Source organism: Pseudomonas sp. NA-150, from assembly GCF_044336365.1.
In the GTDB taxonomy this organism is placed as follows: Bacteria; Pseudomonadota; Gammaproteobacteria; order Pseudomonadales; family Pseudomonadaceae; genus Aquipseudomonas.
In genome coordinates this window covers 3,751,442-3,866,784 of sequence record NZ_CP172305.1, presented here as the reverse complement: position 1 = coordinate 3,866,784, position 115,343 = coordinate 3,751,442, and the positions used below count along the sequence as shown (strand labels likewise).

91 protein-coding genes, 2 tRNA genes and 4 pseudogenes (2 of these 97 running past the window's edge) are annotated in these 115,343 nt (G+C 58.2%); 49 read left to right on the top strand and 48 right to left on the bottom strand.

Going from position 1 to position 115,343, the window contains the following annotated elements:
- The 7 genes and pseudogenes from ACF0H7_RS18340 to ACF0H7_RS18310 form a co-directional block, all read left to right on the top strand.
- On the top strand, window positions 1-721 hold the 3' end of the coding sequence (locus ACF0H7_RS18340) for an MdtB/MuxB family multidrug efflux RND transporter permease subunit (RefSeq protein WP_397448315.1). It extends 2,384 nt beyond the left edge of the window; the window shows 721 of its 3,105 coding nt (coding positions 2,385-3,105); its start codon lies beyond the left edge, outside the window; its stop codon occupies window positions 719-721.
- Complete coding sequence (locus ACF0H7_RS18335) at window positions 718-3,825, top strand: efflux RND transporter permease subunit (RefSeq protein WP_397448314.1); 3,108 nt, start codon at window positions 718-720, stop codon at window positions 3,823-3,825. Before ACF0H7_RS18340 ends, ACF0H7_RS18335 begins: the two co-directional genes overlap by 4 nt.
- A complete protein-coding gene (locus ACF0H7_RS18330) occupies window positions 3,822-5,291 on the top strand; it encodes an efflux transporter outer membrane subunit (protein ID WP_397448313.1) in 1,470 nt (489 codons plus the stop codon). The genes ACF0H7_RS18335 and ACF0H7_RS18330 overlap by 4 nt, the downstream gene beginning before the upstream one ends.
- Before the next feature lie 125 nt (window positions 5,292-5,416).
- The gene (locus tag ACF0H7_RS18325; protein ID WP_397448312.1) at window positions 5,417-7,513 is read left to right on the top strand and encodes a putative bifunctional diguanylate cyclase/phosphodiesterase; all 2,097 of its coding nucleotides are present in this window, start codon (window positions 5,417-5,419) and stop codon (window positions 7,511-7,513) included.
- A 72-nt stretch (window positions 7,514-7,585) separates the two neighbouring features.
- Window positions 7,586-7,888 (top strand): annotated as a pseudogene (locus ACF0H7_RS18320) (type II toxin-antitoxin system HigB family toxin).
- Window positions 7,888-8,247, top strand: coding sequence for a type II toxin-antitoxin system HigA family antitoxin (locus ACF0H7_RS18315; RefSeq protein ID WP_397448311.1), 360 nt, complete (start codon window positions 7,888-7,890; stop codon window positions 8,245-8,247). The pseudogene ACF0H7_RS18320 and the gene ACF0H7_RS18315 overlap by 1 nt, the downstream one beginning before the upstream one ends.
- Before the next feature lie 70 nt (window positions 8,248-8,317).
- Window positions 8,318-9,064: an SDR family oxidoreductase gene (locus tag ACF0H7_RS18310; protein WP_397448310.1), complete on the top strand. Its 747-nt coding sequence runs from the start codon at window positions 8,318-8,320 to the stop codon at window positions 9,062-9,064.
- Window position 9,065: 1 nt separating this feature from the next.
- Here the strand turns inward: ACF0H7_RS18310 and mapR are convergent, their stop codons facing one another.
- A complete protein-coding gene (gene mapR / locus ACF0H7_RS18305) occupies window positions 9,066-10,475 on the bottom strand; it encodes a GntR family transcriptional regulator MpaR (RefSeq protein ID WP_397448309.1) in 1,410 nt (469 codons plus the stop codon).
- 54 nt (window positions 10,476-10,529) lie between these two features.
- Window positions 10,530-11,942 (bottom strand): cytochrome c oxidase accessory protein CcoG, encoded by a 1,413-nt coding sequence (ccoG, locus tag ACF0H7_RS18300; RefSeq protein ID WP_397448308.1) that lies wholly within the window; start codon window positions 11,940-11,942, stop codon window positions 10,530-10,532.
- A gap of 220 nt (window positions 11,943-12,162) precedes the next feature.
- On the opposite strand from ccoG, the gene ACF0H7_RS18295 reads away from it, so the two are divergent.
- Window positions 12,163-12,528 (top strand): hypothetical protein, encoded by a 366-nt coding sequence (locus ACF0H7_RS18295; RefSeq protein WP_397448307.1) that lies wholly within the window; start codon window positions 12,163-12,165, stop codon window positions 12,526-12,528.
- A gap of 124 nt (window positions 12,529-12,652) precedes the next feature.
- Here the strand turns inward: ACF0H7_RS18295 and ACF0H7_RS18290 are convergent, their stop codons facing one another.
- Window positions 12,653-12,829: a hypothetical protein gene (locus tag ACF0H7_RS18290; RefSeq protein ID WP_397448306.1), complete on the bottom strand. Its 177-nt coding sequence runs from the start codon at window positions 12,827-12,829 to the stop codon at window positions 12,653-12,655.
- 287 nt (window positions 12,830-13,116) lie between these two features.
- Between ACF0H7_RS18290 and ACF0H7_RS18285 the strand changes: the two genes are divergently transcribed.
- From ACF0H7_RS18285 to glgB, 3 genes are read left to right on the top strand one after another with little or no spacing between them, the layout of a single operon-like run.
- Window positions 13,117-15,147 (top strand): alpha-1,4-glucan--maltose-1-phosphate maltosyltransferase, encoded by a 2,031-nt coding sequence (locus tag ACF0H7_RS18285; RefSeq protein ID WP_397448305.1) that lies wholly within the window; start codon window positions 13,117-13,119, stop codon window positions 15,145-15,147.
- Window positions 15,148-15,162: 15 nt separating this feature from the next.
- Window positions 15,163-18,489 carry a maltose alpha-D-glucosyltransferase gene (treS, locus tag ACF0H7_RS18280; protein ID WP_397448304.1) on the top strand — a complete coding sequence of 1,109 codons (3,327 nt, stop codon included), beginning with the start codon at window positions 15,163-15,165 and terminating at the stop codon, window positions 18,487-18,489.
- Window positions 18,486-20,723, top strand: a complete 2,238-nt coding sequence (glgB, locus tag ACF0H7_RS18275; protein WP_397448303.1) for a 1,4-alpha-glucan branching protein GlgB — start codon at window positions 18,486-18,488, stop codon at window positions 20,721-20,723. The genes treS and glgB overlap by 4 nt, the downstream gene beginning before the upstream one ends.
- A 231-nt stretch (window positions 20,724-20,954) precedes the next feature.
- On the opposite strand, the gene ACF0H7_RS18270 is transcribed toward glgB, so the two are convergent.
- The 5 genes and pseudogenes from ACF0H7_RS18270 to ACF0H7_RS18250 all read right to left on the bottom strand — a co-directional run bounded on the left by ACF0H7_RS18270 (window position 20,955) and on the right by ACF0H7_RS18250 (window position 27,963).
- Window positions 20,955-23,714, bottom strand: a complete 2,760-nt coding sequence (locus ACF0H7_RS18270; protein ID WP_397448302.1) for an autotransporter outer membrane beta-barrel domain-containing protein — start codon at window positions 23,712-23,714, stop codon at window positions 20,955-20,957.
- Window positions 23,715-23,929: 215 nt separating this feature from the next.
- Complete coding sequence (locus ACF0H7_RS18265; RefSeq protein ID WP_397448301.1) at window positions 23,930-25,132, bottom strand: MFS transporter; 1,203 nt, start codon at window positions 25,130-25,132, stop codon at window positions 23,930-23,932.
- 252 nt (window positions 25,133-25,384) lie between these two features.
- Window positions 25,385-26,974, bottom strand: coding sequence for an ABC-F family ATPase (locus ACF0H7_RS18260; protein ID WP_397448300.1), 1,590 nt, complete (start codon window positions 26,972-26,974; stop codon window positions 25,385-25,387).
- Between the two features lie 20 nt (window positions 26,975-26,994).
- Window positions 26,995-27,216: pseudogene (locus ACF0H7_RS18255) on the bottom strand (hypothetical protein); the annotation flags it as partial.
- Between the two features lie 75 nt (window positions 27,217-27,291).
- Window positions 27,292-27,963, bottom strand: coding sequence for a histidine phosphatase family protein (locus tag ACF0H7_RS18250; protein ID WP_397448299.1), 672 nt, complete (start codon window positions 27,961-27,963; stop codon window positions 27,292-27,294).
- A 428-nt stretch (window positions 27,964-28,391) separates the two neighbouring features.
- Here ACF0H7_RS18250 and ACF0H7_RS18245 point away from each other — a divergent pair, with 428 nt between their 5' ends.
- The 8 genes from ACF0H7_RS18245 to ACF0H7_RS18210 all read left to right on the top strand — a co-directional run bounded on the left by ACF0H7_RS18245 (window position 28,392) and on the right by ACF0H7_RS18210 (window position 35,531).
- Window positions 28,392-29,351 carry a glycosyltransferase gene (locus ACF0H7_RS18245; protein ID WP_397448298.1) on the top strand — a complete coding sequence of 320 codons (960 nt, stop codon included), beginning with the start codon at window positions 28,392-28,394 and terminating at the stop codon, window positions 29,349-29,351.
- Window positions 29,348-30,475, top strand: coding sequence for an NAD(P)/FAD-dependent oxidoreductase (locus ACF0H7_RS18240; RefSeq protein ID WP_397448297.1), 1,128 nt, complete (start codon window positions 29,348-29,350; stop codon window positions 30,473-30,475). Before ACF0H7_RS18245 ends, ACF0H7_RS18240 begins: the two co-directional genes overlap by 4 nt.
- A gap of 91 nt (window positions 30,476-30,566) precedes the next feature.
- The gene (locus ACF0H7_RS18235; RefSeq protein WP_397448296.1) at window positions 30,567-31,949 is read left to right on the top strand and encodes a hypothetical protein; all 1,383 of its coding nucleotides are present in this window, start codon (window positions 30,567-30,569) and stop codon (window positions 31,947-31,949) included.
- Window positions 31,939-32,742 carry a pyridine nucleotide transhydrogenase gene (locus ACF0H7_RS18230; RefSeq protein ID WP_397448295.1) on the top strand — a complete coding sequence of 268 codons (804 nt, stop codon included), beginning with the start codon at window positions 31,939-31,941 and terminating at the stop codon, window positions 32,740-32,742. Before ACF0H7_RS18235 ends, ACF0H7_RS18230 begins: the two co-directional genes overlap by 11 nt.
- The gene (locus tag ACF0H7_RS18225) at window positions 32,739-33,575 is read left to right on the top strand and encodes a sugar phosphate isomerase/epimerase family protein (protein WP_397448294.1); all 837 of its coding nucleotides are present in this window, start codon (window positions 32,739-32,741) and stop codon (window positions 33,573-33,575) included. Before ACF0H7_RS18230 ends, ACF0H7_RS18225 begins: the two co-directional genes overlap by 4 nt.
- On the top strand, window positions 33,572-33,928 hold the full coding sequence (locus ACF0H7_RS18220) for an EamA family transporter (RefSeq protein ID WP_397448293.1): 357 nt from the start codon (window positions 33,572-33,574) through the stop codon (window positions 33,926-33,928). Before ACF0H7_RS18225 ends, ACF0H7_RS18220 begins: the two co-directional genes overlap by 4 nt.
- 10 nt (window positions 33,929-33,938) lie before the next feature.
- A complete protein-coding gene (locus tag ACF0H7_RS18215; protein WP_397448292.1) occupies window positions 33,939-34,736 on the top strand; it encodes a glycosyltransferase family 2 protein in 798 nt (265 codons plus the stop codon).
- Between the two features lie 120 nt (window positions 34,737-34,856).
- Complete coding sequence (locus ACF0H7_RS18210) at window positions 34,857-35,531, top strand: response regulator transcription factor (protein WP_397448291.1); 675 nt, start codon at window positions 34,857-34,859, stop codon at window positions 35,529-35,531.
- A gap of 307 nt (window positions 35,532-35,838) precedes the next feature.
- On the opposite strand, the gene ACF0H7_RS18205 is transcribed toward ACF0H7_RS18210, so the two are convergent.
- From ACF0H7_RS18205 to ACF0H7_RS18135, 15 genes are all read right to left on the bottom strand, one after another.
- Window positions 35,839-37,293, bottom strand: coding sequence for an ArnT family glycosyltransferase (locus ACF0H7_RS18205; protein WP_397448290.1), 1,455 nt, complete (start codon window positions 37,291-37,293; stop codon window positions 35,839-35,841).
- A gap of 42 nt (window positions 37,294-37,335) precedes the next feature.
- Window positions 37,336-37,935: a histidine phosphatase family protein gene (locus ACF0H7_RS18200; protein WP_397448289.1), complete on the bottom strand. Its 600-nt coding sequence runs from the start codon at window positions 37,933-37,935 to the stop codon at window positions 37,336-37,338.
- A gap of 367 nt (window positions 37,936-38,302) precedes the next feature.
- Window positions 38,303-39,778: a family 16 glycosylhydrolase gene (locus tag ACF0H7_RS18195; protein WP_397448288.1), complete on the bottom strand. Its 1,476-nt coding sequence runs from the start codon at window positions 39,776-39,778 to the stop codon at window positions 38,303-38,305.
- A 76-nt stretch (window positions 39,779-39,854) separates the two neighbouring features.
- Window positions 39,855-41,273, bottom strand: coding sequence for an oligosaccharide flippase family protein (locus ACF0H7_RS18190; RefSeq protein ID WP_397448287.1), 1,419 nt, complete (start codon window positions 41,271-41,273; stop codon window positions 39,855-39,857).
- A 31-nt stretch (window positions 41,274-41,304) separates the two neighbouring features.
- A complete protein-coding gene (locus ACF0H7_RS18185; protein ID WP_397448286.1) occupies window positions 41,305-42,240 on the bottom strand; it encodes a glycosyltransferase family 2 protein in 936 nt (311 codons plus the stop codon).
- Window positions 42,234-43,550 (bottom strand): O-antigen ligase family protein, encoded by a 1,317-nt coding sequence (locus tag ACF0H7_RS18180; RefSeq protein WP_397448285.1) that lies wholly within the window; start codon window positions 43,548-43,550, stop codon window positions 42,234-42,236. Before ACF0H7_RS18180 ends, ACF0H7_RS18185 begins: the two co-directional genes overlap by 7 nt.
- A complete protein-coding gene (locus ACF0H7_RS18175; protein ID WP_397448284.1) occupies window positions 43,547-44,659 on the bottom strand; it encodes a glycosyltransferase in 1,113 nt (370 codons plus the stop codon). Before ACF0H7_RS18175 ends, ACF0H7_RS18180 begins: the two co-directional genes overlap by 4 nt.
- Window positions 44,656-45,729 carry a glycosyltransferase gene (locus ACF0H7_RS18170; RefSeq protein WP_397453939.1) on the bottom strand — a complete coding sequence of 358 codons (1,074 nt, stop codon included), beginning with the start codon at window positions 45,727-45,729 and terminating at the stop codon, window positions 44,656-44,658. Before ACF0H7_RS18170 ends, ACF0H7_RS18175 begins: the two co-directional genes overlap by 4 nt.
- Window positions 45,611-46,456, bottom strand: a complete 846-nt coding sequence (locus ACF0H7_RS18165) for a WecB/TagA/CpsF family glycosyltransferase (RefSeq protein WP_397448283.1) — start codon at window positions 46,454-46,456, stop codon at window positions 45,611-45,613. Before ACF0H7_RS18165 ends, ACF0H7_RS18170 begins: the two co-directional genes overlap by 119 nt.
- Window positions 46,453-47,811 (bottom strand): UDP-glucose dehydrogenase family protein, encoded by a 1,359-nt coding sequence (locus ACF0H7_RS18160; protein ID WP_397448282.1) that lies wholly within the window; start codon window positions 47,809-47,811, stop codon window positions 46,453-46,455. Before ACF0H7_RS18160 ends, ACF0H7_RS18165 begins: the two co-directional genes overlap by 4 nt.
- A gap of 48 nt (window positions 47,812-47,859) precedes the next feature.
- Entirely contained in the window at window positions 47,860-49,251 is a 1,392-nt protein-coding gene (locus ACF0H7_RS18155) for an undecaprenyl-phosphate glucose phosphotransferase (RefSeq protein ID WP_397448281.1), read from the bottom strand.
- Between the two features lie 62 nt (window positions 49,252-49,313).
- Window positions 49,314-51,629 carry a GumC family protein gene (locus ACF0H7_RS18150; protein ID WP_397453938.1) on the bottom strand — a complete coding sequence of 772 codons (2,316 nt, stop codon included), beginning with the start codon at window positions 51,627-51,629 and terminating at the stop codon, window positions 49,314-49,316.
- A gap of 2 nt (window positions 51,630-51,631) precedes the next feature.
- The gene (locus ACF0H7_RS18145; RefSeq protein ID WP_397448280.1) at window positions 51,632-52,165 is read right to left on the bottom strand and encodes a polysaccharide biosynthesis/export family protein; all 534 of its coding nucleotides are present in this window, start codon (window positions 52,163-52,165) and stop codon (window positions 51,632-51,634) included.
- A 12-nt stretch (window positions 52,166-52,177) separates the two neighbouring features.
- Complete coding sequence (locus ACF0H7_RS18140; RefSeq protein ID WP_397448279.1) at window positions 52,178-53,338, bottom strand: outer membrane beta-barrel protein; 1,161 nt, start codon at window positions 53,336-53,338, stop codon at window positions 52,178-52,180.
- 75 nt (window positions 53,339-53,413) lie between these two features.
- The gene (locus ACF0H7_RS18135; protein ID WP_397448278.1) at window positions 53,414-54,439 is read right to left on the bottom strand and encodes an IS630 family transposase; all 1,026 of its coding nucleotides are present in this window, start codon (window positions 54,437-54,439) and stop codon (window positions 53,414-53,416) included.
- A gap of 787 nt (window positions 54,440-55,226) precedes the next feature.
- Between ACF0H7_RS18135 and ACF0H7_RS18130 the strand changes: the two genes are divergently transcribed.
- Window positions 55,227-55,427 (top strand): hypothetical protein, encoded by a 201-nt coding sequence (locus ACF0H7_RS18130; RefSeq protein WP_397448277.1) that lies wholly within the window; start codon window positions 55,227-55,229, stop codon window positions 55,425-55,427.
- 49 nt (window positions 55,428-55,476) lie between these two features.
- Here ACF0H7_RS18130 and ACF0H7_RS18125 read toward each other — a convergent pair whose 3' ends face one another.
- The 3 genes from ACF0H7_RS18125 to ACF0H7_RS18115 all read right to left on the bottom strand — a co-directional run bounded on the left by ACF0H7_RS18125 (window position 55,477) and on the right by ACF0H7_RS18115 (window position 59,805).
- Window positions 55,477-57,408, bottom strand: coding sequence for an LTA synthase family protein (locus ACF0H7_RS18125; protein WP_397448276.1), 1,932 nt, complete (start codon window positions 57,406-57,408; stop codon window positions 55,477-55,479).
- Between the two features lie 374 nt (window positions 57,409-57,782).
- Complete coding sequence (locus ACF0H7_RS18120; RefSeq protein WP_397448275.1) at window positions 57,783-59,135, bottom strand: sensor histidine kinase; 1,353 nt, start codon at window positions 59,133-59,135, stop codon at window positions 57,783-57,785.
- Window positions 59,113-59,805 (bottom strand): response regulator transcription factor, encoded by a 693-nt coding sequence (locus tag ACF0H7_RS18115; protein ID WP_397453937.1) that lies wholly within the window; start codon window positions 59,803-59,805, stop codon window positions 59,113-59,115. Before ACF0H7_RS18115 ends, ACF0H7_RS18120 begins: the two co-directional genes overlap by 23 nt.
- Window positions 59,806-59,947: 142 nt before the next feature.
- Between ACF0H7_RS18115 and ACF0H7_RS18110 the strand changes: the two genes are divergently transcribed.
- From ACF0H7_RS18110 to ACF0H7_RS18055, 12 genes are all read left to right on the top strand, one after another.
- Window positions 59,948-60,628: a response regulator transcription factor gene (locus ACF0H7_RS18110; protein WP_397448274.1), complete on the top strand. Its 681-nt coding sequence runs from the start codon at window positions 59,948-59,950 to the stop codon at window positions 60,626-60,628.
- A gap of 261 nt (window positions 60,629-60,889) precedes the next feature.
- Window positions 60,890-62,308, top strand: a complete 1,419-nt coding sequence (locus ACF0H7_RS18105; protein ID WP_397448273.1) for an efflux transporter outer membrane subunit — start codon at window positions 60,890-60,892, stop codon at window positions 62,306-62,308.
- A complete protein-coding gene (locus tag ACF0H7_RS18100; protein ID WP_397448272.1) occupies window positions 62,305-63,492 on the top strand; it encodes an efflux RND transporter periplasmic adaptor subunit in 1,188 nt (395 codons plus the stop codon). Before ACF0H7_RS18105 ends, ACF0H7_RS18100 begins: the two co-directional genes overlap by 4 nt.
- Window positions 63,489-66,572 (top strand): efflux RND transporter permease subunit, encoded by a 3,084-nt coding sequence (locus ACF0H7_RS18095; RefSeq protein WP_397448271.1) that lies wholly within the window; start codon window positions 63,489-63,491, stop codon window positions 66,570-66,572. The genes ACF0H7_RS18100 and ACF0H7_RS18095 overlap by 4 nt, the downstream gene beginning before the upstream one ends.
- A 396-nt stretch (window positions 66,573-66,968) precedes the next feature.
- Window positions 66,969-67,817, top strand: a complete 849-nt coding sequence (locus ACF0H7_RS18090; protein WP_397448270.1) for a transporter substrate-binding domain-containing protein — start codon at window positions 66,969-66,971, stop codon at window positions 67,815-67,817.
- A 52-nt stretch (window positions 67,818-67,869) separates the two neighbouring features.
- Window positions 67,870-68,532: an amino acid ABC transporter permease gene (locus ACF0H7_RS18085; RefSeq protein WP_397448269.1), complete on the top strand. Its 663-nt coding sequence runs from the start codon at window positions 67,870-67,872 to the stop codon at window positions 68,530-68,532.
- A 10-nt stretch (window positions 68,533-68,542) separates the two neighbouring features.
- Window positions 68,543-69,205, top strand: a complete 663-nt coding sequence (locus ACF0H7_RS18080; protein ID WP_397448268.1) for an amino acid ABC transporter permease — start codon at window positions 68,543-68,545, stop codon at window positions 69,203-69,205.
- On the top strand, window positions 69,202-69,990 hold the full coding sequence (locus ACF0H7_RS18075; RefSeq protein ID WP_397448267.1) for an amino acid ABC transporter ATP-binding protein: 789 nt from the start codon (window positions 69,202-69,204) through the stop codon (window positions 69,988-69,990). The genes ACF0H7_RS18080 and ACF0H7_RS18075 overlap by 4 nt, the downstream gene beginning before the upstream one ends.
- Window positions 69,991-70,032: 42 nt before the next feature.
- A complete protein-coding gene (locus ACF0H7_RS18070) occupies window positions 70,033-70,425 on the top strand; it encodes a RidA family protein (RefSeq protein ID WP_397448266.1) in 393 nt (130 codons plus the stop codon).
- A 172-nt stretch (window positions 70,426-70,597) separates the two neighbouring features.
- On the top strand, window positions 70,598-71,362 hold the full coding sequence (locus tag ACF0H7_RS18065) for an IclR family transcriptional regulator (RefSeq protein ID WP_397448265.1): 765 nt from the start codon (window positions 70,598-70,600) through the stop codon (window positions 71,360-71,362).
- Window positions 71,363-71,396: 34 nt separating this feature from the next.
- Entirely contained in the window at window positions 71,397-72,602 is a 1,206-nt protein-coding gene (locus tag ACF0H7_RS18060) for an amino acid deaminase (RefSeq protein ID WP_397448264.1), read from the top strand.
- 20 nt (window positions 72,603-72,622) lie between these two features.
- Window positions 72,623-73,561 carry a sugar kinase gene (locus ACF0H7_RS18055; RefSeq protein WP_397448263.1) on the top strand — a complete coding sequence of 313 codons (939 nt, stop codon included), beginning with the start codon at window positions 72,623-72,625 and terminating at the stop codon, window positions 73,559-73,561.
- 108 nt (window positions 73,562-73,669) lie between these two features.
- On the opposite strand, the gene ACF0H7_RS18050 is transcribed toward ACF0H7_RS18055, so the two are convergent.
- A complete protein-coding gene (locus tag ACF0H7_RS18050) occupies window positions 73,670-73,945 on the bottom strand; it encodes a peptidylprolyl isomerase (RefSeq protein WP_397448262.1) in 276 nt (91 codons plus the stop codon).
- A 143-nt stretch (window positions 73,946-74,088) separates the two neighbouring features.
- Between ACF0H7_RS18050 and ACF0H7_RS18045 the strand changes: the two are divergent.
- Window positions 74,089-75,253: pseudogene (locus ACF0H7_RS18045) on the top strand (PilT/PilU family type 4a pilus ATPase).
- A gap of 6 nt (window positions 75,254-75,259) precedes the next feature.
- On the opposite strand, the gene ACF0H7_RS18040 reads toward ACF0H7_RS18045, so the two are convergent.
- From ACF0H7_RS18040 to ACF0H7_RS17990, 11 genes are all read right to left on the bottom strand, one after another.
- Entirely contained in the window at window positions 75,260-77,215 is a 1,956-nt protein-coding gene (locus ACF0H7_RS18040) for an acetoacetate--CoA ligase (RefSeq protein WP_397448261.1), read from the bottom strand.
- A 20-nt stretch (window positions 77,216-77,235) separates the two neighbouring features.
- Complete coding sequence (locus tag ACF0H7_RS18035; protein ID WP_397448260.1) at window positions 77,236-78,021, bottom strand: 3-hydroxybutyrate dehydrogenase; 786 nt, start codon at window positions 78,019-78,021, stop codon at window positions 77,236-77,238.
- Window positions 78,022-78,031: 10 nt separating this feature from the next.
- Window positions 78,032-79,423 (bottom strand): GntP family permease, encoded by a 1,392-nt coding sequence (locus ACF0H7_RS18030; protein WP_397448259.1) that lies wholly within the window; start codon window positions 79,421-79,423, stop codon window positions 78,032-78,034.
- A gap of 262 nt (window positions 79,424-79,685) precedes the next feature.
- Window positions 79,686-81,098, bottom strand: coding sequence for a sigma-54 interaction domain-containing protein (locus ACF0H7_RS18025; RefSeq protein ID WP_397448258.1), 1,413 nt, complete (start codon window positions 81,096-81,098; stop codon window positions 79,686-79,688).
- 111 nt (window positions 81,099-81,209) lie between these two features.
- Complete coding sequence (locus ACF0H7_RS18020) at window positions 81,210-82,817, bottom strand: ABC transporter ATP-binding protein (protein WP_397448257.1); 1,608 nt, start codon at window positions 82,815-82,817, stop codon at window positions 81,210-81,212.
- Window positions 82,795-83,817, bottom strand: a complete 1,023-nt coding sequence (locus tag ACF0H7_RS18015; protein WP_397448256.1) for an ABC transporter permease — start codon at window positions 83,815-83,817, stop codon at window positions 82,795-82,797. Before ACF0H7_RS18015 ends, ACF0H7_RS18020 begins: the two co-directional genes overlap by 23 nt.
- Window positions 83,817-84,887 carry a microcin C ABC transporter permease YejB gene (locus ACF0H7_RS18010; protein WP_397448255.1) on the bottom strand — a complete coding sequence of 357 codons (1,071 nt, stop codon included), beginning with the start codon at window positions 84,885-84,887 and terminating at the stop codon, window positions 83,817-83,819. Before ACF0H7_RS18010 ends, ACF0H7_RS18015 begins: the two co-directional genes overlap by 1 nt.
- Window positions 84,888-86,756 (bottom strand): extracellular solute-binding protein, encoded by a 1,869-nt coding sequence (locus ACF0H7_RS18005; RefSeq protein ID WP_397448254.1) that lies wholly within the window; start codon window positions 86,754-86,756, stop codon window positions 84,888-84,890.
- Between the two features lie 285 nt (window positions 86,757-87,041).
- Window positions 87,042-87,323, bottom strand: coding sequence for a peptidylprolyl isomerase (locus ACF0H7_RS18000; protein WP_397448253.1), 282 nt, complete (start codon window positions 87,321-87,323; stop codon window positions 87,042-87,044).
- A 72-nt stretch (window positions 87,324-87,395) separates the two neighbouring features.
- Window positions 87,396-88,481, bottom strand: coding sequence for a 3-deoxy-7-phosphoheptulonate synthase (locus tag ACF0H7_RS17995; protein ID WP_397448252.1), 1,086 nt, complete (start codon window positions 88,479-88,481; stop codon window positions 87,396-87,398).
- A gap of 336 nt (window positions 88,482-88,817) precedes the next feature.
- Window positions 88,818-88,964 carry a hypothetical protein gene (locus ACF0H7_RS17990; protein ID WP_397448251.1) on the bottom strand — a complete coding sequence of 49 codons (147 nt, stop codon included), beginning with the start codon at window positions 88,962-88,964 and terminating at the stop codon, window positions 88,818-88,820.
- A 197-nt stretch (window positions 88,965-89,161) separates the two neighbouring features.
- Between ACF0H7_RS17990 and ACF0H7_RS17985 the strand changes: the two genes are divergently transcribed.
- Window positions 89,162-89,596 carry a GNAT family N-acetyltransferase gene (locus tag ACF0H7_RS17985; RefSeq protein WP_397448250.1) on the top strand — a complete coding sequence of 145 codons (435 nt, stop codon included), beginning with the start codon at window positions 89,162-89,164 and terminating at the stop codon, window positions 89,594-89,596.
- A 32-nt stretch (window positions 89,597-89,628) separates the two neighbouring features.
- On the opposite strand, the gene ACF0H7_RS17980 is transcribed toward ACF0H7_RS17985, so the two are convergent.
- Window positions 89,629-89,862, bottom strand: coding sequence for a DNA-binding protein (locus ACF0H7_RS17980; RefSeq protein WP_397448249.1), 234 nt, complete (start codon window positions 89,860-89,862; stop codon window positions 89,629-89,631).
- Window positions 89,863-89,942: 80 nt separating this feature from the next.
- Here ACF0H7_RS17980 and ACF0H7_RS17975 point away from each other — a divergent pair, with 80 nt between their 5' ends.
- From ACF0H7_RS17975 to ACF0H7_RS17930, 10 genes and pseudogenes are all read left to right on the top strand, one after another.
- Complete coding sequence (locus ACF0H7_RS17975) at window positions 89,943-90,296, top strand: helix-turn-helix domain-containing protein (RefSeq protein ID WP_397448248.1); 354 nt, start codon at window positions 89,943-89,945, stop codon at window positions 90,294-90,296.
- Window positions 90,297-90,494: 198 nt separating this feature from the next.
- Window positions 90,495-91,139, top strand: coding sequence for a UvrY/SirA/GacA family response regulator transcription factor (gene uvrY / locus ACF0H7_RS17970; RefSeq protein WP_397448247.1), 645 nt, complete (start codon window positions 90,495-90,497; stop codon window positions 91,137-91,139).
- Window position 91,140: 1 nt separating this feature from the next.
- Complete coding sequence (uvrC, locus tag ACF0H7_RS17965; RefSeq protein ID WP_397453935.1) at window positions 91,141-92,964, top strand: excinuclease ABC subunit UvrC; 1,824 nt, start codon at window positions 91,141-91,143, stop codon at window positions 92,962-92,964.
- A gap of 32 nt (window positions 92,965-92,996) precedes the next feature.
- Complete coding sequence (gene pgsA, locus ACF0H7_RS17960; protein ID WP_397448246.1) at window positions 92,997-93,557, top strand: CDP-diacylglycerol--glycerol-3-phosphate 3-phosphatidyltransferase; 561 nt, start codon at window positions 92,997-92,999, stop codon at window positions 93,555-93,557.
- Between the two features lie 60 nt (window positions 93,558-93,617).
- Window positions 93,618-93,693, top strand: a tRNA-Gly gene (locus tag ACF0H7_RS17955).
- A 45-nt stretch (window positions 93,694-93,738) separates the two neighbouring features.
- A tRNA-Cys gene (locus tag ACF0H7_RS17950) sits at window positions 93,739-93,812 on the top strand.
- A 228-nt stretch (window positions 93,813-94,040) separates the two neighbouring features.
- Window positions 94,041-95,084, top strand: a complete 1,044-nt coding sequence (locus ACF0H7_RS17945; RefSeq protein WP_397448245.1) for a hypothetical protein — start codon at window positions 94,041-94,043, stop codon at window positions 95,082-95,084.
- A 265-nt stretch (window positions 95,085-95,349) separates the two neighbouring features.
- Window positions 95,350-95,517: a hypothetical protein gene (locus ACF0H7_RS17940; RefSeq protein ID WP_397448244.1), complete on the top strand. Its 168-nt coding sequence runs from the start codon at window positions 95,350-95,352 to the stop codon at window positions 95,515-95,517.
- 627 nt (window positions 95,518-96,144) lie between these two features.
- Window positions 96,145-96,915 (top strand): annotated as a pseudogene (locus ACF0H7_RS17935) (MCP four helix bundle domain-containing protein); the annotation flags it as partial.
- Window positions 96,892-97,770, top strand: coding sequence for a methyl-accepting chemotaxis protein (locus tag ACF0H7_RS17930; protein ID WP_397453934.1), 879 nt, complete (start codon window positions 96,892-96,894; stop codon window positions 97,768-97,770). The pseudogene ACF0H7_RS17935 and the gene ACF0H7_RS17930, both read left to right, overlap by 24 nt.
- Window positions 97,771-97,969: 199 nt before the next feature.
- Here the strand turns inward: ACF0H7_RS17930 and ACF0H7_RS17925 are convergent, their stop codons facing one another.
- The 4 genes from ACF0H7_RS17925 to ACF0H7_RS17910 form a co-directional block, all read right to left on the bottom strand.
- Complete coding sequence (locus tag ACF0H7_RS17925; RefSeq protein WP_397448243.1) at window positions 97,970-98,464, bottom strand: EF-hand domain-containing protein; 495 nt, start codon at window positions 98,462-98,464, stop codon at window positions 97,970-97,972.
- A gap of 215 nt (window positions 98,465-98,679) precedes the next feature.
- Window positions 98,680-100,128 carry a catalase gene (locus tag ACF0H7_RS17920; RefSeq protein WP_397448242.1) on the bottom strand — a complete coding sequence of 483 codons (1,449 nt, stop codon included), beginning with the start codon at window positions 100,126-100,128 and terminating at the stop codon, window positions 98,680-98,682.
- Window positions 100,125-100,664 (bottom strand): hypothetical protein, encoded by a 540-nt coding sequence (locus tag ACF0H7_RS17915; RefSeq protein ID WP_397448241.1) that lies wholly within the window; start codon window positions 100,662-100,664, stop codon window positions 100,125-100,127. The genes ACF0H7_RS17920 and ACF0H7_RS17915 overlap by 4 nt, the downstream gene beginning before the upstream one ends.
- 166 nt (window positions 100,665-100,830) lie before the next feature.
- Entirely contained in the window at window positions 100,831-102,117 is a 1,287-nt protein-coding gene (locus ACF0H7_RS17910; RefSeq protein WP_397448240.1) for an MFS transporter, read from the bottom strand.
- Window positions 102,118-102,478: 361 nt separating this feature from the next.
- Between ACF0H7_RS17910 and ACF0H7_RS17905 the strand changes: the two genes are divergently transcribed.
- A complete protein-coding gene (locus ACF0H7_RS17905; RefSeq protein ID WP_397448239.1) occupies window positions 102,479-103,219 on the top strand; it encodes an SDR family NAD(P)-dependent oxidoreductase in 741 nt (246 codons plus the stop codon).
- A gap of 58 nt (window positions 103,220-103,277) precedes the next feature.
- On the opposite strand, the gene ACF0H7_RS17900 is transcribed toward ACF0H7_RS17905, so the two are convergent.
- The gene (locus ACF0H7_RS17900) at window positions 103,278-103,790 is read right to left on the bottom strand and encodes a winged helix-turn-helix transcriptional regulator (protein ID WP_397448238.1); all 513 of its coding nucleotides are present in this window, start codon (window positions 103,788-103,790) and stop codon (window positions 103,278-103,280) included.
- A gap of 287 nt (window positions 103,791-104,077) precedes the next feature.
- Between ACF0H7_RS17900 and ACF0H7_RS17895 the strand changes: the two genes are divergently transcribed.
- A complete protein-coding gene (locus tag ACF0H7_RS17895; protein ID WP_397448237.1) occupies window positions 104,078-105,742 on the top strand; it encodes an FAD-dependent oxidoreductase in 1,665 nt (554 codons plus the stop codon).
- A gap of 265 nt (window positions 105,743-106,007) precedes the next feature.
- Window positions 106,008-106,529, top strand: a complete 522-nt coding sequence (locus ACF0H7_RS17890; protein ID WP_397448236.1) for a winged helix-turn-helix transcriptional regulator — start codon at window positions 106,008-106,010, stop codon at window positions 106,527-106,529.
- Between the two features lie 314 nt (window positions 106,530-106,843).
- Here ACF0H7_RS17890 and ACF0H7_RS17885 read toward each other — a convergent pair whose 3' ends face one another.
- The gene (locus ACF0H7_RS17885; protein ID WP_397448235.1) at window positions 106,844-107,740 is read right to left on the bottom strand and encodes a LysR family transcriptional regulator; all 897 of its coding nucleotides are present in this window, start codon (window positions 107,738-107,740) and stop codon (window positions 106,844-106,846) included.
- A 761-nt stretch (window positions 107,741-108,501) separates the two neighbouring features.
- On the opposite strand from ACF0H7_RS17885, the gene ACF0H7_RS17880 reads away from it, so the two are divergent.
- Complete coding sequence (locus ACF0H7_RS17880) at window positions 108,502-109,185, top strand: LysR substrate-binding domain-containing protein (protein ID WP_397448234.1); 684 nt, start codon at window positions 108,502-108,504, stop codon at window positions 109,183-109,185.
- A 109-nt stretch (window positions 109,186-109,294) separates the two neighbouring features.
- Window positions 109,295-110,302 carry an alpha/beta hydrolase gene (locus ACF0H7_RS17875; RefSeq protein WP_397448233.1) on the top strand — a complete coding sequence of 336 codons (1,008 nt, stop codon included), beginning with the start codon at window positions 109,295-109,297 and terminating at the stop codon, window positions 110,300-110,302.
- Window positions 110,303-110,322: 20 nt separating this feature from the next.
- Here ACF0H7_RS17875 and ACF0H7_RS17870 read toward each other — a convergent pair whose 3' ends face one another.
- The 3 genes from ACF0H7_RS17870 to ACF0H7_RS17860 all read right to left on the bottom strand — a co-directional run.
- Entirely contained in the window at window positions 110,323-113,088 is a 2,766-nt protein-coding gene (locus tag ACF0H7_RS17870; protein ID WP_397448232.1) for an ATP-binding protein, read from the bottom strand.
- Window positions 113,089-113,375: 287 nt separating this feature from the next.
- On the bottom strand, window positions 113,376-114,986 hold the full coding sequence (locus tag ACF0H7_RS17865) for a Na+/H+ antiporter (protein WP_397448231.1): 1,611 nt from the start codon (window positions 114,984-114,986) through the stop codon (window positions 113,376-113,378).
- Between the two features lie 171 nt (window positions 114,987-115,157).
- Window positions 115,158-115,343 carry the 3' portion of a type B 50S ribosomal protein L31 gene (locus ACF0H7_RS17860; RefSeq protein WP_397448230.1) on the bottom strand. 78 nt of this gene lie beyond the right edge of the window, so 186 of the gene's 264 nt are visible here — the last part of the coding sequence; its start codon lies off the right edge, out of view; it ends in the stop codon at window positions 115,158-115,160.

The window sequence follows — 115,343 nt, the reverse complement described above, 5'->3', positions numbered from 1 at the left end:
GCAATTGGCCATCGCTCACATCGGCCAGTTCCCGGCGGTGATGATGTCGTTCAACCTGGCGCCGGGGGTGGCGCTGGGCAAAGCGGTGGAGGTCATTAATCAGGTGCAGAAAGACATCGGCATGCCGATCGGCGTGCAGTCGCAATTCCAGGGCGCGGCCCAGGCATTCGAGGCATCGTTGTCGAGCACCTTGCTGCTGATTCTGGCGGCCGTGGTGACCATGTACATCGTGCTGGGGGTGCTGTACGAAAGTTACATCCACCCGATCACCATTCTCTCGACCTTGCCGTCGGCGGCGGTGGGCGCGTTGCTGGCGCTGCTGCTCAGCGGCAATGATCTGGGGATGATCGCGATCATCGGCATCATCCTGTTGATCGGCATCGTCAAGAAGAACGCGATCATGATGATCGACTTCGCCCTGGACGCCGAGCGTAACCGTGGCATCGACCCGGAAACCGCGATCTACGAGGCCGCGCTGCTGCGCTTTCGACCGATTCTGATGACCACTCTGGCGGCGTTGTTCGGCGCCGTGCCATTGATGCTGGCCACCGGCTCGGGCGCTGAGTTGCGTCAGCCGCTGGGTCTGGTGATGGTCGGCGGGCTGATGCTCAGTCAGGTCCTGACCCTGTTCACCACCCCGGTGATTTACCTGTATTTCGACCGCCTTGGGCGGCGTTGGGGACCGAAACCGGCAGCGGCGCTGGAGCAGGCTGAGGTATGAACCTGTCCGGACCCTTCATCCGCCGGCCGGTAGCGACCATGCTGCTGAGTCTGGCAATCATTTTGCTGGGCTGGGTCAGCTTTAATTTGCTGCCGGTGTCGCCGCTGCCGAACATGGACTTCCCGGTGATCGTGGTCTCGGCCAGCCTGCCGGGCGCCAGCCCTGAGGTCATGGCCTCCAGTGTGGCCACACCGCTGGAACGCTCGCTGGGGACCATCGCCGGGGTCAACACCATGAGCAGTCGCTCCAGCCAGGGCTCGACCCGGATCATCCTGCAGTTCGACCTGGATCGCGACATCAACGGCGCCGCGCGGGAAGTCCAGGCGGCGATCAACGCCTCGCGGGACCTGCTGCCCAGCGGTATGCGCAGCATGCCGACCTACAAGAAGGTCAACCCGTCCCAGGCGCCGGTGATGGTCTTGTCGCTGACCTCGGACGTACTGGAAAAAGGTCAGCTGTACGACCTGGCCTCGACCATCCTCGCGCAAAGCCTGTCGCAGGTGAGCGGCGTCGGTGAAGTGCAGATTGGCGGTAGCTCGCTGCCGGCGGTGCGGATCGAGTTGCAGCCGCAATTGCTCGAGCAATACGGTGTGGCGCTGGATGACGTGCGCACCACGATTGCCGCCGCCAACGTGCGCAAACCCAAGGGTTCGCTGGAAGATGCCGAGCACAACTGGCAGATCCAGGCCAACGATCAGTTGCAGAAAGCCAAGGATTACGGCCCGCTGATCATTCGCTATCAAAACGGCGCGGCGCTGCGCCTGAGCCACGTGGCGAAAGTCAGCGACGCCGTGGAAGACCGTTACAACGCCGGCTTCTTCAACGACGACAAGGCCGTGCTGTTGGTGATCAACCGTCAGGCCGGCGCCAACATCATCGAGACCGTGGCGCAGATCAAGGCGCAACTGCCGGCCTTGCAAGCGGTGCTGCCGGCCAGCGTCAAACTGAGCCTGGCGATGGACCGCTCGCCGGTGATCAAGGCCACCCTGCATGAAGCCGAGATGACCCTGATCATCGCCGTGGCGCTGGTGATCCTGGTGGTGTTCTTCTTCCTCGGCAACTTCCGTGCGTCATTGATTCCGACCCTGGCGGTGCCGGTGTCGCTGGTGGGCACCTTCGCCGTCATGTACCTCTGGGGCTTCTCGCTGAACAACCTGTCGCTGATGGCGCTGATTCTCGCTACCGGCCTGGTGGTGGACGACGCCATCGTGGTGCTGGAGAACATCTCCCGGCACATCGACAAGGGCGTGCCACCGATGAAGGCGGCGTACCTGGGGGCTCAGGAAGTGGGTTTCACCCTGTTGTCGATGAACGTGTCGCTGGTGGCAGTGTTCCTCTCGATCCTGTTCATGGGCGGTATCATTTCCAGCCTGTTTCGTGAGTTTTCCATCACCCTCGCGGCGTCGATCGTGGTCTCGCTGGTGGTCTCGCTGACCTTGACCCCGATGCTCTGCGCGCGTTGGCTCAAGCCTCATGATCCGGCGAAGGAAAGCGCCTTGCAGCGTTGGAGCCGCACGCTCAACGATCGCATGGTCGCCGGCTATGACCGCAGCCTGGGCTTTATCCTGCGCCATCGCGGCCTGACCCTGTTGAGCCTGCTACTGACCATCGGCGTCAATATCGCGCTGTACGTGGTGGTGCCGAAAACCTTCATGCCGCAACAGGACACCGGGCAGTTGCTCGGTTTCGTTCGCGGCGACGACGGCCTGTCGTTCTCGGTCATGCAGCCGAAGATGGAAACCTTCCGCCGTGCAGTGCTGGCGGACCCTGCGGTGGACAGTGTCGCCGGCTTTATCGGTGGCTCCAACGGCACCAATAACGCCACCATCATCGTGCGCCTGAAACCGATCAGCGAGCGCAATCTGGCGGCCGATAAAGTCATCGAGCGCCTGCGCAAGAACATGCCGCAAGTCGCCGGCGCCCGGCTGTTCTTGATGGCCGACCAGGATTTGCAGTTTGGCGGTGGTCGCGAACAGACCACTTCGCAGTACCAGTACATTCTGGAAAGCGGCGACTTGGGCGCGTTGCGTCTGTGGTACCCGAAAGTACTCGAAGCGCTGAAAGCGTTGCCGGAATTGACGGCCATCGACGGCCGTGAAGGGCGGGGCGCGCAGCAGGTCACGCTGCAGGTGGACCGCGACATGGCCAAACGTCTGGGCGTCGACATGAACATGGTGACGGCGGTGTTGAACAACGCCTACAGCCAGCGGCAGATCTCCACCATTTATGCGCCGCTCAACCAGTACGAAGTGGTGATGGAGGTGGATCCCAAGTACGCCCAGGACCCAGTGACGCTGAATCAGGTCCAGATCATCACCTCAACCGGGGCGCGGATTCCGCTGTCGAGCATTGCCCGCTATGACCGCAGCCTGCAGGACGACCGGGTGACCCATGACGGGCAATTTGCCTCCGAGACTATCTCATTCGACCTGGCCGACGGTTACACCCTCGAGCAGGCGACGGCAGCAGTGGAACACGCGGTGGCCAAGGTCGGTCTGCCTTCTGACGTCATCGCCAAAATGGCCGGTACTGCCGACGCATTTGCCGCAGCACAAAAGACGCAGCCGCTGATGATCCTTGGCGCGCTGGTGGTGGTGTATTTGGTGCTGGGCATCCTCTATGAGAGCTACATCCATCCGCTGACCATTCTCTCCACCTTGCCCTCTGCCGGGGTCGGGGCGTTGCTGACCATCTACCTGCTGGGCGGGCAATTCAGCCTGATTTCGCTGCTCGGTCTGTTCCTGTTGATCGGCGTGGTGAAGAAGAACGCGATTCTGATGATCGACCTTGCGCTGCAACTGGAGCGTGAGTTGGGCATGAGCCCGCTGGAGTCGATTCGCAGCGCCTGCCTGCAACGGCTACGGCCGATCCTGATGACCACCCTCGCAGCGATCCTCGGCGCATTGCCGTTGTTGCTGAGCAACGCCGAAGGGGCAGAGATGCGCCATCCGTTGGGCCAGACCATCATTGGCGGCCTGGTCTTCAGCCAGATCCTGACCCTTTACACCACTCCGGTGGTCTACCTCTATCTCGACGGCCTGCGTCACCGCTTCAATAAGTGGCGTGGCGTGCGCACCGATGCCGCTCTGGAAACTCCGTTATGACCGATCACCTGCACCTCAATCCCGTTTTTCGCCGCCCCGCGCGCTGGCTTGGCATGGGGCTTTGTGCTGTGTTGCTCAGTGCCTGCGCGGTGGGTCCCGATTACAAAAAGCCCGACGTCACCACCCCGGCGCAGTTCAAGCAAGCCGCCGGCTGGCGTCAGGCCGCGCCCAACGATGCGCTGGCGCGCGGCGCGTGGTGGGAGCTGTATGGCGATCCGCAGTTGAATGCGTTGGTCGAGACGCTCAACACTTCGAACCAGACTGTCGCCCAGTTCGAAGCGCAATATCGTCAGGCCCAGGCGTTGGTCAGCAGTGCACGGGGCGCGTTCTTCCCGACGGTGGGTCTGAGTGCCAGTAAAACTCGCTCCAGTCAGGGGACCGGCAGTAGCAGCTCGAGTTCGACCAACTTCAACGCCGGGATCCGCGATACGTTGAACACGCAATTGAATGTCAGTTGGGAAGCGGATATCTGGGGTAAATTGCGCCGTGGGCTGGAAGCCGACCAAGGTAGTGCGCAGGCCAGCTTTGCCGACCTGGCGAACATTCGCCTGAGCCAGCAATCGTTGTTGGTGCAGAACTACCTGCAATTGCGGGTGATCGACGAGCAGAAACGCTTGCTGGAAGCCACGGTCGAGGCCTATCAGCGCTCGTTGACTATGACCCAGAACCAGTACAAACACGGGGTCTCGGGCAAAGATGCCGTGGCCCAGGCACAGACTCAACTGAAAACCACGCAGGGCGACCTGATCGACTTGATCTGGCAGCGTGCACAGTTTGAAAACGCGATTGCCGTGCTGATGGGCAAGGCCCCGGCGGACTTCAATCTGGCGGCCACCACGACTATTCCTGCGTTGCCGCAGATCCCCGTGCAAGTGCCGTCGCAACTGTTGGAGCGACGTCCGGATATCGCGGCGGCAGAGCGTTCGGTGATGGCCGCCAACGCCAATATCGGCGTGGCCAAAGCCGCGTACTATCCGGACCTGACCCTGAGCATGAGCGGCGGTTACAGCAGTTCCACGTTCAGTAACTGGATCAGCCTGCCAAACCGCTTTTGGTCAGTGGGGCCACAATTGGCGACCACCCTGTTCGACGGTGGCCAGCGCTCGGCTGAAGTCGACCGCACAGAGGCGGTGTATGACCAGACTGTCGCGCAATACCGGCAGACCGTGCTCAACGGCTTTCAGGAGGTGGAAAACTTTCTGGTTCAGTTGAAAGTCTACGAAGACGAAGCGGTCGTTCGCGCCCAGGCACTGGACTCGGCCCGTGAGTCCCTGCGCTTGACCAACAACCAGTACAAGGCCGGGTTGATCGCCTACCTGGACGTCGTCACCACCCAGACCACGGCGCTGAGCAACGAACGAAGCGTGCTGACCTTGTTGCAGAGCCGGCTGGTGGCCAGTGTGCAATTGATCGCGGCCATGGGCGGTGGCTGGGATGCACAAACGGCGTTGAATGCACAGAACTAAGGGGGAGAAAATAAAACAGCTGTTTTAAGTTAATCCCCCTGAGACATTCTGTATAACTTGGGTACAATCTGCGTCTTTTGCCTTGGCAAGAATGTTTATGATCCGCCAAGGTCACGAGACGTCGTATGCTAATTGGCAGTTACACCCCTTCACTGGTTCTGATTTCCATTTTCGTCGCGATCCTGGCGTCGTATACCGCCCTTGATTTGACCGGGCGTATAGCGACGGCGGTCGGGCGTGCGGTGTATGTGTGGATCGGCGGCGGGGCGCTGGCGATGGGTGTTGGCATCTGGTCCATGCACTTCATCGGCATGCTGGCGTTCCACCTGCCCATCGAACTGGGCTACGACATACCGATCACCTTGTTGTCGCTGTTGATCGCGATGCTGTCCTCCGGGTTTGCCCTGTGGCTGGTCAGTCAGCCCAAACTTCCCGTCCTGCAATTGGTCTTCGGCGCCTTGATCATGGGTGCCGGCATCAGCGCCATGCATTACTGCGGCATGGCCGCGCTGCGGATGCAACCGGCCATTGAATACGACCCGATCCTGCTCATCTGTTCGCTGGTCATCGCGGTGAGTGCTTCGGCCGCTGCGTTGTTGATCGCGTTTCGTCTGCGTCGACAAACGCCTTATGTGCGGTTGGTCCGGGCCGGGGCGGCGGTGATCATGGGGATGGCGATTGTCGGCATGCACTACACCGGCATGGCGGCGGCCAACTTTGCCGATGGCAGCTTTTGCGGCGCGGCGGGCAACGGTTTGAAGGTCGATGGCCTGGATAAACTGGTACTGGTCACCAGCCTTGCGGTGCTGACCATTGCCTTGTTGACCTCGATTCTCGACGCGCGCCTGGAAGCGCGCACCGCCGAGCTGTCCAACTCCTTGAGCGTGGCCAACCGCGAGCTGACCCAACTGGCCCTGCACGACACCCTGACCAGCTTGCCGAATCGTGTGCTACTGGCTGATCGAATTGAGCAGGCGATGCGCAAGGTCGACCAGCAAGGTGGCTGTTTCGCCCTGTTGTTCATGGACCTCGATGGCTTCAAGCCGGTCAATGACGCCTTTGGCCATCATATGGGCGATCAGTTGCTGCGTCAGGTGGCGGTGCGCCTGCGCGAAGATCTCGACAGTCATAGCACCCTGGCGAGAATCGGCGGCGATGAGTTCGTGTTATTGGTCGAACTCGACAGCCTGGACGATGCCCCCCCGCTGGCGGCACGTCAGGTGGCGTTGGTCGCCCAGCCGTTCACCGTTGCCGACCACGGACTGCAAGTCTCCGCGAGTATCGGCATCGCCTTGTACCCCGGCAACGGTCAGACCCAGCACGAGCTATTGATGAACGCTGACGCGGCGATGTACCACGCCAAGGGTGCGGGCAAGAATGGCTACAGCTTCTTCGATGCGTCGATGAACACCAACGCGCGCAATCAATTGCAACTGCTGCAGGACCTGCGCCTGGCCCTCAAGAACAATCAGTTCTGCCTGTTCTACCAGCCGAAATTCGACGCGGGCACCGGCTTGCCAATCGGCGCCGAAGCCTTGCTGCGCTGGCACCATCCGGAGCAGGGGTTGTTGCTGCCCGACAAGTTCATCGGCCTGGCGGAAAAAACCGGGCTGATCATCGCCATCGGTGACTGGGTGCTCAATGAAGCCTGCCGGCAGATGCACCTCTGGTACGAACAGGGCTACACCCATTGGCGCATTGCGGTGAACCTGTCGGCATTGCAGTTCTGTCATGCCGGACTGGTCAGCAGCGTGGCAGAGGCCCTGGAAACACATAACCTGCCGGCCAATAGCCTGACCCTGGAAATCACCGAAACCACGGCCATGAGCGATGCCGACGCGAGCATGACCGTGCTGCAACAACTCTCGGAAATGGGCGTCGACCTGTCCATCGACGACTTCGGCACCGGCTACTCCAGCCTGATGTATCTCAAGCGCCTGCCCGCTAACGAGCTGAAGATCGACCGCGGCTTCGTCCGCGACCTGGAGCACGACAGCGACGACGCCGCGATCGTCTCCGCCATCGTCGCCCTCGGCCAGGCCTTGGGTCTACGCATCGTTGCCGAAGGCGTCGAAACCAACACCCAGCAGAACTTCCTGACCAAGCTCGGCTGTAACTCGTTGCAGGGCTTCCTGCTGGGGCATCCGTTGCCGGCAGAGCGCTTCATGGCGGATATCACCGCGGCTGAACGGCAGGTTGGCGAAGAGAAAAGTTACAGCTGAATGGGGGGATGGGTTTGTCTTGTGACGTGATGCGCGTTAATATCTCCCAAATTGGGAGATTTAGGTGATCCAGTGAGGATAATAGCAAAAGGGACGTTGCGCGCTTTCTGGGAAAGCAGTCCGGCATACACCGACGCGACTACCCCACTGAGCGAGTGGTTCAGGCATATGGAAAAGTCTGTTTACCGTACTCCTCAAGAAATCAAACATGAACTGAGAACAGCCAGCGTCCTGAAAAGTGGGAGGGTGGTGTTCAATATCGCCGGAAATAAGTAACGGGTGATTCTGGCGATCGACTACGAACGACAATTAGGTTTTGTGCGATTCGTCGGCACGCACAGCCAATACGACCTGATTAACGCGGAGACCATTTAATGGACATTAAACCGATCAGGAATGATGAAGATCTGGCGCAAGCATTGGTGCGGCTGGACGCAATTTGGGGGGCCGAGGTGGGATCTCCTGAAGGTGACGAGCTAGAAATTCTCGCAATGCTGATCGAGAAATACGAAGACGAGCATTACCCCATGCCATTGTCTGATCCCATTGAAGCGATCAAGTTTCGCATGGATCAACAAGGCCTGACGCCTCGGGACCTGGAACCTTTCATCGGCCCCAGTGGACGTGTTTCCGAAGTATTGAATCACAAACGCCCGCTAAGCCTGCGCATGATCAAACGGTTGCACGAGGGCCTGCACATTCCCTACAAAAGTCTATTGGCAGATATCCTGTGATTCCGGGGTTTTCTCCCACCCCGACCCTGCGCTAGGCTAACCTTCTCAGATACGGGTCGGAAGTTTATCCATGGAAAAAGTCCTTCTTATCACTGGCAGTTCTCGGGGCATTGGTGCGGCGACGGCGTTGCTGGCAGCCCGTGAGGGTTATCGGATTTGCATCAACTACCAGTCCGACCATGAAGCGGCGGAGCGGATCTGCGACCAGATTCGCGAACTGGGCGCGCAGGTGATCGCAGTGCAGGCCGATGCCAGCGATGAGGATCAGGTGATTGCGCTGTTTGCCCGGATTGATGCCGAGCTGGGGCCGGTGACGGCGCTGGTCAACAACGCCGGGACCGTCGCGCAGGCATCGCGGCTCGAGGAGATGTCCGAGATTCGTTTGCTGCGGATGATGAAAACCAATGTCGTCGGGCCGATGTTGTGCGCCAAGCACGCGCTGTTGCGCATGTCGCCACGCCACGGTGGCAAGGGTGGCAGCATCGTCAATGTGTCGTCGGTGGCGGCTCGCCTCGGTTCTCCGGGCGAATACGTCGACTACGCGGCGTCCAAGGGCGCCCTGGACACCTTCACCATCGGCCTGGCGCGGGAAGTGGCAGGCGAGGGGATTCGGGTCAATGCGGTTCGCCCGGGTTATATCTTTACCGATTTTCACGTGTTGAGCGGCGATCCGCAGCGGGTCAACAAGCTGGAACCAGGCATTCCCATGGGCCGTGGCGGTGTCGCTGAAGAGGTGGCGGAGGCCATCGTCTGGTTGCTCTCGGACAAAGCCAGCTATGCCACCGGGACTTTCATCGATCTCGGCGGCGGCCGTTGATTCAGAACGAGCGAATAATCTTGCCCAAGGTCTCCATGGCCTTTTCTGAAGCCTCGCTCCACGGGCTGCCGTAGTTGAGGCGGATGCAGTTGCGAAAGCGCTGAGTCGGGGAAAAGATCGGTCCGGGGGCGATGCTGATGCCTTGAGCCAGGGCCATCTGGAACAGCTTCAACGAGTCCATCTGCTCGGGCAATTCCAGCCACAGGAAATAACCGCCGGCCGGCTGGCTGACCCGGGTCTGCGCCGGGAAGTAGCGGGCGATGGCGCTGAGCATGGCGCTTTGCTGTTCTTCCAGCGCATAGCGCAAGCGGCGCAGGTGGCGATCGTAGCCGCCGTGTTGCAGGTAATCGGCAATCGCCGCCTGCGCGGGCATCGAGGCACAGAGCGATGTCATCAGCTTCAGTCGCTCTACCTTCTGCGCAAAGCGGCCGGCCGCGACCCAGCCGATGCGATAACCCGGCGCCAGGCTCTTGGCAAACGAACCGCAGTGCATCACCAGCCCTTCGCTGTCGAACGCCTTGGCCGGTTTCGGCGCTTGCGGGCTGTAGTACAACTCGGCGTAGACGTCGTCCTCGATCAGCGGCACCTGGTGCTCGCGCAACAGCTCCACCAACTGACGTTTTCTCGCCTCGGGCATGGTTGCGCCCATCGGGTTCTGAAAGTTGGTCATGCACCAGACGGCCTTGATCGGATGCTTTTCCAGGGTCTGCGCCAGTACCTCGAGATCGATGCCGTCACGCGGGTGCACGGGTATTTCGATAGCCTTGAGCTTGAGCCGCTCCAGGACTTGCAAGCTGGCGTAGAACGCCGGTGCCTCGATCGCCACGAGGTCACCGGGCTCGGTCACGGCTTGCAGGCACAGGTTCAGTGCTTCCAGAGCGCCGTTGGTGATGAGTAACTCTTCCATGGGCAACATCAAGCCGCCGACCATATAGCGCAGGGCGATCTGCCGCCGCAATTGCGGGTTACCCGGCGACAAATCGGTGACTACCATTCGCGGGTCCATGTCCCGGGTGGCGCTGGCCAGCGAGCGCGCGAGGCGTTGCAGCGGGAACAATTCCGGGCTGGGGAACGCCGAACCAAACGGCACGGTGTTGGGGTCTTTGATCGAGTCGAGGACCGAGAACACCAGGGCGCTGACATCGACTTCGGTCGACTCGTTGACCTGACGGCTGATCTCCGGTTCGGAAAACTGCCGTTGCGCATTGTTGTTGACGAAGTAGCCCGAGCGCGGCCGGGCGCGAATCAGCCCTCGGCGCTCCAACAGGTAATAGGCCTGAAACACCGTGGACGGGCTGACGCCGTAGGTCTGGCTGGCATAACGCACCGACGGCACGCGCTGGCCGGGGCCGAGCACCCCGGAGCGGATCAGTTCAGCGATATCGTCGGCAAACTTCTCGTAACGTTTCATCGGTTTTCGCTGACTCTCTCGGCTGCAGGCAAGGTGTAGGGCAGGGTAAACGGTTCAGCGATTGAGTGGGGCGACGAAACGACTTTTCGCCACACTGCGTACCTCGGGATGAGCAATGTCCAGCACTTCGAACGCGATACTTTGCGAACTGCTGTCCGGGTGTTCGGCGAGCATGGCCACGGAAACTGGCAGGTCGATGATTTCCCCGGCGGCGAGGCTGACCTCGGTTTTACCCTGCAACTGGAAGCTGGCACCGTCCACCAGCGCCAGGTGATACCGCTGGCGCTGCTGGGTTTTGTTGATGATTTTCAGACTGTAGATGTTCTCGATCTGGCCCACGCTGTTTTCCCGAAACAGGCCGCGATCTTTGCTCACGTCCAGCGACACCATCGGACGTTCTACCAACGCCAGCACCAGTGCGCCGATCATCACCGCCAAGACGGCGGTGTAGCCGATCAGACGCGGGCGCAGCAGATGGGTCTTGCCCCCTTGTAGCTGGCGTTCCGAGGTATAGCCGACCAGGCCGCGCTCGTAGCCCATTTTGTCCATGATCGAGTCGCAGGCGTCGATGCAGGCCGCGCAACCGATGCACTCCATCTGCAGGCCATCACGAATGTCGATCCCGGTCGGGCAGACCTGCACGCACATCTGGCAATCGATGCAGTCGCCCAGGCCCACGGCAGCCGGTGCCACATCGCGTTTGCGCGGGCCACGGTTTTCGCCACGGGCGGCGTCGTAGGAGACGGTGAGGGTGTCCTTGTCGAACATCACGCTCTGAAACCGTGCATACGGACACATGTGCATGCACACGGCTTCGCGCAGCCAGCCGGCGTTGATGTAGGTCGCGCCAGCAAAAAACAGCACCCAAAACAGACTGACGCCGCCCATTTGCAAGGTCAGCAATTCGACCGCCAGCGGACGGATCGGCGTGAAGTAGCCGACAAACGTCAGGCTGGTGATCAGGCTGATGGCCAGCCACAAGGTGTGCTTGGCCGAACGCCGCGCCAGCTTGTTCAGGCCCCAGGGCGCGGCGTCCAGTTTGATCCGCTGATTGCGCTCGCCCTCGGTGATTTTCTCGACCCACATGAAGATCCAGGTCCATGAGCTTTGCGGGCAGGTGTAACCGCACCACACGCGACCGGCAAACACGGTGATCGCAAACAGGCCGAAGGCGCAGATGATCAGGATCGCAGACAGCAGAATGAAATCCTGCGGCCAGAACGTCGCGCCAAAAACATGGAATTTACTGTCGGCCAAATCCCATAACACCGCCTGACGGTCGCCCCAGTCCAGCCACACCGTGCCGAAGAACAACAAAAACAATACGCCCGCGCCACTGATCCTCAGGTTACGGAACAGCCCGGTGAAACTGCGGGTAAACACCATGTTGTCGCTGGACTTGACCTTCACCTTGGCTGTGAAAGGCGCGACGGGTTCAATGATCTGGACAGGGATACGTTCGCTCATGGTCGGATCTCATCAGCCTCTATCAGGCCAATGCACTATGGGCGCGCAACTGTTTGCATAACAGGCTCAGGTCTTTCAATAAAAAGCGGATCAGATGCGCTTTTGTCCCAGTGAAGTGCTGGGTTTTCGCGGGCTATCCGAACGAGAGGATTCGAATAGGTAGGGCTGGTACACGCGGTGTGTTGGCCGTTAAAAAGGGATTGGCCGACAGGAGTGCCCGATGAAAAACTTGATTGAAGTGACGCTGTTTCTGACGTCGATGCTGGCCCAGGCCGAGACGGGTGTGGCGGATCGGTATGTCAGGGCGGTGATCGAGCGCGATGGCGCGGTGGTGGAAGAACAGGGGGATTGGCTGTTGGACCTGGAGGTCGAAGCCAAGGCGCTGACGTTGGTGATCAAACCCGATGTATTCCAGGCGCAGCCTCGTTGCGTGCTGGGTCGGCAGCGACCGGAAGCGTTAATCGTCGACTATTTTCTGCGCACGACTGCAGCAATGGATGGCATCAGCACACCGGGGAAAATCGTGATCAGAAGGCGTGCGCTAGATGACCTGCTGTGGTTTCCGATCACGGTGACGTGTTATTAGGCCAGTTCCCATTGGTCCCTGTAGGAGCTGCCGAAGGCTGCGATGGGTTCTAAGTCGTGGCAACTGCTTCGCAGTCGATCGCAGCCTTCGGCAGCTCCTACAGGTGATGTGGTCATCAATCCATCTATTCAGACAAATCCTCACACAGCACCGCGGGCGGCTCCTGGCTGGGTGGATCGCCCTTGGGTGGCTCGATCACTGGCGGCATGGTGTCCGGTGGTTCTTTCTCCGGCTTTGGCACGGGCAGTGCAGGATCGTCGATCATTGGGTCAGGCGTTTCAGCGGGGATAGGGATGTTCATCACGTCACCTCCAGGTCCATCGGCTTCGGGTTACTTTCTTACGATGTCTGCCACGTTGGACAGTGGTACTCGGCAAATGACTCCGGCGTTTGACCGACCCCGGTCTAAGCTGATTCACGCAACCAAATCCTTTTGAACTTTCCCCACCGGCCCGTGCTCGGAAACTCTAGGCACCTGAGGGGGAGGGACGGTGCAGGACCGGGTTCGCCCGTTTTCAAATTGAATCGTCCCACCACGGAATTTTTGCTGACGTGCGTCTTTTATAGGGGCGTGAGGAGTAAAGCTCGATGAATGTGACCGCTGATCAGCCATACGGCCCGGATTCCCTGGCCAGTGATGTCCCGCACCAGACGCAGCCTTTAACCCTGACCCACGCCCTGCAATTGCCGCGCATCGTGATTGAAAACACCATGCCGGTGATCGAGGGTGGCTTGTTCGCGGCCAAGGCCATCGTTGGCCAGCCGGTCGAAGTCACCAGCAAGGTGTTCGCCGATGGCCATGACCAGCTCGCGGTGGTGATTAGCTGGCGTGCGGTGGATGAAGAGGATTGGCACAGCGTGCCGATGCAGGCGTTGGTAAACGACAGTTGGCGCGGCGAGTTCACTCCGGCGTCGGTCAGTCGTTATCTGTTCCGGCTGGAAGCCTGGATCGATCAGTTCGCCAGTTATGGTTACGAACTGCGCAAAAAGTATGAAGCGGGTGTGCCCATCGGCCTGGAGTTGGAGGAGGGTCGCATTCACCTGGCGCAGGCGGCGGAGCGTCATCAGGGCGCCATCAAAGATCAGCTCAACAGTGTGCTGGCGCAATTCGGCCAGCGTGATACCGAAGGTCAGGTGGCGCTGTTGCTCAGCGCTGAAACCGTGGCGCTGATGGCCAGGGCGGAGAATCGCGCCTACCTGAGTCGCAGTATCGATTTCCCCTTGGACGTCGAGCGCCAACGCGCGCAGTTCGCCAGTTGGTATGAGTTGTTCCCGCGCTCGGTCACTAACGACCCTGCCCGCCACGGCACCTTCAATGATGTGTTGGGCCGGTTGCCGATGATCCATGACATGGGCTTCGACGTGCTGTACTTCCCGCCGATTCACCCCATCGGTCGTGCCTTCCGCAAAGGGCCTAACAACTCGCTGGAAGCCGGCCCCGATGATCCGGGCAGCCCGTATGCCATCGGCAGCGCTGAAGGCGGCCATGACGCGATTCACCCGCAGTTGGGCTCGCGTGAGGAGTTCCGCAATCTGGTGAAAGCGGCGGCGATTCACGGGCTGGAAATCGCCCTGGACTTTGCCATCCAGTGCTCGCAAGACCACCCATGGCTCAAGGAACATCCGGGCTGGTTCTCCTGGCGCCCGGACGGCACGATCCGTTATGCGGAAAACCCGCCGAAGAAGTATCAGGACATCGTCAACGTCGACTTCTACGCCGGCGATGCGATTCCCAGCTTGTGGCTGGAGTTGCGCGACGTGGTGCTGGGCTGGGTGCACGAGGGGGTGAAAATCTTCCGCGTCGACAACCCACACACCAAGCCGCTGCCGTTCTGGCAATGGATGATTGCCGATATCCGCAGTCAGCACCCCGATGTGATGTTCCTCGCCGAGGCCTTTACCAAACCGGCGATGATGGCGCGTTTGGGCAAGGTCGGTTATTCGCAGAGCTACACCTACTTCACCTGGCGCAACACCAAGGCCGAGCTGGCGGAATACTTTTCACAGCTGAATCAGCCACCGTGGCGCGATTGCTACCGGCCGAATTTTTTCGTCAATACGCCGGACATCAACCCGTTCTTTCTGCACGAATCGGGACGCGCCGGGTTTCTGATCCGCGCAGTGCTGGCGACCATGGGCTCGGGCTTGTGGGGCATGTATTCCGGTTTCGAGTTATGCGAAGCGGCACCGATTCCGGGCAAGGAAGAGTACCTGGATTCAGAGAAGTACGAGATTCGTCCGCGAGACTACAGCGCGCCGGGCAATATCATCGCCGAGATCGCTCAACTGAACCGCATTCGTCGGCAGAACCCGGCGTTGCAGACTCACCTTGGCCTGAGCATTTACACGGCGTGGAACGACAACATCCTGTACTTCGGCAAACGCAGTGCCGATGGCAGCAACTTTATTTTGGTCGCGGTCAGCCTCGACCCGTTTAACGCTCAGGAAGCGCATTTCGAACTGCCGCTGTGGGAAATGGGCCTGCCGGACGACGCCGCGACGTCGGGTGAAGACCTGATGACCGGCCATCGTTGGACCTGGTATGGCAAGCAGCAGTGGATGCGCATCGAACCTTGGCATCAACCCTTTGGCATTTGGCGTATCCAGGCCTCGAATTAAAAGGATTGTATGACGATGGCGAAGAAACCCAAGCAAGCAGCCTTTATTGAAGACCCGCTCTGGTACAAGGACGCGGTCATCTATCAGGTTCACGTTAAGTCTTTTTTTGATTCAAATAACGATGGGATCGGTGATTTTACCGGCTTGATCACCAAGCTGGATTACATTGCCGAGCTGGGCGTCAACACCATCTGGCTGCTGCCGTTCTACCCCTCGCCGCGTCGTGATGATGGCTATGACATCGCCGATTATCGTGGCGTGCACAGCGACTACGGGACGATGGCCGACGCGAAAAAATTCATCGCCGAAGCGCATGCTCGTGGCCTGCGGGTGATCACTGAGTTGGTCATCAACCACACCTCCGACCAGCACCCCTGGTTCCAGAAAGCCCGCACCTCCAAGCGCGGTTCCAAGGCGCGGGACTTCTATGTGTGGTCCGACAGTGACCAAAAATACGACGGCACCCGGATCATTTTTCTCGACACCGAGAAGTCCAACTGGACCTGGGACCCGGTGGCCGGTCAGTACTTCTGGCACCGTTTTTACTCGCACCAGCCAGACCTGAATTTCGATAACCCGGCCGTGCTGGAGGCGGTGCTTGAAGTCATGCGTTATTGGCTGGACATGGGTATCGACGGCCTGCGGCTGGATGCTATTCCCTACCTGATCGAGCGCGACGGCACCAATAACGAAAACCTCGCCGAGACTCACCAGGTCTTGAAGAAGATTCGCGCCGAGATCGATGCTCATTACCCGGATCGCATGTTGCTGGCCGAGGCCAATCAGTGGCCGGAAGACACGCAGCTGTATTTCGGCGACACCAAGGGCCAGGACGGCGATGAATGCCATATGGCGTTCCACTTCCCGCTGATGCCGCGGATGTACATGGCCGTGGCGCAGGAAGACCGTTTCCCGATTACCGATATCCTGCGCCAGACCCCGGAAATTCCGGCGAATTGCCAGTGGGCGATTTTCCTGCGCAACCACGATGAACTGACCCTGGAAATGGTCACCGACCGTGAGCGCGATTACCTGTGGAATTATTACGCCGCCGATCGCCGCGCCAGAATCAATCTGGGCATCCGTCGCCGCCTGGCGCCGTTGCTGCAGCGGGATCGGCGCCGCGTCGAATTATTGAACAGCATGCTGCTGTCGATGCCGGGCACGCCGACCCTGTATTACGGCGATGAAATCGGCATGGGCGACAACATTTATCTCGGTGATCGCGATGGCGTGCGCACGCCAATGCAGTGGTCCATCGACCGCAACGGTGGTTTCTCGCGGGCAGATCCGGCGAGCCTGGTGCTGCCGCCGATCATGGACCCGTTGTACGGCTACCTGTCGGTCAACGTCGAAACCCAACACAACGACCCGCATTCATTGCTGAACTGGACGCGGCGAATGTTGGGCGTGCGCAGGCAGCAAAAAGCCTTCGGGCGCGGCACCTTGAAAATGCTTTCGCCGAGCAATCGGCGGATCCTGGCCTACACCCGTGAATACAGCGGCGCAGACGGCAAGACAGAGATCATCTTGTGCGTGGCCAACGTCTCCAGCGCGGCACAAGCGGCGGAGCTGGAGCTGTCGGCGTATGTCGGCATGGTGCCGGTGGAAATGCTCGGCGGCAGCGCGTTTCCGCCCATCGGTCAGTTGACGTATTTGCTAACGTTGCCGCCTTATGGCTTTTATTGGTTCCTGCTGGCGGCGGAAAACCAGATGCCGAGCTGGCACGTCGAGCCGGCGCAAAGCATGCCGGACTTTCCGACAATGGTCCTGAAAAAACGTCTCGAGGAGCTGCTGGACGAGCCGCTGCGCAGCACCATGGAAGACACCTCGTTGGCGGTGTACCTGCCGAAGCGGCGTTGGTTCGCCGGTAAGGACCAGGCCATCGATGAGGTCAAAATCGCCTACGCTGTTCGCTTCGGTGATGCACAACATCCGGTGCTGCTGACTGAAATCGAGGTCAAGGCCGGTGAGCATCAGGGCCGTTATCAATTGCCGTTCGGCATACTGGCCGAAGGTGACATGAGCAGTGCCTTACCGCAGCAATTGGCCCTGGCTCGGGTGCGCCGCGCGCATCAGGTCGGGCTGATCACGGACGCCTTTACCCTGGAAACCTTTATCCGTGCGGTGGTGCAAGGGATGCTCGCCGACACCCTTTTGCCGTGCAGCGAAGGCGAGGTGCGTTTCGAGCACACGCCGGAGATTCTCCCGCTGGGCCTGAACAACGACTCTAATGTGCGTTACCTGTCAGCCGAGCAATCCAACAGTTCGGTGGTGGTCGGTGGCAGTCTGGTGCTGAAAATGATTCGCCGGGTCAGCGCCGGCATTCACCCGGAACTGGAAATGGGCGCCTACCTGACCGCGGCCGGCTTCAAGTACATCTCGCCCTTGCTCGGCTCGGTGGTACGGGTCGACACCGCCGGCGAACCGAGTCTGTTGATGATCGCCCAAGGCTACCTGAGCAATCAGGGCGACGCCTGGGAGTGGACACAGAACAACCTGGAACGCGCGGTGCGAGACGAACTGTCCCACGGTCGTTCGGACATCGATCAGCACTTCAACGCCTTGCTCGAGCTGTCGGATTTTTCGGCGCTGTTGGGGCAGCGGCTGGGCGAGATGCACCAAATACTGGCAGCGCCGACCGACAACCTGGAGTTCGCTGTGGAGCACACCACGGTCACGGACAGTCAACACTCCGCCAAAAGCGTCGTGGCGCAAATGGAGCAGGCGCTGGAGTTGCTGGAACAGAACAAGGCCAGCCTGGAGCCTGTTGATCAGCAGTTGGTCAGTGAGCTGCTGAAACAGCGTAAGCAGGTGATGGCACACATTCAGGCGCTGGCGAAACGCTCGGTGGGCGGCCTGCGTCTGCGGGTGCATGGCGATCTACACTTGGGTCAGGTGCTGGTGGTCAAGGGCGATGCCTATTTGATCGACTTTGAAGGCGAACCGGCACGGCCATTGATCGAGCGACGGGCCAAGCACAGTCCGTTCAAGGACGTCAGCGGCGTGCTGCGCTCTTTTGACTATGCGGCGGCCATGGCAGTGCGCAATGCCCAGAGCGTGGACGTTTCCGTGGAGGCGGTGAACGCGCGGCATCAGGTGGCAGAGACGTATCTGACTCAGGCCCGCGAGGCCTTTATCAACGGCTATCGCACTGCGGCCAAGGACTTGGCCCATGCCTGGAAAGACGATGCAGGTGAAAGTGCCGCACTCGAATTATTCACCTTGGAAAAAACCGCTTATGAAGTAGTCTACGAAGCAAGGAACCGCCCCAACTGGTTGGCCGTACCTTTGCAAGGCTTGCGTGGACTGCTGACTTTATCTGACGGAGAAACAAAATGAATGCACCCAAGGAATACGGCAGGGGCGACACAGGATTGCTGCCCGGTGCGGCTGATATGGACGCGTTGATCCGCGCAGAACACCACGACCCGTTCTCGATGTTGGGCCCTCACGGCGATGGTGCCGGCGGCCAGATCATTCGCGCTTACCTGCCTGACGCGCTGAGCGTTAAGGTGTTGTCGCGCGAAGACGAACAGGAACTCGGCACGCTGGAGATGAGTGATGTGCCGGGCTTTTTCGCCGGGCATTTTTCCACCGAGCAGCCCTATTTGCTCAAAGTCAGTTGGGCGGGTGGCGAGCAAATCACCGAAGACCCTTACAGTTTTGGCCAGTTGCTGGGCGAGATGGATTTATACCTGTTTGCCGAAGGTAACCATCGAGACCTGAGCAGCGCGTTGGGCGCACAGCTGGTCAACGTCGACGGCATCGACGGCGTGCGTTTTGCGGTGTGGGCACCCAATGCGCGGCGGGTGTCGGTGGTCGGTGGTTTCAACAACTGGGATGGCCGTCGGCACCCGATGCGCGCGCGTTATCCGTCCGGCGTGTGGGAAGTGTTCGTGCCGCGCCTGACGCCCGGCGAAGCCTACAAATATGAAATTCTCGGCAAGGACGGCATCTTGCCGCTCAAGGCCGACCCGGTGGCGCTGGCCACGCAGATGCCGCCGGAAACTGCGTCGGTGGTGGCCAAACCTTTGCAGTTCGACTGGCAGGACGGCGACTGGATGACCCATCGCGGCGGCCGGCATGCGATGACCGCACCGCTGTCGATTTATGAACTGCACGCTGGCTCCTGGCAGTACGTGGTCAGCGACGATCCTGACGTTCCACCTCGCCAGTGCACCTGGCACGAACTGGCGGAACGGCTGATTCCGTATATCAAGGAAACGGGCTTCACCCATATCGAGTTGATGCCGATCATGGAGCACCCGTTCGGTGGTTCGTGGGGCTATCAGCCGTTGTCCCAATTCGCGCCCACCGCGCGCTATGGCTCGCCGGAAGATTTTGCGGCCTTCATCAACGCCTGCCACCAGGCTGAAATTGGCGTGATTCTCGATTGGGTGCCGGCGCATTTCCCGACAGACACCCATGGTCTGGCGCAATTCGACGGCACCGCGCTTTACGAATACGGCAACCCGCAGGAAGGCTTTCACCAGGATTGGGACACCCTGATCTATAACCTCGGCCGAACTGAAGTACACGGCTTCATGCTGGCGTCGGCGCTGCACTGGCTCAAGCATTTCCACGTCGACGGCCTGCGGGTGGATGCGGTGGCCTCGATGTTGTATCGCGATTATTCGCGCAAGGCCGGGGAGTGGGTGCCCAACCGTCACGGTGGACGCGAGAACCTTGAGGCCATCGACTTTTTGCGTCACCTGAGTGACGTGGTCAATCTGGAGTCGCCGGGGGCAATGATCATTGCCGAAGAGTCCACGGCCTGGCCAGGCGTAACCCAAGGCACACAGCAAGGCGGGCTCGGCTTCAACTTCAAGTGGAACATGGGTTGGATGCACGACACCTTGCACTATATCGAGCAAGACCCGATTCATCGTGCCCATCACCACAACGAGCTGAGCTTCGGCCTGGTCTATGCCTGGTCCGAACGCTTCATCTTGCCGATCTCCCACGATGAAGTGGTGCACGGCAAGCATTCGCTGATCGACAAAATGCCCGGCGACCGCTGGCAGAAGTTTGCCAACTTGCGGGCTTACCTGTCGTTCATGTGGACCCATCCTGGCAAGAAGTTGCTGTTCATGGGCTGTGAGTTCGGCCAGTGGCGCGAGTGGAACCACGACGAGCAGCTGGACTGGTACCTGCTGCAATACGCCGAGCACATCGGCGTGAAGAAGCTGGTCAGCGACCTGAACCGGATCTACCGCGAAGAACCGGCGCTGCACGAGCAGGATTGCGTGCCGCAAGGCTTCCAGTGGGTGATTGGCGATGATGCAGCCAACAGCGTGTTTGCCTACCTGCGCTGGAGCAAGGAAGGCGAGCCGTTGCTGATCGTGGCCAACCTGACACCCGTGCCGCGTGAGGCCTACCGCATCGGCGTGCCGTTTCCCGGGCAGTGGACTGAATTGTTGAATAGCGATGCGGCAATGTATGCCGGTTCCAATCTGGGCAACGGCGGGGAAGTCAACGCCGAAGCGATCAAGAGCCACGGCATGCCGGCTTCGGTGTCGCTGGTATTGCCGCCGTTGGCGCTGTTGATTCTCAAGCCTGAGCCGGAGAAGTAATCCCTTCAGCTTTCTTGTTGGCTGACAAAGGACTTCGCCAGCAAGTTGGCTCCCACAGTGATTTGTGGTTGGACAAAAAAATCTACGGTTCGCCCTCAATTTTGTAGGAGCTGCCGCAGGCTGCGATAAGGTCGAAACGACCTTCGCGATGGCGATTGTTCGCAGCCTGCGGCAGCTCCTACAGGGATTGAGTGTTGCCTGACGCGGTCTGGCAGGCCAGCCCGCTTAACCTCACCAACTCAGTCTGATCCCCACATTCCCCGCCACGCCCCGCAGCTGATTGCTGTCCAGGTTACTGCTGTAGTCGGTACTCAGGTAAACACTGACCCCTTTGCTCACCGTGGCCACGACACCGATGCCCAGGTCGGCGCTGGTGGCGCTGTGCTCGGTCTTGATCGAGTCGGCATGGGCAAAAATCACGCTGTCGGAACCGCCGAAGTTGCGCCACAGGTTACTGCGCACATAGGGTTCGATCGGCAGGCCGGCGACGATGTAATGGCCTGCGAGGCGCACCCCGAGGCGTCCGCTGTTGGAAGCCTGCGAATGAAATGACACCTCGGAGATCCCGTCGTTCTGGCTGTCGAGGTGCACCCGTTGATTGATCAGCTGTGCTTGCGGTTCGACCGTCCAGTGGGGCGAAACCGGCAGCGGATAACCCGCTTCCAGGGACAGGCTGACGACATGACCGTTGGTGTCGATCTTGATGCCTCGGTCTGAACGGCTATAGCCATCCAGACGGGTGCCCATCGCCACCGCGTCGAGGTACCAGCCGGTGGGATCGGTCAACGTCCAGTAGGCGCCCAGGCTGTCACCTTCGATGTTCAGCGTGCCGCTGCGGCGATCGTGGAAACCTTCGGCAAAGCCCTGCACATCGCCGCGCAACTGACTGTGACCGATGAACACCCCGACGCGCTGCAGGCGGCCGCCGCGGGTGGGCGAGGCGTACAGATCATTGCCCACCTGAAACCCCTTCAGCGTCGCATCGAGGCTTGGGTCGACCGTGCCGGACCAACTCTGCTTGAAGTCATTGCCATACAGTCGACCCCAGCCCGCAGGCGCCAGACCCGATTCATTGAGCAAGCTTTGCGCGCCCTGACGATCATGGAATGTGCCCAGCGCCGCCAGTGAAAGAACCGCAGCGGAGGGCGCCACCACGGCGTAGTTGGGCACCTCCAGTCGATACAAGGGAATCGGCGCGGTCCCCGGTACGGCGACCGGCAGCGGCGGGGTACCGATGGCTGCAACCGGCGGGGTGGCGGCGGGTTGCACCAGAACCGCCGCTTGGGCATTGGTGGTTGGCGTTTGCGGCGTTACCGCGGGTGTCGCTGGCGGCGTTGCGGGCGGCGGCGTTTGCGCGGGTGTCGCTGGCGGTGTTGCGGGCGGCGGCGTGACCGGGGGTGTCGCTGGTGGCGTCGTGACCGGTGGTGTGGCAGGCGGTGAAGCGGGCGGTTCGGCAGTGACCACCGGCTCCGCCAGGGCTAAGAGTGGCACCGCAGCCACGGGCACCGCGACCACGGCAGAGCGCAGGTACCAACTGTTCTCCGAGCCTGCCGTTACCCCGCCTTTGAACAGGTAGTACTGATAAGCACCGGCGGACACCGAGTGCTTCAACGAGAAGGCTGCATTATCACTGGTCGCACCATTGCTGGCCTGCACCACTTGGATACCGTTCTGTTGCGTCAGACCGCCGGCGCCGCCCAGATTGCTGACGTCGATTTGGGTGGTGCCGCCCAGGGTGCCACGGTCCACCACCAGTCTGTCACTCGGCGCGGTGTCGTTGCCCACCACCGATTGCACCCGCAATTGGCCGTTATTGCCCTGGTAATTACCATGCAGGGTCAGGGTGTCGGTCGCGACCGCACTGGCCGAGGTCAGGTCAATGGTGCCAGCGTTGTTCAGGGTGGCCAGTCGGGTGCTGGTAAACGGGCTGATGCTGCCTTGGGTGGAGGTCAGTGCACTGCTGCCATCGACGTTGAACACCCCGGTAGCGGTTACGCTGTCGCCGAGGACGAAGTTGCCGGCGGCCAGGTCGAAGCGCGAACCGTTGCTCAGGTTGACCGTTTCCCAATTGACGTAGCGCCCCGGCGTGGCTGAACTGGAGGCGTCGAACGTCAGGCTATCAATGCCGGGGCCGCCGTCGAGGCTTGGGGTGGTGCTGATAATGCTTTCGTTGAGATTGCGCAGGATGGCGGTGTCGTTATCGTCGGCCATCAAAATCGCCGATTTGATAATGCCGCCGTTCACCCAGAGAAAGGTGTCATTGCCGGAGCCCATGCGTACTTCCCCGTCCACTTCGCCACCGCTGATCGTGACGCTGTCATCCCCTCCACTGACGCTGATATTGCCGCCGATGATGCCGCCAGAGACGGTGATGGTGTCCTTGGCGAAGCCCGTCACCAGATTGCCGATAATCCGCCCGCCGGACATGTTGAAGATGTTGTTGTCGAGCTTCATGTCCACTCGACCAATGGTGCCGCCGGTCACGGTGGCCACATCGCCATCTTCGAAAGCCCCGATGATGGTGCCGCCGGTCATGAGGAAGTTATCCCGGCCATCGCCTTGGGACAGGGATTGGATCGTTCCGCCGGTCATGATGAAGTTGTCGATGCCGCTACCTTGCAGGACGGCGCCGGTGACCGTGCCCGCATTGATTTCAAAGGTGTTGGCGCCATCGCCCATGTTCACCGCACCAACGAAGCGCCCGGAGTTCATCACTATGTGGTCGGCACCGGGGCCGAAGGTCACCGCGCCGTTTATGGTGCCGGTACCTTGGGCGGGAAAGGTCAGGGTGTTATTGCCCTGCAAGTCGGTGAACGGCCCACTGCTGCCACTGTCGCAGGTCAGTGAGTCGTTTCCGGGCGTGGCAATTAACGAACATGCCGCGTGCACTTGAGGCGTCAACGACATTAACAACAAAGCACAGAGGGCGTAATAACACGCTAGAGGGCAGTTCTTTTTACAAACGTCCGTGCTGGCCCATGACAATGTCATGATCGCTCTCCCTGAGCGTGTGACTCAGGGGGCAGGTTAACGACGAGATATTTGCCAGCGGGCCACGTATGGAGATAGTCAGAGGCCGTTGATTAATACTGAACCTGGCTTCTAACCGCACTGAGATATTGCCTCTCAGTTACTCATTAGCTAAGTCCGGATAGTCTGTACCGTCAAGTAAATGGCCGGTTGGTTGGGTTTTCAGCCTGGACGCATCAACGCCTGGCCCGCCGAGCCAGCCAAAGTGTCAACGACAACCCGGCCAGTGACAGCAGCGCCGCATAGAAGAAAATCCACGCATAGCCCAGCCCCAGTGCGATGCTGCCCATTACCGGTCCGGCAATCGCCAGCGCCAAATCAAAGAACACGGCATAAGCACTCAACCCGGCGCCGCGACTGCTGTTCGGTACCTGTTTGATCGCCTCGACCCCCAGCGCCGGGTACACCAGCGACAGGCCGAAACCGGTCAGGCCCGCGCCGATCAGGGCGATTTCGGTGGTGGGCGAGAGCCACAACAACACCAGCCCCAGGGTTTCAATCGCCATGCAGCTGATGGCCGAGGTAAAGCCGCCAAAACGGCTGATCGCATTGATAAAGATCAACCGCGACAGGATAAAGCAGACGCCGAACACCGTCAGGCAATACGCCGCGCCATGCCAGCCGCGGCTCAGGTAGAACAGGGTGATGAAGGTGGTCAGGGTGCCGTAACCGATGGAGGCCAGGGTCAGGCTCAAACCATAGGGTGCGACTGTGCCGAACACCGACCAGAACGGCAGGCGTTCGCCACGAATCACTGGTACCGAGGGCTTGTTGCGAATCAGCAGCAGCGCCAGCGACGCGGTGATGGCCAGGGTAATCCCCAGGCTGTCGAAGCCCAGCTGATCGATCATCACCACACCGACTGGCGCGCCAATCGCAATCGCGCCGTAGGAGGCAATGCCATTCCAGGAAATCGCCCGCGCCGTATGCTCCGTACCGACCTGGCCGATGCACCAACTGATGGTGCCGACGCCAATCAGTCCTTGGGCCACGCCAAGAAAGATCCGGGCAATGATCAGGATCACCAGGCTCGTCACGGGCAGGCTGACCAGGAGCGTCGCCAGCAACGTCAGCACGCCACTGAGCGCAATGCCGGACAACCCGTAGATGATCGCGCGCTTGGTGCCAATCCCGTCCGCCATGCGCCCGGCCAGTGGGCGACTGAGCAGAGTGGCCAGGTACTGCGAGCCGATGGTCACACCGGCGACCACCGCGCTGAAACCCAACTGATCGTGGACATACCCCGGAATCACCGCAATCGGCAGACCGATGCAGAGAAAGGCGATGAAGGTATAAAACACGATAGAGACGATTTGCAGGGTGACAGCCAGGGAGCTGGCGGGCGGGGCGGGAAGCGGGGGCGTTTGGGCGGCAGACATGGGCTCGTTCGCTGGCGGGCGGTTAGAGTGCGTCATGATGGCCTGAGCAGCGGATAAAAGAAAGCAGGCTAACGATTGCGTTAAGCCAGGCGCCGATAATTTGTGGGAGCGGGCTTGCCCGCGATTGGTCTGTTGCGGTTTGTCTGGTACACCGTCATCGCGGCGATCCGACGAGCCCGCTCTTTCAAAAACTATGGAAAAAGCCCCGTCACTGGGACAGGGCTTTTTGTATTGCAGACAGCAACCGCTAAATCAGAACACCACGCCCTGGCTACGCAGGTAGTCGTCGTAGGTGCCGCTGAAGTCGACCACACCGCTCGGGCTCAGCTCGATGATGCGGGTGGCCAGCGACGATACGAACTCACGGTCGTGGCTGACGAAGATCAGCGTGCCAGGGTAGTTCTCCAGTGCGAGGTTCAATGCCTCGATGGATTCCATGTCCAAGTGGTTGGTCGGTTCGTCCATGATCAGCACGTTTGGCTTTTGCAGGATCAGCTTGCCGAACAGCATGCGACCTTGTTCACCACCGGAGATCACCTTCACCGACTTCAGAATCTCGTCGTTGGAGAACAGCATGCGGCCCAGGGTGCCACGCACCATTTGCTCGCCACCTTGGGTCCAGCGACCCATCCACTCGAACAGGTTGGCTTCTTCTTCGAAGTCCGACGCGTGATCTTGGGCGTAGTAGCCCAGCTCGGCAGCGTCGGTCCATTTGACGGTCCCGGCGTCCGGCGTCAGTTCGTTGACCAGCGTACGCAGCAGGGTGGTTTTGCCGATACCGTTCGGGCCGATGATCGCCACGCGCTCGCCAGCTTCAACCACGAAACTGAAGTCCTTGAACAGCGGTTTGCCGTCGAAGCCTTTGGCCATGCGCTCGACGATGACCGCCTGACGGTGCAGCTTTTTGGTTTGCTCGAAGCGGATGAACGGGCTGACGCGGCTCGAAGGCTTGACCTCGGCCAGCTGGATCTTGTCGATCTGCTTGGCACGGGAAGTGGCCTGCTTGGCTTTCGAGGCGTTGGCCGAGAAGCGGCTGACGAACGACTGCAGCTCGTTGATCTGTGCTTTCTTCTTGGCGTTGTCCGACAGCAGTTGCTCGCGGGACTGGGTCGCCACGGTCATGTACTCGTCGTAGTTGCCCGGGAACAGACGCAGCTCGCCGTAATCCAGGTCGGCCATGTGTGTACAGACACTGTTCAGGAAGTGTCTATCGTGGGAGATGATGATCATCAGGCTGTTGCGCTGGGTCAGGATGTTTTCCAGCCAGCGGATGGTGTTGATGTCCAGGTGGTTGGTCGGTTCGTCGAGCAACAGCACTTCTGGATCGGAGAACAGTGCCTGCGCCAGCAACACGCGCAGTTTCCAGCCTGGCGACACTTCGCTCATCGGGCCGAAATGCTGTTCGATGCCGATACCCAGGCCCAGCAGCAGCTCACCGGCGCGGGATTCGGCGGTGTAGCCGTCCATTTCAGCGAACTCGGTTTCCAGCTCGGCCACGGCCATGCCGTCGGCTTCGGTCATTTCTGGCAGCGAATAGATACGATCGCGCTCGGCCTTGACCTTCCACAGCTCTTCGTGACCCATGATCACGGTGTCGATCACGGTGAATTCTTCGTAGGCGAACTGGTCCTGGCGCAATTTACCCAGACGCACGTTCGGCTCCAGCATCACCTGGCCACCCGACGACTCAAGATCGCCACCGAGAATCTTCATAAAGGTGGACTTGCCGCAACCGTTGGCGCCGATCAGGCCGTAACGGTTACCGCCGGCAAACTTGACCGAGACATTCTCGAACAGGGGTTTGGCGCCAAATTGCATGGTGATGTTAGCTGTGGAGATCAATTACCTTACCTTTCAATAGCTTAGGATTGACTGGATTCCGCGGGTGCCCTGTTGGGTACCCAAAATAGAGCAGAGTTCTGCTCGTGCCAGTCAGAGCTTGAGTTGACCCAGCGCGCATAGGTTGACAGCAACATGTGGACGCTGGGGCCAAGCTGCTGAGAGAAGAATGCGGGATTCATGCCGGACATTGCGCGCATTGTCGCATAGGTGCGACGACAGTTGTATGGCAGGCGACAGCGGATTTGTCGGCCAGCCAACGGCAACTCGGGGGCAGGGGCGCGCATTAGCGTAGCTATTCATACTGAATGGTTGGGTGGCTACGGCTTTTTATCCAACGTCGACTGCCAGTCCGCAGCATTAAGGTAGCCCATCGCCTCGGGTTTGCCGGTGTGGCCGAGGTTGATGAACAGCGAACTGGCGTACTCGCTCGTCCCCGCATGGGGATAGCCCAAGGCTTTTTCCATTCGGTCGATACAGTCGCCGTGGGTGATCAGCACCAGATTACGGTGCGGGGCCTTGTGCGTGATGACATCCTGCAGCATGGAGTGGTCGCAATACATCAACCAGTCTCGCTGGGGAATGGCTTTGCCGAACATGGCGTAGGCGGTTTGCGCAGTGCGTTGCAACGGGCTGGTCAGCAGGTCGGTTTTGGTCAAGCCAAGGGTGGTTAGCGCTTTGCCGGTCTCGATCGCCGTTTCGCTGCCGATGCGAGTGATGCCGTCGCTCGGGCCCAGGCACGGATGGGTGGAGTGGCTGCAGGTTTCCGCATGTCGCACGAGCACCACGACATTGCCGATGTCCCACTGGGTATAGACCCCGGCGGTGGTCATGTTGTCGCCTTTGGCCAGGTCCGGCAGTGACCCCGGCCATCCGTTCAGACTCAGGGCCAAGATCAACAGTGCGGCGACTGTGGCGATCAGCAGGAGGGTGCTCAACCCGGGACTGTCGTGCTTCCCTGAAGACCCGTATGCAGCAGCGAGGTCGGTCATGGTATTTACCGTGTTGGCCTGTCGAAATGACCACCTATCGCCCAGCAACGGAGCCATTTGAGCACACAGGCTAAAGTGGACTGGGTCAAGGCGTCGTCAAAAGGAGGTGAAAAAATCAGTATTGACTGACAATGGCGGTGAACAGGCGCGGGTACTCATCGATATTGCAAATTGGATCCAAAAAATCACAGTGTAAGGGACGTGTAAACAGTGGGAACTACCGAGCAAAGCGGAAGGTCTTCAGTCTATCTTATGGAGGAGTAGGGCGCGGTTGTTGCACCCACCTTACACATTTCATGTCATCAGGCTTACCAGCAGTCGCTCGATGGGTACAGGGTTATTAAGAGGCTTTTTAAATGCCATTCTTCCCATGTTTCCTGTCTGTTGTATGTGTGATCAGAAATCAATCGGCCCGGCTTGAAAGCATTGTGGCGGATGCAACATTCGTCATTGCCGAGTTGGTCAGTGATTATGAGTTTATCGTGGTTGACAACGCCTCGAGTGACGACAGTATTGCCGTGCTTAAACGCCTGACCGATGAACAAGGGTTTGCCAATTTACAAGTGTATGCCTTGACCAAGGAAGTCGACGTCGACACCGCCTCTTGGGTGGGTTTGGAAAGTGCCTTGGGTGACGTGGTCGCAGTGATTGATCCGTTACGCGATGATATTCGCTTTCTGCCGAAGATGCTCGGTCAGGCCATGGGTGGCGCGGACGTGGTGTTTGTCTGTAATAAGACCCAGCCGGTACAGCCCCGTATATACCACATGGCGTTTCTTATCTTTCATCGGCTGTACCAATGGTTCAATGGCATTCATCTGGTTAAACAGGCGCCACCTTATCGCGTAGTGAACAAGAAGGTGATTAATTTCATTCTTCAACATCCTCGACCGGCGATGGCCTATCGGCACTTGCCGGCGACCGGTGGTTTCATCCGCGCTTACCTGAGTTACTACTATACGCCGCCGCCGCTGATAGGGGCTTCTACCGGCCTGTGGGAAAGTATTGATCGTGGGGTGCGCTTATTGATCTCCACCACCCCTGCACCGATGCGACTGGTCACCGCGCTCTCGTTATTCGGTGCCGGAATAAACCTGTTGTATTGCGTGTATGTGGTCGCTATCGGTATCTTCAAAACAGATGTAGCGCCCGGTTGGATCAGCCTTTCATTGCAACAGTCGGGTATGTTTTTTCTGATCTCCCTGGTACTGCTGGTACTGGGTGAATACATATCAAACATGGTCAGTTTGTCCAGTGAGGGCCCTCTGTATCATGTGGCCCAAGAGTTCACCAGCGTGCGCATGACACGCCTGGACAAGTTGAATGTAGAGGAGGTGTCGTCGACCGCAGCGCCAGAGAGCGTTTCGGTCAACGGAGACGCCTCGTGACGGCGTCGCCGGCGCCGGATTACGACGCCGTGATTATCGGCGGCGGATTTTACGGTTGCGCCATCGCTATTCATCTGGCCCGACAGCGACAGTTGAAACGCGTGGTGCTGATCGAACGCGAGCCGGGGTTATTGATGCGCGCCTCGTATAACAATCAGGCGCGGGTGCATAACGGTTATCACTACCCGCGCAGCTTTACCACGGCTTATCGCAGTCGGGTCAATGTCCCCAGGTTCCTGCAGGATTGGCCTGAAGCGATCAGGCGAGACTTCACCAAGCTGTACGCGATTGCCCGCCATAACTCAAAAGTCACCGCTAAACAGTTCGAGCGTTTTTGCCGTGACATCGGTGCGGCGGTGCAGAGTGCGCCCGCCGGGCTGCGGCTGTTGTTTGAGCCGAAGTTGATCGAGGGCGTATTTGTCGTCGACGAGTACGCGTTCGACAGTACCCAACTGGCGAGCTGGGCGGAGCGCGAACTGACGGCGAGCGGGGTGCAGATTCGCTATCAGACCCTGGCCTGCGCCATCGACAGAGCGCCGCAGGCCGGGTTGCAAGTGGTGACCCGCCGTGCGGGGCGAGACGATGAGCGGGTTGGCTGCCGCTACGTCTTCAACTGCACCTACAGTGGCACCAATCAGTTCAAGGGTGATTTTCCCGGTGTCGGCACCGGGTTGAAGCAGGAAATCGCCGAGATGGCGCTGATGCAGATGCCGCCAGCGCTGGAAGACTTGGGCATCACGGTCATGGACGGCCCGTTCTTTTCGATGATGCCATTCCCGGCTCGCGGGCTGCACACCTTGTCCCATGTTCGCTTCACCCCGCATGTGCATTGGCAGGACCAGCCAGGGATCGATCCTTACGAGCGGCTCAGGCTGCACCCCCGAGAAAGTCGTGCAGAACGTATGGTTCGGGACGTCGCGCGATATATTCCAGCCATTGCCCAGGCCAGGCACATCGAGTCGATATACGAAGTCAAAACCGTACTGCAAAAGAACGAAAGCGATGACGGCCGACCGATCTTGTTTGAAAAGCACGCCACCTTACCCGGCTGTTACTCCGTGCTGGGCGGGAAAATAGACAATATTTACGACGTGCTGGAGAAAGTAGACGATGAAATACGTTGACCTTCCCAAGCTGGGCACTGCACTCGCGCTGGTCGTTCTGCTGAGCATTTTTATCACCTTGACCTCGCGTTCAGTCTGGATGGATGAAGCCATGCTGCTGAAGAACATCATCGCGATCAAGGCGCCGGCAGAGTTCATAGCGCCGTTGCCGTACTACGATCAGGCGGAACCGGTGGTGGCGTCTTTGTTTTTAAAGATGATCATGACGGTGTTTCATTACGACATTCGGTCGCTGCGGTTTTCGGTATTGACGGCATCGGTGGTGATGTTTCTGCCCATGTGCCTGCTATACAAAAAATACCGTTGGGGGCTGTTTGTATTACTGATTGCGCTGATCGGGAACTCATTTTCGATGGGTTTTCAAGTAACGGAGTTGAAGCACTATTTCCTTGAAGTGTCGGCCAGCTTCCTCGCCATACTGGCGATCTGGAAGGCGGAAGAAACCCGGCATATGGCCTGGCTAATCGTCGGCGCTGCCGTGGTCAGTGTGCTGGGCTTTTCGACGTTATTAGTGTCCGGTGGCTTGTTGGGTTATGCCGTGTGGTGGTTTTTAACGCGCAGGGACGATCCTCAGTGGCGGATAAATGGTCTGCTGTTTGTGTGTGCACTGCTGATCGTCGGGTTTTCCTATGGGGACATGAAACACTTGACGGTCTATCAACTCGGCAACTATTCACAGTATAAAAACAGCTCGTTCAGCCAAGCTTTGGCTGTGTTATCCGATGCGCTACTGGGCGCGTATGGCAAAGCCTTGTTGGTGATTTCGATAGTCTCCAGTGCTGCCTTGTGGGTGTTTAACGACAGAGGCTTTATTTTCAAATTGAATGTGTTTTTTTGTGCCTTGCTGCTGGTCGTGGTGGCGGGCAAAGTGCTGGGGTTCTACCCGGTGACTTATCCTCGGCATGTGATCTGGCTGGTGCCCTTTAGTTTGGTCATTTCCAGTTTGGCGACGCTCGAATTTACCGCAAGTCCATCAAAAACGTTCAAGGTGCTGGGCTGGTTGCTCTTTACGCTCCTGTCACTGCAAGCAATGAAGGCCTGCTACAAAAATGCCCAAGGCGACAACTATGAGTTCACCGACAACGCGGCGCTGTACGGCTACATCGCACAGATGCCGACAGAGACGATTCTGGTGCATCCGAATGCGCAACCGTCTCTGGAGTTTTATCGCCTGCGCGACCCGCAACTGAGCCATCAGCATTTTATCGTCGCCAGGGATGAGCAAACCAAAGTCAGGGCGCCGGCCATGGAAGGCGAAGAGTTGCGCGGCTGGATCGACGATCTGTTCAGGCAGCGGCCGGCCGGCCCGTTTTATTTCCTGACCTCCCATCTGAACCTGCAAGCGGGAGAAACCGGGCAAGGGGTTGTGCTTGAGTCGGAAATCCGCAGGTTCAACTGTACCTACAGCGCCGCGTTTGCCGTGAATGATGCGCAGTTGCTGCTCATGAATTGCGGAGCCGCTCATGAACAATGACCAAAACGGCCTGATCGGGTTTACCGGGTTTGTCGGCTCGACGCTGGCCAGGCAGACCTCGTTCACCGCCCTTTATCGCTCGACCAGCATCGCTGAGATCGACCACCGCTCGTTCGATACCCTGGTGTGCGCCGGCGCTCCCGCGCAAAAATGGATCGCCAACCGCGAACCCGAAGCGGACTGGCAGAACATCGATGGCCTGATCACCCACTTGCGCACCCTGACCTGCAAAACCTTCATCCTGATCAGCACCGTCGATGTGTTCAAGACGGCGGTTGAGGTCGACGAAGACAGCACGGTGGTGGAGGCAGGCCTGCACCCCTATGGCTTGCACCGCCGGCGTCTGGAACAGTTTGTCGAGGCGCACTTTCCCCGGCACCTGATCGTTCGACTGCCGGGATTGGTGGGGCCGGGCCTGCGCAAGAATGTGATTTTCGACCTGTTGCACCACAACAACCTGCAGGCCATCGACAGCCGTGGCGTGTTCCAGTTTTATCCGATGGTCAATCTGTGGTTCGACCTGCAAATCGCGCTCAACGCCGGTTTGCAGCGGATCCACCTGACGGCGGCACCGATCAGCGTGGCGGCATTGGCGCAACAAGGTTTTGGCCTGGCCTTCGAAAACCGCTTGTCCACGCCACCGGCGATCTATGATTTTCGTACGCGACACGCTGATCTGTTCTCGAGCACGGGGCCCTATCAATACAGCGTCCGGGAAACCCTGCAAGCGATTCGCGCCTACGCGCAGTCGGAACCCTCTACGATTCATCCCGATTCGAGGACTGGCCCATGAGACTGGCGATTTCCAACATTGCCTGGGATCCGGCGGAAGATGCGGCCGTCGCGCAGTTGCTTCAGCGTCACGGCGTCGATGCGATCGATGTCGCCCCCGGCAAGTATTTTCCCGATCTCAACCAGGCCAGCGACACTGACATCGCCCGGGTACGACGCGGGTGGCACGAGCGCGGTATTGAAATCACCGGCATGCAGGCGCTGCTGTTCGGCACCACCGGCTTGAATGTCTTTGGCTCTGAACTGAGCCAGGCGGCGTTGCTGCTGCACCTGGCGAATATCTGCCGCATAGGCGCGGGCCTTGGCGCCACTCGGTTGGTGTTCGGCTCTCCGAAAAATCGCGACCGCAGTGGACTGGATGACCAGCAGGCGTTCGACGTGGCGGTAGAGTTCTTCCACCGGGTGGGAAATTTCGCTGGCGCTTACGGCGTGCTGATGTGTCTGGAACCCAACCCGCCGTGCTACGGCGCCAACTTCATGACCACTAGCGCCGAAACGGCCCGGGTGGTACAGGCGATTGATCACCCGGACATCAAGATGCAACTGGACACCGGCGCGCTGACGATCACTGGCGAAACCCCCGACACGGTTCTGCGAGAGCATGCCTCGCTGATTGGCCACGTGCACGCCAGCGAGCCCAATTTGGTGCCGTTGGGCGATGGTTGCACCGACCATGCACAGGTGCATTGCGCGCTGAAACAGCACCTACCCAAGCACCTGGTGACCATCGAAATGCTCGCCACCGTCCATGAACCGCACCTCACGTCTATCGAGCGGGCCTTGGTCGCCGCCAACGGTTTTTACCGCAGTGGCAACGGGGAGGGGCGGGCATGAAATGGCTGATCCTGTTGCTCGGCATTTTCTCCAATACCTCGGCCAGCGTGCTGGTGAAGATGGCCATGATGCCGCCGCGCAAGTTCCCCTCGTTCAATGACCCGCTGAACGCCTTCAGCAATTGGCCTTTCTGGCTGGGCCTCGGGCTGTATGGTCTGGCCTTTCTGCTGTATGCCGCCGCGCTGGCCCGCTTGCCGCTGAATGTGGCGCATCCGGTGCTGACCACCGGGGCTGTGGCCTGTGTGGCATTGTCGTCGGTGTTGATCTTTCGCGAACCCTTCCACTGGACCACCGGCGCTGGAATTGTGCTGGTGATTGCCGGCGTTGCGCTGATCACCGCCCGGGTCGCCTGAGGAGACTGCGATGACCTCTTCACAGGCGTGCGACAACCGTCAGGTACCGTCCTGCACCCGGCCGCTGTGGCAGGGGCGCCAACACCGCTGGTGCGTGGTGATTCCGGTGATCAACGAAGGGTTGCGGATTCACAATCTGCTGGGCCGTATGGCCGCGCTGAAGATCGCCGACAGTGCCGATATCATCGTGGTCGACGGCGGCAGTACCGATGGTTCGCTGGCCCTGGACGACTTGTTGCGGCTGGGCGTACGCGGGCTGTTGGTGAAAACCGGCGCTGGTAAACTCAGCGCCCAGTTGCGCTGCGCCTATGCCTTCGCCCTCGATCAAGGCTACGTCGGCGTCATCACCATCGACGGTAACGACAAGGACGATCCGCAGGCCATTGCCAGCTTCATAGCGGCGCTGGAGCAGGGGGTGGACTTTGTTCAGGCTTCGCGTTTCATCGATGGCGGCATCGCCGAGAACACCCCCGCAGCGCGAGATTTTGCCATCCGTTTCATTCACGCGCCGATGCTGAGTTTGTTTTCCGGCTTCAAATGGACCGACACCACCCAGGGCTATCGCGCCTACAGCCGGAAACTGCTGCTGGACCCCGATCTGGCTTTGTTTCGTGATGTGTTCGTGACGTACGAACTATTGGCCTATCTGTCTTATCGCGCCCCGAAACTGGGCTATCGCTGTGTTGAACTGCCCACGGTCAGGCGTTATCCCAAAGGCGAGGTACCCACCAAAATCAGCAGTGTCAGGGGCAATCTGGCGGTGCTGAGGGTGTTGTTTCGAGCCTGCCTCGGGTTCTATAACCCCTGATCATCCGCGTCTTCACAGTGAAAAAGTTGTGAAAAAATCGGCGCGGCTTGAAAACAAAACTATGACACTTAACCCTCGATAATGCTGGCTGCGTCCCTCCTTGGCCTGATATACAGCACCATGCGCATTCTTATCGTAGAAGACCACAAAGATATCCTCGACAGTGTTTCCGAATACCTGGTGTTGAAGGGTTGTACCGTCGTTGGGGCCGCGGACGGCTTGACCGGCTTGCATCTGGCCGTCACCTCCGCCTTCGATGCGATCATTCTCGACGTCATGCTGCCAGGCATGGACGGCGCGCAGTTATGTAAAAGCCTGCGGGAAAATGCCCGGCTGGATACGCCTATCGTGATGTTGACCGCCCGGGATGACTTGCACGATCGTTTGCGCGGGTTTGAAGTCGGCGCTGATGACTACGTGGTCAAACCCTTTGCCGTGTCTGAACTGTTGGCCCGGATCGAAGCCATCGTTCGGCGCAAGAAGGGCGTCAATCAGCGCACGCTGAAAGTGCATGATCTGGTGTATGACCTGGACACCTATGAAGTCACCCGCGCCGGTATACCGCTGAAGTTGAATCCAACCAACCTCACACTGCTGGCCCTGCTGATGCGCAAAAGCCCCTCGGTGGTGCGTCGGCAGGAACTGGAAGAAGCGGTGTGGGGCACTAACGTCCCGGACAGCGACAGCCTGCGCAGCAATATCTACCTGTTACGCAAAGCGATTGATCGCTCGTTCGATGTGCCGCTGTTGCAGAACTACCACGGCGTGGGTTATCGGATTCACGGGCCGGGGTAGCCAGCCCCAACACGTTAGCTCCCACAAAGATCCTGGCTGACCACAGACTCTGGGTCAGGCCGAGATTAATGTGGGAGATTCTATGTTCCCAGGCAACACACAATCCCTGTAGGAGCTGCCGCAGGCTGCGAACAATAGCCATCGCGAAGGCCGTTCCGGCCTTATCGCAGCCTGTGGCAGCTCCTACTCAATTGGGGCCAACCGTGGATTTTTGTCCAACCACAAATCACTGTGGGAGCCAACGTGTTGGCGAATGGTTTGACGCGGTGTGTCACCCATTCGCCGGCCTTGCGCAAGACTCAAACCATCAAAGCGCCAGGAAGTAGTAACTCCGGTTGCCGACCACGATCTTGTTCAGCACTTTGTAGGACGGGTCGGGTTCAGACTGGCGTTCCATGACGGCGACATGTTCAGGCGATTCATTCAGGAACGCCTTCAACTGTTCCTCGGTCGACAGCGCCTGCAGCAGGCTCTGGCTGTAAAACACCCCGGCGCCGGCCAGGCGTTCGCTGGGAGTCATCAAAACCACTGTTTTACCACTGCCTTGCAGGCTGTGGATCTGCTGGGTCAGAGGCAGGAACGACTGCGACTGACTCTCTCCTTTGCCCCAGGTGGCTACACTCAGGTAGCTAATCACCAACAGACCTATCACGCCGAATGCCAGTTTCTGCCCGTGCTTAACCAGCATAGCGGCCAGGCTTGAGGTGTCGGTATGCTGGCGCGCACGCTGATACAACACGGCCCCGTATTCCGCAGCTATTACTGCCGCGGCAGGCGTCATCGACATCAGGTACACCATGCGTTTGCTGGAAGCGAAGGTCAGCAGGGTCAGCTGTGCCAGCAGCCACAGGCTGAAAAACAGCAGGTACCGATTGGCCTTCAACTGCTTGCGGAAGTGCCACAAGCCCAAGTACACCAGCAGGTTCCATGGCAGGAACGCCTGTGGGAGTTTTACGAAGTAATAGTGGAAAGGCTCCATATGCCCGGCTTCTTCAAACGAGCCGCTGAATCGCCCGATGCTATTGGCCCACAGCACTTCGCTCACGGCAGACAAACCGCCCGCCTGATACAGAAAACTCAGCCAGACCAGCAACGGCAGAAGACCCAGCAGGGTAATCGATGCTGGCCACAGCCAGTCGGCCAGTACGAAACGTTTGCTCAGCAGGCTCTCACTGACCAGCCAAGCGAAGATCACCGCCCCCGGCAGTGCCAGTCCGAGTACGCCTTTGCTCAACGTGGCGATGGCGATACCCAGGGCAAACAGCAGCCAATAGCCCAGGGGGTGGCCGGTCTGCGAGGCGCGTAAGCGACTGACCTGAAAATACGCCAGTAACGCCAGCGTCACGCCGAGGCTCAAGAGCGAGTCTTCGCCGACCTGACGCGCATTGCTCCAGTAACTGGCCATGGTCGCCAGCAAAACTGCAGCAGCTACGGCAATAGTCACCGGGCGACCGAAGCGGCGCAACATCCCATACAGCGTCAGCATGCTCAGCAATCCGGCCACCGCCGACGCCAGCCTTACGGCCCAGATATTGGCGCCGAATAAACCGATGGCGCCCGCGTCGAGCCACAGGCTCAGTGGTGGTTTCTCGAGGAAGGGCTGACCATTCAGCTTCGGCGTGACCCAGTCTTGATCCAGGTGCATTTCCATGGCGATCCCCGCCACGCGGGGTTCGGTCGAGCCTTGTAATTGATGATTGCCAAGGGCAACAAAAAACAACAGGCAACCTAATACAAGTAGCAAAAAGGAGGGGCGAGTCAACAACGCATTTACTCAACAATCAGAGGGGTACAGTATGGGAACCTACGGCTGTTTATTCAGCGTGGCGGGCCAATCCTGAACATTGATCAACCCGAGGATTTTCGGTTGCTTGTCGGTGCCCAGGCTGATGAACAGCGAGCTGGTATATTCGGCGGTGTCGGCGTGCGGGTAGCCCAACTGCTTTTCCAGCCCACCGATGCAGCCGCTGTGAGTGACCAGCACCAAGTTCCGATGATCAACCTTGTGGGCCACGATGTCGGTGAGCATGTTGCCAGACTCGCAGCTCACTAGCCAATCTTGTTCGGGGACGGCCTTGCCGAAGATCGCCGTTGCTGTTTGCGCGGTGCGGTGCAAAGGACTGGCCAGGATATCGGTGTTGCTCAAGCCGAGATTTTTGAAGCCCACTCCGGCTTCGATACCGCTGTCGTTGCCCACGCGGGTGATGCCATCAGCCGGGCCGAGGCAGGGATTGCTGGAGCGATCACAGCGTTCGGCATGTCGCACCAAGACTACAACGTTGCCGGCTTGCCATTGGCTGTACACGCCGAGCGTGGCCATTTGGTTGTTTTTGCCCAGGTTTGCAATTGATTTCGGCCACAGGGTAAAGCCAACAACCACGGCGACCACAATGAGGAACGCCACTCCCAACAATAGATTCGTCGGTGAGTTCCATTTTTTTGCAGTGGCTGTTTTATTTGAACGAACAGGATCAGTGACGCTTTTCACCAGCATGTTGCTCCGCAGCGATGAGTATCGAATACCCTTGGCAAAAAATGCCGATGAGTATTCTGAGGACTTGCTATATACCGGCATCTTAAAAAAACGTTGGTAGCCTTGTAGTTAAAAAAGTGTGAAAAAATACTGACAAACGCCCACTCATGCTGCAGGTCTGGCGATTCGGCTTGAATGCAGGCAAAAAAAAGCCCCGCATCGTTCGATGTGGGGCATTTTCTACGCGGATTATTTAACCCCAGGGTCAATTGAGGTTCGATCTAGTCCATGGCCAAGACTATTTGTTCTGCCGCCACACCTTGACGTAATCGACGCTGAACGTAGACGGCAGGTCAGCGTCGTTGACCACGCCGAACCAATCCCACATCGCCTCGCTGTCGAACACGATTTGCATCGGAAAGAACATGTGAGTGTTCTTCGTTTCCCTGACCAATACTCCGTCGACGTACCAGCGCAGCGTGTCAGGCCGCCAGTCAAAACCGTAGACATGAAAGCTATCCGCGAAGCGCCAGGGGGCGGTCCAGGTGCTGCCGTTGCTGAGGTGCTCGCTACTGGTTGGCGTAGCCCACACGTGGGCGTTCATGTTGTAGAGCCGGTCGAAGGCACCGTTGCGGGTCTTGCCGCCGATCTCAAAGATGTCGACTTCGGTGGCATTGTCGGCAATCCCGGTCCAGGCCAGCCAGAACGCACTGGAGCCTGCCGAATTCATCGGTTTGGCACGCGACTCGTAATAGCCGTAGAACCCGCGCGCGATGGTACGCACCATGGCTGAGCTGTAACCCTTGTAGCCGAGGCGAAGGTACTTCTCGGGCACGACTTGCTGGCGAAACACAATATTGAGGTTGCCGTTAGCGAGGCTGGCATTGTCGGGCAGGAACAGCGAGGGTTTGCGCCCGAGCGAGTCGGTGCCCGTGGCGTCGTTGACGTGCCAGCGGCTGGCGTCGAGGGTTGTACCGTTGAAGTCGTCGGACAGTTGCGTATTCAGCACCCAGTGTCCCGCATTGGCCTGATCGGACAGCGGCAGGTCGGCGTTGTGCTGTGTTGGTAGCGTACCGAGTGGGCCGGTCCGGGTCCAGCTATTGGCCTCCTTCGGAATGGCGACCGACCATTTGCTGGCCAGGTACTCAAACACGGCCTGGCGCTGCGCCTGCGTGGTCAACGGGCGGTCGTAGACCAGCACTTCGGCAATGTCGCCCTGGAGGGTTTCCGAGGTGCCGGCTACGTTACGGGCCACCGCATACGGACCGATAGGCACGTCGCTGGTCTCGAGAAAGGCCAGGGTTGGCTCGTAGGCCGTGGTCTGTTGCACGCTGATGCCGAAGTTCGGTGCGACGTTGTCGTTGTCGGCGAGCTGCGGGCGTGAGCTGAACAGGCGTTGCCAAGGCTTGCCACCGGCCTGTTCAGGCAATCGACGTGAGACTACAAACACACTGACCGGGCCTTTTGTCGTGCGGATCGCCTTGCCGATAAACGCCGCCGCGCCATTGAAACGCACCACGGAGTGGCCATTCAGGGCGTTGTCCACGCGTAACGGCAACGAGGTGGCGGCGGGATTGTCGACGCTCAGGTTGTTGGAGTGGCCGGATTTATCTTGCCAGCCCTGCAGCTGGTTCTGCCCATTGAAGGTCATCTTCGACGAATCGGCGCCGTCGAGCCAGAGCACCAAGCCATCGCTGGGAGGGCGCTCGGGTGCGGCCTGTAGGGTGGCGCTGATCAAGGCCAGCAGAATTATCAGTAAACGTAGGCTGGACATGGGGTTTCCCGTACTGACATAGGGGCGTCATTGCGGTTTCGCTCTGGGGACGTGCTGCGGTCCCCAAGGTGTTTAGTCAACGCGCAGTAAACACCACCTTAAACTCCCGCACCCAGCGCGGGTGCAGCACGCTATAGGCCAGGGCATAGGTCAGCGCACCAATCACGATGTCACAGGCCAGGTGCAGATAGCCGGAGAGACCCGATCGCCCGGAGATGAAGGTCACGACAGCGGCCATGACCAGCGCGGCGAGCACACTGCGGTAACCGGATTCGAAGAAGCTTCGCCAGCCGTAGCCGATGGCGGTGTTGAGTCCGCGAATCTGCAAGGGGGTGATGATCAGCATCCGTACCAGCAAGGCCAGGGCAGCGGCCATGCCGCCGTAAACGGAACCCAGCAGGTACACCAGCGCCAGTGCCAGCAGTGTGGTGGTCACTTCGGCCTTGAGGGTCAGGTAGGTACGGTTGACCGCCACCAGCGCGGTGGTCGCATACAGGGCGAGGTTGCCCAGCGCGGCGGTGCAGGCCAGCACCTGCAGCAACGCGATGCTGTCGGCCCATTTGGCGCCGAAGATCAACAGGATGATGTCGTTGGCGGTCAGCGCGATTCCGACGAACAGTGGCGTGAGCAGGAAACCGCTGATGGCCGTCGAGTCGCCAATCAAGCCGATCAAGCGCGCCGGATCGGCACTGCGTCGAGCGAACGCCGGCAATGCATAGCTCATCAAGCCGTTGTAGATCGCGCTGCGCGGCAGGTCGATGATTCGCATGGCCAGGTTGAAGATGCCCACCGCCTGCGCGCCGGAGGTGATACCCAGCACCACGGTGACGCCGCGTTGCAGGGTTTGCGAACTCAGCACGTTGATCGCCACGGGCGTCCCGGCGTGTAACAGTTCGCGCAGCACTGTCCGGTCAATAAGAAAGGGAATGCGCCGCCGATCCCCGCGCATCAAGACCAGGATCGACACGAACTCCATGATCAATGCCTGCGCGATCACCGCCCACGGGCCAAACCCCCAGAGGGCGACCAGCACGCCGCCGATGCCGCCGGCCACTTTGCCGAGCAAGGTGCGAGAGGCCAGCAACTTGAAGTTGCTGGTGCGGCGCATCTGCACAACGTAGATCCGCGCCATCATGGTGAACAGAATCTTCACCGAGGCCACGGCCGTCATCCAGCGCAGCGCGGTGTCGGTCGTATAGAGCATGGCACCCAGCGAGATGACCACAACCGACGCGAGGCTGATCAGCACGGCAAACCAGAACCCGGTACTGATGTGCTTGTTTTCCAGGCGCTCCAGCCGTACCAGCGGGTCTTCCAGCACCGACGAGTAAAGGATGCCGACCATCTCGACGATGGCGATGATCACCGTTCCGACACCCAACTCGGTCGGTGTCAGCAAGTGGGCGTAAACCACAAACGTGATCATCGACAGGAAAATCAGGCCGAATTTTTCGGTGAAGATCCAGATCAATGTCACCAGACGATGATTGGCCATGGCAAGGACCGCGAAATGAAGGGCTGTGGGTTCAGGAGGCCTTGCCCAGGGTTTTTGCCCGTGCGTAGAGATAACGCAGGGTCAGTTTGCCGTGGAACAAAATCAACGTTCGCCAAGAGTGCGCCAGCATGTTGCGAAACACCTCGATGACGTCTTTATGTTCACCGCGCCGGGAAAACGCATTGAGGAACTCGGCGTGGTTGGCCAGCACAAAATGGGTGCGTTGCTGCTTGTTCAGTCTGGCACCGTAACGGGCAAGGTACAGCTCGATGAAGCGGATTTTGTGTGGGTAGTACTTTTGCGGTTGCGCAGTGATATTGCCGCTGTTGACCCCCCGTCGGTGCAGGACCCGCGGCACGGTGTGGATTTCCCAATACTCGGCGATACGCGTCCACAGCAACCGGTCTTCGGCAAACCTCAGGGTTTGGTCGAAGCCGCCGAGGGCCACGATCACTTCGCGCAGGACCAGCACGCCGGACGTGCCGTTGATCACGTTTTCGTGGATGAAGTCGGTGAAATGATTGCCGCTCTTGCAGCGGTCCTCCAACTGTCGAGTGCCGTCGCTGAACTCGCTCATCTGGTAGCAATCGATCATCCCGACCTTATGCCCGTTGTCGGTCAGCTCGGCATACAGTGCCAACTGCTTTTCGAGTTTCTGCGGTTCCCATTGATCGTCCGCATCGAGGAAGGCAATGAAGGTTTCGACGGCGCTGAAGACACCCTGGTTGCGCGCGGTGGCGGGGCCCTGGTTGGCCTGTTGCAAGAGGATCAGGGGAAACGGCGCCGCATAGTCCCTGACAATCTGCGGCCCCTGATCGCTGGAACCATCGTCGATGACGATCACCTTATCCGGCCGTCGGGTTTGCTGGCTGAGGGAATCCAGTGTCTGTTGAATGCACTCGGCGGCGTTGTACATCGGTATCACGACGCAGACCGAAGGGGGGCCTGTAAGGCTATCGTTCAACATGGGCGTTGCTCCTTGAACGCGGCGCTGGATCTGCTATTACCCCGGGCATTGGCAAGCGGTGCCGGGTAACGGCGTTTAACCAGGTGATGACGGAACGACAGGGTCAGGGTGCAAAACACCAGGAATTCGGCGGAGCGGTAGTTGGGAATCACGTAGGCCACATAGTTGGTGACCACGATCAGGCCGATGATCACCAGGGCACAGGCGTGATACCGGGCCGATTGATCGGCGGTAATCGCCCGGTATTGTTTGATCAGGGCTTCAGCGAACAGCAGGATCAGCGCAATCAATTGAATCAAACCACCGTTGAGCAGGGTTTCCACGTAGCCGCTATGGGCGTTACCGATATAGCCCCAGCGGTTGATGAACACGTCGGCATCGGGGCTGGACCAGAAGGCGCCGAAGCCGTAGCCCTTGATGAATCGGTCATCGATCAGCGGCGACAGCAGCTCCCAAATCAACGTGCGGTCGGTGAGTGACGGGTCACGGCCGACCATATCCAGCAGCAGTGTGTAATTGCCGTACAGAAACAGGCAGATCAGCAGGTATACCAAGGTGGCGGCGAAGAACACCGCCAACGAACGGTTCAGGCGCAAGCGGATCAGCATCAGGAAATACCCGTAGCTGGCGGTGCCGGCCACGACCAGTGCGACCCCGGTAGCGGACTGCGCGAGCGCAATGGCGAGCAGCGGGAATAGTGCGTAGAGGATGGCCATCGGGTTGCGCTGGTGGATCATCGGCAACAGCAACAGGATGGCGACCGCATTGATCCGGGCACCGGCATTCTTTTCCGAAAAGATCCCCTTGAACGCACCATCACGAATGCCGCCGGCGATGAACGCGAGGTCCGGGCGGATCACCGCGAAAATCAGACCCAGCAGCGCGGCGGCGCCGATCACGCAGCCAAACATGAAGGCGATTTTTTCAAGGCTGTAGTGGTAGGCGATGAACCCGGCAAAGGACACCACGCTGATCATCGCCACGAAGCGTTTGATACTCAGCATCGGGTCGCTGGACCAACTGATTGACACGGCCACGCTGATCAGGAACACCAGCAGGAAAAAATTGCTGCGATAAAAGCTTTTGCTGAGGAACACCTTGTTGCGAATGAAGAAGAACAGTGGCACCAACAGGGTCACCATCCCGCAAACCTGATTGGCAATGTTGCCTTCCAGGTCCTTTTCCGCATCGTCCAGACTCGCCACGGTGCCCATGCCGAGAAAAAACGAGATCACCTGTGTGTAAAACAGCACGCCAAACAGCGTGAACCCATCGCACAGCGTGGAATACCTGACTTCCAGCCTGTTCATGACGCTGGCCTCCCGAGTAACGCGGCAAGGTAGGTGTTGACCGCTCGACCACTGATGAATCGCGCCGCAGCATCGAGGCGACGTTGGCGGTGCAGGGCCCTGGGCAATGCCAGTTCCAGGGTGATGGCCTGTGCCAGGGCGGCGGGGTCTTCGATGTCGACCAGGGGCGCGACCGCACCGTCGTCGAGAATGTCTTGCGGACCATAAGGGCAGCGGGTCGACACCACCGGGGTGCCGGTGGACAACGCTTCGACCAGTGCATTGGGGCTGCCTTCGAAGCGTGAAGACAACACAAAACAATCAGCGGCGGCTATTTGCGCCAGGGGATCGCTGGCATACCCCGGCAGGTCACAACGCTCGGCCACACCGAGGGCGGTGGCGTGCTCGAGCAATTCGGCCCGCAGCGAACCTTCACCGAAGATGATCAGCCGGGTGCTGCGATCGGCCAGGCGGGCGAAAGCGTCGATCAAGGTGTCGAAGCCTTTTTGCCGGGCCAGGCGCCCCACGGCGACAATCACCGGTGAGGTTTTTTCCAGCAGCCAGGGGTGGCTCGGAGGTCCCGGTGGCGTGTCGCGAAAGTCGCTGTCGAGCACCGGGTTGTCGGCGACCGTGACGTCCCGTGGACGGGCAAGGGTGGTGTCGACCAGGTCCTGGGCCACGCCGCGCGAAACGCAGATTACCGGGTTGGGAATCAGGCGGTACAGCAGCGGTGCCAACAGGTACGCCAGTCGCACCGGCAAGGCCGGGTTGACGTGTTTGTCCCGGGAAAACGCGTTGCGCTCGCTGACGTGCATCCGTGCAAGCGTGCCCGAGAGCAGGGCGGCGGCGATGGCGATCACGTTGACATGGGTGAGGGCGGCCAGGTGCGCGTCAAAGTGATTGCGGCGCAGAAAACCGGCCAACGGCAGCACGGCGGCGGCGCTGCGAGGGCTGTGCAATGCCACCTGTTTGACCCGCGGATCGAGTTGCGCCGCGTACACGCCACCACCGGTGAGCATGAGCAAGGTCACGTCGTTGCCGGCCTCTACCAGCGCACCGGCCAGCCGCATCATCATTTTTTCGGCGCCGCCTGCGCCGAGGTCGTGCAGGATGATCAGCAGTTTTTTCATTGGTTCCAGACCTGATAGTAAGCCTGTGCGGCGTGCTCACTGGTGTATTGGCGGACCGTCTCGGCGAGCGCTGGTTTGCCGGGCGCGGCGTTGCCATCGGCCGCCAGGCTTTGCAGCAGTGCATGCGTCAGCGCCGGTGCATCGTTGACTTTCACCAGCGGCCCGAGGCGTCCGTTATCGAGCAGCTCCCTGGGCCCACTGCCGCAGTCGGTGGACAGCACCGGCGTGCCGAGCGCCAGTGCTTCAATCAATACGGTGGGCAACCCTTCATGGAGAGAACTCAGGATCAGCAGGCGTGCATGACGGATCAACGGGTAGGGATTGCGCAGATGCCCGGTGAAATGCACCCGCTGCGCGATGCCCAGGCGCTGTGCCAAGGTCACCAGGTCGGCACGTTGCGGGCCATCACCGGCGATCACCAGATCGGGCAGCGTGCGTTGTTCCGCCGCCATGGCGTAGGCCTCAAGCAGCAGATGGAAGCCCTTGGGCACGACCAGTCGGCCAACGCCCAGCCAGTAGTGAGTGGGCGTACCGGTTGGTAGGGGGGCCTGCGCGGCGCTCAGCAGTTGTTCGGTGACCACGGCATTGGGGCAATAGCGAATCCGCGGATGGCCCCAGGGCATCAGTCTCGCCAGGGACTGGCGCAGTCCCTGGGACACCGTCACCACCTTGCCGCTGCCGCACAGGTACAACGCGTACAGCAGGCGCAGGCTACCGACGCCGGTTTTCTGTTCGGCACAATCCAGCGCCGCGTGACGGCTGTAGATCACTTTGCAGGAACTGCCGAGGGTGGCGAACCAGGTGCAAAGATTGGCCTGTTCCTTAGCACCGATCAGGTGCGTCACGCCTTCACGATGAATAAAGAGGCGCAGCAGCACAATCGACTTGAGCAGGCCGGCGATACCGCTGCCGCCGCCTTCGACGATTTGCGCCCCTTCGATGTCCGGCGTGTCACCGTTCATGACGAATAGACTGACGCGTCGGCCGTCCTTGAGAAACTGCTCCGCCAGGCGTTTCTGCACACACTCGACACCGCCGCCGGGGGTGAAGTCCTTCAGAGCGAACAGGATATGCATGGTCTTTCCCCGGCGCTTTGGGCGCAGTGATATCGATCGCGACTTTGTGCCGAAGAATCATTCCCGCGAGCTGGAGAAAGTTGCTCGGGTAGTCGACCAGGTAGCGCTTGATGGTGCGCGGCTCGCGGTACATCCGATAAAACGCACGCAAATGCAGGCGGTCGATCGCTTCGGGGTAGTAACAACCGGTGGTCGTGGCCTCCTGGCGAATGAACCCGCCGCAGGTAAACGCGACGCCGTCGAAGCCTTCCCTCACCGCATCGAGGACGAAGCGTTCTTGCAACCCGGCACCCAGTCCCACCAGCAATATGTTCACCCGGCTGCGGCGAATATCTGCCTGAACGGCTCGCGCTTGTGACGCATTAAAGTAACCGTGGTGAGCGCCGGCAATCGTCAGGTGTGGGTAGCGCTCTTGCAGCTTTGCGATGAACAGCTCCAGCTCGGCATGCCTGGCACCCACCACATACATACGCTTGCCCTTCAGTTCGGCGTCACGGAATACCGGGTCGGCGATGGAGGTGAAGTCGAAGCTGACCCGCTGCACGGGAATTCCGGTGACATACGACATGAAGCCCGACATCAACATGCCGTCGCAGAAACAGGCGAGGGAGTGGGGTTGCTGGAGAAAGCTGCCGATCGACGCAAAGTTGATGAAGGAAAACGCGCGATTGGATTCAAGCAATGTCGGCGAGTAACGCTCGACCACTTTTAGACGGATCATGGCGGACCTCCTTGCGCAAGCGCTTGTAGGGTCTGACGGCCCACGGAGATGTAGGTAAAACCGCGTTTGCTCAAACGCTGCGGGTCGAACAGATTGCGCCCGTCAAAAATCAGCGGCTGCTTGAGTTGTCGGGCGAGCAATTCAAAATCGGGGGCGCGAAACGGCTGCCATTCGGTGACGATGACCAGCGCATCTGCATTTTTCAGCGCGGCTTCCTTGGTACCTGCCAGGACCAGGTCATCGCGGTCGCCATACAGACGCTGGGTTTCCTCCATGGCTTTAGGGTCAAACGCCTGGACGCGGGCGCCAGCTCGCCACAACGCTTCCATCAGCACGCGGCTGGGGGCCTCACGGATGTCATCGGTGTTGGGCTTGAAGCTCAAGCCCCACAGGGCAAAGGTCTTGCCCTGAAGGGCACCATTGAAGTGGTTGAAGATCTTGTGGAACAGGGTGGTTTTCTGATCGTTATTGCGTGACTCGACCGCCTTTAACACCCGGACATCGAGGTCGAGGCTATTGGCGACGTGAATCAGCGCCTTCAAATCCTTGGGAAAGCACGAGCCGCCGTAGCCGACACCGGGGTAAATGAATTGGTAACCGATGCGCGGATCCGAGCCGATACCGAGGCGCACCATTTCGATGTCGGCGCCGAGGTTCTCGGCCAGGTTGGCCATCTCGTTCATGAAGCTGATCTTGGTCGCCAGCATGCAGTTGGCGGCGTATTTGGTCAGTTCGGCGCTGCGCAGGTCCATCACGATGATTTTTTCGTGATTGCGGTTGAACGGCTCGTACAGCTCGCGCATGACGGCTTCAGCGCGCTGACTGTCGGTGCCGATGATGATGCGATCCGGGCGCATGCAGTCGTCGACCGCACAGCCTTCCTTGAGAAATTCGGGGTTGGAGACCACGTCGAACGTCAGGTCGCTGCGATGGGATTCCAGCAGGACCTGGGCAATGCGCTCGCGCACCAGGTCAGCGGTGCCAACGGGGACGGTGGATTTGTCGACGATGGTTTGATGCCGTTGCATGTGCTGGCCGATCGTCTGCGCCACGCTCAGTACATGTTTGAGGTCCGCCGAACCGTCCTCATCCGGCGGCGTGCCGACGGCGATCAACAGCACATCGCCATGATGCACTGCACTGGCGAGGTCGGTGCCGAATTGCAGCCGGCCGTTTTTATAATTCTCGCGAACCAGGCTTTCCAGGCCCGGTTCGTAGAGTGGAAGGGTGCCGTCCTTCAGGGCTTGAACCTTGCCCTCGTCAACATCAACACACAGCACGTTGTGGCCCACCTCGGCCAGCGCGGCACCTTGTACCAGCCCCACATAACCAATGCCAAATACACTTACATTCATAAGGAAACCTCGGTGGATCGTGGCGTAAACCAACGACCGGTCACACAGTCAGTAGATGTTTTTCGAGAACAGGCTGAAGGGGGTCTTGAGCAGGATTTTGATGTCCAGCCACATCGACCAGTGGTTGATGTACGTCAGGTCCTGGGCGACCCGCAGCTGCATTTCTTCCACGGTTTCAGTCTCGCCCCGGTGCCCGGTGATCTGCGCCAGGCCGGTAATGCCTGGCTTGAGGCGATGGCGGGCCATGTAGGCGCTGACTTTGCCGGTGTAGTAAATGTTGTGGGTAACGGCGTGGGGCCGAGGGCCGACCAGGGCCATATGCCCTAGCAGCACATTGAACAGTTGCGGCAATTCATCGATGGAGCTACGGCGCAAAAATCGCCCGAGCGGGGTGACACGCTTATCATCCCGCGTGGCCTGGCGCACCTGCTGATCGTCGTGGACCGACATCGAGCGAAACTTCCAGACCTTGAACACCTCACCGTCGCAGCCATGGCGGTTTTGCTTGAACAGCACAGGCCCGGGCGAGGACAGCTTGATGGCCACCGCCACCCCCAGCAAAAGCGGACTGAGCAGGATGATCGCCACGGCGGCCACGCTGCGTTCGAATAACTCTTTGCAGAACAGGCTGCCGGGGTGTGAGGTGATCAGGCTTTCATTCAGATAGATCGCCGGCATGCGCTCGATTTCCGAGATCGAGTGATTGAGCAAGACCATGCCGCCGAAATCCGGGATCCACACCACGTCGACGTTGATGTCCAGCAAATCGATGTACAGCGCCTCGATGGTGGCGGCTTCCGCCATCGGCAACACGATGTAGACGCGGCGAATCCCCAGGCGGTTGATGATCTCGCGGATGTCGTCGACATGGCCGAGCAGCGGCAGAATGCTCGGGGCCGGGCCGGAGTGTTGCTTCGCGGCGATGAACCCGAGTAACAGGGCACGGTTGGGGGTGGTCAGCTTTTTGGCCAGCTCATGGGCGGTCGGGCAGGTGCCGATAATCACTGAGCGGCGTTCGTTGCGGATCATTCGCGAATACAGGCGAACGACAAAGTGGAGGGGCAGGAAACTGGTGGCCTGGGCCAGGAAGCCTACGACGGCCCAAACGATAATTGCCTGCCGCGAGAACAAAATGCTGGTCTGGGTCACGAACGCAATGCTGATCAGCACGGCCAGCAGGATCAGCCAGCCGGCCAGTAACCGGGCGAGCCCGACCAGCAGGCCATGACGTTTGTGGTAGACCTGCATCAGGCTGTAAATCGGCACCGAACCGACCACTGTCAGGATCATCAGCACGCGGTATTCGCTGGGCAGATTGCCGACGCGCCATTGCACAAGCCCGATCAATAGCAGGTTGACCAGCGTCATTGCGCACAGCCATTGCCCCCAGAATGTCAGGCCGCGCCGGTGTGCCATTTGGGCGGTAAATTGCGGTGTCATCGACTCAATCTCCAGACTTCGATTCCGCAGGCCGGTGTTGAGGTTACGGGGGTGTAGCGGCGCTATCGGGGGGCGAAGTCGTAGTCATAGAACGATCTAGAGTGGCTGTAGCCGTATTTACGCGCCTTGCGTAAATCGACTTGATTGAGCACCACCCCGACAACCGGCACCTGATTTTGCTGCAGCATGGCGAGGCACTTCTGCACCTGGCTGATCGGCGTGCTCTCGGCCTTGACCACATAGATCACGGCGTCCGAATGCTTGGCCAGCAACAGCGCGTCGCTGACCATTTCGGCCGGCGGCGAATCGATGATGATGTGCCGGTAGCGTGTCTTCAGCGCCTGCAACATCAGGCCCATGCGCGGCGAACTGAGCAGATCCTGTGCGGGTGTCTGAGGCGTTACGCGACGCGAATGCTGTACCGGAGACAAGCGCGGAGGGTTGAACTGCTCGAGTGCAGCCATCGACAGCGTTCCGGCCGGCAGCATGTCGAGATTGCCCACGGTGCGGATGCAGTCCTCAAGCCGTGCGGTGCCAGCAATCACATTGGCCAGACCGGGATTTTCCGCAGGAAAGTCGAAGTTCAACGAGAGCGTCGGCTGGCGCATGTCGGCGTCGATCAACAGCACGCGTTCCAGCGAAGTAAGGGAGCAGGCCAGGTTGTTGGCGATGGTACTTTTGCCCTCACCGGCAACCGATGACGTGACCAGCACCACCTGCGAAGGCCCTTCGGCGCTTTGCAACATCAACCAGGTGCGCAGGTTGCGGATGGTCTCGGAGAAGCGCGGATGGTCGTTGTCTTCGAACAGGCGGGCCAGTTGCCGGCGGCTTTTCTTCACCACCAGCGGCACCACACTGAGCAGCGGCACATTGAGCTTGCTCTCGATGGTTTCATCGGTCTTGAACGTATTGCTCAGGGTTTCCAGCAAAAAGGCCAGCGCGATACCCATCACCATAGCGGCCACCGCGACGATCGCGACGATCAAGGTTTTGCGTGGTTTGCTGGGCTTCACGGGCACGATTGCCGAATCGACGATACGCGCCTTGGCGGAGTCCATGTCGGAGGTTGCGGTGGTTTCCTTCAAGCGGGTGACAAAGGTTTCGTACAGATCGCGGGTGCTGTCGACCTCGCGCTGGTATTCGCGCAATTGGAACTCTTTACGTGAAATATCCTGAATTTGCGCCTTGTTGCTGTTGAAGGATCTATTCATCGCGTCTTCGCTGGCCACCGCCAACTGGTACTGCCGCTCAATGCCGGCCACCACCTGTTGAACCTGTAGACGCAGGCTGTTGGTGGCGGCGCGCAATTCGGATTGGGCGGAAATCAGCGCCGGATGTTTCGGGCCATAACGCCCCGACAGGTCCTCGACCTTGGACTTCGCCTTGGCCAGATCAGCCTGGAATTGCTGGATCACCGGGTTGCTCATCACCGCCGGGACGCTGGACAGCCGACTGATGTCGCCATTGCTCAGCGCCTGTGCCTGGCGGTATTGGCTCTCCGCTTCGGCGCGGTTACGACGGGCATCGATCATCCGGTTGCCGGTCATCTGCAGTTCATTGGCGCTGATGGTGGCGACACCGTCGACATCCACCAAGCCTTGCGCTTCGCGATAGCCTTGAAGCGTGTTTTCGGCGGTGCGCAGATTGTTGCGCAACTCAACCAGGCGCACGTTCATCCAACTGGTGTTGTTTTGCGAAGACTTGAGGCTGATGTCCTGCTGACTGTCGATGAAACCTTGTGCCAACGCGTTGGCGGCCGCTGCGGCGAGGACCGGATCCGGCAGTTCCACGTCGACGTCGATGAGTTGACTCTTGCCGACGAATTTGACGTTGGTTGCCAGCATGAAGTTTTGCGTGACTTCATTGAATATATCGGATTCGGTGGGCGGCGGATTCGCCGCAAAGATACCGTCCATCCAGGGCAACCATTGACCAAGATTAAGCTCTGCCAGCCATTTGAGTGGCGTGAACCATGACTGCGGTTGCTGACGCGGATCGGTCAGCGGGTTGGTGCTGAGGGCAAGCTTTTTCACGACACGCTCGGCCAAATCCCGCGATTGCAGGAGCGCCTGTTGAGTTTGCAAATAGTCGGCAGTGGTCGATACCCCGGAATCCGTGCCCTGCTGAAAGGTCAATACGGGGGGTGTTTTTTCCTTGATCAGCAGGGTGGTGCTGCCGGTGTATTGGGGCGTAATGAAGCACAGCGCCACGACCGCCAGCACGCAACTGACCACTATCAGGCAGGTGATGTTCCACTTGGCGGCCCAGATGATCCGCCAGAGATGGAGCAAATCCAGGGTGTCCGACTCCTCACTGAGCTGCGGATGCAGGTGCGCCTGAAGCGGACGTTCGAAGCGGGTGCTGGGGCTATTGTCCATCATCAGAAAAAGCCTTGTGCAATGGAGATGGTGTCACCAGGGCGAATCACCGTGGTACCGGTAATGTCATCAGTCACGGGAGGGCCGCCAGCGCCGGGCAGGATGGTCACGCGCTTCATCGACGCGCGCTCGGTCAGACCGCCTCCCAGGGCAACGGCTTTTTCCAGGGTCAAGCCGGGCTCGAACGGATAGCTGCCGGGCCTTTGCACCTCGCCGTTGATGTAAAACGGACGGTATTCGATCTGGCTGAGGCTGACCTTGGGGTCAATCAGGTAGCCTTGCTTGAGGCCGTCGACAATTTTCTTCTCGACCTGATTCGGGGTCAGTCCCTTGGCGGAAATTTCACCGAGAAACGGATAAGAAAAGGTGCCGGCATCGTTGAGGCGGATCTTGTTGAAACTCAGGTCCGGTTCGCCGAACACGGTGATGCGCAATACGTCGCCGGCGGCGAGTCTGTAGTCGGTACCGGGCTCGGCGGCTTCAACGGTGGGAAGCAGCGACAGCAAGCACAACAGGCAAACAATGCGCGCGTTCATGGGTCAATCCTCTTACAGATGGACGTCGAAACTGACCTGGAGCACATGGCGGTTGAAGCCTTGGTTGTCGGCGTCGGAATCGTTGGTGCGGAATTGATAGCCAAGTCCGAGATCCAGCCAGCGACGCATCTCATACACCACCGCCAGGCTGTAGTCTTGAAGGTTGTCAGTGCGATTTTCACCTTCGTAGACATAGCGTCCTACGCCGACCTGGGCCACCGTGGTAATCCGCTCGGTCCAGCCATGACGCCAGCCAAATTGAGTAAAGGTTTCCTTCACGGCGTCGGACCCATCGTCACCTTCGGCCATGGCCTGACGGGCGAGAAAGGAGAAGGTCGAATACGTCCGCGGTTTCCACTGCAGATCCACTTGCCAAGTGGGGTTGTTCAAGTCTTTGGATTCGCTCTTGTCGAAGTTTTTGTGCTCAAAGCCGAGCCGCACTTTGCCGGTGGTGCGGGCGGTCATGTCCCATTCGGCACCTGCCAGCAGGGCATCGGATTTGCTGCTGCGCAGGCTATTGGATTGCAGGTAGTCAAAGCGGGTGTGGTTGTACTCCAGCAAACTACGGGTCTTGCTGCCGATACGGTGATACCAGGTCGTGGAAATACCGTCGGTATTGCGTTCTTTGTCGTCATTGATGCCATCGCTGTTGTCGTAGCGAAGTTGCTCATAATGGGCGCCGAAATCCAGTTGGTTGGCCGCGCTTCGGGCGCCGTAGGTATAAACGCCATTGACCCGTTTGCTGTCTACTTTGTCATTGATGCCCTTGACGGCGGTCGACGTGGTGTCTTCCCACTTGCGCGCCTGCAGTTCGAGTTTCAACCGTTGGCGGTCGGTGAACTCCATGATGCTGTCAGCGCGTAAATCCTGTGCGGTGTTCGAAGCGTCTGTGTGATCGTGATAAATGTAGCGCGTGGGTTCCCAGATAACGCGGGTCGCGCTATTGCGATCTTCGGCCTTGAGTTCGAAGGAGGGTGCCAGTTTGGTCACCCAAGAGGCCTGCACGTCGTGTTCGAGTTCGCGAAAGTTGTCATCGTAACTTTCTGCGAGCACAAACGCTGGAGTGAAGTCGAAGCCATAGACATCGATGGCTTGCCGATCCTGGCTCCAGGCCAATTCAGGATATAAAAAAACCATGATCAGGGTAACGGGGTAGCGAGACTGCAAGGGCATAGTCCTTGCTCCTGAATTAGTGTCTGTGCCAGGCCAGGGGAGTCAAACTCGGTTTTGAGCGGTTAGTTCGATAACTTACTGCCTATCGCCCACCGCTTTATGGACTGAGCTGAAGAGTGGCTCAGGCGTCTGGATCCAATGCGAGGGTTTGGCTGATAGGACATTGTCTACCTCAAGAAGTTGGCGAATGGACGCTTTCAGCTCGGCCACACTGCTGAAAACACCTTGATACTGTGCACGCCGTTCCAACTGCGCGAGCCAATCTTCCACGGCGTTCAGCCAAGAAGCACTGGTGGGGGCGACGTACAGTTTGAAACGCGAGTGCTGCTCCAGCCATTGTTTGATCGCCGGCGTTTTGTGCGCCGAGCTGTTGTCCAGAATCACATGGAGATTAAGCTCGGGGGACACAGCGCTGTCGATATGTTGAAAGAACGCCAACAGCGCTTGGGTCCGTCGACGTTGAGTGAGTTGACCGATGGCCTGACAGGTCAGGGTGTCAAAAGCGGTATACACGTTAGCGGGGAACGGCAACTTCGATTGGGTCCGATCCCTTGGCTGGACCGGTGTGTGTTCATTAATCGATAGCACGATAGCGTTATCGGGCGGCTTCAGATAAAGCCCAACGACGTCCACCAGCTTATCGGCAAAATGCGGATCGTTGCTGATCTTCAATGTCTTGCAATGGTGGGGCTTAAAGTCGGAAGCAGCCCAGGCTTGCCGCACTTGCCAAGCAGTAACGGCGGCATATTTGGCCATCAGGCGCACGCTCCAATGCGTTGCCTCACGCGGTACGCGTTGGGTGGTCAACGTCAGGATTTCCTTGACCTTCTGGCTACTCAGCTTGCGAGGCTGGCCACTTCGAGGCCGATCGTTCAAGCCCTCAAGACCCGCTTCCAAAAAACGTTTTCGCCATTTGAACACCACCGGCGGCGAGATATGAAGCTGATCGCAGACCTCTTTGGGCGTGAATCCATCCGCTAGCGTCAGCAGAATTCTGGCCCGCGGCCCAAGCCGTTTTGCCAGCGACTCCTGCTGGGTCCAGTCTTGCAGTGTGGCGTGATCAGAGGGCGTTAAAACAAATGGAGTGGCGGGCTTGGCCATACGCGTTCGTTCTCGCTGAGGTTGAAATCGAAGGGGGGCAATGGATCCGTCCGTCGACCTCAATCGGTGGTTAGATAAACTAACTACACGCACATAGTTCGCGTAAATACACGTCAGTTCAAAGCTGAAAATGGCAAAGCTAAACGCTTGAATGTCTGGGCGGACAGGGGGTAGGTGTTTCAGTTATGACTCACTCAATGTTGCGCACTGAGCAGGATCAAGATTGCCGTCGGCGGGCGGGAGCGGGCATAGCTACCGCACGGTATGCACTCGCAACCTTAGATGAACTTGTTACTTGTCGGCGCAAAAGCGGGGCGGCCGACAGATATCGGATTTCATTTTTTTGCACGACGAGAATAAGTTATCGACCACTATGGCTAAGCTGTCAAACGATAGTAGTCAAAAAAAATGCCTTTGATCAAATCGTGGAGTGCCATAGTGTCAATACGCTGTTTTGCGGGGAATTTTTTGTTTTGTCGGAGGCATGAAACTTTTTTTGATATATATGTTCAGGTGCTGCCTGGTTGAGCTCAATGTGATACCAGACTAACTCAAGTCCGTGATTGATGGGCGCCGTTGGGAATTAAAGGGCGACGCGCAGATCATTGTTGCTTCTCCACCTCTTCACGCTTTGCAGACGGTTTAGGTTAAGTAGTGGCACTTGAGTAGTTGCCAGACGACGTAGGTACTTGCTGCTGAGCGCACGCCGGGTCGATAAATGCCGGGGCCAAGTGAGCCAATGAATTCCTCGCGGAACCCACCGACTGTCCAACATCGAATAGCGCTTATGACCCTTATCGAGTGTCTTGAGACGGCGTTGGGCACCAAGGCCCAACGCAATTTTCTGCCCATGCAGGAGGGTGACGTGGTCAAGACCTGGGCGGATATCTCATCGCTTTCAGAGTGGATCGGCGTCAGCCCTCACGTGTCGGTCGAAGACGGCGTGAGGGCGTTCGTCAGTGGGTACCTGGATGTCTATCAAGCGTGAGGGCCGGCGTCGTCAACCAAAAAACCACCGGCCATTGTTCCTGCAACGCCTACTCTGCGGAGGCGCGGGGCATCCAGTTCAACAGGTGTTGTTTGTAATCGTAACTGGCGCCCTGGTAATAACTGATTGCACGAATCACCAGCGGATCGCTGTCAGTCACCCGACTCTCATGGCTGGCGCCCAGTGCCTGATCATGGCGGCGCAACAGTTTTTGCGGGCTGAGAATCGCCAGGTCAGTGCCGTCGAACAGGCCCAGGTGCTGGTAGTTACCAATCAACACCCGAGGCGGCAGGTTGTTCTCTTGCAACAGGTTGCGGCCAAAGAACGTCGATTGATAGCTCAGGTTCAACAGGCCGAGCAGGGTGGGTGCCAGATCGATCTGGCTGGCCAGTTGTGACGACTCCCGCGGTTCGATCATGCTCGGTGCATAGATGAACAAGGGGATCTGGTAGTTGGACACTGGCAGGTCTTCACGACCGGCGCTGCCTGCCGTATGGTCGGCGACGAACACGAAAATCGTGTTGTTGAACCAAGGCTTGCCACGGGCGTCATCGAGGAATTTGCCGATGGCAAAGTCGGTGTACTTCACCGCCCCGGTACGACCGGTGCCGGATTTGATGTCGATGCGACCATCCGGATAAGTGTAGGGACGGTGATTGGAAGTGGTCATGACTTGCAAGAAGAACGGCTTCTTGCTGGAAAAGTCAGTGTCGGCCAGGTTTAGGACCTGTTTGAACAAATCCTCGTCGGCCATGCCCCAAGCGTTTTTGAAGTGAATATCGGTTTCGGGGACGCTGCTTTGGTCGACGATCCGGTAGCCGTTGCCACTGAAGAACGCGTTCATGTTGTCGAAGTAGCCGCGACCGCCATAGGCAAACACGCTGTCATAACCCACGGCGTTCAATTGCTGGCCAAGGCTGCCGTAGCCGCTTTCACGACCAATGCGTTTGACGATCGAGCGCCCCGGCGTCGGCGGAATCGACAGGGTGATGGCTTCCAGACCACGGTCGGTACGGGTACCGGTGGCGTAGAAGTTGTTGAAGTACAGGCTTTGCTTGCGCAATACATCAAGATTGGGCGTCAGGTTCTTGGTGTTGCCGTTGCTGCCCAGGTACTCGGCGCTGAGACTTTCGATGGTGACGACAATGATATTCGGCGTACGCGGCGTGCCAGGGTTGGCTATGGTCCGGCGAATGTCCTGTGGGTCGGTGCCAACGAAGGTGGCGTTGGGTTCCTTCACGTCGGCGCGCAATTGAGTGGCGACTTCGGCGGCAGGCAGCGAGGCGTAAAACTGGGTGTAGTCCAGCTCGTTATTGCGGAAGGCCGCGAAAAACTGAAAAGGTCCGTTGCTCGCCAGTTCGTGTTGGTAGGCGTTGCCGCCTTCGCCGCGAGGGTAGTCCTGATCGATGAACTGCATGTTCAGCCCGGCGAGCACCAGCAGCACCAGCATCCCGGTCATGCGCTGCCGTGCGCGGGGCAACGGCGCGTTCAGCGCGGCCTTGGTCGGTTTGTACAGCGCCAGGCTCAGGACGATGGCGATCACTGCGAGAATGCTCAGCAGGGTGCCAATCGGGTACGACTCGAGAATGTTGTTCAGGACCTCCTTGGAGTACACCAGGTAGTCCACGGCGATAAAGTTGAAACGTACACCGAACTCATCCCAGAACAGCCACTCGGCAACGGCCACGAACAGCATCACGAAAATGCTGACCGTCATCACCCCTTGCAAAAACCACTTATGGCCGCGCGTGCGCCACAGAGCGGGCGGGCAGAACAGCAGGTAAAGGCTGATCGGTAACGCGGCATACACCAGGAACGCCAGGTCATAGACCATACCGATGCCGAACACGGTGGCGAAGCCGCCACCGGCTTCGTGCAAATGGCTGACCAGCAATACGCAGCGAGTGATCAGGAAAATCCCGAACCAGGTAGCGGTCAATAACAGCAAAAAGCGCATGGGCGCGAAGCGAGCGGCACGCATTATCAATTCCTTTACACAGCGACACCGATTCGTTCGATGTCAGAAAGGTCTCAAATAAAATATTTGAGGGCGAAGTGGGGCGAAGCGGTATTTAACAACGAAGAGGTCCGGTAACACACCACTGAACCGCCGAATTTGATGACATAAATGGTTACAGTTGTGTGCGCGAGAGGGTGTGCCAGTAACAGTTCATCGGGTGAAAATTACATCGCTCTGAGGACAATGCTTCTAACAGGGCCGTGCCTGTTAGCGTTTTGCGCAAGAGCATATCCACCTAGTATCCCCTTTTTTGTGTCAAAAAGATGTTGCGAGGGGGTAAAAACTTCTGGGCTGCCCAGTAACGGGTCAGTGCCTGACCCGTGTGTCGTGATGCATCAGTGCGGGGCGCTCATCAACTGGATCTGACACCCTGGCTGCGCGTCGTGCACCTGTAAGGTCATGTCATGCAGGCGTGCCACGGCGGCGACCATGCTCAAACCCAGGCCATTGCCGGGCGTTTGGCGGCTGGATTCGGAGCGATACAGGCGGCGAAACACCGCTTCGCGTTCGGGTTCCGGAATCCCGGGGCCGTTGTCACGCACACTCAGGCCGGGGCCATGGGCGGTCGCGATAACCGACAGCTGAATCTGTGCGTTGTCGGGAGAAAATTTGATCGCGTTATCCAGCAGGTTACACAGCGCATCGAACAGCATTTGCGCATCGCCTCGTAGCAGCGCCGGGGTGGATGTAGGGGTAAAGGTCAGGCTCATGCCGCGCTCTTCGGCCAGTGGTTCGAAAAACTCGGCGGCGTCGGCACCGATCAGATTCAGATCAATCTCGGAAAAGTTGCTGCGCCGGGCGCTGTCTTCGATTTCAGAAATGCGCAGCAGGGCGCGAAAGGTCTGTAGCAAGCCACGGGCTTCGATCAGTGCGGCGTCGATGGTCGAAGCGTAATCCTCTTCGCGTCGTTGCGCGCGCTCGAGCCCGGCAATCATGCGCGTCAGCGGGGTGCGCAAATCATGGGCGATGTCGTCGCAGACACCCTTGACCTCGCTCATCAGCCGTTCCAGTTCGTCGAGCATGGTGTTGACCACATTCGCCACCCGATCGATATCGTCTCGGTTGCCACGGGTGGGCAGACGCCCGCTGAGGTCGCCTTCGATGATTTTTTTGATCGAGGTGGTAAGGGTAGCCAGACGTCGTCGTGCCGATTGGCCAAGGATCACGGCACCGATCAGCCCGACAATCAGCAGCAGGCAGCCACCGGAAATCAGTGCGTTGACCAGCAGTTCGTCAAACTCACGAATGTCGCGCATGTCCTGCGCCACCAGCAGGGTCGTGCCGTCATCGTAGCGATGCACCATGAAGCGCACTGGGCGGCGGCGGCCTTCGGCCCGTTCCCAGCGGAACTCATCGGGCTTGTCGTAGGCCTTGAAGGGCGGCAAATCATGAATGGCCCCGGTAATGTAAGTGCCATTGGCATCGAACAATGCGTGGGGGAATCGGGCGTCGGCGTCCTGCAATTCGTGTTTGCGGATCTCCCGTTCCCGCACCTCTGGCGTCTGCTGGCTGCGGTTCTCTACCTGCCGGCCCAGGGCGGTGTCGGCCTCGGCGGTGAGATAGACTGCGGTTTGCCAGTAGATGTAGCCGAATAGCGCGAGAAACGAAAAACCGAACAGGCCGAGAAACATCAGGCCCGTGCGAAAACTGATGGTGCGCGGGATTTCACTCAGGTGCACGGAGAACATAGCCGGCTCCACGAATGGTGTGAATCATTTGCTCTTCGCCGTCGCTATCGATCTTGCGCCGCAGGCGACCGATATGCACTTCGATGACGTTGGTTCGCTCGTCGTAACTGTAGCTCCACACCGCTTCGAAAAGCATGGTCCGGGTCACCACCTGCCCGGCGTTGCGCATCAAGTGTTCGAGCAGCGCATACTCACGGGGCAACAAATCGACCACTCGATCGCCTCGGCGCACCGAGCGGTTCAACAGGTCAATGTCGAGATTGCCGACCTTCAGGCGGTTTTCTCGCTCCTGGGTGACCGGCGCAGTGCGGCGGCGGATCAACGCATCCAGCCGCGCGGTGAGCTCGATGAACTCGAAGGGTTTGGTCAAGTAATCGTCGCCGCCAGCACGCAATCCGCGAACGCGTTCATCCAGGGCGCTGAGGGCGCTGAGGATCAGCACCGGGGTGGCGATGCCCGCAGCGCGCATGGCAGTCAGCACGCCCAGACCGTCCACCGAACCGGGTAACATCCGGTCCAGCACGACGAGGTCGAAGCGGTCGCTGAAAGCGTGCAGCAAGCCTTCGCGGCCGTTGTCGACGGAGGTGACGTCGAAGCCGTGATCGTGCAACGCTGCCTTGATTTCTTTGGCTGTGGACGTATCGTCTTCGACAATGAGTACATGGGTCATGGACGTAAGGCCGTTCTCTGGAGAAGGGGGCAGGGTGTGCATACATACCCTGTCATGCTAGGCATAGTGTGCCAATGTGCAGTGAACGGGAAGGTCGCGCCAACATGAAAAAAAGTTTAACTGATCTGCCGTGGAGGCTGATGTGCGGATCCTGGTAATTGAAGACGATGCCCGCGCGGCAGCGTATCTGGTGCGAGGTTTGAATGAAAGCGGGCACGTCACCGATGCGGCGCAGGAAGGGCATTCAGGGCTGGCCATGGCGCTGGAGGGCATTTACGACGCATTGATCGTCGACCGCCGCCTGCCGGGCATCGATGGCCTGACGCTGGTGCGCAGCCTGCGTGAACACGGGTTGCGCACGCCGGTGTTGATGCTCAGCGCCCTGGCGTCCACTGAGCACCGGGTCGAAGGCTTGCGCGCGGGCTGCGACGATTACCTGGCCAAGCCGTATGCGTTCGTTGAGGTGCTGGCCCGTCTCGATGCCTTGCTGCGCACGGCGGATCGCCCGGCGGATTCGGCGCAGAGTTTAAAAGCCGGTGAGCTGCTGCTCGATTGCGCCTCGCGCACGGTAACGCGTCAGGGCAAAAGCATTGTGCTGCAACATCGGGAGTCGTTGATCCTGGCCAAACTCATGCGCCACGCCGGGCAGGTGGTGACCCGTGACATGTTGCTGGAGAGCGCCTGGGATTATGAATTCGACCCCAACGACAACGTGATTGATAAACACATCTATCGCTTGCGGCGCAAACTGGACGAGGGCTTCGAGCGGTCGTTGATTCGGACCGTGGCGGGGGCGGGGTATTTGCTGGAGACCGGTTTTTAAGTCCGGGTTCAGCAGTGAATTGAAAGCCGATTCGCAGGCAAGCCTGCACCCACAGGTTTGGAGTCGCTCATAAAATTGAGCCGGACATCAATTCATTGTGCAGGCTGTGTGGGAACCAACGTGTTGGCGAAGGCGTCCTGCAGATACCCCGATTCGCTATCTAAACAAATGTTTATCTTCAGAGGAACGCAGTGACAGTCGCTGCTGGTTATCGTCAGGCCATTCGTGGGATATCCCACCGGGTTACGGGAAAATCAGCAGATGTCAGTCGCGACGATACCTTGGACTTTTTTGCAGCGCCTGACGTTTGCCAGCGGCTTGCTGCTTGGCGGATGTTCGTTGGTGCCTGCTTACCATCAGCCGCAAACACCGCTGGCGCCGGCCTGGGACAACGCCCAGGGTCAAGCAACGGCAGCCTCCGGTGGGCCGTGGTGGGAAGAGTTTCACAGTCCGGAACTCAATGCGCTGGTGACCCAGGGCCTGACCCGCAATTACAGCCTGCAGGCCGCAAAAAGCCGCATCGATGAGGCCCAGGCCCAGGCACAAGTGGTCGGCGCCGCGCAGTACCCCTTGCTGTCGATTGGCGGCAACTTCCAGCGCGAGAACAACTACGGCACCACAGAAAAACGCAGTGTGTTCGCCGACGCCAGTTACGAGGTGGATTTCTGGGGCAAACAACGCGCAGCGGGCGACGCTTCCACGGCCTTGGCCCATGCCACGGCTTTCGACGCCCAGACCCTGCGCATGACCCTTGGCGCCACCATCGCCACCTCGTACTTCCAGGTACTGTCGCTGAACGACCGGCTGCGTCTGGCGCAGTCGATTGTCGATGACGCGCAGCAAGTGCTGGACCTGGTGCAGGTCCAGGCGGCGCAAGGGGCGGTCTCCAGCCTGGAAGTGGAACAGCAGCGCAACGCCCTGCAAACCTTCCAGGCCGCCATGCCGCCGTTGCGTCAACAGCGTGATGCTGCGCTGTATCAACTGGCGGTGCTGGTCGGCGTCTCGCCGCAAGGGTTTCACATTACTCAGACCGGGCTTGGCGATCTCGCCGTGCCAGCGCCGAGTACCGGTTTACCCATCGGCCTGCTGCGCCAGCGGCCGGACATCGAGGCCGCCGAAGCACGCCTGAAATCAGCCAATTTCGACGTCGGCGTGGCACGCGCGGCGTTTCTGCCCAACCTGTCACTGGACCTGCAAAGCGGTATCGACACCTTGGCCGGCGGCGGTATCTGGAGCCTGATCGGCAACCTCAGCCAGCCGGTATTTGCCGGCGGACAGCTCAAGGGGCAATTGCATTTCGATCAGGCCCAGGTGCAGGAACTCACCGCCAACTACCGCGAGTCGGTGATCGAAGCGGTGCAGGACGTGCAAACCCAACTCAGCGCCGGCCATGAACTGGACCAGGCCTACAGCCTGAATCAGGCCGCCGTCACCTCGGCCCGCGAGTCTGCCCGGTTGGCGCAGGTGCGCTACCGCTTGGGTTCCACCGATTTCCAGACCTTGCTGATCGTTGAGCGCACCCAGTATCAGGCCGAAGACAGCCTGCTCCAGGTGCGTCTGCAACACCTGCAAGCTGCCGTCGGCCTGTTCCGCGCCTTGGGCGGGGACTTCACCCCGGCCAACATCGCCGCCAACGCCGCGCCATCCAATTCTTCCACTGTTCAGGCCACCCACTCATGACTCAGGTGCACTCTGTTTCTTCTCGTCGTCGCTTGCGGATTGCCGCACTGGTCGGTGTATTGGCCGTGGCAGTGGTCGCTCGCCAGTTCTGGCCCAATCGGGCGCAGGCAGCGCCCAGTGCACCGACTGATGCCGCGGTGCCGGTAACCATGCAACAGGTCAAACAACAGGACCTGCCGATCTGGCTCGACCAGATTGGTAACGTGCAGCCGCTGAACACCGTCAACGTCCGGGTGCGGGTCGACGGTGAATTGCAGAAAGTGCTGTTCACCGAAGGGCAGATGGTCACCGCAGGCAGCCAATTGGCGCAGATCGACCCACGGGTTTATCAGGCCCAGGTGGCGCAGGCGCAAGCCATGGTGGCCAAGGATCAAGCGCAGTTGGCCAACCTGAAAATCAATCTGGAGCGGGCCACTAAACTCGCTGACGCCAAGGCCGGACCGACTCAAGACGTCGACACTTTCCGCGCGCAACTGGCGGCCGAGCAAGCCACGGTGCAGGCAGATCAGGCGGCGCTGGACAATGCGCGCCTGCAATTGAGCTTCACCAACGTCACCGCGCCGCTGACCGGGCGCACCGGCCAGCGTCTGCTGGATGTCGGCTCCATTGCCCACGGCGCAGAAGCCACCGGGTTGGTGACCATCACCCAGATGAACCCGATTACCGTGGCGTTTGCGGTCTCGCAGGACAACCTGGCGGAAATCCTTCGGGAAAACGCCAACCAACCGTTGCAGGTGATGGCCATGAGTCGCGACGGTCAACAACAGATCGCCAGCGGTAAGCTCAGCTTTATTGATAGCCAGGTGTCCGCCGCCAGCGGCGAGATTCAGCTCAAGGCGCAATTCACTAACGACAATGGGCAACTGTGGCCGGGTGAACTGGTCAGTGCCCGGTTGCTGTTGCACACCCAACACAATGCCGCAGTGATTCCAGCGACGGCGGTGCAAGAAGGGCAAAAGGGGGCGTACGTGTACGTGGTCAAGGCCGACCAGACGGTCGAGCCGCGTCAAGTCGATGCCGCATCGGTGGTCGCCGGCCAGCAGTGGATTCGTGACGGCCTGGTGCCAGGCGAAACCGTGGTGGTGCAGGGGCAGTCGCGAATCGCGCCGGGCATGCGGGTATCTGCGGTCAACACTGAGGTGGCCACTGTCCAGGCCGCCAGCAACCCACAGGTGAGCCGATGAACGCCTTAGCAGGTCTGATTCAACGCCGTGTCGGCCTGTGCCTGTTGGCGCTGGGCGTCATGCTGGTCGGCACGTTCGCCTATTTTCATCTGCCGGTAGCGTCCCTGCCGACGGTGGACTTCCCTACGATTCAGGTCACGGCCGTACTGTCTGGCGCCAGCGCCGATACCATGGCCAGTTCGGTGGCGACGCCCCTGGAGCGGGCCTTTGCCGCCGTGCCGCAAGTCACCCAGATGACCTCCAGCAGTGCTGCCGGTAAAACCCAGATCGTGTTGCAGTTCGACCTCAATCGCAACATCGACGGTGCGGCGGAGGACGTACAGACCGCGATCAACGCCGCCAGCGCCAACCTGCCGAAAACCATGACCAGCACGCCGACCTTCAACAAGGTCAACCCGGCGGAGTTCACGGTATTGTCGTTGGCCCTGACCTCACCCACCCGCACCCTGCACGAATTGAACGTGTATGCCGACAACTACCTGGGGCAGCAGCTCTCGCAAATGTCCGGTGTCGGTCTGGTGGACTTCCATGGCCAGCAAAAACCGGCGGTGCGGGTGCAGATCGACCCGGATGCACTGGCGGCGCGCGGCCTGACGCTGGAAGAGGTGCGCAGCGTGATTGCCTCTAGCACCCTCGACCAACCGAAAGGCAGCCTCGACGGTCAATACCGCACCATCACCTTGGGCGCGACTGATCAGTTGCTCGACCCCAAGGGCTATCGCGACCAAGTGGTGGCGTACAAAAACGGCGTGCCGATCAAACTGGGTGACCTGGGCAAGGTGATCGACGGCGCCGAAGACACCGAGCAAGCCGCTGCCATTCAGGGTGAGCCAGGGATCATCGTCGACATTCACAAGCAACCCGGCTTCAACGTGCTGGCGACCATCGCCAACATCAAGGCCAAGCTGCCGGTGCTGACGGCGTCGTTGCCGCGTGACGTTAATGTGCAAGTGGCGGGCGACCGCACGCAAACCATCGAAGCCTCGGTGAATGACGTGCAGTTCACCCTGCTGCTGTCCATCGGCCTGGTGGTCATCGTGATTTTCGTGTTCTTGCGCAAAGCCACCGCGACCTTGATCCCGGCCATGACCATCCCGCTGTCACTGGTGGGCACCTTCGCCGTGATGTACCTGCTGGGCTACAGCCTCGATAACCTGTCGATCATGGGCCTGGCGATTGCCGTGGGCTTCGTGGTCGATGACGCCATCGTGGTCATGGAAAACATCGTGCGCCACCTGGAGATGGGCAAGTCGAAATTGCAGGCGGCGGTGGACGGCCTGCGCGAAGTCGGCTTTACCATCGTCTCGATGACCATTTCGCTGATCGCCGTATTTTTGCCGATCCTGTTGATGGGCGGCATTGTCGGACGCTTGATGCGTGAGTTCGCGGTGACCGTCAGCGTGGCGATTCTGATGTCGTGCCTGGTGTCGCTGACGGTCACGCCGATGCTCTGCGCTTGGCTACTCAAGCATGAGGGTGAAGCCAAAACCGAGGAGGGGCGTTTCGCGCAGCTGTGTGAAAAGGGCTTCGACGGCATTCTCAACGGCTATCGTCGCAGCCTGGATTGGGTGCTCGGCCATCAACGCCTGACCCTCGCCGTCGCGATGGCGACCTTTGTTGCCACGGCCGCGCTGTATGTCGACATCCCAAAGGGGTTCTTTCCGCAGCAGGACAACGGCTTGATTCAAGGCGTGGCCGAAGCCGCGTCGGACATTTCGCCGAAAGCCATGCGTGATCAAGTGGCGCAACTGGCGAATATCCTGCAGCAGGACCCGGCGGTGGGCAAGGTGTACTACTGGATCGGCGCGAACCCGACCGTCAGTCAAGCCAAAGTGATGATCAACCTGAAGCCGTTTGCCGAGCGTACCGCCTCGGCCCAGCAAGTGATTGCGCGTTTGATGCCACAGCTGGACAAGGTGCCCGCGATCAAGATGTTCATGCAGGCGAACCAGGACGTCCAGATCGGCGGCCGGGCCAGCAAGACTCAATACCAATACACGTTGCAAGACCCGAATGGCCTCGAATTGGACCATTGGAGCGGGGTGCTGCTGGACAAGCTCAAACACCTGCCGCAGTTGCAACACGTGACCTCTGACCAGCAGCACGCCACGCCTCAGGTGACACTGGAGATCGATCGAGCCACCGCGGCGCGCCTGGGGGTCAGTGTGCAAGTCATTGACGACGTGCTGTACGACGCCTTTGGTCAGCGGCAAGTCGCGACCATGTTTACCGCGCTGGACCAGAATCACGTCATCTTGGAGGTGGACCCGCGCTGGCAGTTGTCGATCGAAACCCTCGGCCACTTATATGCGCGGTCCACGTCCGGGGCGATGGTGCCCTTGAACCTGTTGGCGAGCCTGAAGACCGAGCAGGTGCCAATCGTCATCAACCACCAGGGGATTTTCCCGGCGATTACCCTGTCGTTCGACCTCGCTCCTGGGCATGCCTTGAGCGAAGCAGTGAACGCGGTGCAAAAAACGTCGTTGGCAATCGGCCTGCCGGACAGCGTGCAAGGCAGCTTCCAGGGCACCGCGCAGGCGTTCCAGGACTCGCTGAAATCCCAGCCGTGGCTGATCCTCGCGGCGATTATCACGGTGTATATCGTGCTCGGCGTGTTGTATGAAAATGCCATCCACCCGTTGACCATCATCTCGACCTTGCCCTCGGCTGGATTCGGTGCGCTGCTGGCACTGATCCTCTGCGGACAAGACCTGTCGGTGCTGGGCATGATCGGCATCATCCTGCTGATCGGCATCGTCAAGAAGAACGCGATCATGATCGTCGACTTCACCCTGGTGGCGGAACAGCAGGGGATGTCTCCCCGCGATGCGGTGCGAGAAGCCTGCCTGCTGCGCCTGCGACCGATCCTGATGACTTCGCTGGCGGCCTTGCTCGGTGCCGTACCATTGGCCTTCGGGCATGGCGCGGGCTCCGAATTGCGCCAGCCATTGGGCATCGCCATCGTCGGTGGCTTGCTGGTGTCGCAAATCTTGACGCTGTACACCACGCCGGTGGTTTATCTGTGGTTTAACCGGTTGCGTGGGAAGAAGCGGGTTGCGGCAGTGCCGGTTCACGCTTGAGGCTGGGAGCGCGTCAAGCAACTCTCCCTGTAGGAGCGAACTTGTTCGCGAGGCGGTATGCCTGACACACCGCATTAAGCCCCCTCGCTAACAAGTTAGCTCCTACAGAATTGAGGCATCCTCATATTCTGATAAAGCCACAAACGCCCCGCTGTGAAGCAAGGCCGCACCCGTTTGGGGCCTTGTTACCCAGCCCTGTGGCAAACGGTAGCGCAATGCTGCCACTGTGATCGGTTCCAGCACAATTTCCCTCTTGCACTAGGCTATTGATCTAAATCAGGTTTTTCCGCGTCCGTTTCCGGCCTGGGGTCTGTGGCACACTTTCTGCTCTCTATTCCGTTGTTACATACCTTGTTCCGCTATAGCGGAATTTAAAATCACGGCGGAGTTCATGTCATGCATCGCGGACCTTCCTTTTTGAAAGCTTGTGCGTTTGTTCTTGCGGCTACGGCCACGCTGGTTAACTCGGTGCAGGCTGCCGACAGCAAGCTCGATAGCGTGTTGCAGCGCGGTCACCTGGTGGTTGGTACCGGCAGCACCAACGCGCCTTGGCACTTCCAGGGTGCCGACGGCAAGTTGCAGGGCTTCGATATCGATATCGGAAAGATGATCGCCAAAGGTCTGTTCAACGACCCGACCAAAGTTGAGTTCGTGGTGCAGTCGTCCGATGCGCGGATTCCCAACCTGCTGACCGACAAAGTCGACATCAGTTGCCAGTTCATCACCGTCACCGCCAGCCGTGCGCAGCAAGTGGCGTTCACCCTGCCGTACTACCGCGAAGGCGTGGCGCTGTTGTTGCCAGCCAACAGCAAGTACAAGGAAATCGACGACCTGAAAGCCGCCGGCAGCGGCGTGACCGTGGCCGTGCTGCAGAACGTTTACGCCGAAGAACTGGTGCACCAGGCGTTGCCTAAAGCCAAGGTCGATCAGTACGACAGCGTTGATCTGATGTACCAGGCGATCAACTCCGGTCGTGCCGATGCGGGTGCCACCGATCAGTCCTCTGTGAAATACCTGATGGTGCAGAACCCAGGCCGCTACCGCTCGCCGAACTTCGCCTGGAGTCCGCAGACCTACGCGTGCGCTGTCAAACGTGGCGATCAGGACTGGCTGAACTTCGTCAACACCGTGCTGCATGAAGCCATGACCGGCGTTGAGTTCCCGACCTATGCCGCGTCGTTCAAGCAATGGTTCGGTGTTGATCTGCCGACCCCGGAAATTGGTTTCCCTGTCGAATTCAAATGACTCGGTGAGAGCGGGGCAGTGAAACGCTGCCCTGTTCCAGGTACTGCTGAACATGAACTATCAGTTGAATTTTGCAGCGGTGTGGCGGGACTTTCCTGCGTTGCTTTCGGGCCTGGGTCTAGGCCTTGAGCTGGCGCTGATCTCGATTGCGATTGGCTGCGTGATCGGGCTGATGACGGCGTTTGCGCTGTTGTCGAAATACCCGGTTCTGCGTGTGGTCGCGTCGGTCTACGTGACGGTGATCCGCAACACGCCGATTCTGGTGTTGATCCTGTTGATTTACTTTGCGTTGCCGAGCCTCGGCATTCGCATGGACAAGCTGCCGTCGTTCATCGTCACCCTGTCGTTGTACGCCGGTGCTTACCTGACCGAAGTGTTCCGCGCCGGCCTGTTGAGCATTCACAAGGGCCAGCGTGAAGCCGGTCTGGCGATTGGTTTGGGCGAATGGCAAGTGCGCGCGTACATCATCGTGCCGGTGATGATCCGCAACGTGCTGCCGGCGCTCTCCAACAATTTCATCTCGCTGTTCAAGGACACCTCGCTGGCGGCGGCGATTGCCGTGCCGGAGCTGACCTATTACGCGCGCAAGATCAACGTCGAAAGCTACCGGGTGATCGAAACCTGGCTGGTGACCACGGCGCTGTACGTTGCGGCCTGTTATCTCATTGCCATGCTCTTGCGCTACCTCGAGCAGCGCTTGGCCATTCGCCGCTAGGAGCCTTTACATGTACGAAGCCCATAGCTGGCTGCAAGAGTTGTGGATTGCCCGCGAAACCTTGCTCTCAGGCTTTTTGACCAGCATCGAGTGTTCGGCGCTGGCAATCATCTGCGGCACGGTGATCGGCATGTTTGCCGGTCTGGTGCTGACCTACGGCAATGTCTGGAGTCGTCTGCCGTTTCGGTTTTACGTCGACCTGATCCGCGGTACCCCGGTGTTTGTGCTGGTGTTGGCGGTGTTTTACATGGCGCCGGCATTGGGCTGGCAGATCAGCGCATTCCAGGCCGGTGCGCTGGGCCTGACGCTGTTCTGCGGTTCCCACGTGGCGGAGATTGTGCGTGGCTCGTTGCAGGCGATTCCCCGTGGCCAACTGGAAGCGGGCAAGGCCATCGGCCTGACGTTCGGCCAATCGCTGAGTTACGTGCTGTTGCCTCAGGCGTTGCGGCAAATCCTGCCGACCTGGGTCAATTCGTCGACCGAGATCGTCAAGGCCTCGACCCTGCTGTCGGTGATCGGCGTCGCCGAGTTGCTGCTGAGCACGCAGCAGATCATCGCCCGTAACTTCATGACCCTGCAGTTTTACCTGTTCGCCGGTTTTCTCTTTTTCATCATCAACTACGCCATCGAGCTTCTCGGACGGCACATCGAAAAACGGGTGGCCTTGCCATGACACCGACTCAAACCGCTACCACCCCTGCGTTGCTGAGCATCGAAGGGCTGCATAAATCCTACGGCGACGTAGAAGTGCTCAAGGGCGTCGACCTGCGCATGCAGCGCGGCAACGTCGTGACGCTGATCGGCTCCAGTGGCTCGGGCAAGACCACCTTGTTGCGTTGCGTCAACTTGCTGGAAGAGTTCCAGGGCGGGCACATCCGTCTAGACGGCCAGGACATCGGCTACAGCGACATCAATGGCAAACGCGTGCGTCACCCGGAAAAAGTCATTGCCCAGCATCGTTCGATGACCGGCATGGCGTTCCAGCAGTTCAACCTGTTTCCGCACCTCAGCGCCTTGCAGAATGTCACCCTCGGCCTGCTGAAAGTGAAAAAACTGCCCAAGGATCAGGCCGTGGCGCTGGCCGAGAAATGGCTGGAGCGGGTCGGTTTGTACGATCGGCGCAATCACTTTCCGGGGCAGTTGTCCGGTGGTCAGCAACAGCGGGTGGCGATTGCTCGGGCCATTGCGATGAACCCAAGCCTGATGCTGTTCGACGAAGTGACCTCGGCACTCGACCCGGAACTGGTCGGCGAAGTGTTGGCCGTGATCAAGGGCCTGGCGGAAGAGGGGATGACCATGTTGCTGGTGACCCACGAAATGCGCTTCGCCTATGAAGTGTCGGATCAGATTGTGTTCATGAACCAAGGTCGAATCGAAGAACAAGGCCCACCCAAGGCATTGTTCGAACAGCCAAAGTCGGCGCGTTTGGCGGAATTCCTGAAGAATATTCGTTTCTAGTCGTTCATTCATTTTTGCCTAATTATTTGTAGGAGACACCCCATGAGCATCACTCGATATGGCACCGGAAGTACCGCCGGCGGTGGCCAGCCCCGTCCTTTCGCCCGTGCAGTCGAAGCCGATGGCTGGCTGTACGTGTCCGGCCAGGTGCCTGCGGAAAACGGCGAGATCATCATTGGCGGGATCGTCGAGCAAACCCATCAGACCATGAAAAACCTGATCGCGATCCTCGCTGAAGCCGGTTATGGCCTGGAAGACGTGGTGCGCACTGGCGTATGGCTGGAAGACCCACGGGATTTCTGGAGCTTCAACAAGGTGTTTTCCGAATACTTCGCCAGCGAACACGCCCCGGCCCGCGCTTGTGTGCAGGCGATGATGATGGTGGATTGCAAGGTCGAGATCGATTGCGTGGCCTACAAGAAACCCAAGGCGTAACACTGACTTGTAGGAGCTGCCGCAGGCTGCGATCGGCGGCGCAGCGGCCGCATGGTTTGCGCATTGAAAGCCGTTCCGGCTTTATCGCAGCCTTCGGCAGCTCCTACAAAAAGCGGCATCAGGGGTAGAATGCGCGGCATTTGTTCAAGACAGTTTATTGAGTAATGCGACCATGACCGAAGACACCATCAAGCGCCGGGCCAAAGGGCTGGATCGGGCGTTCGATATTCTCGATTTTCTCAAGGAGAAAGGCGCGCCGCTACGCCCGAACGAAATCGCTACCGGCATCGGCAGCCCGAAGTCGACGGTTTACGAGTTGGTCAGTTCGCTGCTGGAACGGCGGATTCTGGAGACCGTGGGCAAGGACGGGCATGTGTTCCTTGGTCGGCAGTTGTACTTCCTCGGCCAGGCGCACTTGCGGCATTTCGATTTCACCCGTGAAGCCGAAGTCTCGTTGTCCGAGATCGTCAGCCAGACCCGGGAAACCGCGCAGATGTGCCTGCTCAATGGGCGCAAATACACCGTGGCGTTGATGAAGGAAGGCGAGCGGCATTTCCGCATTTCGTCCGATATCGGCGAGGACGCGCCGATCCCGTGGACAGCGTCCGGGCGCTTGCTGCTCGGGCACATGAGCGATCAGCAAATCATCGACCTGATCGACACCGAGGACTACATCCTGCCCGGTGGCGAACGTCTGCCGGTGGAGACCTTTCTCGGCCAGATTCGCAAGGCCAGTGAAGAAGGCTTCTTTTCCTTCGACAGCGTGGCCGACACCTTCACCCATTGCTTCGCCGCACCGGTCAACGACGAGCGCGGCATTTGCATTGCCACCCTGTGCATCGTCGCGCCGCGTGCCGATGCGAAAAACAATTACAGCGACTACCGGCGGGTGCTGATCGACAGCGCCAACGGTCTTGCGCGTAGAGTCAACGAATAGCGCGGCGGATGTCGCGCTGATCAAGGAGAACATCATGACCTTTGCAGCAGTAGAAAAGGGCGCCGCCAACCCCGGCGACAGTCTGGTTCGCGATGTCAGCCTGCCGGCGCTGGTGATTCATCAGCAGGCGTTGGAGCACAACATTCGCTGGATGCAGACCTTTGTCAGCAACAGCGGCGCGGAACTGGCGCCCCACGGCAAGACCAGCATGGTCCCGGCACTGTTTCAGCGTCAGTTGGAACAAGGCGCCTGGGCGATCACCCTGGCCACCGCCGTGCAAACCCGTGCAGCTTATGCCCATGGGGTACGCCGGGTGCTGATGGCCAACCAGTTGGTCGGCACGCCGAACATGGCGCTGATCGCCGACCTGCTGCAAGACACCATGTTTGATTTCCACTGCATGGTCGATCACCCGGACAACGTCGCGGCGTTGGGCGAGTACTTCGCCAGCCGCGGCCTGCGCCTGAACGTGATGATCGAATACGGCGTGCCGGGCGGTCGTTGCGGCTGCCGCACCGAGCAGGAAGTGCTGGCCCTGGCCGATGCCATCGCCGCCCAGCCAGCGCTGGCCCTGACCGGCATCGAAGGTTACGAAGGCGTGATCCATGGCGACCAGGCCGTGGCCGGGATCAAGGCGTTTGCCGCGTCGCTGGTGCGTCTGGCGGTGGAACTGCAAGACAAAGGCGCATTTGCCCTGGATCGGCCGATTGTCACGGCCTCCGGTTCTGCGTGGTACGACCTGATCGCCGAAGCCTTCGATGCCCAGGCGGTACGCGAGCGCTTCCTCAGCGTGCTGCGCCCCGGCAGTTACGTGGTGCACGACCACGGCATCTATAAGGACGCGCAATGCTGCGTGCTCGACCGGCGTGCCGAGTTGACCGAAGGTCTGCGCCCGGCGCTGGAAGTGTGGGCCCACGTGCAGTCGATGCCGGAACCGGGTTTTGCCGTGATTGCCTTGGGCAAGCGCGACGTGGCGTTCGATGCCGGGATGCCGAATCCACTGTTGCGTTTCCGCGCGGGTGTGTTGCCGGCCAAGGGCGAAGACGTCAGCGCCTGCAAGGTCACGGCGGTAATGGACCAGCACGCGTTCATGACGATTGCGCCGGGCTGCGAGCTGAAAGTCGGCGACATCATTTCCTTCGGCACTTCGCACCCTTGCCTGACGTTCGACAAGTGGCGTGAAGGCTGTCTGGTGGACGACAACCTGCAGGTCATCGAAAGCTTCGACACCTGTTTCTAAGCCAAGGATCTTGACCGCTGATGAGCCAATTGATCAGTCACCCCAACCCCCGCGTCGCCCTGATCGGCGAATGCATGATCGAGTTGCAGCAGCACGCCAATGGCACGCTGCAGCAGAGTTTTGGCGGCGACACGCTGAACGCGGCGGTGTACCTGGTGCGCACGCTGGGTACCACGGCGCGGGTGGATTACGTCACCGCGCTGGGCGACGACAGTTTCAGCGACGCCATGTGCAAGAGCTGGGCAGACGAAGGCCTCGGCCTGAGCCGGGTCCAGCGTTTGCCGGGGCGGCTGCCGGGGCTGTATTGCATCCAGACCGACGCCAAGGGCGAGCGGCGTTTCCTCTACTGGCGCAACGAAGCCGCAGTGCGCGATTGCTTCACCACTCCGGCGGCGGCGCCGATTCTGGCGGCGCTGCCGACCTACGATGTGCTGTATTTCAGTGGCATCACCCTCGCGGTACTGGGCGGACAAGGCCGGGCGCGCTTGTTGGCGGTGCTGATCGAGGCCCGAGCGCGCGGCGCGCGGGTGGCGTTCGACAACAACTACCGGCCGCGGCTGTGGGCCAGTGCGGAACAGGCTCGGGAGGTGTATCGGGCGTTCTTTGCGCATATCGACCTGGCGCTGGTGACTGAGGACGATGAGCAGGCGCTGTTTGGCTACAGCGATTCCGAACAGTTGCTGGCGGCGTATCGGCAGTTGGGCATCAGTGAAGTGGTGGTCAAGCGTGGTGCGGAGAGTTGTCTGGTGGAGTCGTCGGGCGACCGATTCGAGATTGCGGCGCAGGTGGTTCAGCGGGTGGTCGACACCACGGCAGCGGGAGATTCGTTCAGCGCGGCGTATCTGGCCAGTCGGCTGAAAGGCCTGAGCCCGGTGCAAGCGGCCGAGGCGGGGCATCGGTTGGCAAGTACCGTCATCCAGCATCCCGGCGCGCTGATCCCGAAAAGTGTGATGCCATAGATCGCGCTCCCTGTAGGAGCGAACTTGTTCGCGAGGCAGTTTATCTGGCACACCGCGTTAAGCCTCTCGCTAACAAGTTAGCTCCTACAGTGAATGGTGATACGGCCTTCAATCCCGATAAAACACCTGAACCAGGTGATAGCCGAACTTGCTCTTGATCGGCCCATGCACCACGCGCACCGGTTTTTTGAAGATAATCTGATCGATCGCACCGACCATCTGCCCCGGTCGCACTTCACCCAGGTCGCCGCCGCGTTTGCCGGAGGGGCAGGTGGAGTACTTTTTGGCCAACACATCGAACGCTTCGCCCTTGGCGATACGCTGTTTGAGTTGTTCGGCCTCTTCGGCGGTTTTCACCAGAATGTGGCGGGCGAGTGCTTTCATGTCACGGGGCGGTCCTGAAAAATCGGTGGCTATTATGCCTGTCCCTGATCATTTACACCCAAGTTGTGCGCCAGAAGGCATTATCGGTTTGCACCAGAACCCTTATCACGCCAAGCTGTAACCTTTTTCTAGGGATGCTGTTCATGGATTTCCCAGCGCTGTTGAAGATTCTGGCCAGCCAGGACGGATCGGACCTTTACCTGTCGACCGGCGCGCCGCCCTGCGCCAAATTCAACGGCGTACTCAAGCCGCTCAGCAGTGAAGCCTTGAAGCCCGGCGATGTCGCTGCCGTTGCCGAGGGCATCATGGATGCCGAGCAGCGTCTGGAATTCGAGCGCGAGCTGGAGATGAACCTGGCGGTCTCGCTGCCGGGCATCGGGCGCTTCCGGATCAATATCTTCAAGCAGCGCAACGAAGTGTCCCTCGTCGCCCGTAACATCAAGCTGGATATTCCGCGTTTCGAAGACTTGAAACTGCCGGAAATCCTGCTCGACGTGATCATGGAAAAACGCGGCCTGGTGCTGTTCGTCGGTGCCACCGGCTCAGGCAAGTCCACCTCGTTGGCGGCCTTGATCGACTACCGCAACCGCCACGCCAGCGGGCACATCATCACCATCGAAGACCCGGTGGAGTTCATCCACAAACACAAGAAATCGATCATCAACCAGCGCGAAGTCGGGGTCGACACTCGCAGCTTCCACGCCAGCGCTGAAGAACACCCTGCGCCAGGCGCCGGACGTGATCCTGATCGGCGAGATCCGTGACCGCGAAACCATGGAGCATGCGCTGGCCTTTGCCGATACCGGACATTTGGCGATTTCCACGTTGCACGCCAACAACGCCAACCAGGCGCTGGACCGGATCATCAACTTCTTCCCCGAAGACCGGCGTCCACAGCTGCTGCATGACTTGGGCAACAACCTTAAGGCCTTCGTTTCCCAGCGTCTGGTCAAGACCCCGGACGGCAAACGCCGCGCGGCGGTGGAGGTGATGCTCGGCACGCCGACCGTTCGCGACTTCATCCAGCGCAACGAGCTGACCGAGCTCAAGGGCATCATGGAGAAGTCGGCCAACCTTGGCATGCAGACCTTCGACAGTGCGCTGTACGAGCTGGCCGTGGAAGGCGCGATCAGCGAAGAGGAAGCGCTGAAGAACGCTGACTCGACCAACAACGTGCGTCTGCGCTTGAAGCTGCACAAGGAAAACGGTCACGCCGGCAAGATCACCTCTGCGCCCGCCGCCCCGGAGCCTGCCGCCGAGCTGGACATGAGCAAATGGGGCCTGCTGGACGAACGCGAAGGCGGCTGACAGCGGTTAGCGGCTGAGCTCGTCCAGATCGCGAAACTGCGCCAGCACTTCGGGGTTGGCCAGGGCATCGGTGTTTTTCACCGGTTGCCCGTGGACCACATTGCGCACCGCCAGCTCCACCACCTTGCCGCTGAGGGTGCGCGGAATGTCGGTCACCGCGATGATCTTCGCCGGTACGTGGCGCGGGGTGGTGTTGTCGCGGATCATCTCGCGGATTTTAAGCTCGAGCGCCTTGTCCAGTTGCAGATCGTCATGCAACTGCACGAACAGCACCACCCGCACATCGTCTTTCCACTGCTGACCGATAACCACGCAGTCGCGCACTTCAGCGACTTTCTCCACCTGCCGGTAAATCTCGGCGGTGCCGATGCGCACGCCGCCGGGGTTGAGCACCGAGTCTGAGCGACCGTGAATGATCAGGCTGCCATTGGCCGTTTCTTCGGCGTAATCGCCGTGGGCCCATACGCCGGGAAACTGCGCGAAATAGGTGGCACGCAAGCGTTCTTGCAGCGGGTCGTTCCACAGGCCGATCGGCATCGCCGGGAAGTGTTGGGTGCAGACCAGTTCGCCTTTCTGGCCGATCACCGGCTGGCCGTCGTCGTTCCAGATTTGCACGGCCATGCCCAGCCCTTTGCACTGCATTTCGCCGCGATAAACCGGCAGCACCGGGTTGCCGACGACGAAGCAGGAAACGATGTCGGTGCCGCCGGAAATCGATGACAGGCACAGCTCGCTCTTGATCTCGCGGTACACGTATTCATAGCAGTGCGCCGAGAGCGGTGAGCCGGTGGAGAGAATGGTCTTGAGGCTGTCGAAGTGGTGATTCAGGCGTGGCTTGATCTCATGGCTTTCCAGTTCGCCAAGGTATTTGGCGCTGGTGCCGAACACGGTGATGCCTTCGGCGTCGATCATGTCCATCAGGCGTTGCGAGCGCGGGTAAAACGGCGAGCCGTCGTACAGCACCACGGTGGCGCCCAACGCCAGGCCGGAGACCAGCCAGTTCCACATCATCCAGCCGCAGGTGGTGTAGTAAAACAGACAGTCGTCGCGACCGAGGTCGGTGTGCAGGCCAAGCTCCTTGATGTGTTGCAGCAACACGCCGCCGGTGCTGTGGATGATGCATTTCGGCACGCCGGTGGTGCCGCTGGAATAGAGGATGTACAGCGGGTGAGCGAACGGCACCGGCACGAAGAACGGCTCGCCAGAGGCGCTGTAGAAATCGTCCCACAGCGTGACCGTGGCGGCGGTCTGGAACTCGTCGACACGGGTTTGCGGGCGAGCGAAGGGCACGACGATCAGCTGTTGCAGGTCGGGCAGGCGCTGCAGAATGTCGTTGACCTTGGCGATCTGCTCGATGGATTTGCCGCCATAACGATAACCGGCGCAGACCAGCAGCACTTTCGGTTCGATCTGGCCGAAACGGTCGATCACGCCTTGGGTGCCAAAGTCCGGCGACGAACTGGACCAGATCGCGCCAAGGCTGGTGGTGGCCAGCATCGCCACCAAGGTTTGCCAGGCGTTGGGCATGCACGCCGCGACTCGATCACCGACCGTCACCCCGACCTCGCGCAGGCGCTGTTGCAGGCCGGCGACATGGGTCGCCAGTTCGGCGTAGCTGAGTTCGGTGCGTTGACGGTCTTCGGTGATCGAGATGATCGCGGGATGATCATCGCGGCGGCGCAGCAGGTGTTCGGCAAAGTTCAGCGTTGCGCCCGGAAACCACTGAGCGTCGGGCATCACCGCGCCTTCGATGAGCACATCGGTGGGCGGCTCATGAAACAAAATGCCGAAGCCCTCGGCCAGGGTTTGCCAGAAATCTTCGCGATGCTCGACGCTCCACTGGTGCAGCGCCGAGTAATCGCTTAACGACAGGTCATGCAGTTCGTTGACGTAATGCCGGAAGGCGTCCATGCGCGTCGCACTGATTCTCTCCTCGCTGGGGGTCCAAAGTGCTTCAGTCATGAGTCGCTCCATCCGGTTTTTTATTGTGCCAGCCAACCGCCATCGATGTTCCAGGCGGCGCCACGTACCTGGCTGCCAGCTTCGCTGCAGAGGAACAATACCAGTTCGCCCAGTTGCGGTGGAGTGACGAACTCCAGCGACGGTTGTTTTTCCGCCAGCAGATCATGCTTGGCCTTTTCCAGATCGCCGTCGGCGGCGGCCGCGCGGGTATCGATCTGCTGTTGTACCAACGGGGTCAGCACCCAGCCTGGGCAGATGGCGTTGCAGGTGATGTTGGTCGTAGCGGTTTCCAGTCCCACCACTTTAGTCAAACCAATCACACCGTGCTTGGCCGCGACATAGGCGGCTTTGCCCGTGGAGCCCACCAGGCCGTGGGTCGAGGCAATGTTGACGATCCGCCCCCAACCCTTGCTGCGCATGCCTGGCAGGCACAGGCGGGTGCTGTGGAACACCGACGACAGGTTGATCGAGATGATCGAGTCCCAGCGCTCCACTGGGAACTCTTCCACCGGCGACACGTACTGAATGCCGGCGTTGTTCACCAGAATGTCGATGCCGCCGAACTCGCGTTCGGCGTAGGCCACCATGTCGGCGATCTGTTCCACCTTGCTTACGTCGGCCGGGTGATGGCCGACTTTGCCGCCATCCTTGCCGGCCACGGCGGCGACTTCAGCCACGACGGCAGACGCGTCGCCGAAGCCGTTGAGAATCACGTTGGCGCCGGATTTGGCCAGGCTCAGCGCGATGCCGAGACCGATACCGCTGGTGGAGCCGGTGACCAATGCAGTTTTGCCTTGCAGACTCATGTTCTGTTCCTCAAACGATGCCAGTGGCGTAGAAGGTCCCGATCACAACGAAGACCGCGAGTGTTTTGATGATGGTGATGCTGAAAATATTGCGATAGGCCTCACGGTGGGTCAGGCCGGTGACCGCGAGCAAGGTGATTACTGCGCCGTTGTGCGGCAGGGTGTCCATGCCGCCGCTGGCCATGGCGGCGACCCGGTGCAGCACTTCCATGGGAATGTTGGCAGCGTGGGCGGCCGAGATGAAGCTGTCGGACATCGCCGCCAACGCGATGCTCATGCCACCTGATGCTGAGCCGGTAATGCCCGCGAGCAGGGTCACGGTCACCGCTTCATTGACCAGGGGGTTGGGAATGCTTTTCAGCCAGTCGGCCAGCACCAGAAAGCCTGGCAGTGAGGCGATCACTGCACCAAAGCCGTATTCCGACGCGGTGTTCATCGCCGCCAGCAGCGCACCGCCGACCGCGCTTTTGCTGCCTTCGGCCAGTTTGCCGCGCACGGTAGTGAAGCCAAACACCAGCACCACCAGAATGCCGACCAACAGCGCCGCTTCCACGGCCCAGATGGCGGTGATCTTGCCAATTTCGGTGGTGACCGGCGTAGCCATGCCCGGCAAGCTCAGGGTATGGGTTTTTCCGTACCACTGCGGAATCCACTGGGTGAACAGCAGGTTCATGATCCCCACCAGCAACAGCGGTGACAAGGCGATCCATGCGTTGGGCAGCTTGATGTCTTCAGCGGTTTCCGGCTCGTTGCGCAGGATGTTGCCGTAGCCTTCACCCGCGCGTTGCGCCTTGTTGCGCTGGCGTTGCAGGTAGAGCATGCCGGCGCAGAACACGAACAAGGTGCCGATCAGGCCTAGCCACGGTGCGGCCCAGGCGTTGGTGTTGAAGAAGGTGCTGGGGATGATGTTCTGGATCTGCGGGGTGCCGGGCAGGGCGTCCATGGTGAAGGAGAATGCACCCAGGGCGATGGTCGCCGGCAGCAGGCGCTTGGGGATATCACTCTGGCGAAACATCTCGGCGCCAAACGGGTACACCGCGAACACCACCACGAACAACGACACGCCGCCATAGGTGAGCAGGGCGCAGACCAGTACGATCACCAGCATCGCTTGTTTGGTGCCCAACAGGCGAATCGCGGCGGCGACGATCGAACGCGAGAAGCCCGACAGTTCAATTAGCTTGCCGAACACCGCGCCGAGCAGAAATACCGGGAAGTAGAGTTTGACGAAACCGACCATTTTCTCCATAAACACCCCGCTGAACGCAGGGGCGACGGCCGAAGGGTCGGTCAGCAACACCGCGCCGAGGGCGGCAATGGGGGCAAAGAGGATAACGCTGTAGCCGCGGTATGCAGCAAGCATCAGCAGCCCAAGGGCGGCCAAGGCGATGATTACACTCATTGAGTGTCTCCTGTTGTTATTGTTTTTTCTCTGCGGCGGGACCGCGCCTCAGACATAGCGAGTTTCGTGCCATTTCTGCAACTCTTTGAATTTATTGAATATTTAGCTAGTAAGTGGAATGAAGATTTGTGGTTTGTCTCTTGTCAGAGACATCGCGGGCAAGCCCGCTCCTACATGAGGACGATTATCCCTGTAGGAGCGGGCTCGCCCGCGATGACGTCCGTTCATCCGACCGAATTCTATAAAAAGAGATCAAGTCTCTTTAGTGAGACTCGACTATCCCCAGCGCTGCCATCTTTTTGTACAGCGTAGAGCGTCCCAGCCCGAGTTGCCGGGCGGTTTCGATGACATTTCCCTGACAGCGCGCCAGCGCCGCTTCGATCAACTGTCGATCAAAGTGTTCACGGGCGGCGCTGAAGGTTTCGACGGCGGCGGGGGCCGCAGGGAGGGGAGGTGTGCTGGGGGCAATCAACGTGCCGATGGCGGCGCGAATCTCGCCGGCATCCAGCACGCGGTCGTCACTCAGCAGTGCCGCGCGTTCGAGGACGTTGCGCAGTTCACGGATGTTGCCGGGCCAGGCGTGTTGGCTGAGGAGCGCGAGGGCGGCATGATCCAGTTCGTGCTGACTGTCCAGCTCTTCGAGGATCGCATCGCTGAGCGCGGGCAGGTCATCCAGCCGGTCGCGCAGTGGCGGCACCTGGATCGGCAACACATTGAGGCGGTAATACAGGTCGGCGCGGAATTCACCACGTTTGATCGCGGCTTCGAGGTCGGTTGAGGTGGCGGCGATCAGGCGCACGTCGCTTTGAATCACCTCGTTGGAGCCCACCGGTTCGTATTCCTTTTCCTGCAGCACGCGCAGCAACTTGCTTTGCAACGGCAGCGGCATGTCGCCGATCTCATCGAGAAACAGCGTGCCGCCCTGGGCAATTTTCAGTTTGCCGGGGCGACCTTTGCGATCAGCGCCGGTAAAGGCTCCGGGCGCGGTACCGAAAAACTCGGCTTCCAACAGCGCCTCAGGAATCGCCGCACTGTTAATGCTGACAAATGCTTTGTGCGCGCGCGGCGAGGCGCTGTGAATGGCGTGGGCCAGCAGTTCCTTGCCGGTGCCGGTCTCACCCAGCAGCAGCACTGGCGACTCGGCACTGGCGCTACGCCGGGCACGACGTTTGACCTCCAGGCTGGCGACGCTGGTGCCAATGAAGTGGGCAAAGCTGTACTTGGCCTGACGCGCACGCAGCAGAGAGCGGGTCGAGGCCAGTTCTTCCTGCATGCTCAGGTAGCGTTTCAGTAGGGGCGACAGCGCGTGCAGTTCGTCGAACAGGGCGAAGCCAATGGCACCGATAACGTGGCCGGCGTCGTCGTTGATCGGCAAACGCATCACCACCAACGGGTCTTTGGCGGTGTCCATCATGTCCAGCAGAATCGGCCGGCCGTTGCTGACCACGTCGCGTAGCAGACTGCCGGGGATCACCGCTTCGCAGGGTTGACCAATGGCCGCGCGAGCGTCCAGCAGGCCGAAACGCCGGGCGTAACGCTCGTTGATCCAGACGATGCGCGCCTCTTTGTCGACGATCACCGTGCCTTCGCTGGACTGCTCGATGATCTCGAACAGCGAGCGAATCGCCAACCGGCGTACGCGGCGGTAGTCCTTGAGGCTGTCGCTGTCTTTCATGAGAGTCTCGTGAACATCAAGATTTTCCTGTAGGAGCGAACTTGTTCGCGAGGCGGTGTGTCAGGTAAAACGCCTCGCGAACAAGTTCGCTCCTACAAGGAGGGTGGTGTGTCAGGAAAAACCTGGATGCGCCGCCGCCAGCAGTTCCTTGGTGTACGGATGCTGCGGCGCGTCGAACACGTCATGGCTGGCGCCGCGCTCGACCACTTTGCCGTCCTTGACCACGATCAGGTCGTGGGCTAATGCCTTGACCACCGCCAGATCATGGCTGATGAACAAATAGGTCAGCCCGTGCTTTTCCTGCAACTGACGCAGCAAGGCCACCACTTGTTTTTGCACCGTGCGGTCCAGCGCCGAAGTGGGTTCGTCGAGCAGGATCAGCGCCGGTTTCAGCACCAGCGCGCGAGCGATGGCGATCCGTTGGCGTTGGCCGCCGGAAAATTCGTGGGGGTAGCGATGGCGGCTTTGCGGGTCGAGGCCCACTTCCTCCAGCACCCGAATCACCTCGGCTTCGCATTGTTGCGCGCTGAGGTCGCTGTGCACTTCAAGGCCTTCGCTGATGATTTGTTGAACGGACATCCGCGGGCTGAGGCTGCCGTAGGGATCCTGGAACACCACCTGCATCTGTTTGCGCCACGGCTGCATCTGCTTTTGGCTGAGCTGATCCAGCGGCTGACCCTGGAAGCGAATGCTGCCACGCGATTCCACCAGGCGCAGGATCGCCTGGCCCAACGTCGACTTGCCGGAGCCGGATTCGCCAACAATGCCCAGGGTTTTGCCGCGTTCGATGCTCAGGCTGATGTCGTCCACCGCCTTGAGGTATTCCTGATGCCGGCGAAAAATCCCGCCACCCAATGAAAACCAGACGCGCAGATTATCCACCTGCAACACCTTCTCGCGGCCATCCCGAGGCAAGGGTTCGCCAGCCGGTTCTGCATCCAGCAGCAGGCGGCTATAGGGATGCTGCGGGTGCTTGAACAGCAAGTGGCAGTTGGATTGCTCGACGATTTCGCCGGCGCGCATCACGCACACTCGCTGGGCGATGCTGTGCACCAGGTTCAGGTCGTGGCTGATCAGCAACAGCGACATGTTCAGGCGTTGTTGCAGTTCCTTGAGCAGCAGCAGGATCTTGCGTTGTACCGTGACGTCGAGGGCGGTGGTTGGCTCGTCGGCGATCAGCAGCTCCGGCTCGCAAGCCAGCGCCATGGCGATCATCACCCGTTGCCGCTGGCCGCCGGACAGTTGGTGCGGATAGGCCTTGAGGCGCTTTTCCGGCTGCTTGATGTCGACCAACTCCAGCAGTTCGATAATCCGTCGTTGCGCTGCCTTGCCACTGATGCCCCGGTGCACCAACAAGGTCTCGCCGATCTGCTTGGCCACAGTGTGCAAGGGATTGAGCGAGGTCATCGGTTCCTGGAAGATCATGGCGATGCGGTTGCCACGAATCTCGCGCATGGTTTTGCCGTCGGCACCCAGCAGTTGCTGGCCGCGATAGCGAATGCTGCCCGACGACAGCGTGCCGGCCTGGGGCAACAGTTGCAGGATCGAATGCGCGGTCACCGATTTCCCGGAGCCAGATTCACCCACCAGTGCCAGGCATTCGCCGGCCGGGATGTCCAGGCTCAGATTGTTGACCACTATTTGCCCGTTGAAGGCGACCGTCAGGTCGCGAATTTCAATCAGGTTTTCCGACGAATCAGGACCTTGGGTCGAAAGCATCGCGCAGCGCCTCTCCGATAAAAACCAATAGGGACAGGATCAGTGCCAGGGTAAAGAACGCTGTCAGACCGAGCCACGGCGCTTGCAGGTTTTGCTTGCCTTGACCAATCAACTCACCCAGTGACGCACTGCCGGCCGGCATGCCGAAGCCGAGGAAGTCCAGGGCGGTGAGGGTGGAAATCGCGCCGGTCAAGATGAACGGCAAGTAGCTTAACGTTGCGTTCATCGCATTGGGCAGAATATGCCGCAGGATCACTTTGCGGTCATTCAGCCCCAGCGCGCGCGCGGCTTTGACGTATTCCAGATTGCGACCACGCAAGAACTCGGCGCGTACCACGTCCACCAGTGCCAGCCAGGAGAACAACGCCATGATTCCCAGCAGCCACCAGAAGTTCGGTTCGACGAAGCCCGACAGAATGATCAATAGGTACAGCACCGGCAATCCGGACCAGACTTCCAGCAACCGCTGCCCCAGCAGATCGACCCAGCCGCCGTAATAACCTTGCAGGGCGCCGGCAGCGATGCCGATCAGCGCGCTGATAAAAGTCAGGGCCAGGGCAAACAGAATCGACACCCGCGAACCGAAAATCACTCGGGCCAATACGTCGCGTGCTTCGTCATCGGTGCCCAGCCAGTTGGTGGTGGAGGGCGGGGTCGGCGACGGTTTATTGAGGTCGTAGTTGGGCGTGTCGTCGCTGAACGGGATCGGCGGAAACAGCATCCAGCCACCCTGATCAGCAATCAATTTGCGCACGTAATCGCTGCGGTAATCCGGCTGAAACGGCAGTTGACCGCCAAACGCCTGCTCGGTGTAGCGCTTGAGCGCCGGGAAATACAGCGAATGCTGGTAGCTGAGGATCAGCGGTTTGTCGTTGGCGATCAGCTCGCCACCCAGGCTGAGGATGAACAGCCCACAAAACAGCCACAGCGACCACCAGCCTCGACGGTTGTTGCGAAAGCGTTCAAAGCGTCGGCGCGCCAACGGGGACAGTCTGAACATCAGGCGTTCCTCGCGCTGAAATCAATACGGGGATCGACCAGGGTGTAACAGATATCGCCCACCAGTTTTATCAGCAGGCCGAACAGGGTGAAGATAAACAGCGAGCCGAACACCACCGGATAGTCTCGCGACACTGCAGCTTCGTAGCTCATGCGCCCGAGGCCATCGAGGGAGAAAATCACCTCGATCAGCAGCGAACCGGCGAAGAACACGCTGATGAACGCCTGGGGAATCCCGGCCACCACCAGCAGCATGGCGTTGCGGAACACATGACCGTAAAGCACCCGTTGCTCGCTGACGCCTTTGGCGCGGGCGGTGACCACGTATTGGCGGGTGACTTCATTGAGGAAGGAGTTCTTGGTGAGGATGGTCAGGGTGGCGAAACCACCGATCACCAGCGACGACACCGGCAATATCAAATGCCAGAAGTAATCGGCGACCTTGCCGAGGGTCGACATCTGCTCGAAGTTCTCCGAGACCAGGCCGCGCACCGGGAACCAGTTCAACGAGGTGCCACCGGCAAACACCACCACCAGCAACATGGCGAACAAGAAGGCCGGCATCGCGTAACCGATGATGATCGCGGTGCTGGTCCAGATGTCGAAATGACTGCCGTGTTTGACGGCCTTGCGGATCCCCAGCGGGATCGACACCAGGTAAGTGATCAGGGTCGCCCATAAGCCGAGTGAGATTGAGACCGGCATCTTTTGCAGGATCAGGTCGGTGACCTTGGCGCCGCGAAAGAAGCTGTTGCCGAAGTCGAGCCGGGCGTAGTTTTTCAGCATCAACCACATGCGCTCCAGCAGGGGTTTATCGAAACCGTACTGGCGTTCAATGTCTTTGATCAGCTTCGGATCGAGGCCACGGCTGGCGCGCGATACCGTGCTGCCGCTGTGGGATTCTGCGGGCACGCCGCCCACGGCGTTGGCCGAGCCAATGCCTTGCAGGCGGGCAATGGCCTGTTCTACCGGACCGCCAGGCGCGGCCTGGACGATAAAGAAGTTGACCAGCAGTATGGCGAACAAGGTCGGGATGATCAGCAGCAAGCGCCGCAACAGATAACCGAGCATTTAATGCACCTCCGCGGGGTTGGCAGAGTCGCCGCGTTTTTCCGCGAACTGCTCGGTGGTCAGTGGGGTCGGGCTGATTTCCCACCAGCTATCAATCGCTTCGCCGTTGGCTGCTTGAACCTTCGGAATGCCGAAGCGGTTCCACCAGACCGTGGACGAGCCCGGCGGGTAATAGTTGGGGATCCAGTAGTAGCCCCATTGCAGCACTCGGTCGAGTGCGTGGGCGTAGGTGATCATCGACGGTTTGTTCTCGGCCTTGACCAGTCCGGTGATCAGGCTGTCGACGGCCGGGTCCTGCAACACCATGTAGTTGTTCGAGCCGGGGTCCTTGGCGCCTTTGGAGCCGAAGCAGTTGTACAGCTCCAGGCCTGGCGACGAGGAGACCGGGTAGCCGGTGACGATCATGTCGTAGTCCCGTGCCATCACCCGGTTCAGGTACTGCGCGGCGTCGATCCGGCGGATGTCAAAGGTGATGCCGATCTGCGCCAGATTGCGTTTGTACGGCAGCAGCAAACGTTCAAATCCGGCCTGGCCGTTGAGGAAGGTGAAGGTGAACGGCTGGCCCTCGGCATTCACCAGGTGGTCGCCCTTGGGCATCCAGCCGGCTTCTTCCATCAGCTTCAGGGCTTCCAGCTGCTTGTCGCGGATAAACCCGGTGCCATCGGTTTTCGGCGTATGGAACACCGTGGTGAACACTTCTTCCGGGACTTGCCCACGCAGCGGTTCAAGGATTTTCAATTCATCGGCGTTGATCGGCTCATCAGCCGCCAGCGAGCTGTTGGAGAAGTAGCTGTTCTGGCGCACATAGACGTTGTGCATCATCTGCCGGTTGCTCCACTCGAAATCCCAGAGCATGGCCAGCGCCTGGCGCACACGGCGGTCCTTGAACATGGGGCGATCGAGGTTGAACACGAAACCTTGCGAGCTCTGGATTGCGCCGCGCGCCAAGTGAGCCTTTTGCAGGCGGCCTTCGCTCAGTGCCGGGCTGTCGTAACCAATGGAATAGCTGGTCGCCGAGTATTCGCGGTTGTAGTCGTAGGCACCGCCGCGCAGCACTTGGCGCGCGACGTCGGTGTCGCCGAAGTACTCGACACTGAATTGATCGAAGTTATAAAAGCCGCGACTGACCGGCAGGTCCTTGCCCCACCAGTCCTTGTCACGCTCGAAAGTGACGCTGCGCCCAGCGTCGATTTTGCTCACTTTATAAGGGCCACTGCCCAACGGCGCCTCGAAACCGCCGCCGCTGGCGAAGTCGCGGGTTTTCCACCAGTGCTCCGGAAACACCGGCAGCGAGGCCAGGTCCAGCGGCAGGGTGCGGTTTTCATTGTTCTTGAAGTCGAAACGAATCTGCGTCGGCGATTCCACTTCAACGCCTTTGACGTCTTCGAATTGCGTGCGGTATTGCAGGCTGCCCTGGGTCATCAGCAGGTCGTAGGTGTAGCGCACGTCTTCGGCGGTGATCGGCGTGCCGTCGGCGAAACGGGCCTTGGGGTTGAGCACGAAACGCAGGGACATGCCGTCCTTGCCGCGCTCCATGGTCTGTGCGACCAGTCCGTAGACGGTGTAGGGCTCGTCCAGCGAGCGCACGGCCAGCGGTGAGTAGATCAAGCCGCTGATTTGCGCGACGCCGGTGCCTTTGTCGATGTACGGCAGAATATGGTCGAACTGGCCGATTTCCTGCGCCGAACGACGCATGCTGCCGCCTTTGGGCGCGTCGGGGTTTGCGTAGTCAAAATGATTGAAGGCTGCGGGGTATTTGGGCGCTTCTCCGTACACGGTCAGGGCGTGTTCGGGGGCGGCGGCCACGGATTGCAATCCAGAAAGAACGGCTAGCGTTGCGACAATTAAAGAGGAAAAAACCAAACGCATTGCTCGAATCCTGACTGACATCCGCGAGCGAATCTCAGGGTTAAGGGTAAAAAAACCAAAACGGTCGAAAACCAGCTGGATTGTGGGCCGTCTTATGTCGAAGTGCTTATTTTGGGCGGCGGCTCGCTCACGATGCATCGACACATGAAGTTGCACAATGGGTTTTTCAACAAACAGGCACGAATGTCCTGAATGACACAGGTTTGGGGCCTGAAATCGGCTTTTGACGGGCAAATAAAAACGGCCCGTCAGATAGACGGGCCGTTCGGCAGTCGGGGAGAACGATCAGTCCTGACGGCTGGTGACTTCCAGCAGGTGATAACCGAACTGGGTTTTTACCGGGCCTTGAACAACGTTCACGGGTGCGCTGAACACCACGGTGTCGAATTCCTTGACCATTTGGCCTGGTCCGAACGAACCCAAATCGCCACCTTGACGGCTCGACGGGCAGCTGGAGTTGGCTTTGGCAACGTCAGCGAAATCAGCGCCGGCTTCGATTTGCGCTTTCAATTCGTTGCACTTTTCTTCGCTGGAAACCAGGATGTGGCGGGCAGTGGCTTTAGCCATGAAATGTTACTCCTGTCAAAAAAGGGAAAGCCTACCCGATTAGGGACTGCATTTCCCCCGAAAGTTCCCGGTTTACCTGTAGCGCAGCTTGTTCACCGCGTCGCGCAACAGCTGTTCGGTACCTTCCCAGCCCAGACAGCCGTCGGTCACCGAGACGCCGTAGCGCAGTTCGTTATTCAGCGGTTGGCAGCCTTCGAACAGGTGGCTTTCGAGCATCATGCCCACCAGCGACGTATCGCCCTGCAGACGCTGGGCCAGCACGTCGTTGAACACGGCCGGTTGGCGTGTTGGGTCTTTGCCACTGTTGGCGTGGCTGCAATCGACCATGATCCGTGGCGCAATCCCGACTTTTTCCAGGCCGGCGCGTACTGCTGCGACGCTCTGGCTGTCGAAGTTAGGCCCGCGATGGCCGCCGCGCAGCACGATATGGGTGTCCGGATTGCCCTGGGTTTCGATGATCGCCGGGTGGCCGTGGCGATCGATGCCGAAGTGCCGGTGCGCATGAGCCGCCGAGCGCATCGCGTCTGTGGCCACGCCGACACCGCCGTCGGTGCCGTTCTTGAAACCCACTGGCATCGGCAGGCCGCTGGCCATTTCCCGGTGGATCTGCGACTCAGTGGTGCGCGCGCCTATCGCCACCCAGCTCAGCAGGTCGTCGAAGTAGCCGGCGGCCATCGGTTGCAGGATCTCAGTGGCAATCGGCAAACCGAGGCGGACCATTTCCAGCATCAACTCGCGGGACAGCGTCAGGCCACGGGCCATGTCATCACGGCCATCGAGATCGGGATCGTAGGCCAGGCCTTTCCAGCCCACCGTGGTCCGTGGTTTTTCCACGTAGGCACGCATCACCAGCAGCACTTGGTCGCTGACTTCGGCGGCGAGTTTGGCCAGCTTTTCGGCGTATTCGAGGGCGGAGCGTGGGTCGTGGATCGAGCAGGGGCCAACAATCAGCAATAAACGGGAGTCTTCACCGTTGAGTATGGCGCGCACGGCCTTGCGGTGGGCGGCGACCTGTTGGCTGAGGGCGGCATCGAGCGGCAGTTGATGCTTGAGCTGCAAGGTGCTCGGCAGACGTTGTGGGCCAGGGACGCTGTCGATCAGGGTCACGCTGTGGGGCAGCAGGTCGTTCAGGGGTTTTACGGCAACGGACGAATTCATGGTCTGGCTTCCTGGGCGGGCGCGGGGATCTACCGCGCTCGACGCCCTATTGGGGTGTTCGACAATTGGCCGTGTCGGCCGTCAATGCTGGCTTGCCACCTGAAAGTGACCGTTCGGAGGCGGCAGGCTGTCCCGAGCGGAGGCTGCTAAATCGCCAGGCGGAGTCGATGTCGTTGCGGTAATAAGTGGCGTAATTCATGTCTTTTTTCCTTGATTCGATTCAGTTCAATACGTTTTTTGGGGGCCTGAAAAAACAAAACCCCCGATCGGGGTTGCCGACCGGGGGTAGAGAATTCTCTGGTTGGCGTCCCCTTGAGTCTGGGCGCCGGATGGGTATCAGGCGCGCCAGTGGCTAAACCAATACCCATAATAAAAGTCGACTGGAGCCACCATCGCGTCCAGGGCAATCTGCGCAGGCATGAGCACCGCCGAGCGTTGCACGCTGGCAGAGGCTGGGGCCTGGGATTGAATGAACTGCGACATGGTGTGTCTCCGGTTGATGGAAGCGAGCTTACTGTAGGCGTGGGTGGCTGTTCAATTAGTAATTTTCATTACGCCTATTGAAGGAGTGGATGCCTTATTGCGCGGGGCAGGCTGGCCATGGTGTTATTTACTCGGGTGGGTCTGTATTCGATTCTGCTGCCTGGCTTGGGCAGAGACACTATGACGAGAGCGAAGCAATGGATGTACAACTTCGTCAGGCAACAGCGGCTGACCTGGATTTCGCCCGCGAGCTGACCCGGGTCAACATGCGTCCTTATTACGCACAGTACGCGCGTATCTGGCAGGCGCAGTCATTCGACGATGAGTGGGGCGTGCGTCAGAGTTTCATCATCAACAAGGTCGACAAGCCGATCGGCTTCCTCAGCATCAGTCTGGAGGCGCGCTATCTCTATCTGCGCGATGTGCAGCTGTGCGAACCCTATCGAGGTGAAGGTGTCGGTGGCTGGGTCATGCAGCAAATCATGACGATGGCGCAGGCTCGAGGTGCTCGCCGGATTCGGCTGAAAGTGTTCAAAAGCAACCCCGCCATGCAGCTGTATCAGCGACAAGGTTTTACGGTGGTGCGCGAGGAGCGGGCGTCGTACTGGATGGAGCGTCAAGTGCTCGCCTGAAACGCCGGGCTTCAGGTGGTCACGGCGTCCACTCAGGATTCAGGGGCTTGAGCGCCAGGGGTTTTGTCACCCGGGATCGTGCCGATCTTCATTCCCAACAGCACCGCCACTTTGTGCGATTCGCCGCGACGTCCTTTCTTGCGGCCCGCCAGGATCTGATAGGTCGTGGCGGGATCGACGCTGTTTTCCCGCGCAAAATCCTGCACGGACTTACCCTGTTGCTCCAGCCAAGCCTTGGCTTGTGCAGCGGTACGTATTCCGGGCATAGTTCAAAACCGTTCAAATCAGTTTAATTTGCCCAATTCTACCCCTCATAAGGATTGGGTCAACAGGATTATGCATTCAAATGAATGGAATAGGTTCCCGGTTACTCAAAGAGAGAGAGCGCTTAGGGCTTTCGCAGCGAGCTTTTGGCGAAATTGGTGGTGTGCAGGCAAATGCTCAAGGCAAGTATGAAAGCGGTGACCGTGCACCCAAGGCTGATTATCTGGCTGCCGTCGCTGCCGTGGGGGTGGATGTATTGTTTGTATTGACCGGAACCCCGACGCCTGCTCCTTTCGATAACCTCAGCGCGAACGAAGAAAGGATCCTCAGCAATTTCAGAATTTTGCACCACGAAGACCAGGACGCTATCCGCCGCCTGACCACCACCATGGCAGAGCTGTCGGCATCCAATGGTATGAACAACAAACGCGTCTGAGCAGGTCTCCCGCCGCCGATCATGGCTCCGCCTTGGCACAAAAGAAAATCCTGATATATGAACAAGTTAGTGGTAGCTTGTCAGCACCGTTGTTCGCTCATTGGCTTTGCACCGTTTTCGAGCATCGAGTCAGGTCAGGCTCGTGGTTTTTTGCTAAGGTGATGAGCATTCGTCATGACTGTTTTATGAGGTGTCTGCTTGATTAAGGTGCTAGTAGTCGATGACCATGATCTTGTTCGAACAGGCATTACACGGATGTTGGCCGATATCGATGGTCTACAAGTGGTGGGACAGGCTGATTCAGGTGAAGAGTCCCTGAAGAAGGCGCGCGAGCTTAAGCCCGATGTGGTGTTGATGGACGTCAAGATGCCTGGCATTGGCGGCCTGGAGGCTACGCGCAAGCTTTTGCGCAGTCATCCGGACATCAAAGTGGTTGCGGTGACGGTCTGCGAAGAAGACCCGTTTCCCACTCGTCTGTTGCAGGCCGGTGCGGCGGGTTACATGACCAAGGGCGCGGGCCTGGCGGAAATGGTTCAAGCGATCCGTCAGGTGTTTGCCGGGCAGCGTTACATCAGCCCGCAAATCGCCCAGCAACTGGCGCTCAAATCCTTCCAGCCGCAAACCAGCAATTCGCCCTTTGATTTGTTGTCGGAGCGCGAGATTCAAATCGCGCTGATGATCGTTGGCTGCCAGAAGGTGCAGAGCATCTCCGACAAGCTGTGCCTGTCGCCGAAAACCGTGAACACCTACCGTTATCGTATCTTTGAAAAACTCTCGATCAGCAGCGATGTCGAGTTAGCGCTGTTGGCCGTTCGCCACGGCATGGTGGATGCCAGTCTCTGAAATGACCCAAACGTTCGATCCAAGTGCCTTTCTTGAAACCTGCAGTGGCCGTCCCGGTGTCTACCGGATGTTCGATACCGAGGCGCGGCTGCTGTATGTCGGCAAAGCCAAGAACCTGAAAAAGCGGTTGGCCAGCTATTTCCGCAAGACCGGCCACGCGCCCAAGACCAGCGCCCTGGTGGCGCGCATCGCGCAGATCGAAACCACCATCACCGCCAACGAGACCGAGGCACTGCTGCTTGAGCAGACCCTGATCAAAGAGTGGCGACCGCCTTACAACATTCTGCTGCGCGATGACAAGTCCTACCCCTACGTGTACCTGTCCGATGGCGATTTCCCACGGCTGAGCATTCATCGGGGGGCGAAGAAACCCAAGGGACGTTATTTCGGGCCTTATCCCAGCGCCGGGGCCATTCGTGAAAGCCTGAGCCTGTTGCAAAAGACGTTTCTGGTTCGCCAGTGCGAAGACAGCTACTACAAGAATCGCACCCGTCCGTGCCTGCAATACCAGATCAAACGCTGCAAAGGGCCATGCGTGGGCCTGGTCGAGCCCGAGGTGTACGCCGAAGATGTGCGGCACTCGATCATGTTCCTTGAAGGCCGCAGCAATGCGCTGACAGACGAGTTGAATGCGTCGATGGAAAAAGCCGCCATGAGCCTGGAGTTCGAGCGCGCGGCGGAGTTGCGCGATCAGATCTCGTTGTTGCGTCGGGTCCAGGACCAGCAAAGCATGGATGGCGGCACTGGCGATGTGGACGTGGTCGCGGCGTTCGTCAACCCCGGCGGAGCCTGCGTGCATTTGATCAGCGTGCGCGGCGGCCGGGTGTTGGGCAGCAAGAGCTTCTTTCCGCAGGTGGGCATTGAGGAGGAGGTAGGGGAGGTGATGTCGGCCTTCCTGGCGCAATATTTCCTCAGCGATCACGACCGTGAATTGCCCGGTGAAGTGATCGTCAACGTGGTTCACGATGACTTCCCGACCCTTATCGACGCCATTGCGGCCTTGCGCGGCCACGACATGGCGATCAGTCACCGCGTGCGCGGTACCCGTGCGCGTTGGCAGCAACTGGCGGTGACCAACGCCGAGCAGGCATTGACCGCGCGCCTGGCCAATCGTCAACACACCACCGCGCGTTTCGAAGCACTGGCCAAAGTGCTGAACCTCGACGAGCCGCCGCAACGCCTGGAGTGCTATGACATCAGTCATTCCAGCGGTGAAGCGACCGTCGCATCCTGTGTGGTGTTTGGCCCGGAAGGGCCGATCAAGGCCGATTACCGGCGCTATAACATCGAAGGCATCACCGGCGGCGACGACTATGCGGCGATGCACCAGGCCTTGACCCGACGCTTCAGTCGACTCAAAGACGGCGAGGGCAAATTGCCCGACATCCTGCTGGTGGACGGCGGCAAGGGCCAGTTGTCGATGGCGCGAGACGTGTTGAACGAACTGGCGGTGCCAGATTTGATTCTGCTCGGCGTGGCCAAGGGTGCGACCCGCAAAGCCGGCTTCGAAACCCTGTACCTGAACGACGCCGCCCATGAGTTCACCCTCAAGGGTGACGATCCGGCCTTGCACCTGATTCAGCAAATCCGCGACGAAGCTCACCGCTTCGCCATTACCGGTCACCGGGCACGGCGCGGCAAGACGCGTCGCACCTCGACCCTGGAAGGTGTGGCCGGCGTTGGCCCGACCCGGCGTCGGGATCTGCTCAAACACTTCGGTGGATTGCAGGAATTGTCCCGCGCCAGCATCGAAGAAATCGCTAAAGCACCCGGAATCAGTAAAAAGCTCGCAGAGTCGATTTATGCAAACCTGCACAGCGAGTAGAATGCCCGCTCACCTCGTAGCCAGTTGTGCCGATGAATATCCCTAATCTGATCACCGTATTACGTGTCCTGCTGATTCCGATCTTCATTCTGCTGTTTTATTTGCCTTACCCGTGGAGCTACAGCGCCGCCAGCTCTGTCTTCGCCGTGGCGGCGGCAACGGATTGGCTCGACGGCTACCTGGCTCGCCGCCTGGAGCAAAGCACCCCGTTCGGTGCCTTCCTCGACCCGGTGGCCGACAAGCTGATGGTCGCGGTGGCACTGGTGCTGCTGGTCCAGGCCCATGCCAACCTATGGCTGACGCTGCCGGCCGCGGTCATCATCGGCCGTGAAATCGTCATCTCCGCCTTGCGCGAATGGATGGCCGAAATCGGCGCCCGTGCGCACGTCGCCGTGTCCAGCCTGGGCAAATGGAAAACCGCCGCGCAAATGCTGGCGCTGGTCATCCTGCTGGCCAATCCGCCGGCAGTAACCTTCTGGGTTGTGCTGGGTTATGTACTGTTAATGGTGGCGGCAGGGCTGACCTTATGGTCGATGGTGCAATACTTGCGCGCTGCCTGGCCGCACCTTAAGACCACTACTGAAAAAAAATAAGTTTTTGAATCAAGGGGTTGACGTATCTATTTGAATCTATAGAATGCAGCCCACCAAGACGCGGGAATAGCTCAGTTGGTAGAGCACGACCTTGCCAAGGTCGGGGTCGCGAGTTCGAGTCTCGTTTCCCGCTCCAAGTTTAAAGCGTTGGGTGTCAGTAGTATCGACACCGGGCGTCTGGGGCCGAGTAGCAAAATGGTTATGCCGCGGATTGCAAATCCGCTTACGCCGGTTCGATTCCGACCTCGGCCTCCACTCTTAAGCCTTCAAGATTAACGTCTTGAAGGCTTTTTTGTTTGCGCGAGAAAGTATGCGCTCGCGATTTAAACAGCTCCCAGACCCAGAACTTCCAGTTATTGTGCTAATGGATCGAGCGAAAGCAAACATTCATCAAACATAAATAATATCAAAACGCCATCGACGCATACACCGCTCCTCAGTAACATTCCCCGCTTTACCTCCCGCGTACACCAAGGATGACCCATGCCGTTCCCGCTTTTCCGTCCGCTGCGTGCGGTAACCGCTATTGCAGTGTTGTCTTCGTTGCTCAGTGGTTGCAGTTTTCATGGTTCTTATCCCGACGCTACCGAGTCTGATGCGGCCAAACTGAGGTTTATTTCGAACACACAAAACTCCACGCTCGATGTATATGACGCGCAACACTGTGAGGGCCAGACCACTGGAATGCTCAACAACATGTTTGTCGTCGATACGCGTCGACGTGCGGCGATGAGCGTGGCGCCGCCGGCGGATGCGCGGGGTTATTTGGAGGTCAAACTCAAGCCGGGGAAGGATACTTTCGTGCTGCTCAACACCAACGGTGGTTATTACGTGTGTGGCAATGCGTTTAACTTCACGCCGCAGCCGGGTGAGGAGTATGAGGTGACGCTTAATGCAGGGCCGGGTCAGTGCATGACGCAGTTGCAGCTTCTCAAGCACGTCAACGGCAAGGATGTGCGCAGACCGATACCGATGTTTTCTACGGGGTTAACGGCGTGTGCCGGTCGTGCGCCGCTTTTCCCAAAATCATTGGCGGATACTCCCCAGCGCATTGATCTGATTAATCGCATCGTCGAGGCCAGTAGCCAGACCACCCTCTTGCTGTACTCCAAGGACCTTGAAGGCCAGAGCGCATCGCCCGAAAAGCTGGACACATTGATTGCTGAACGCAAGGTGTTAATGGGCGAGGTCAAGTTGCCGGACGATTACTGGGCTCAGTACCGACAGAATCTGATAGCGTTTTTTGACGAAGAAAGCGGTATCCAGGCGCGCACCCTTAAGTTTTACAAAGATATTTATCGCAAGCGCCTGGAGCGTACCGAGGATGAAGTGCTGGAGCACTGGTTGCAGCCAACAGACGAAGCGCTCAGAGCGCGCGTTCTGGCAAACAACAAGCTGATGGTTGCGTACTACGAAAACACCGGCAAGAGTGTGAAACTGGAGACCATCAATCATCATTTGCAGCGTATGAGCCAACTGGATGAGCGCTATGGCGTCTGCGCGCGCTTTGAAAAGTGCTGGCAGTAGCAGGGCGTTGGCCGAGGCTGGTTCGGCTTCTTCGGCTAAAGGAAGTGGCGCTATAACCTCCTGCATTGAGCGCAAGAAAGGTTATCGCTTTAACTCATAACGACGTCGCCTTTAGGTCAAAACATTACTGGACCGGGCGCATGGGCTTTGATAGAAAAGAGGTTGCCTGGCCCCCACCTTGATGGAGACAGAACGGGGTAGGAGCGGGCCGCACCACCTCCATTTTTAGAATGGAAACCGCCCAACATTGAGTTGGGAATGATCAATGAGCCTGATCGCCAACCTTCGGGATTACGCTGCGCCACTCGCCAACTGCTCGCGCACCTGCGCGTTAGGGCTTGTTGATCGCTTTCACCGGAGATTCGTCCAGCGAGATGCTGATGAATCGTGGAATTTACATTTCAAACGGATGAAACGACAAAGGCTTGCATGAGAACCTCATGCAAGCCTTTGTTCTATGTGGTGCCCGAAGCCGGGGACGAAAATCGGCTCGTCCTTACAAGCGATTTTTCTGAATGGAAATGCTGATTTCTCCGTAGATACAGTTGTGCATGCAACTGCTTGATGATTTAATGGTTGCGCCTGCAACTAATTTTGTCCTGTGGTGGTTCTTGGGGGCTTGATCCTTGTGGTCTTCGTACCGCTAGCCAGTCTGAAAAGGAGATTCAGCAATGCCTATATAGGTGGTCACTGGCTCTATGCAGTAAATCTCCTAAGAGGCGGTCGTCAGGTTGCGCAAAATTAAACTGATCACGAGACGGGTTGAATCAGTTGCACTCGAGGCTTCTCTGCCTGTGCACTGCGTGTGGGTTTATATAACTGAATGACTCTCCAGCCAACTGGCGGAGTTTGGCCCTCTATTGCCAGTGTCGGGTGAAGAATAAGCCTGGTTCAAAACTCGTTCCGACGAAGACCGCTGTTTCCTTGATGATTTAGATAGCTGATCACCCTTGTTCGCTCGGTGCCATCAGTGCGTTGCCTAAGTATCAAAGCACACGGCCAAGTATACGGTGTACGAGTTGCTTCGATAAGTTGTCCATTCACCTACAGGTACTTGAACATGTTACGTGCTCTTAAACTTGCCCCGCGCAGTATTTTGTGTTTTGGGTTTTTTGCTGTACTGATCGTGCTGCAAGGCATCTTTTCGCTTAATCAAGCAGCCGCAATGAATGATGCCGAGAAAATGGTAGAGGCCAACGTCTTGCCGAATTTGGCACTGGTAGATAGCATCGATAATTCACTGATTCGGATACGTTTGGCGAATGCCAGACTCACCAATCCCAGTAGTTCGCAAGAAAAACAACATGATGCGCAGCAAGATATTCAGCATTCAAAAGCTCTTCTTCTGGAGGCAACAGAAAAGTTGGACAGCTTGATTATTTTGCCGGCGGGTCGGCAGGCGTTTATGCAAATGAAGGGGGGCATCGCCGAGTACCTTCCTAACAGTGAGAGGTTTTTAGCGCTGCTGGCGTCCGGGAAGTCGAATGAGGCGGCTGAGTTATCCAATGGCGAAATGTACAAAATGTCAGAATCGATTAGTGGCAACCTGGAAACACTAAAAAGGTTAAACGGTGTCAAAGCTGAAAATGCAGGGCTAAAGGCCGCGGCTGTTTACAGCGACACACTTAAGGCTAACGTGGCGATCATTATTATCGCGCTGTTCGCCACAGTGCTTCTAGCGTGGTTCTTTACGAGAAGCCTGGTTGATCCGATCAAGCAATCACTCCGAGCCGCCGAACGTATAGCGTCCAACGATTTTAGCCAAAGCATCATTGTTCAAGGCCAGGATGAACCGGGGCAATTGCTGATGGCCCTGGCTACAATGCAGAACAATCTTCGGGCAACGTTGACTGAAATTAGCGACTCGTCCACGCAGTTGGCAACGACCTCTGCGGAAATGAACGCAGTCACCGAGGATTCTGCACGCGGATTACAACGCCAAAACAACGAAATTGAGATGGCTGCTACCGCCGTCACCGAAATGAGTGCCGCGGTGGATGAAGTTGCCCGGAATGCGGTTGCCGCATCGGATGCCACGATTCGTTCGAATTCTTCATCGACATTGGGTCAGACCCGGGTCGACGAAACGGTCAGCGCGATTCACCAAATGGTCACCAATATAGGTGCCGCATCAGAGCAAATTCGCAGCCTTGCGCAGAGTGCTGAAGCGATCACTAAGGTACTGGATGTAATCCGATCGATTGCCGAACAAACTAATCTGTTGGCATTGAACGCGGCCATTGAGGCTGCTCGTGCGGGGGATGCCGGTCGCGGATTTGCAGTCGTCGCAGATGAAGTGCGCGCGCTAGCACATCGAACGCAGTCGTCTACCCGTGAAATTGAGCAAATGATTGATTCTATTCAAGGGGGAACGCAAAGCGCAGTTTTATCGATGTCTCACACCAATGACCATGCCCATAGCACCCTGAATATCGCAGAGGCCGCAGGAAAGGCCCTTGTGGAAATTAGCCGTGCGGTTTCAGAAATCAATGAGCGAAATTTGACGATTGCCTCGGCAGCGGAACAGCAGGCTAATGTGGCAAGAGAGGTCGATAAGAGTTTGGTCAGTATTCGAGATTTATCTGTACAGTCGGCTGCGGGTTCGCATCAAACGTCCGTTGCCAGTGGTGAGTTGTCTCAACTCGCGGTTGCGCTGAACCATCTGACTCAACGCTTCAAGTTTTAAGCTGCGCAGAATGGGTGGGCCGCTATTATGAAATCTTTGTGACTTTCATCTGTACAGTCAACGAATACACCTTGCAGGCCCTAAAAGCCTGCAAGGTATATTTCATATTTAAATTTCAGTAGCTTTAAGGTTCTTCGAGAATATCACCTTCTAGCACACGATTGCCCAACCAGCGACGATCATTGCTGTTAGGCAGTGATTACCCCTCGGCCCTTACCTTGTTCCAATATTGGTCAATGGTGGGAGACTCATTGGTCATGAATGATTTCATGGTTGTATCATCACTCATATAGCTCAATGCCAGACTCTGAAAGCTAGAGTTAGTATTGGTGGCATTATCGGCGATCACCCCATCAACAAACTCATCCATAGACACCGTTCCGTCCTTCGATTTGTCAAAGCTATCAAACAGTTTTTTTGCTTCGTCGGCGTCAACGCCTACGCGGCCTAACTCGGTAGCAAACTCCGAGATGTTTAACCCGTTGCTTTTATCGGTATCTGCAGCGTCAAACATTCCTGGGGCCCACACGACACCAAAAGACCGCACGCCGTATGCCGACTGTGCTTTGCTGCTCAAGGTCACGGATGTCGCTGGGCCAGACCCTGACGCCGGCGAATCAGATGGAGGCGCAGGTACCTTTGTTATGCGCGGGACGCCATAGATGGGTGTCGGTACGCTGGTAGAAATCTGCATGGTTAAGCCCTTCCTGAAGTTATAAGCATACGATTAAGCTTTAAAAATTAAAGCCAATATAGTATCGGCCTCTACATAAAAATCTTTACAAGAAAGACCCCAAAAGTCTGTTGAATTTGATGGCAATACACGAAACGGAAGGTTGGATGGCAACAGCTTCTCTCTTGAACGGGAGAGAAGCTGTCCGGAGCATTGATGGCATCCACGCCTTACTTTTATTGAAGCTGAATGCCTAAAGCGCTGGCGATGCCTTCCCCATAAGCTAAGTCGGCTTTGAAAAAGTGTTGCAGCTGCCGTTCAACTATGTCGCTCGATACGCCTCTCATTGCGTTGGCAATATTGCCTGTCAGCAAGGCTTGTTGGGCCGGCGACATCAGTCGGAACAGGGTGCCCGCCTGGCTATAATAATCATCGTCCAAGCGATGATCATGCCGATCAGCGACACCCTGCAGAGTCAAACCAGGCTCGGCATATCCAGGTGCTTGTTTCGGAGCATCGGAAAAGCTGTTGGGCTCATAGTGTGGTGTTGCACCACCGTTTGTCCCGGATGCCATGGCACCGTCACGCTGATACGTAAGTACGGGGTTGATCGGCGCGTTCACGGGCAATTGTTGGTAATTAGTACCTACGCGATAGCGCTGGGCATCGGCGTATGCGAAAACACGTCCTTGTAACATCCGATCAGGCGACAAACCCACGCCCGGTACCATGTTGCTCGGAGCGAACGCCACCTGTTCGACCTCTGCAAAGTAATTGTCCGGGTTGCGATTAAGCGCACACTCGCCGACTTTAATCAGAGGGTACGCTTTTTGCGACCATGTCTTGGTCACATCGAAAGGATTTTCGTGATGGGAGGAGGCTTGCTCTTCGGTCATTACCTGAATAAAGACATCCCATTTAGGAAAATCTCCGCGCTCGATAGCGTCGAAGAGATCACGTTGGGCGTAGTCAGGATCAACCCCTGCCAGTCGCGCAGCTTCGGCAGGTAACAGCGTTTTGATCCCTTGCTTGGTCTTGTAGTGCCATTTCACCCAATACCGCACACCGCTCGCATTGATAAGGCTGTAGGTATGACTGCCGAAACCGTGCATGTGGCGATAACCATCCGGGATTCCACGATCAGAGAATAGGATGGTGATCTGATGCAGTGATTCTGGGGAGTGCGACCAGAAGTCCCACATCATTTGCGCGCTTTTCAGGTTGCTTTGCGGCAGACGCTTTTGGGTATGAATGAAGTCAGGGAACTTCAAGGGGTCGCGTATGAAAAAGACCGGGGTATTATTGCCTACGATGTCCCAATTGCCTTCCTCCGTATAGAACTTCAACGCAAAACCACGCGGGTCGCGCTCGGTATCTGCCGAGCCTCGTTCGCCACCGACCGTTGAAAAACGCAAAAATATCGGCGTCATTTTACCAATTGACTCAAAGAGCTTGGCACTTGTATAGCAAGTGATATCGTTACTGACGATAAATAAACCATGCGCAGCCGAACCTTTGGCATGCACACGACGTTCGGGGATGTTTTCTCGATTGAAATGCGCCAGCTTTTCAATCAAATGGAAATCGTCAAGCAGCAGTGGTCCTCGTGCTCCGGCGGAACGTGAATTCTGGTTGTCGGCGACGGGCGCGCCACTGGCGGTTGTCAGTGTTATGTTCTTGCTCATGAATAATCTACTCTTTGTAGTGATGACTCGCGGGGAATATTTGACTCTATTAGTTTGTTGATATTTCTTGAGTGTGACAGTAAACCAGTGAGCATCTCGCGAGTGGCGTAGTCGTTATGTTCACTTGCACGATCGATGAATACTTTGAAGCGCTGGGGCGCCAAGGCGATGGTTTCGGTGCACGCGTAAATTTCTATCAGGCAGGCTTTGAACCCATCGGGGATTTCCGACGTTTTCGGTGGTCTGTCTTTAGTTCGTGAACATTCGAACGGAGCGCCTTGGTTGGAAAAAGCGATGCACGCGTCGAGTTGATCAACATAACGTGTCGCCGTAATCGTCATGTCTTGGAATAGGTGTTGCAGGGGGAAGAAGCTAAGGTTTCGGAGTTGCCATTGCATGACATCCAAACACGCCAGAAGTGCGGAGGCCGCAGCAAGTTGTGGCACTAGTTGAGCGATGAGTTTGAGGCGGGTTTCGTCTATCAAACCAGAGGTGTATGGGGGGATAATTATTTTACCTGGAATGCTCTGCGTCATGCAGACCTCCTCGCCAATTCAGACTGTCAAGTAACTCCGGATTATGGGTGAGAGTATTCTGGCTTGAAGAAGTACACGCGGCGAGTTAAAAGTTGCAAAGCGTTGTTAGCTGCCCTCATGGATAGCGCAATTTTTTGCTACACATGAGGGCGGGAGGGTGAGGGGATCAAATCTTTATTGAAATTCTTGCCGGCTTACTAATTGCCATGGCCAGTAATGCAGCGATGATACAGAGTAATCCCGCAATGAAAAACGAAGGTAAGTAAGAAGCAAGCTCTGTGCGCATGACCCCGGCACCATAGGCAGCAAATGCTGAACCCAGTTGGTGCCCCGCAAATATCCAGCCGAATACAATGTTGGCACGTTCCGGGCCGAAGCGTGCGGCGACCAATCTGACGGTAGGTGGAACCGTGGCGATCCAGTCCAGCCCATATAAAACAGCAAAAATCGACAAGCCAAACACCGTAAAATCAGTGAATGGCAGAATGACTAGCGCGATTCCACGCAGTCCGTAATACCAGAAAAGCAGCCAGCGGTTGTCATAGCGATCAGACAACCATCCGGAACCAACGGTACCAATAAAGTCGAAAATCCCCATCACAGCCAACATTCCGGCGGCGGCGGTAGGCAACAATCCGAAATCTCCGCACATGGAGATGAAGTGGGTTTGAATGAGCCCCGAAGTACTGGCTCCGCAAATGAAGAAGGTTAAAAATAAAATCCAAAACGTTAAAGAGGTCGACGCCTCACGCAGCACCTGAAGGGGCGTGAGTAGTAGAACCAAAAAGTTGCGCGACTTCTCGGGGTGAGCGGTGACGTTTTCGTCCCCATACAGCGGAAGACCCAGATCGGCGGGGCGGTCACGCATCAGTGCAATCACTGCAATGACTGCAAGTGCCAGCATTATGCAGATGAATCCCAAGGCTGTTCTCCAGCCGTACTGTTCGGTTAAATGCGCCAGCAATGGCAGAAACACCAGTTGCCCGGTAGCAGAGCTCGCGGACAATAGACCGATGATCAATCCGCGTCGGGTAGAGAACCAGCGCGTGGCGACGGTGGCGCCCAACACCATCGCGGTAAGGCCCGTACCCAATCCGACGACCACTCCCCACAACATGACCAGTTGCCAGAATTGCTGCATGAACATGGATGCGCCAATACCACTCATAACCACAATCAAGGCAATGATCACCACCTTGCGCATACCAAAATGGTTCATGAATGCAGCGGCAAAGGGCCCCATCAATCCATACAAGGCAAATCGGATTGCCAGCGCTGAAGAGATGTCTGCGGTTTGCCAGCCGAACTCATGTTGCAACGGAACGATAAATACACCAGGCGCTCCGACGGCTCCCGCCATGACCAACATAGTCAGAAAGGTTACGGCTGCGACCACCCAGCTGTAATGGATATCTCGACGGGCAAGCGTTGCCGCCAGGAACGGGGAGAGCATCGCAATATCCTCATTTGAAAGGGTGCAGCACCGTTTTGAGCAGTAGATCAAATGCACGGATAGGGGACGCGTACATTATTTTCCGGAAATTTGCGGGAACGGATGACTCTGCAGGGATTTGGTAGTGAGGGTACCGCAATTACTTTAATAATTGAAGCGTAATTAGGCAGACTTACCGAACGTTATGTCGCTCGTTCGCGGTCGGACAGAGCCGTTAAATGGTGTTAAGGCGCCCCTGAAATAAATAACACCATTTGACTTTTCCGAGGTGCCTAGCAGCTTCATTATCTAAAGCCAATTTGGCCGAAAGCGCTCGCTCTGATGCGGGTCCCGGTCCCACCCCCAGTCATAGGGCTCCGACATGAGTGATTTAAAAGGCAAGGTAGCTATCGTTACCGGCGCGTCAAAAGGAATCGGCGCTGGAATAGCCAAGGCACTCGCTAAGGCAGGCGCATCGGTGGTGGTCAACTATGCATCCAGTCAAGACGGCGCGGATCGCGTCGTTGCCGAAATAACTAACGCCGGTGGTCGAGCGGTTTCCGTGCAAGGTGACGTATCACGCCAGGCCGATGTGGTGCGTTTGTTCGATGAGACGATTAAAGCGTTTGGCGCTCCTGCCATTTTGGTAAACAACGCAGGAGTGTTTGCCTTTCAGCCCATTGAGGACGTGACGGAAGAGATTTTTCACCATCACTACAACAGTAATGTCCTTGGCACGCTCCTGACCATTCAGCAGGCGATCAAGCATTTTCCGGCAGAGGGCGGCAGCATCATAAACGTCAGTTCGGTGGCCGGGCTGAATCCAGCAGTCAATTCGGCTGTGTATTCCTCAACCAAAGCAGCGGTTGATTGCATTACGGTTGCGTTATCGCGAGAGCTGGGATCGCGCAACATTAGGGTGAACGCCGTTTTGCCGGGCCACACTATTACCGAGGGCACTACAGCGCTCGGAATCGAGCAGACGCGCTTCGCCAGCGAAACACCCATTGGTGCTCGATTCGGCCGGCCGGAGGACATTGCCAAGACAGTGCTTTTCCTGGCATCGGATGATTCATCGTGGCTCACCGGCGAACGCATTTGTTCTTCCGGCGGATGGCGTTGAATGCAGTGAGCCGACGCTCTTTCATAGCCTGATGAGCGCCATAAACCGAAGATGGAAGCTAATGCCCATTTCTCTTTGAGGCGCGAAAGGCTTGTCGTTTTGCACTGCGCTCGGACTGAAAGGCTTCATTCAGTGTGCAGTCACAATCATCGTAAGTGAGTGGCTTTTCACTGGATGTGTGGAGCCAGTGCTCACTGACAGTTTCTCCTGTTGGTTTGTACACCAGCTTCGTGGCTGTTTCGTCCTCAGGGCCGTAGCCACACCATTTCATTCCCCAGAAGCAGAGCATCATCAAAAGGGGATCGAGCTCTTTACCCTTGGGGGTGGGGTGATAATCGAAACGTGTTGCTCGTTCGCTATAAGGACATCGGGTGATCAGGCCATCTTTTTCCAGTCGTTTGAGCCGGCTTGACAGCAAATAAGATGACATTCCGGTCTGCGCCTGGATTTCGTCAAACCTGTGCATGCCCATCGCGAGCTCGAACATGATTAGAAGTGTCCAGCGATCACCGAATATTGCCAGCGATCTGGCAATGGGGTTAACGCTGTCGCTGACATCGTTCCAGCTCATGGGGTCATCCTTGTTTTTAAATTCAGCATTAGTGCTTCCTTGGCTCCTGCTGGCCGAGCTCAAGAATCAAGGTATTGCGATACTTTTGTAGACCCTAGTCTATAAGCTTTCTATTTTAAAGCTAGTTCGTTAGGGTTCTCCCGGTTTCTCTGGGGCGACGCCTCCTGAAGTTCCGTCACATGCCAAGGACCTAGCGGCTTCGTACTGCCGGTCCGATAAGCCTTGTGAGCCTGGATAAAGCCTGTTTATGGTCTTGCCTGACGGGCTGGATCTCAGAGGAAATACCTATGACTGTCTCCGATTCTCGCCATCACCAGATGTTTCCTGTTCTTAATGTGAAGCAAATAGAAAGTGCGATTCGATTCGCCAGTGCCGAGTCTCAGCGATTTGCGCCTGGCGAGGTGATGTATCAGGTCGGTACGCGTGGCATCGCCATTTGGTTGGTCATTCAAGGTTCGATCAATGTCGTTCGACGTGACGGTTTGGGGCGTGAAGCGGCGATTGGCACTGCGGGGCCGGGGGAGTTCACCGGTGAGGTTGGGCTGATGGGGAATCGGGCGTCATTGGCAGAGGGGCGGGCCGGAGCAGAAGGTTGTCTTGCGGTGCCATTCGACGTGCCGCATATCCGTGCGTTGGTGATCGGTTCGGCAGAGTTGGGTGAAATTGTCATGCGCGCTTTCATTCTGCGGCGCGTTCGGATGATTGAATCTGACCGAGTCGGGTCCGTGTTGGTCGGGCGCTTGGGCGAGCTCAACATGGTCAGGCTGCAAGGCTTCCTTACCCGCAATGGTTACCCACATTCTGTTCTTGATGTGGGGGCCGGCGACGCAGAGGCGTGTTCTCTGATTGAGCAGTTGGGCATTCAGAACGATGAATTGCCGCTCATGGTTTGTCCAAGTGGCACGGTATTGAAGCGTCCCAGCAATGCTGAAGCAGGCATCTGTCTAGGCATAACGCCTGATCTGGATCCGAGTGAGGTCTTTGATATTGCGGTCGTAGGGGCGGGTCCCGCCGGGTTGGCCACAGCAGTGTATGCAGCATCGGAAGGATTATCGGTTTTAGTATTGGATCAACGATCTTTTGGCGGGCAGGCTGGGGCTTCGGCGCGGATTGAAAACTACCTTGGGTTTCCAACAGGCATTTCGGGGCAAGCGCTCACCGCTCGTGCTTTTGTCCAGGCCCAAAAGTTTGGAGCAAGAATGGCAATCCCTCTTGAGGTGGCGCGACTTGACTGCCACGAGCCAGGTATTTTGACGCTTGAGTTGACAACAGGGCAGATGATTAGGGCCAAGTCTGTCGTCATTGCTTCCGGGGTTCGCTATCGCCAGCTTCCTGTGGCCAACATCGAACGGTTTGAAGGCGCCGGCGTTTCCTATTGGGCATCGACGATTGAGGCGAAGATTTGCAAGGACGAGGAAGTCGCTCTTGTCGGTGCCGGTAACTCTGCGGGCCAGGCGACGGTGTTTCTGGCGCCTCAGGTCAAACGTCTGCACTTGATCGTCCGAGGGCCAGGGTTGGAAGCTTCGATGTCCAGCTATTTGATCGAGCGCATCGCCGCTTTGCCGAACGTGGTCATTCATACGTTGACCGAAATATCGGAGCTTCTAGGCGACTCTGCAACAGGCTTGCAAGGGGCGGTATTTCACAACCGCGCCAGTGGTGAGACACAGCGCCTTGATCTGCATCATGTATTTTTATTCATTGGTGCTGATCCCAACACCCACTGGCTGGGTGATTGTGTCGAAACAGATGCCAAGGGTTTTGTGCTGACTGGTGCCGGGCTTGCTGCAGAGACACTGGAAAACTGGGCACCCCTTCCGCTGGAAACCAATCGAAAAGGTGTGTTTGCCATCGGTGATGTTCGTGCACATTCAACCAAGCGTGTGGCTGCGGCGGTAGGAGAGGGTGCGGCGGTGGTTGCGCAAATCTTCGAGTCCATGAAGAGAGGGTGACAGTCCTTTGAACCCCTGGTGCGCGTACCCGAAGCGCGCATTGGGGGTTGGCTGAGCCAGATCACCGCCCGTCTGAAATCAAAACAAAACCTCTGAAAATCACGCTTTAAAATATAAAGCAACAAATTTCGCCTGCTACCTACCTTTAATACCTGAAGCCAATCCTCTAAACTGAATGTCGTAGTCCGCGCGTTGCATCATTTTGTGGTCCGATTGAGGCAGTCTTACGTCGCGAGATGTTATTAGGATCGACATTCTATGAGGGATGGTTATGGGTTGGGATGAGGTTGGATCCACCGTGTGCCCGGTTGCGAGGTCGCTTTCGATCGTAGGGGACCGCTGGACTCTTCTGATCATGCGCGAGCTGAGCATGGGCGTTTGCCGTTTTGATGACATTCAAGCTCAAACAGGGGCATCGTCTTACCTGCTCTCCACGCGACTCAAGCGATTGGAGAAGGATGGTGTGATTGAGCGGCGTCGCTACAATGACAAGCCACCCAGGTTTGAGTATGTGGCCACTGCTAAAGGGCGGGCGCTGGATCCGATTCTGCTTTTGTTGCGCTCATGGGGCATGACCTATGGCGGCTTCGAGCCAGGTGCCGCACCTGCTGTAAAATTGGTTTACAAAGCTACCGGCGAAGAAGTAGGTGCAGATTGGCATATACCGGGTTGTGAATGGCCTTTCTCTCTTGATTGTCTGGAGGGGACGATTGGAGCTGCTTTCGAAGCAGAGCGCGAGGAAAGGAAATCATCGTTCCGTAAGGGAGGAAAATCCGATTCTGAATAGTCAGGACTCCGCGTTTTCTCTCGATTCATTCAGATCCCGATTGATTAGCTGGTAGGGCAGACCTGTGTCGACAGTATTCGGCTCTATCCTGCGCCTGCCGATGGGAGTTGCTTGTACGGGCAATGGTAGTCTGTTTGAACTACGCGTCATCGGCGAAGAGGATGCGGTGTACACGCCGGGGATTGTCCATGCAGCGCCCACATTCAATGCGTGTCTCAATATCTCAGGCGCCGCTAATCTCTCACAGTGACGATCACAATAATACCCACAAAAAATCGACACTAACTGCCAGATTATTAGATAAGGCCGCCACGCTAACCTTGTCGTGCAAACTGCTCAATGAGCCAGCTGCTTGCCGGGCCTGGAGGGCTGTCTGTACGGTAAATGGCATCGAAGCCGTAGAGGCTGGCCTTGTGATCTGGCAAGTCCAGGCGGATTAATTTTCCCGATGTAATGTCCTGCTCTACCATCGGCATTGGCATATTGCCCCAACCGACGCCGGCTTTAAGTAACATATACTTGGCGTTTAGGTCCGCTAGCCTCCATGTTCTACTGCTGGACAGCGAATACTCATTCGTTAAGTTGAGTGCAGAGCGATCCGATAAAATCAGTTGTACATGCTCGCGAGAGGCTCCATGCGCAACCGGGCCTCCTGACGCTAGAGGGTGTCCCGGCGCTGCGACCGGCACGAGTTCTACACTGCCCACGGAAACTCGTTCGATACCCTCGGTGTCGGGCGGCAGTGGACCGCTAATCCCTATTGTGGCCTCTCGTTTTAGTACTCGCTGGGTCACCGCTCCGATACTGTCCACATGCAAATGCAATGAGACTGTCGGGAATTGATCGTGAAAAAGCCCCAGAACCTCGATCAACTGACAAGAAGGCAGCATCGAGTCGAGGGTCAGGTATATTTCTGTTTCCAGGCCGCCCTGTAAACCCTTTACCTTCGCACGTAGACCGCTGATCCCGTTTGCGATAATTCGGGCTTCGGCAAGCACCATTCGTCCTGCTTCGGTTAACTGCGGTTTTCGGGTGGTTTGCCGGTCAAATAGCGAAACCCCCAATTGCATTTCCAGGTTAGCGATCGAGTAGCTGACGACGGAAGTGGCGCGACTTAGTTTCCGAGCAGCAGCCGAGAAGCTTCCTGCCTCTACCGCGGTGAGGAATACTCGCAGTTGGTCGAGCGTTGGTGTGCCGGGCTCAGAGATCATAAGTTCTTCTTGGAACAGGAAAACGGCGCCGAAGCTGGGCCAGCTCTCTGTTGACGATTTTCTGCTTGATTGACAGACCGGCTTTTCCGGGATTTCAGGTGCCTACGGGAGGGTAGAGCGGTACTGGGTGGCGCAAGCGCAAGCACCTAAATCTGCCTGTGCTGTGTCTCAATTTCCGATCGATCCCTGGTTCAGGATTGCGTCATGCCCAGACTCTGGACGACATTCTATGTAGGTTCAGTATTTGAAGCAATATTTATCGGACTGGCTTTTGTAGGAGGCTATTCCCAAGGGCTTTATTGAGAACATTGGGCTTACCTGCTTCAAACCGCTTCTATGAATACAGGGAGGTGAAGGCACTGCGTTTCATAGAGTAATACTGACAGCGACGCCGTGTTGAGTACTAAGATAAAGTACTTAGGTATAAGTTTCGTGGGGTGTGGCTGAGTGGTGCACCACCCTTAATAAACATATGCTTTTCTGACGGTAAGGGGCATATATGGCACAACAGTTAACAAGATTTAGCGGCGCTTAACTCGCGCAGGGTCGTGGGTCGCGTTAAAGTAATGTGCAGTATCGATTAAGGTGCGAGGTGCAACGATATTGTTGAGGTCAGAGGGTCGAAGGTCGCGGATTTTATATGAGCAGTTGGCAGTTCGTGTGCTGCTCGGGTGCCTTTGGTAAATACCTTATCAGCGCCGTGTGAAGTGCTTGTACATCCACCTGGGCGCCAGGGTGGCCTATTGAGTAGAGACGAATTAATGAATGTGCCCATTGTGCTGCACCCTGAGTGCGCTGATCTTAATTTTAATCCTGCCACCAGTAGAGTGACATTTGGCATCAGTCTTTCGGAGGATATTGAATTCGGTCTGTTAAACAAGCTCGTCCACTCTGTTCAGGGCACGGCGCCTCACATGGTACTGTTATTACATCAGTATAATTGGGCAACCCTGCCAGACCGTCTGAACACTGGCGAGATTTCGCTGGTGGTGGGGTACGATCTGCCAACACATGCCCACCTGAGGCAGCACGATCTTCGCTCTTTTGATTTTCACGTCTTGAGAGCTGACTGTGTGCCGGGGCCTATTGGTATTCGTGCGTTTTGCATGCGCTCGCACATTGTGACTCCAGGCTCTGAACAGGTGAGTCGTCACATTGATTGTGAACTCATGAAACTAGGTCATACGCGTCATATAGCATTGGCGGTGCCTAACTACAGCTGTCTTCGTTCGGTCCTTGCCGGCACTGATCGCATTGCGATTGTTCCGAAGCATGTTGCTGACATCCTGGTGTCCCAAGGCGGCGTGAGATCAGAGCCTTTGCCTATATCCCCTTACACCACAACTCTTACGCTGACATGGCCTGTTTCGTTGGATCGAGCCCGCGCGAACCAGTGGTTTCGATCACGCATCGGTGTGTTGGTGGACGGTACTTGCGACCAGTAATAGTCGTTGCCTTTTGACGCGTCCGCGAAACGACTGATGTCATGAGTAAGCGTTCTCCAGCGCGCCAGGCGTCGGTTGAACTTTCACCATAAAAAGCGAGTTTCAATTCATGAAGCCCCCCCGCAAAATCGTCGATGATTGCCCGGAGCTGATTGCTCCTGCCTCTGCTCACCCTATTCTCGACCAGGAAACACAGGCCTTTCTCGATCGATTTGCGGAGACAGATGATCCCCCCTTGCACTTGCTTGATCGCGGGCTGGCTCAGGCTAAATGGGCAGGCCTGCAATCAGGTGCTCAGGGCACACCAGCGGTTGAGGTTCAGTCGTTTATCGTAAGCGGTGCCGCCGCCGATGATGTAACCGTTCATATCATTCGCAAATTCGGAGAGACCGAGCGGCTGCCTATTGTGGTGTATCTCCACGGTGGTGGATGGATCATGGGGGATTTGGCCAGCCATGATCGATTAACCTCTCAACTTGCAGTCGGAGCAGGCGTTGCTGTGGTGTTCGTGGATTATGCAACGTCGACTGCCGCGCGTTTCCCGGTTCAAAACGAGCAGGCGTACGCCGCCATGTGTCATGTTGTAAAGCATGCGGCGCAACTGAGGTTGATAGGGGACCGTCTCGCGGTGGCGGGGGATGGTGCAGGCGGTAACATGGCCGCAGTCATGGCATTACTTAGCAAGCGTCGTAACGGACCGACCATCCTGTTTCAACTGTTGTTGTATCCGGTACTGGCGGCGCCGGGTGAAACGCCGTCTTATCACGAGTTTGCGTGTGGGCCATGGCTTACGGCAAGGGCCATGCACCATTACGTGGATATGCAATTTCCAACCGAGTCGCTGTTCGATGCCGAGGCTTTACCAGGTAACGCATCAGTCATTGCTCTACAGGGGTTACCGGCAGCGCTGATCATTACGGCGGAAAACGACATATTGCGCGATGAAGGCGAGGCCTATGCCCGCAAACTGATCCGGGCTGGGGTTGCGGTAACCGCGACGCGTTACGTCGGGTGTATTCACGACTTTATGCTGCTCGATAATCTGGCTGACACCGCCCCCGCCAGCGCTGCGTTGCGACAGGCGTGTTCAGCATTGAGATCGGCGCTCTTCGAATGAATGGTGCAATAAGCAAAGGGTTAAACGCTTTCTGACAGTGCGACGAACCGTTGCGCAGCTTGCACGTCGGCGTTATCGCCGGCGGTGCTGAAATGCTGCAAGGTATCAACCAGGTAGTCCCGAGCTGCTTCGCCGTTACCCAACGTCTTGTGTGCTTCTGCCAGGCTCAGCGCAATTCTCAATTGCCAGATGCGTGCCGATTGGCGCTCTGCGATATCCAGTGCAGACTCAAGCTGAGTAATCGCAGCAGGACTCACGGGTGTACTGGAACGCAAGACATGTCGACGCAGCAGTTCTGGTTGCGCCCAACTCTGCGTTAAATGGTGTTCGCGGGCGTCAAGAATGTCGAGTGCCGCGTCGAGCCCCATGGTTGCGAAGGTCTCGATCTGCATCAGCGTCGCATTCCGTAGATCGACAGCGTTGCCTTTCAAAACAGATTCGAACCCTTCACCCCAGCGATCCCAGTAACGCATGCCGTGTCGCTGTGCTCGTTCGCGCAGCAGTGCTGTCATGGTGGTTGCGAAGGAGAAATCACCCGACCAGATGGCCACTGGAATAGCGCCTGTCGTCAGGACTGCGCACAGTGTCAGGTCGTGGTCCAGAACAATCGATTCCCTGGCGACGGTCCGGGCAATATTCAATGCCCGACTGACGTCTCCGTGAAGCCATGTAAACAACATCAGGTGCGTTTGCGCAGACAAGTAGCCATCGACCTGCGCGGCGTTTGCGTGGGTTATCCGAGAAGGAACTGCGTCATCGGCGAGCACGAGTTCAATCAGCTCGATTGCACGAACAACATCCCCGTGGAAATGCAGTGACAGTGCGATCATGTTGTTCCCGGTTGAAATGTTTCCCTGGGATCCGGATTGCAATGCCATTGCGTAGAACGCATGAGCGTGGTCAAGGCTTTCGACGTATCGCCCGGTTAGTAATCGCTGCATCCATAGTCCCCAGATGGCGCGCATTTCCAAGGCATTGTTTTTTAATGTGCTCGCAAGTTTCAGGGCATCTTCGAAGGCATCGGACATTGCTTGTTCCGGGCCGAAAGTATGCCAGCGTGACTGTCCATAAACGGTCAGCAGGTCGACATGCAATGACGTGCCAGAAAGCGCGGTCTGGTCGATCAGTGTGAGCGCCCGTTTAGCGACAGCAAAAAACTCGTTAGCGATGGATAAATGAAACCACAGGAACGACGAGGCCACGACCAGGCCAATGCCCAGTTCGATATCGCCATCTTCCGAGAACGCCCAATCGAGTGCTGCGCGAATGTCATCGATGCGTCGGCTGTGCAGGTCACGCCATTCGAGTCGCGCATTACCGTCCCAGGCTTTTTGCGTTTCCACAAATAAGTCCCGACAGTACTGCGCGTGCTTACGTTTGGCGAAGTGGTCCTCGCCGCTGCGTGAAAGCCTCTCAAGTCCGTAATGACGGGTGGTGTCCAGATAGCGGTACTGGGTTTCACCCTTCGAGAGATCGCAGGTCAGCAATGATTTGGCAACCAAATCGCTGGCTGTGTTGAACACCGCGGACTCGTCGAAAACGTGACAGGTCCCCACCGCAATCATTGCGCTGGTATTGAATGAGGTTTTGAACAGTGAGGTTCGTCGCAGGACCGCTTTGGCACACAGGGTCAATTGGTCGAAGCTCCAGTCAAGCGTGGCTTCGAGTGTTTGATGGCGAGGAAGGGCGGTGCGTCGTCCTTTGGTCAAAATCTTGAAGCGTGAATCCAGGTGGTCGGCAATGGCTTGTGCACTCAACCAATCAACTCGTGCCGCTGCAAACTCGATGGCCAGGGGGATGCCGTCAAGTTGACGACAGATGTCGCACACCGCGTCGCGATTCTCATGGCTCAATACAAAGTCATCGCGTACAGCTGTTGCACGATCAATAAAGAGACGCACGGCTGGAAAGTCGGCGGTCTCTTCGAGCGTCATCGTGGCCTTGGCGGCTGGCATCGCGAGCGTGGCCAAGCGATGTATCCATTCGCCTTCGGCCCTTAGCGGCTCTCTGCTGGTAATCAATAATTGAACGGAGCGGGTATCTTGCAGAAGGCGTTCTGTCAGCGGTGCGACCTGCTCGATGAGATGCTCGCAGTTATCGAGTAACAGTAAACGTGGGCCTTCTGCTATTTCGGCGATGATGGTGTTCATGGCATCACGACCGGCAATGGGTATCCTCAACGACGCAGCCAATGCGTCGACCACAGAGCTGGTGTCTGACAGGGGTGCCAGATCCACAAAACAAACAGGCCCGATATTCTGTTCCAGAAAGAGGTGGGCAATAGCAATGGCGACTGTTGTCTTCCCGATTCCACCGGGGCCCGCAATGGTAAGGCAGCGTCGTTCGCTGAGCTGTGCTGCGAGTTTTTGGACGATGTCAGTACGGCCGAGGACTTGTGAAATCTGGCCTGGCAGGTTGTGTTCCGGGAGCGCATGGCTGGAAGCGTTACTTGGCGCCAACATCGCCCCTGTGACTCTGGCAATAAATCGGTATCCGCGACCGGGCTCGTTAGTGATGTACTGAGCCCCATCGACGCCGTCTCCCAAAACCTTTCGGGCTGAGGATACGTGAACCCTCAGTGCGCCCTCGTCGACAACAGTGTCGGGCCACACGCGAGCGATCAAAGCATCTCGGCTGACCAGTTCGCCTTTGGCTTCGATCAGGGCCAACAAGATATCGGTGGCTCGACTGCCCAGGCGCAGCGTCTGGCCTTCCCGGGAGAGTGTGCGCTGGGGAAGTTCCAGTGAAAACGGTCCAAAAGATAAGGAAAATGAGTCGCCTTTCAAACGTGACCCCCTTGTGGCCGTCTAGGTGCCTACTGCATACGCATACACCGCTCTAGCAGAGCATGCGTTGTTGTACGTTCGCCCTTGTTCAGTCCATCGATTATCGAAAACTTCAGTTGTATTCGTTCGGGGGCTTTCTGCGCCCTTGTGCAAACGAAATGTCCTAGGCGCTAATTGGGAGATTACGGCATAGGCTTTTAATTTTAAAGCATATTTATCACAGGCGGTTATCTGGTTTCCCTCCTATAAGGATTTCGTCGGGTCGACCTGCCGGCTATACCCATTTCTCATAGTGAACTGATGTGTGTTTCGCTTAGATCAAGTTCACGCTCAAGGCGCCGAAGCACCGTGTCGTTGATTCGCCCGTCTCGACGCAATTCAAGCGCGGTACTTCGTTCTATCTTCAATAAATTGCGGGAAACTTCCTTATAAGCGGCGTAACCCTGTACATCCGAGTAGCGATCTTCTTGATAAAGCAAACCTTCCAGGCGAGAGCGGTGAAATGAGCGCAGGTCGTCATACATTTGTGCGACGCCTGGGGGGTGATTGATCAGCGCTTTGCTGTGTGCTGTGTCGAGGTGTTCCAAGGCTGCGCTGATCATCAAATGTCGTGCTGTGTGCTCCTCGCAGTTGATCCCGCTACGACTGCCTAGCCCTAGTAAACGGATCAATGGCGGCAAGGTAAGTCCCTGCAGCACCAAGGTGACCAGGATGACGCTGAAGGTCAGGAAAATGATCAGATTGCGACCATTGAAGGGGGCTCCGTCAGCCATGTACTCCGGAATCGAGAGCGCTGCCGCCAGCGAGACAACACCTCGCATTCCAGTCCAACCTACAACAAACAGCGACTTGACCGATGGAAGGGCTTCGTTCTGGCCCTGAAAGCGTCTGCGGATGACATACGCGAGATACGCACCGGGGTAGACCCAAATGAGTCGGAGGGCGATGATGAAAACACTGAATCCGGCAGCATAGGCAAGCAGCAACCAAGGGCCGTAGTCGTGCAGGCCGGCAAGTACCAGCGGCAACTGCAATCCAATCAGGACAAACACCAACCCGTTCAGAATGAAGTCCAGTGCATCTGACATTGCGTAGGCCTGTAGCCGACTGCCAGGGGAAAAGAACTCGGAACTGTGACGACCCAGGTAAAGACCGCACGCCACTACGGCGAGCACACCTGACGCATGCGCTTCCTCGGCCGCTATATACGCAATGTAGGGAGTAATCAGTACCAGTGTTATTTCAATCGGGCCATCGTCAATAAAGTGCTCAATGCGCCGCACGATCCAGGCGATAGTCAACCCGATACCCGCGCCTGCTGTGATCAGCCAAAAAAGGCGAACGCCCTCATCGGCAACGCTGGGCGTATGGTTACCCACCACCAGGGCTATACCGAATTCCAGTGCGAGCAATCCTGTGGCATCGTTCACCAGGCTTTCACCCTCAAGCACATCAACGACGCGCTCGGGCAATCCCAGGCGACGAGCGATCGAGGTGGCGGCGATGGCATCAGTCGGTGCCACAATCGCCCCGAGAATAATTCCCGTACGCCAGTCCAAAAACGGAAAAAGCGTACCACCGGCCAATGCAACACCGACCACGGTAAACGCGACCAGCCCAAAGGCGAGCATCAAGATACTGGCAAGGTTGTATCGAAATTCACGCCACGATGTGACCCAGGCTGCGTGGAAAAGCAGGGGAGGCAGGATCGCAAGAAACACCACATCAGGGTTCAGGCTCACGACTGGCAAGCCAGGGACAAAGCTGACAATCAAACCGGCTAATACCAACACGATTGGGTAGGCGATTTTCAATCGACGGGCCAAGGCACCAAAAGCAATGACGAAAAAAAGGAGTAGGAAGAAGACGGTTTCTACCTGTCGCACACTATCGTGCATGGTTGCTCTCTTGTTGTGTTTCTTGAGCGAGCAGGGGCCGCTCAGTGAATGAGAATCTGCAGGCTGGTGTTTGTGTTTAGGGAGGCAGAAGCCGCAAACCTCACTCGATAAGCGGCTGGGAGAGCACACAGCGGGACGTTGCAGCCTCTACCATTGATGCGCAAGCGGTGGTTACTCTGGGCGTTTGGTACCGATGGCTCCAAAACGCTTCTGGAAGCTGGCTACGCGTCCCTCGGAAGTGGTTTGTCGTTGCTGACCGGTATAGATGGGATGGGACTCGCTCGATACATCAAGGGCAATGTAAGGATAGGATTTCCCGTCGGTATGGGTGTAAGTCCTGTCGGTTTCGGCGGTCGA

What these genes read in the sequence shown, in the direction of transcription:
- ACF0H7_RS18160 (WP_397448282.1), bottom strand. Translation starts at nt 47,811, where the DNA reads ATGAATGTAAGTGTATTTGGCATTGGTTATGTGGGGCTGGTACAAGGT.
- ACF0H7_RS17985 (WP_397448250.1), top strand. Translation starts at nt 89,162, where the DNA reads ATGGATGTACAACTTCGTCAGGCAACAGCGGCTGACCTGGATTTCGCC.
- ACF0H7_RS17905 (WP_397448239.1), top strand. Translation starts at nt 102,479, where the DNA reads ATGAGTGATTTAAAAGGCAAGGTAGCTATCGTTACCGGCGCGTCAAAA.
- ACF0H7_RS18315 (WP_397448311.1), top strand. Translation starts at nt 7,888, where the DNA reads ATGGACATTAAACCGATCAGGAATGATGAAGATCTGGCGCAAGCATTG.
- ACF0H7_RS17890 (WP_397448236.1), top strand. Translation starts at nt 106,008, where the DNA reads ATGGTTATGGGTTGGGATGAGGTTGGATCCACCGTGTGCCCGGTTGCG.
- ACF0H7_RS18235 (WP_397448296.1), top strand. Translation starts at nt 30,567, where the DNA reads ATGCTGCTGAAGAACATCATCGCGATCAAGGCGCCGGCAGAGTTCATA.
- ACF0H7_RS18130 (WP_397448277.1), top strand. Translation starts at nt 55,227, where the DNA reads ATGACCCTTATCGAGTGTCTTGAGACGGCGTTGGGCACCAAGGCCCAA.
- ACF0H7_RS17980 (WP_397448249.1), bottom strand. Translation starts at nt 89,862, where the DNA reads ATGCCCGGAATACGTACCGCTGCACAAGCCAAGGCTTGGCTGGAGCAA.
- ACF0H7_RS18080 (WP_397448268.1), top strand. Translation starts at nt 68,543, where the DNA reads ATGTACGAAGCCCATAGCTGGCTGCAAGAGTTGTGGATTGCCCGCGAA.
- ACF0H7_RS18115 (WP_397453937.1), bottom strand. Translation starts at nt 59,805, where the DNA reads ATGACCCATGTACTCATTGTCGAAGACGATACGTCCACAGCCAAAGAA.
- ACF0H7_RS17910 (WP_397448240.1), bottom strand. Translation starts at nt 102,117, where the DNA reads ATGCTCTCCCCGTTCCTGGCGGCAACGCTTGCCCGTCGAGATATCCAT.
- pgsA (WP_397448246.1), top strand. Translation starts at nt 92,997, where the DNA reads ATGAATATCCCTAATCTGATCACCGTATTACGTGTCCTGCTGATTCCG.
- ACF0H7_RS18010 (WP_397448255.1), bottom strand. Translation starts at nt 84,887, where the DNA reads ATGCTCGGTTATCTGTTGCGGCGCTTGCTGCTGATCATCCCGACCTTG.
- ACF0H7_RS18270 (WP_397448302.1), bottom strand. Translation starts at nt 23,714, where the DNA reads ATGACATTGTCATGGGCCAGCACGGACGTTTGTAAAAAGAACTGCCCT.
- ACF0H7_RS18105 (WP_397448273.1), top strand. Translation starts at nt 60,890, where the DNA reads ATGTCAGTCGCGACGATACCTTGGACTTTTTTGCAGCGCCTGACGTTT.
- ACF0H7_RS18035 (WP_397448260.1), bottom strand. Translation starts at nt 78,021, where the DNA reads ATGAGTCTGCAAGGCAAAACTGCATTGGTCACCGGCTCCACCAGCGGT.
- ACF0H7_RS18000 (WP_397448253.1), bottom strand. Translation starts at nt 87,323, where the DNA reads ATGGCTAAAGCCACTGCCCGCCACATCCTGGTTTCCAGCGAAGAAAAG.
- ACF0H7_RS17895 (WP_397448237.1), top strand. Translation starts at nt 104,078, where the DNA reads ATGACTGTCTCCGATTCTCGCCATCACCAGATGTTTCCTGTTCTTAAT.
- treS (WP_397448304.1), top strand. Translation starts at nt 15,163, where the DNA reads ATGGCGAAGAAACCCAAGCAAGCAGCCTTTATTGAAGACCCGCTCTGG.
- mapR (WP_397448309.1), bottom strand. Translation starts at nt 10,475, where the DNA reads ATGAAACGTTACGAGAAGTTTGCCGACGATATCGCTGAACTGATCCGC.
- ACF0H7_RS18215 (WP_397448292.1), top strand. Translation starts at nt 33,939, where the DNA reads ATGACCTCTTCACAGGCGTGCGACAACCGTCAGGTACCGTCCTGCACC.
- ACF0H7_RS17920 (WP_397448242.1), bottom strand. Translation starts at nt 100,128, where the DNA reads ATGAGCAAGAACATAACACTGACAACCGCCAGTGGCGCGCCCGTCGCC.
- ACF0H7_RS18155 (WP_397448281.1), bottom strand. Translation starts at nt 49,251, where the DNA reads ATGACACCGCAATTTACCGCCCAAATGGCACACCGGCGCGGCCTGACA.
- ACF0H7_RS18145 (WP_397448280.1), bottom strand. Translation starts at nt 52,165, where the DNA reads ATGAACGCGCGCATTGTTTGCCTGTTGTGCTTGCTGTCGCTGCTTCCC.
- ACF0H7_RS18050 (WP_397448262.1), bottom strand. Translation starts at nt 73,945, where the DNA reads ATGAAAGCACTCGCCCGCCACATTCTGGTGAAAACCGCCGAAGAGGCC.
- ACF0H7_RS18125 (WP_397448276.1), bottom strand. Translation starts at nt 57,408, where the DNA reads ATGCGTGCCGCTCGCTTCGCGCCCATGCGCTTTTTGCTGTTATTGACC.
- ACF0H7_RS17925 (WP_397448243.1), bottom strand. Translation starts at nt 98,464, where the DNA reads ATGCAGATTTCTACCAGCGTACCGACACCCATCTATGGCGTCCCGCGC.
- ACF0H7_RS17975 (WP_397448248.1), top strand. Translation starts at nt 89,943, where the DNA reads ATGAATGGAATAGGTTCCCGGTTACTCAAAGAGAGAGAGCGCTTAGGG.
- ACF0H7_RS18265 (WP_397448301.1), bottom strand. Translation starts at nt 25,132, where the DNA reads ATGTCTGCCGCCCAAACGCCCCCGCTTCCCGCCCCGCCCGCCAGCTCC.
- ACF0H7_RS18060 (WP_397448264.1), top strand. Translation starts at nt 71,397, where the DNA reads ATGACCTTTGCAGCAGTAGAAAAGGGCGCCGCCAACCCCGGCGACAGT.
- ACF0H7_RS18065 (WP_397448265.1), top strand. Translation starts at nt 70,598, where the DNA reads ATGACCGAAGACACCATCAAGCGCCGGGCCAAAGGGCTGGATCGGGCG.
- ACF0H7_RS17930 (WP_397453934.1), top strand. Translation starts at nt 96,892, where the DNA reads ATGGCCCTGGCTACAATGCAGAACAATCTTCGGGCAACGTTGACTGAA.
- ACF0H7_RS18025 (WP_397448258.1), bottom strand. Translation starts at nt 81,098, where the DNA reads ATGAAAGACAGCGACAGCCTCAAGGACTACCGCCGCGTACGCCGGTTG.
- ACF0H7_RS18185 (WP_397448286.1), bottom strand. Translation starts at nt 42,240, where the DNA reads ATGTTGAACGATAGCCTTACAGGCCCCCCTTCGGTCTGCGTCGTGATA.
- ACF0H7_RS17940 (WP_397448244.1), top strand. Translation starts at nt 95,350, where the DNA reads ATGAGCCTGATCGCCAACCTTCGGGATTACGCTGCGCCACTCGCCAAC.
- ACF0H7_RS18225 (WP_397448294.1), top strand. Translation starts at nt 32,739, where the DNA reads ATGAGACTGGCGATTTCCAACATTGCCTGGGATCCGGCGGAAGATGCG.
- ACF0H7_RS18335 (WP_397448314.1), top strand. Translation starts at nt 718, where the DNA reads ATGAACCTGTCCGGACCCTTCATCCGCCGGCCGGTAGCGACCATGCTG.
- ACF0H7_RS18120 (WP_397448275.1), bottom strand. Translation starts at nt 59,135, where the DNA reads ATGTTCTCCGTGCACCTGAGTGAAATCCCGCGCACCATCAGTTTTCGC.
- ACF0H7_RS18325 (WP_397448312.1), top strand. Translation starts at nt 5,417, where the DNA reads ATGCTAATTGGCAGTTACACCCCTTCACTGGTTCTGATTTCCATTTTC.
- ACF0H7_RS18210 (WP_397448291.1), top strand. Translation starts at nt 34,857, where the DNA reads ATGCGCATTCTTATCGTAGAAGACCACAAAGATATCCTCGACAGTGTT.
- ACF0H7_RS18150 (WP_397453938.1), bottom strand. Translation starts at nt 51,629, where the DNA reads ATGGACAATAGCCCCAGCACCCGCTTCGAACGTCCGCTTCAGGCGCAC.
- ACF0H7_RS18195 (WP_397448288.1), bottom strand. Translation starts at nt 39,778, where the DNA reads ATGTCCAGCCTACGTTTACTGATAATTCTGCTGGCCTTGATCAGCGCC.
- ACF0H7_RS18175 (WP_397448284.1), bottom strand. Translation starts at nt 44,659, where the DNA reads ATGAAAAAACTGCTGATCATCCTGCACGACCTCGGCGCAGGCGGCGCC.
- ACF0H7_RS18285 (WP_397448305.1), top strand. Translation starts at nt 13,117, where the DNA reads ATGAATGTGACCGCTGATCAGCCATACGGCCCGGATTCCCTGGCCAGT.
- ACF0H7_RS18330 (WP_397448313.1), top strand. Translation starts at nt 3,822, where the DNA reads ATGACCGATCACCTGCACCTCAATCCCGTTTTTCGCCGCCCCGCGCGC.
- ACF0H7_RS18230 (WP_397448295.1), top strand. Translation starts at nt 31,939, where the DNA reads ATGAACAATGACCAAAACGGCCTGATCGGGTTTACCGGGTTTGTCGGC.
- ACF0H7_RS18020 (WP_397448257.1), bottom strand. Translation starts at nt 82,817, where the DNA reads ATGCTTTCGACCCAAGGTCCTGATTCGTCGGAAAACCTGATTGAAATT.
- ACF0H7_RS18290 (WP_397448306.1), bottom strand. Translation starts at nt 12,829, where the DNA reads ATGAACATCCCTATCCCCGCTGAAACGCCTGACCCAATGATCGACGAT.
- ACF0H7_RS17990 (WP_397448251.1), bottom strand. Translation starts at nt 88,964, where the DNA reads ATGTCGCAGTTCATTCAATCCCAGGCCCCAGCCTCTGCCAGCGTGCAA.
- ACF0H7_RS17865 (WP_397448231.1), bottom strand. Translation starts at nt 114,986, where the DNA reads ATGCACGATAGTGTGCGACAGGTAGAAACCGTCTTCTTCCTACTCCTT.
- ACF0H7_RS18040 (WP_397448261.1), bottom strand. Translation starts at nt 77,215, where the DNA reads ATGACTGAAGCACTTTGGACCCCCAGCGAGGAGAGAATCAGTGCGACG.
- ACF0H7_RS17945 (WP_397448245.1), top strand. Translation starts at nt 94,041, where the DNA reads ATGCCGTTCCCGCTTTTCCGTCCGCTGCGTGCGGTAACCGCTATTGCA.
- ACF0H7_RS18100 (WP_397448272.1), top strand. Translation starts at nt 62,305, where the DNA reads ATGACTCAGGTGCACTCTGTTTCTTCTCGTCGTCGCTTGCGGATTGCC.
- ACF0H7_RS18250 (WP_397448299.1), bottom strand. Translation starts at nt 27,963, where the DNA reads ATGACCGACCTCGCTGCTGCATACGGGTCTTCAGGGAAGCACGACAGT.
- ACF0H7_RS18310 (WP_397448310.1), top strand. Translation starts at nt 8,318, where the DNA reads ATGGAAAAAGTCCTTCTTATCACTGGCAGTTCTCGGGGCATTGGTGCG.
- ACF0H7_RS18165 (WP_397448283.1), bottom strand. Translation starts at nt 46,456, where the DNA reads ATGATCCGTCTAAAAGTGGTCGAGCGTTACTCGCCGACATTGCTTGAA.
- ACF0H7_RS18095 (WP_397448271.1), top strand. Translation starts at nt 63,489, where the DNA reads ATGAACGCCTTAGCAGGTCTGATTCAACGCCGTGTCGGCCTGTGCCTG.
- glgB (WP_397448303.1), top strand. Translation starts at nt 18,486, where the DNA reads ATGAATGCACCCAAGGAATACGGCAGGGGCGACACAGGATTGCTGCCC.
- ACF0H7_RS17995 (WP_397448252.1), bottom strand. Translation starts at nt 88,481, where the DNA reads ATGAATTCGTCCGTTGCCGTAAAACCCCTGAACGACCTGCTGCCCCAC.
- ACF0H7_RS17915 (WP_397448241.1), bottom strand. Translation starts at nt 100,664, where the DNA reads ATGACGCAGAGCATTCCAGGTAAAATAATTATCCCCCCATACACCTCT.
- uvrC (WP_397453935.1), top strand. Translation starts at nt 91,141, where the DNA reads ATGACCCAAACGTTCGATCCAAGTGCCTTTCTTGAAACCTGCAGTGGC.
- ACF0H7_RS17875 (WP_397448233.1), top strand. Translation starts at nt 109,295, where the DNA reads ATGAAGCCCCCCCGCAAAATCGTCGATGATTGCCCGGAGCTGATTGCT.
- ACF0H7_RS18030 (WP_397448259.1), bottom strand. Translation starts at nt 79,423, where the DNA reads ATGAGTGTAATCATCGCCTTGGCCGCCCTTGGGCTGCTGATGCTTGCT.
- ACF0H7_RS17880 (WP_397448234.1), top strand. Translation starts at nt 108,502, where the DNA reads ATGAATGTGCCCATTGTGCTGCACCCTGAGTGCGCTGATCTTAATTTT.
- ACF0H7_RS18135 (WP_397448278.1), bottom strand. Translation starts at nt 54,439, where the DNA reads ATGGCCAAGCCCGCCACTCCATTTGTTTTAACGCCCTCTGATCACGCC.
- ACF0H7_RS18295 (WP_397448307.1), top strand. Translation starts at nt 12,163, where the DNA reads ATGAAAAACTTGATTGAAGTGACGCTGTTTCTGACGTCGATGCTGGCC.
- ACF0H7_RS18180 (WP_397448285.1), bottom strand. Translation starts at nt 43,550, where the DNA reads ATGAACAGGCTGGAAGTCAGGTATTCCACGCTGTGCGATGGGTTCACG.
- ACF0H7_RS17885 (WP_397448235.1), bottom strand. Translation starts at nt 107,740, where the DNA reads ATGATCTCTGAGCCCGGCACACCAACGCTCGACCAACTGCGAGTATTC.
- ACF0H7_RS18140 (WP_397448279.1), bottom strand. Translation starts at nt 53,338, where the DNA reads ATGCCCTTGCAGTCTCGCTACCCCGTTACCCTGATCATGGTTTTTTTA.
- ACF0H7_RS18075 (WP_397448267.1), top strand. Translation starts at nt 69,202, where the DNA reads ATGACACCGACTCAAACCGCTACCACCCCTGCGTTGCTGAGCATCGAA.
- ACF0H7_RS18015 (WP_397448256.1), bottom strand. Translation starts at nt 83,817, where the DNA reads ATGTTCAGACTGTCCCCGTTGGCGCGCCGACGCTTTGAACGCTTTCGC.
- ACF0H7_RS18070 (WP_397448266.1), top strand. Translation starts at nt 70,033, where the DNA reads ATGAGCATCACTCGATATGGCACCGGAAGTACCGCCGGCGGTGGCCAG.
- ACF0H7_RS18055 (WP_397448263.1), top strand. Translation starts at nt 72,623, where the DNA reads ATGAGCCAATTGATCAGTCACCCCAACCCCCGCGTCGCCCTGATCGGC.
- ACF0H7_RS18220 (WP_397448293.1), top strand. Translation starts at nt 33,572, where the DNA reads ATGAAATGGCTGATCCTGTTGCTCGGCATTTTCTCCAATACCTCGGCC.
- ccoG (WP_397448308.1), bottom strand. Translation starts at nt 11,942, where the DNA reads ATGAGCGAACGTATCCCTGTCCAGATCATTGAACCCGTCGCGCCTTTC.
- ACF0H7_RS18190 (WP_397448287.1), bottom strand. Translation starts at nt 41,273, where the DNA reads ATGGCCAATCATCGTCTGGTGACATTGATCTGGATCTTCACCGAAAAA.
- ACF0H7_RS17900 (WP_397448238.1), bottom strand. Translation starts at nt 103,790, where the DNA reads ATGAGCTGGAACGATGTCAGCGACAGCGTTAACCCCATTGCCAGATCG.
- ACF0H7_RS18005 (WP_397448254.1), bottom strand. Translation starts at nt 86,756, where the DNA reads ATGCGTTTGGTTTTTTCCTCTTTAATTGTCGCAACGCTAGCCGTTCTT.
- ACF0H7_RS18085 (WP_397448269.1), top strand. Translation starts at nt 67,870, where the DNA reads ATGAACTATCAGTTGAATTTTGCAGCGGTGTGGCGGGACTTTCCTGCG.
- ACF0H7_RS18090 (WP_397448270.1), top strand. Translation starts at nt 66,969, where the DNA reads ATGCATCGCGGACCTTCCTTTTTGAAAGCTTGTGCGTTTGTTCTTGCG.